Here is a 113264-nt window from a genome sequence, read left to right as displayed (position 1 = left end):
GGCCGTCCGGCGCAGTCTCCCCACCACGCTCGGCACCTCGTCGACGACGATCGCGTCGACCCCGGCCTCGACGAGCAGGTGCGCCGGCCCGGGCGAGGGGCACCACACCAGCAGCGCGCGCCCGCTGCCGCGGAGGAACCCGAGCGCCCGGGAGACCGTCTCCGGGTCGACGGTGCCGCTCCAGGGGTCGGCCGCGAGCGAGCCGACCTGCAGGCCGAGGGCGTCGACCTCCAGGTGCGCGCAGCCGGCCACCGCGGCGTCCAGCGGGAAGCCGTACCAGGTCAGCCAGGCCAGCGGGACCTGGGGCGCCTCCTGGCGCAACCGGCGCAGCGCCGAGGGGTCGAACGCCGAGACCACCACCGGCCGGCTCAACGCCTCGTCGGCCACGACCGGGGCGAGCAGGGCCGCGGTGGTCCGCTCCGGCGGCCGCAGGCTGTCCTCGATGCAGGACTTCAGGTCCACGTTCACGCCGACCCACGGTGGCAGCCGCTCGAAGAGGGTGGCCAGCCGCATCGTGCCGCGGCGGTCGGTCACCTCCGCCGTCACCTCGGCCACGCGGGCGCCGTCGGGGTAGGCCGCGTCGTGCGCCACGACCAGGACGTCGTCGGCCGTCCGGCGCACGTCCGCCTCCACCCAGCCCACGCCGAGGCCGGCCGCGGTGGTGAACGAGGCCAGGGTGTTCTCGCGGTGGCCGGCCACGACCCCCCGCCCGAGCCCCCGGTGCCCGATGATTGCAGTCTCCTCCCCGAAGACCGCGGCCGGCGGTGGGGCGGTGCGCGGCATGAGGGGGCCTTTCGTCCGGGGACGCGTCCGGTCCACGCTCCCCGCGCCCCCGGGCGGTGGCAAGACTTCGTCCCGAAGCCCGCGAGGATGGGCACCGTGACGGAGCCGGGCGGCAACTGGGCGGGCAGCTACACCTACGGAGCGCGACGGCTGCACCGGCCGGGGACGCTGGAGCAGGTGCAGGAGCTGGTCGCCGCCGCGCCCCGGGTGCGCGTGCTCGGCTCCCGTCACTCGTTCACCGGCATCGCCGACTCCGCCGAGCTGATCTCCCTCGAGGCGCTGACCACCGCCACCGGGCTGCCCGCCGACGTGGCGGTCGACCGCGCGGCGGGAACGGTCTCGTTCGGCGGCGGCCTCCGCTACGGCGAGCTGGCCCAGGTGCTGCGCGACGAGGGGCTGGCGCTGCACAACCTCGCCTCGCTCCCGCACATCTCCGTGGCCGGCGCGATCGCCACCGCCACGCACGGCTCGGGGGTGCGCAACGGCAACCTGGCCACCACCGTCGCCGCGCTCGAGCTGGTGACCTCGGCCGGCGAGGTGCTGCGCCTGGCCCGGGGCGACGCCGACTTCGACGGCGCGGTGGTCGGGCTCGGGGCGCTCGGCGCGGTCACCCGGATCACCCTGGACGTCGAGCCCGCCTTCGACGTCCGGCAGCGGGTGTTCGAGGGGCTGCGCTGGGACGCGCTGGAGGAGCACCTGGACGAGGTCCTGTCCTGCGGCTACAGCGTCAGCGTCTTCACGCGGTTCCGGGAGACCGTCGACCAGGTGTGGGTGAAGTCGCGGGCCGGGGAGCCGGAGCCGGACGACCTGTTCGGGGCGGTGCCGGCCGCGGTGGACCGGCACCCGATCCTCGGCCTGGACCCCACGCCGTGCACGCCGCAGCTGGGCCGGCCGGGGCTGTGGTCGGACCGGCTGCCGCACTTCCGCATGGGCTTCACCCCCAGCGCCGGCGAGGAGCTCCAGTCGGAGTACCTGGTGCCCCGCCGGCACGCCCTGGCCGCCGTCGACGCCGTCCGCGGCCTGGCCGGGCGGATCCGCCCGCTGCTGCTGGTCTGCGAGCTCCGCACCGTCGCCGCCGACCGGCTGTGGCTGAGCACCAGCTCCGACCGCGACTCCCTGGCCATCCACTTCACCTGGGCGCGCCGGCCGGCGGAGGTGACGGCGCTGCTGCCCGACCTCGAGCGCGCCCTCGCCCCGTTCGAGCCGCGGCCGCACTGGGGCAAGGTCTTCGCCGCCGGGGCCGCGGAGCTCGCCCCGCGGTACCCGCGGCACGCGGACTTCGTCCGGCTGGCCGAGGGGCTCGACCCGCGGGGTGCCTTCCGCAACGACTGGCTCGAGCGGCACGTCCTGGGCGGACGCTGACCGGTCAGGACGTCGGGCGGCCCGGCGGTGGCCCGCCCGGGCCGCCACCGAACGGCGCGCCGTCCCCGCCACCGGAGGGAGCCGTCGTCGTGTCGACGCCGACGGCGAGGGAGACGGTGTAGCCGCCGCGCACGTCGCCGGTGACGGTGCCGAGCTGCTTCGCGCCGCCGTCGTCGCCGAAGACGTTGTCGGTGGCGAGGCTGACCCGGGACAGGTTGCTCACCGACGCCTCGTAGCCCGACTGCTGGTACACCGTCTCGCAGACGTCCTGCGGCAGCGCGACCTGCGAGGTGGCGATCGCGTTCGAGGCGTCGGTGATGCTCGCCTGGTCGGGGTAGACCTCGAAGTGGATGTGCGGCCACCGGCCGTCGTAGCAGGCCGGGAAGATGCTGGCGAAGGTCACCGTGCCCGTCGCGTCGGCGATCTGCACGCCGCGCAGGAAGTTCTGGTCCTCGACGCCGTCGGAGTAGAGCGAGTAGCCGCCTTCACGGGTGCAGTGCCACACGTACACGGCCACCCCCTCGAACGGCACGCCGCCGCCGGCCAGGTCGGTGACGGTCAGCTGCAGCGTCATGGGGACGCCCTCCGCCGTCCCGGTGGCGTCGCCGAAGCTGGACCGGATGTCGCCGCGCACGATCCCGCTCTGCTCGAGCACGTCCGGCCCGTTGGAGCCGTCGCCGGGGTACGGGCCCGCGGTCTCGTCGGGGATCTCCCCGGCCGCGGTGCCCGCCGTCCCGGACGAGGAGGAGGACGCCGACGACGAGGACGCCGACGACGAGCTCGACCCGCCGGTGCAGGCCGCCAGGCCGACGGTCGCGGCGCCCAGGCCGAGGACCTGCAGGATCCGGCGCCGCGAGAGCAGGGTGCCGACGTCGAAGGCGAGCCCTTGGTCGACCAGCTCGTCGTCCGGCCGGGGCAACGGGCGGCCCTCGTAGCTGCGTCGCTGTTCCTGCACTGCTCCCCCATCGGTGTCGGATCGGTCGGGAACCAGCCTCGCCGCCCGGACGGTAGCGGGGCTGGACGGCGGCTGGGAGTTCGCTGGAAGGCTCAGGGCTCGCCGAGGACGGCGGCCAGGGTGAGCCGGTCGGCCCCCTCCCGGTCCACGACGGCGGCCGACGCGACGCCGGGGAACCGGGCGCCCGCCGCCTGCACGAGGACGTCGTCCCACCGCGCGACGTGGCGGGCCATGGCGCGCGGCGAGATCCGGCGGCCGCGGGCGGCCTGACCGCTGCGGGCGAGGCCGGGTGAGGCGTCGAGCAGCACCAGCCGCACCGACCGGCCCGCCTGCGCCGCGGTCCGCCGCACCGCCGTCCGCCACCGGTCGCTGGTCCACGGATCGGTGAGGACGACGACCGGCACGCCGCTGCGCAGCCCGCGCAGGACCCGCCGGCGGTGCCGCAGATGCACCCAGGGGCGGAGCAGCCGGTACGGCAGCGCCACCCCGGCGGCCCGCAGGCGCGCGGTGACCTGCTCGGAGTCGAAGCCGGCCACCCCCGCCGGTGCGCCGGCGAGCAGCCGGCGCAGCAGCGTCGTCTTGCCGCTGCCCGGCAGCCCGCCGATGACCACCAGGACGCCGCCGCCGCCGGCCGCGGCGGAGCGGAGCGGGGTCGGCGCGGGAACGGTCTGCACGGCGTCCTCCTCCATGTCCCTCCCCACGATCGGCACGAGCCCTGTGTCCCGGCTGGGCCGCTCCTGTGACTACGCGCAGGCGTCGCACAGCCGACCGCCAGCCGCGGCACAGACCCCGTCCCGGCGGGCGGCCGACAGTCAGGGCATGGACGACCGGCGAACCCGATGCACGTGGACGGCCGCGCTGGTGGCGGCCCTGGCCGCGGTCGCGCTGCTCACGCTGACACCGCAGGGGTCGGGGTGGGCCTGGGGCTCGCCGGCCGTGGAGCTGTGCTGGTACCTCACCGGCCTGGACTCGCGGGCCACGCTGCTCCAGCTGGTCGGCAACCTCGGCCTGCTCGCGGTGCCGGCCGCCCTCGCCGTCCTGCGGTGGCCCGCGCTCGGGCGGGTGTCCCTGCTCGCCGGCGCCGCGCTCGCCACCGGCGCATCGATCGAGCTGCTGCAGTGGGCACTGCCGCTGGGCCGGGTCGTCAGCCCGCTGGACGCCGTCCTCAACGCGACCGGCGCGGTCGCCGCGGGGGCGGCGGTGGTGCTGATCCGCGCCCTGCCTTCGGCAGCGGCAGCTACTTCCAGCGGTTGACGAACTCGACCGTCGCGGCGTTGACGTCCTCCGGGTTCGTGGCGCTGAGGAAGTGCCGGCCGCCGTCGACGACGCGGAGCGTGGCGTCGGCGCTGTTGACGAAGCGCTCGATCTCGTCCTGGGCGTTGGCGACGGAGTAGACCGGGTCGGCCGTGCCCTGCATCCACAGGACCGGGCACCGGACGCTGTCCAGCCGACCGTGCAGGCCGTCGCGGTCCCGCAGGTTGATGCTGCAGATCCGGAGACGCTGCCGTCCCGCATCGCCGGTGTAGTTCTGCTGGTGCGTCTCGTGCCAGAACGCGCGCTCCTCGGGCGGCACGTCACCGAAGCCCTCCGCGAGGACGGCGTCGACGAGCTCGACCGGGATCACCCAGTCGTCGCCGACGCTCCCGGCGAGGGCGTCGATGGCCGGCGTGCAGAAGTCGACCCCGTTCCAGCAGCCGAGGTCGCGGCTGCGCGGGCTCTCGAAGTCCATCGAGGTGCCGAGCGGGATGATCCCCTTCACGGTGCCAGGGGCGAGCATGGCCATGCGGGCCGCGATCCAGCCGCCCTGCGAGGTCCCCAGGACGAACGCCTCGGGGATGCCGAGCGCCTCGAGCACCTGCAGGTTCGCGATGGCCGAGTCCCAGTAGGTGAAGTGCTCGTACCCGGCGCGGGTGCGGCCGTGCCCGTACGGCTCGATCGCGAGCAGGTTGGCGGTGGCGGCGAGCTTCTCGTCCGCGAACTGGGGCCGGTACAGCTCGACGGAGGTGCTGAACGAGTTGACCAGCACCAGCGTCGGGAGCGAGGCGTCGTAGGCCTTGCCGAGCCGGTAGCCGATGGCCGAGGTGCCGAGGTGGGGCACCGTGATCGTCTCTGCGCTGCTCATGATCTCTCCCTGCCGTGAGGGACTCCGGGGTGAGCCCGGCCATCGTGGCGTCGCGCCCACCACCCGGTCAATCAGCTCCCGTCAGCCGGCGCGACCACGTAGATCTGCGCCTCGACGACACCGGTGGCGGTGTGGACCGTGGTGAGGACCCGCGCGTAGCCACGCCCCTCGAAGTCGTCCAGCCGGGTCCAGTGCGCCGGCAGGTCGGCCGACTCCAGCACCTGGACGTCGATGGCCGGGCCGTCGGGATCGAGGACGAGCGCGGGATAGCCGAGGGGGGCGCCCCAGCCGGCCTCGACGAGCCGCCCCTGCACCTTCCCCGCGAACCAGCGGCCACCGAGTCCGGCGACGTGGTGGTGGTTGGGCCGGCCGGGCGCGAGGCTGCCGTAGGTCGCGAGCCGGTGGTCTGCGTTCATCCCGCCGTCCTTCCAAGATCACCTCGGGTGCGCCGGTGCCTCGCGATCGCCGAGGCACCGCTGCACCCGAGGTGATCATGAAGCCGGGCCGGGCACGAGCCCCGCTCAGTTGATGCAGCTCTGGTCCTCGGCGGTGCGCAGGTCCTCGCCCTGGACCTCGTCCGGCGCGGGCTCGGCGGTGGTCTGCGCCCCGACGCCGGTGAAGTCCGAGCCGAGGACGAGCTGCACCGTCCCGGAGGTCAGGGCGTCGTCCGCCTCGGTGACCGAGCCGGGGATCTGCGCGGCCACGGTGGCGGCCTCGGCCTCGTCGCCGGGCGCGTACCGGACCAGCGTCCGGGTGTGGTCGGCCGTGTCGGCGTTGCCCGTGCCGGTGACCGTGAAGCCGGCCGCCTCGAGCTCGCCCTCGGCGCCGGCCGCCAGCCCGGGGACCCCGGCGCCGTTGAGCACCTCGACGCTCACCGTGGACGGGTCCACGGTCGCCGGGGCCTCGGCCGGCGCACCCGCCGGCGCCTCGGGCTCGGCCGACAGCTGCGAGAAGAACCGGTGCAGGGTCTCCTCGTCCTCGAGCCGGACGATGGAGCCGACCCCGTCGAGGTTCTCGTCGCCGACGTAGGGCACGGTCTGGAAGGTGATGCTGCCCAGCGTCACCGACTGCATCTGCCGCGCGAGCTGGAACAGGTCCAGGTCCCGGTCGACGGTCAGCGCCTTCGCGGCCGCCTCGACGAGCTTCCGCTGCCGGCCCAGGTCGAGGAGCACGTCCTCGGACAGGATGTTGCGCAGCACGCCGGCGATGAAGACCTGCTGGCGGACGATCCGGTCGTAGTCGCCGCGGCCGTTGGGGCCCAGGTTGTGCCGCTGCCGGACGAACTTCAGCGCGTCCGCGCCGGAGATGGTCTGCTTCCCCGCCGGGAAGAAGGCGCCGGAGTACTCGCGGTCGTCCACGGCCGCGCAGAGGTTGACCTCGACGCCGCCGACGACGCTGGTGAGCTCGAAGAAGCCGAGCAGGTCGACCTCGGCGTAGTGGTCGATCCGCAGCCCGGTGAGGCCGCTGATCGTCTGCACGAGCAGCTGCGCGCCGGCGGCCTGCTTGTCGGCCTCCGGGGCGCTGTCGTCCACCGAGCCGTAGCCGTCGGCGTAGGCGGCGTTGAGCTTGCCCTTGCCGTGGCCGGGGATGTCCACGTAGGAGTCCCGCGGGAAGCTGACGAACGACGCCCGGGAGCCGTCGGCCGGCACGTGCACCAGGATCATCGTGTCGGTGTTCATGCCGGAGTCGGTGCCGGCGCTGAGCTCGGCCAGCTGCTCCTCGGTGAGGTCCGCCCGGCTGTCGCTGCCGACCAGCAGCAGGTTCATCGCCTCGGGCGCGTCCCCGGTGTCCTCGTTGCCGCTGGCGGGGATGGCGTCGGTGCGGTTGATGCCCGCCTCGGCGACCTGGCCCAGGTACCAACCCCAGCCGGAGGTGACCAGGACCGCCGCGGAGACCAGGCCGGCGAGCACGCGCGCGGCGACGGTGGCCCGCCGCGTGCGGTGCGGGCCGCCGGACCGGCCCAGCCGCGGGTCCAGGCGGGGCGGCAGCGGCCGGCCGCCGGGCTTCCCGGGCTTCCCGGGCTTCCCGGGCGGAACGGGCGTGTTCGGGCTCACCGAGGCGTCCTCTCCTGTCCGGGTCACGCGAGGGGCGCCCAGGCAGGGTAGGGCGGACGTCCCTCCCAGCGGGGCCGAGGAGACGCCGAAACGACAAGTCCGCTCGGGCGCATGTCGCCATGCGCGGTACTCGCCGCGGGAGGTGCCGTACGGGCGGACGCCGGACGGTCACACGCGGTGCTCGGACGCCGACGACCGCCCGGGCCGGCGCCCGGAGCGGTCGTCGTGGGGAGAAGGGCAGGCGTCAGTCGGTCGCGATCAGCGAGTCGACGTCGACGGTCTCCTCGGTGATGCCGTACTTCGTCATCAGCTCGGCGACCTCCTTGATCGAGTCGACGTTCATCTCCTCCGGCCAGGCCGGCAGGTTCATGTCCGCCGCGACGTCCGCCGTGATCTGCGTGTAGGTCGTGACGATGCGCCGCACCTCGTCGGGGTTGTCGCTGGCGTACTTGAGCGACTCCTGGATCGCGGCCTGGAAGTCGTCGACGACGTCCGGGTTCTGCTGGATGTACTGCTCGGTGGTGAAGTACGTGGCCACCGTCAGGTCGTCGACGGCCTCGGCGCAGTTCGCCGCGACCTGCGGGGCACCCTGGGCCTTCGCCGCGCTGAGGAACGGCTCCACGACCTGCGCCGCGTCGATGTTGCCGTTCTGCAGGGCCGCGCCCATGTCCGGGAAGGGCAGCTCGACGAACTGGATGGTCGACTGGTCGCCACCGGCGTCCTCCACGACCTTGCGCGTCGTGACCTCGTTGATGTTCTTGAGCGTGTTGATGGCGACCTTCTTGCCGGCCAGGTCGGCGGCCGACTGGATCGGGCTGTCGCCCGGGACGACGATGCCGCAGAAGTCGGTCTCCGGGTCCCCGGTGGAGGACACGCCCTCGGCCACCATCCGCAGCGGGATGTTCTGCGAGCCCGCGAGCAGCGTGGACGTGACGTTGCCGAAGGCGAACTGGAAGTCGCCGGCGACGACACCCGGGACGGCGGCCGCACCGCCGGTCAGCTGCGTGAGCTCCAGCTCCAGACCGTGGTCGGCGAAGAAGCCCTGCTCCATGCCGAGGTAGATCGGTGCGACGTCGGTGATCGGGATGACGCCCACCGCGATCTGGGTGGTGCCGCCCGACCCACCTCCGGACGACGAGCCGCCCCCGCTGCTGGCGGAGCCGCAGGCGGCGGTGGCGAGGACCGACAGGACGGCGATCGGGGCGAGGACTCTGCGCATCTGCGCTCCTTTGCATAGGCGGTACCGCGCAGCCTGGCGCGAGCGTGCGCGCCGGGCTAGGTGGTTCGCCAGGCCACCGCGAGCTCGTTGCGCTGCCCGAAGCGCTCGAGGTGGCTGCCCAGCACGTGCTGGATGCGGGCCAGCGTCTCCTCGTCGGGCGCCTCGGCGCGCAGGGTCAGCACGCCGTCCCCGACGACGACCGTCCCGACCCCGTCGCCGATCGCGGCCCGCGACGTGTCGCCGTCGATCTGCCAGGTCAGCCGGCGGCCGAGGTGGCTCACCAGCTGCTTGGCGTAGCGGGCCGGCGCGTCCGTGGCGACCTCGGCGGTCGCGGAGAGCGCCGTCGCGGCCGCGTCCCGCAACTCGATCAGCAGGTCGCGGGCCGCGGGCGCGATCCGCGCGGGCACGCCCAGCTCCTCGAGCTGCTCCGTCGCCGCCGTCATCTCGTCCGCGCGCCGGCGGGCGTGCGCGTGCGTGCCGTCGACCAGCCGGTCGACGGTCCGCGCGTCGAACGAGGTGAGCTCCGCGGCGATGTTCTCGCGCAGCCAGTCCGCGCAGCCCGCGGCCTCGGCCGCCCGCAGCGCCTCCACCACGGACGCGGCGAGCCCCTTGTAGAAGACGCTGCGCAGCAGCTTGCGCGAGATCGCCGTCCCGGCCGGGCCGGGCTGGACCGTGACCTCGGCACCCAGCGGTCCCAGCAGCGACGCGTAGCGCTCCGCGGCCTCGCCGGAGACCAGCATCGGCGTGCGCAGCCCCTTGCCCGGCACCGGCGACATCAGCGCGACGTCGACGACGGGGATCTCCCCCGCCTTCTCGGCCAGCGCGACCTTGAGCCCCGGCGACCCGGTGTTCAGGTCGGCCCACAGCGTGCCGGGCCGCAGCCCCGGCAGCGCGTTGACCAGCGCGGTCATCGCGTCGTGCGAGCTGTTCACGCTGAGCACGAGGTCGGCGTCGGCCACCGCCTCGGCCTCGCTGCCACGCGGCGCCACGCCGTCCACCGTGATCGGCTTCGGGTCGTACCCGCGGACGTCGGCGCCCGCGGCGACCAGGTCGCGGGCGATCTCCGAGCCGGCCTCGCCCAGCCCCAGGACGGCGATCCGCGGGCTCACGGGGTGACCTCGACCGGCGGGGTGCCGTGGGTGTGGAAGCTCTCGATCGTCTTCAGCCCCCAGGCCTGGCCCTTGGCGCGCTCGGCCTCGGTCCAGTTCACCGGCTGCCAGTCGGGTGCGAGCACCAGGCGGGCGCCGGCGTTGCACAGCTCGATCCGGTTGCCGCCGGGCTCGTAGACGTAGAGGAAGAACGTCTGCTGGATGGCGTGCTTGTGCGGGCCGGTCTCGATGTGCACCCCCTGCTCCAGCGCGAGGTCCGCGGCGCGCAGGATGCCGTCGCGGGTGTCGACGGCGAACGCGATGTGGTGCAGCCGGCCGGGCGTCTGCGTCCGGTCGCGGGTCCAGACGGCGTCGTAGCCCTTGTTCGTGAACGTCGTCCAGGTGCCGGCGATCGTGCCGTCGTCGAGCACGATCTGCTCGGTGACCAGCGCGCCGAGGGTGTCGCGGAAGAAGTCGCGGTTGGCCACCGGCTCGACCCCGAGCCAGTTGACGTGGTCCAGCCGGCGCACCGCGACGCCGTGGTTCGGGTAGGCCTGCGCCTGGTTCTTCAGGGAGGGCGTCAGGTCGGCCGGCGGGTCGTACCACTCCGACTCGTAGTACAGCCCCAGCTCGTGGCCGTCCGGGTCGGTGAACAGGTAGGTCGGCCCGTAGCCCGGGTCGCCGTCGGCCCAGCCGATGCCGCGGCCGGCCGCCTCGATCTCCTTGACCCGGCGCTCCAGCGCCTCGGGGCTCGCCGCGCGCAGGTTGGTGCGGCCCACGCCGGAGGTGGTGTGGGCGGTCAGCTTGATCGTCGTCGTCTCGTAGTCGTCCCACGCGCGCAGGAAGACCGAGTCGCCGGCCTCCCCGGTCTGCGTCAGCCCGAGGTAGCGGGTGAAGAACTCGACGCTCTCGTCGAGCACCGCCGTCCGGAGCTCGACGTGGGCGAGGTGGGCGATCTCGTGCAGGAGGGGCATCGGGTCTCCGAGGGTGGGTCGGGCGGGTGAGCTCAACGCGGGTAGGCGGTGCCGTCGAAGAGCTTGCGTGCGGTGCGGACGACGCCCGAGCGGACGACGCGCGGCGGCGTGACCGAGCTGTCGACCTCGACGTCGACGAGCAGGTGGCCGGTCGGGTGCTCGACGTCCACCCGCGAGGCCGGCCAGCCGGCGGTCAGCTCGGAGCCGACCGCGCCGGGCAGCAGCATCCCGGTGACGACGCTGACCGCGGCCAGGACGCCGATCGAGCTGTGCGGCTGCACCGGGATGAACGAGCGGGTGCAGACCTGGCCGCCGTCGCGCGCCGGGGCCAGCAGCGCCGTCTTCGGCACGCTGGACCCGGTGACGTCGCCGAGCCCCATGAGCTGGCCGGCCTTGACCCGGAAGGCGTCGATCCGCGCGAGCAGCGCGGCGTCGGCGGCCAGCGCCTCGTGCGACTCGTAGCCGGTGAGCCCGAAGGACTCCGCGATCGCCACGACGACGGCCATCCCGTTGTCGACGCAGGTGACGTCGATGCCGTCGACGGTGTCGCGCACGGAGCCGGTGGGCAGCAGCCGGCCGGTGCTCGACCCCTCCGTGTCGGTGAAGGAGAGCGACACCGGCGCGGCGGTACCGGGGACGCCGGCGATGGCCACGTCGCCGCGGTACTCCACCCGGCCGCCCGGGGTCGGGAACGTGGCGACGGCGACGCTGTCGGAGTTGACCATCCGGATCCGCACGCTGGTCTCCCCGTCGCCGGCCGGGACCAGCCCGCGCTCGACGGCGAACGGCCCGACGCCGGCCAGGATGTTGCCGCAGTTCTGCCGGTCACTGACCGTCGCCTCGTCGACGCCGAGCTGCAGGAACAGGTAGTCGACGTCCACGTCGGGCCGGTCCGACGGCGAGACGACGGCGACCTTGCTGGTCAGCGAGGTGGCGCCGCCGAGGCCGTCGATCTGCCGCGGATCCGGGGTGCCCATCAGCCGCAGCAGCAGGTCGTCGCGCTCGGCCGGGTCGGCGGGCAGGTCGCTCGCCTCGACGTACAGGCCGCGCGAGGTGCCGCCGCGCAGCATCGTGGCGCGCACGCCGGTGTCGTCGTAACTCATCCGTTCGCCCACTTCTCGTAGGGCACGTACTCGATGCCGAAGTCGGGCAGCTTGTCGCGCAGGCCGTAGCGGTCCAGCCCCAGCTGCCCCTGCTGGAACGCGGCGCGAGTCGCGGACTCCTTGTCGGTCCGCGCCTGCGACGCGGTGAGCGCCCGCGGCACGTCGGCACGGGGCACGACCATCACCCCGTCGTCGTCGGCGAGGACGACGTCCCCCGGGGAGATGGTCTGCCCGCCCAGGACGATCGGGACGTTGACCGCGCCGGCAGTGGCCTTGACCGAGCCCTGCGCGCTGACCGCCGGCGACCAGGCCGGGAAGCCCATCTCGCGCAGCTCGGCGACGTCGCGCACGCCGCAGCCGAGCACGACCCCGCGCACGCCGCGGTGCGCCAGCCCGGTGGCGAACAGCTCGCCGAACAGCCCGTCGGTGGACGGCGAGTTGGTCGCGACCACGAGCACGTCGCCGGGCCGGCACTGCTCGACCGCGACGTGGATCATCAGGTTGTCCCCCGGCCAGCACAGCACCGTGACGGCGGTGCCGCCGATGCGGGCCCCGGCCCAGGCCGGCCGGAACGCCGGGCCCAGGTAGCCGACCCGGCCCAGCGCCTCGTGCACGGTGGCCACCCCGAAACCGCCGAGGGTCTGCGCGTCCCCGATGTCGGCGCGCGGCGGGTCGGTGACGACGACGTTCCTCATGCGGGTCCTCCTGCGGTGGGTTCGTTCAGCGTGGGTTCGGACAGCGCGGCGATCACGCTGCGGAAGTGGGCTCCGGACGCGGCCGCGGCGCGGTCGGCGTCGCCGTCGGCCACCGCGTCCACGAGGGCGGTGAGCTCGGCCAGGCTGACCTGCGGGCGGCCCGGCCGGAGGGAGAGCCGGAACTGGTGGCGCACCAGCTGGGCCTGCAGCCGGTCGATCAGCCCCGCCGCCACCGGCTGGCCGGCGGCGTCGTGCAGCTGGCCGTGCAGCTGCTGGATGAGCGCCGAGTACTTCAGCAGGTCGCCGCCGTCGACGGCCGCGCGCATCCGGTCCAGCTGGGCGCGCAGCCGCTCGACGTCGTCCGTGGTGACGCGCTCGGCGGCCTTGCGGGCGATCAGGCCCTCGAGGGCCATCCGGCACTCGGTGATCGCGACGGCCTCCTCGGCCGAGACGATCCGCACGCGGGCACCGCGGTTCGGGATGCGCTCGACCAGCCCCTCGGCGGCCAGCGCGTCGATCGCCAGCCGGACGTTGCTGCGGCTGACGCCGAGCAGGGCCACGAGGTCGGCCTCGACCAGACGGTGCCCGGGCGCCATGTCGCCGTCGGTGATCGCGGCGCGCAGCCGCTGCTCGGCGAGCAGCCGGCCGGCGCCGGGGTCGGTCACCGGCCGGCCGCCGTCAGGGCGGCGTCGAGGCGGGGGTAGACCCGGCGGACGTTGCCCTCGTAGACGGCGGCGCGCGCCGCGTCGTCCAGGCTCGAGGCCTCGAGGTAGCGGCGGGTGTCGTCGAAGTGGTGCCCGGTCCGCGGGTCGATGCCGCGGACCGCGCCGACCATCTCCGAGCCGAACAGGATGTTGCCGGTGTCGATCACGTCGAGCAGCAGGTCGATCCCCGGCTGGTGGTAGACGCAGGTGTCGAAGAAGACGTTGCGCATCACGGCGGTCTCGACCGCGGGCTGCTTCAGCATGTCGGCCAGGCCGCGGTAGCGGCCCCAGTGGTAGGGCACCGCTCCCCCGCCGTGCGGGACGACCAGGCGCAGGTCCGGCAGGTCGGCGAACAGGTTGCCCTGCACCAGCTGCATGAACGCCGTCGTGTCGGCGTTGATGTAGTACGCGCCGGTGGCGTGGAAGGCCGGCACCGCCGAGGCCGAGACGTGCACCATCGCCGGCACGTCGAGCTCGACCATCGCCTCGTAGAACGGGTACCAGGTCCGGTCGGTGAGCGGCGGCGCGGTCCAGTGCCCGCCGCTGGGGTCGGGGTTGAGGTTGCAGCCGACGAAGCCGAGCTCCTCCACGCAGCGGCGCAGCTCGGCGATCGAGCCCTCGATCGGCGCGCCCGGCGACTGCGGCAGCTGCGCCACACCGATGAACCGGTCGGGGAACAGGCCGACCACGCGGTGGATCAGGTCGTTGCAGCGGCGCGCCCACTCGAGGCTGACCGCGGCGTCGCCGACGTGGTGCGCCATCGCCGACGCGCGCGGCGAGAAGACGGTGAGGTCGATGCCGCGCTCGTCCATCAGCCGCAGCTGGCTGGACTCGATCGTCTCGCGGATCTCGTCGTCGCTGATCGACGGGTACGGCTCCGGGGAGACCCCGGCGTGCCAGGCCGCCACCTGCTCCTCCCGCCAGGCGGTGTGCGCCGCGGGCGCGGTCGTGTAGTGGCCGTGGCAGTCGATGATCATGCTTCTCCCCCGTCGGTCCGAGCAGCCGGCCCGCCCAGCCTCGAGGGTGTCGACCAGATTGTCAACAATCTCGCCGACACTGTCGGGGACCCAGAGGCGAGCCCCAGCCTGCGCACAGCTTCGGCCGGGAACGTGCGAGCCGCACACCGAGCGAGCCGAGCAGGGGGACGACATGACCGAGGGAACCGCGACCGCCGAAGGGGCCGCGCCCGGGCCGCGCATCCGCGCCTCGGACGCCGACCGGACGGCGACCGTGGCCGTTCTCCACGACGCGGTGGGACGGGGCCTGCTCACCGCCGAGGAGGGCGGGGACCGGATGGCCGCCGCGCTGGAGGCCCGCTTCCTCGACGAGCTGCCGGCCCTGACCTCCGACCTCCCGCGCGACGCCGTCCCCACCGCGCCCGGCTGGCGCGCCGTCGGCTCGATGGCCGCGGCCCAGGCGCGCACCGAGCTGCAGGGCGGCCTGCGCTCGCGGCGCGTGGTGGTCGCCGCCCTGGCCGCCGTCCTCGCCGTCCTGCTGGTCGTCCTGCTCGTGGCGCTCGCCGTGCACGGCCTGGCCGACGGCGGCTTCGAGCCGCGCGCCGGCTTCCGCGGCCGGTAGCGGCCGCCGTCCTCAGAAGATGCTGTAGCCGCCGTCGATCACGACCGTGGTCCCGGTCTGGTAGGACGACGCGTCGCCGGCGAGGTAGACGGCGATCCCGCCGAACTCCTCGGGCCGGCCCCACCGCCCGGCGGGCACCCGCGGGATGACCTTCTCGGCGAAGGCGGGGGCCTCCTGGGCCGCCGTCGTCATGTCGGTGGCGATCCAGCCCGGCAGCACCGCGTTGACGCGGATGCCGTGGCGGGCGAGCTCCACCGCCGACGACCGGACCAGCGCGGTGAGCCCGGCCTTGGCCATGCCGTAGGCGTGGTTGCGGCCGGCGCCCTCGATGGCGGCCAGGCTGGCCACGGCGATGATCGACCCGCCCGGCCGGCCGCGCTGCGCCCGGTCGGCCATCACCCGCGCGCATTCGCGCACCGTCCAGAAGGCGCCGTCGAGATTGGTCGCCATCGTGGTCCGGTAGTCCGCCGTGGACGCCGTGACGAGCGGGGCCAGCGGGGGCGCCACGCCCGCGTTGACGACGGCGACGTCCAGGTCGCCGAGCAGCTCGAGGGTGTCGCGCAGGCCGTCGGTCACGGCGGCCTCGTCCGAGACGTCGACCTGCAGCGCGTGCGCCACGCCGCCCGCCCCGGTGATGGAGTCCGCGGCGCTGCGCACCTTCTGCGCGTTCCGCCCCCACAGGGCGACCGCGGCCCCGGCCTCGGCCAGCGCCCGGGCCATGGCCAGCCCGATGCCCGAGCCACCGCCGGTCACCAGCGCCGTCCGGCCGCTGAGGTCGAACAACGAGCTCACGCCGTTCCTCTCCGCTTGCATCAGTAGGTGCAGATCTCGACCAGGTTGGCGTCCGGGTCGCGGACGTAGACGCTGCGCATCGGGCCGAGCGCCCCGGTCCGGTCGACCGGACCCTCCTCGATCGGCACGCCGCAGGCGGCCAGGTGCCGCTCGACGTCGTCCAGCGGGGACTCGGTGACGAAGCACAGGTCGCCGCTGCCCGGGGTCGGGTGCGCCGCCTTCGGCTCGAACTCCCGCCCGGCCTGGTGCAGGTTGATCTTCTGGCGCCCGAACGTCAGGGCGCGCCGGCCGGCCCCGAAGGTCTCCTCCCGCATGCCCAGCACCCGCGTGTAGAAGCCGACCGTCCGGTCGATGTCGGCCACGGTGAGCACCAGGTGGTCCAGGCGGTCGATCTGCACGACGAGAGTCCTACCGCACCCCCACCTGGGCCGTCCCGCCGGCACATCCCCCACAAATTTGGGGTCGGCCGACCCCATGGACGCGTCTGCCGGGCCGCGCCCCGTGACCTCGATGCTGCTCCTCAGCACGGGCCAGCAGGTCCGGAACGAGCCGGGGGGCGATGAGGTGCACCAGGACGACGCGAGCGCGGGCGGCTGCCCGTTCAGCGGGGCGAAGCCGGCCAGCGGCGTGGGCCGGCGCGGCTTCCTCGCCGGGGCGATGGCCACGGCGATGGTGCCGGCCGTCGGCTGGTTCGGCGGGACGGCGCGGGCGGCGGACGAGCCGGTCCCCACCGACCCCGCCACGACGACCGACGCCACCGCGCCGGCGCCCGCGCCGGCGCCCACCGAGGTTCCCGCGGAGCTCGGGGCGCACGCGGTCGGTGACCCGCGCGGCGCGACCGTCGCCGTCAAGGTGAACCGGAAGGTCGAGGCCCGCTTCGGCCTGATGTTCAAGGACCTGCCGCCGTTCGCGCCGACCGACGGGCTGCTGCGCAACCTGGCCGTGAGCATGAACGACGGCAAGGCACCGCTGCACGACGTCAAGTTCAGCGAGGGGAAGTTCGACAACCCGGCGATCCCGGCCGGCTACGTGTACTTCGGCCAGTTCGTCGACCACGACATGACCCTGGACAAGACGCCACTGACGCAGAAGCTCCAGGACCCGCTGGCGATGCGCAACTGGGACACCCCGTGGTTCGACCTGGGCAGCGTCTACGGCAAGGGCATCAAGGGCAGCCCCGAGCTCTACGACCAGGACCCGGCCAAGTACGGCTGGCTCAAGGTCGTGGAGCACGACGGCCTGACCGACGTGCCGCGCGACGAGGTCGGCGCTGCCTACCTCGGGGACCCGCGCAACGACGAGAACCTCATCGTCAACCAGGTGCACATGATCTTCATCAAGCTGCACAACAAGTTCATGTCCCAGGGCATGACCTACCTGCAGGCGCAGCGGCAGACCCGGTGGCACTACCAGTGGCTGATCGTCAACGACTACCTGCCGCGCATCGTCGGCAAGGACGTCGTCACCAGCCTCATCAAGCGCGACGGGACGATCAAGTTCTTCGGGACGTTCTACAAGCCCGAGCACCCCGAGAACCCGTACATGCCGATCGAGTACGCCGGCGCCGCCTACCGGTTCGGGCACAGCATGATCCGCGCCGAGTACGAGATGCAGGACGGCCACACCGTGCCGATCTTCGGCCCCGACGGCTACGAGGACCTGCGCGGCAACCGGCCCATCCCGGCCAACCTGTGGGCCGACTGGAACTACTTCTTCGAGATCCCGGGTCTCGAGCCCCCGGACGACCGCAACATGTCCCGGCGCATCGACAGCAACCTGTCGCTGCCGCTGTTCACGCTGCCGTCGACGGTCGTCGCGCCCACCACCAAGGCGATCGTCGCGCTGGCCGAGCGCAACCTGCTGCGCGGCAAGCGGCTCGGCCTGCCCTGCGGCCAGGACGTGGCCACCGCCATGGGCGTCACCCCGCTGACCAATGCGCAGCTGGGTCTCACCCAGCCGGGCTGGGGCGGCAAGGCGCCGCTCTGGTACTACGTGCTCAAGGAGGCCGAGCTGCTCAACCAGGGCCGCAAGCTCGGCCCGGTCGGCGGCCGGATCGTGGCCGAGGTGATCCTCGGCATCATGGCGCTGGACCCGGACTCCTACTTCAACGCCAAGCCGGGCTTCCAGTGGCAGGAGACGAAGAAGATCGGCGACGTGATCCTGCTCGCCGACGCTCTCGACCCGCGCTCGCGGATCATCCCGCCCGAGGACGCGCCGGACACCGTGCCCGACGTCGGGACCGGGCCGGAGCCCCTGGACCCCGCGGAGCAGATCAACCCGGAGGCGACCTCCCCGGTGGACTCCCTCACGCTGATCGAGTGAGCCCGCGCGCGCCGGAGTGAGATCCGGGCAGCCGGAAGGCGATCCGCCGGGTTACGGTGCGCGATCAGAGGGCGAGGGCGTGCGAACGGAGGGGACAACGATGTCTCGTGCTGTCGTGACCGGAGGGGCCGGCTTTCTCGGCTCCCACCTGTGCGAGGCGTTGCTGAACCGCGACATCGAGGTGCTGTGCCTCGACAACTTCCTCACCGGCACGCCGGCCAACGTGGCGCACCTGATGGAGCACCCCGGCTTCCGGCTGGTCCGCGCCGACGTCAGCGACTACGTCCACGTGCCGGGGCCGGTGGACCACGTCCTGCACTTCGCCTCCCCCGCCTCGCCGATCGACTACGCCGAGCTGCCCATCCACACGATGAAGGTCGGCTCGATCGGGACCCTGCACACCCTGGGCCTGGCCAAGGAGAAGGGCGCCCGGTTCCTGCTCGCCTCGACGTCGGAGGCCTACGGGGACCCGCTGATCCACCCGCAGCCGGAGACCTACTGGGGCAACGTGAACCCGGTGGGCCCGCGCGGCGTCTACGACGAGGCCAAGCGCTTCGCCGAGGCGCTGACGTCGGCCTACCGGCGCACGCACGGCGTCAACACCGCGATCGTGCGGATCTTCAACACCTACGGCCCGCGCATGCGGCCGCGCGACGGCCGGGCCATCCCGACGTTCATCCGGCAGGCGCTGGCCGGCGAGCCCCTGACCGTCGCCGGTGACGGCAGCCAGACCCGCTCTGTCTGCTACGTCAGCGACCTCGTCGAGGGCCTGGTCCGCTTCCTGCTGTCGTCGGAGACGGGGCCGATGAACATCGGCAACCCGCACGAGATCCCGGTGATCGACCTGGCCCGGCGGATCAAGGAGCTGACCGGGTCGGACTCGCCGATCGAGTTCATCCCCCGGCCGGAGGACGACCCGACGGTCCGCCAGCCCGACATCGGCTACGCCCGCCGGGCGCTGGGCTGGGAGCCGCAGGTGGCCCTCGACGAGGGCCTCAAGCGCACGATCGAGTGGTTCTCCCAGCACCCGGACCTGGTGACCGCCCGCTGAGAAAGGACCCCCTTAACGGCGGCGCAGCGCCCTCGCGGCCGCGACGGCGCCGGCGGCGAGGACCAGCCCGGCGACGACGCCGATCAGCACGCTCTGCGTCATCGAGCCGTTCGCCCGGTCCTCCGGCAGTTCGGCCGCCTTGCTGACGTAGGCCAGCGACGCGGGGTCCTCCATCACCTTCAGGTCGATGTCCAGGCTGGAGATCTGGGTGTTCAGCCGGCGCAGCTCGGTCTCCACCGGGTCGAGCTCCGGCGCCAGCGTGCGCTGGATCTGCAGCCGCTGGTTGAGCAGCCGGGACAGCTCCACGGGGTCGGTCTCCGTGGCCACGGCCTCGTCCAGGGCGGCGACCGGCTGGAGGATCTCCTGCTGCCGTGCCGCCAGGGCGTCCCGGTTGCCGACCAGCAGGTCGCGCAGCGCCGTGGCCTGCGCGACGTCGCTGTCGTGCCGGGCCTTCACGTAGGTCTCCGCCCAGGTCTGCGCGGCCTCCTGGGCCGCCCGCTTGGTGGCGGCCTCGGCCGAGAACACCAGGCCGCTGGAGTCCAGGGCGGTGGCGCTGCGCACCTCGACCTCGGCGTCGTCACCCGCGGCGTCGGTGGCGAGCTTCTCGAACGCGTCGCCCTGCACGTACACGAGCTCCGAGCCGGTCGAGCGGACCAGTGCCGCGCCCGAGCTGCCGCTGGTCCGCGGGAACAGCTGCTGGCTGTCCTCCGTCCGGATCAGCACCTCGGCCTCGGAGCGGTACACCGGGTCGATGACGTACAGCGAGCCGATGGCCACCCCGAGCACGACGAGGAAGGTCACCAGCGCCAGCCACCAGTAGCGGCGCAGCGCGGCCAGGTAGTCGCGCAGTCCGGGCTCCGAGTCGTACGACTCGGGGTCGCGGTGGACGCCGCCGGTCCGGTCGGCGGACGAGCGCGACGTCTCGTCGGCGGCAGTCTCTAGCACGGCGGTCAAGGTACCGGGACGGCAGCCATTACGGGAGAACCCCGACCGTCACGTGTCCCATGCGGTCAGTGATCGTCCGAGCAGCCCGGCGAGCGACGCGTTCGGCTCGGCGAACGTCTCCCTCAGCCGGACGGCGGTCTCCGCGGCCATCGGCGGGAAGGACGCCGGCCCCTCGTTGAGCCGATTGACCAGGTGGCGGGCGCGGTACAGCGTCCGGCTCGGGACCCGGGCGGCGACCCGGCGCAGCGGGCTGCCGGGCCGCTGGACCGCGAGGAAGGCCCGGGCGAACCGGGCCGACCGGGGTGCCCGCCCCTCGTTGTGCCCCCGGGTCACGTCCGGTTCGTAGGGCGCGAGCCCGGCCAGGTCGAACAGCTCGGCGCAGATCTCCCGCGCGCCCCTGCGCAGGTCGTCGGAGAGGTAGATGCGCAGCCGCTCCGCGGGCACGGCGTCGAGCAGCGCGCGCACGTGCGGCGCGTAGACCCCGTTCCCGACGTACTGCATGTCCCGCGCCTGGGGCGGCGAGCTGACCGCGCGGCCCGCCTCGCGGGCGAGGCCGTCCTCGAAGGTGGCGGCGTCCTCCCAGCCGCGCAGCCGGGCGTAGTGGAAGTGCGAGTACGCCCGCGGGACCGGGTTGCGGAGGACGGCGACCACCACCGCCGGCGTGGCGTCCACGATGCGGCGCACCGCGACGGGGTCGTACATCGCCATCGTGTGCTTGGCGACCAGGGGGCCCTCCCCCACCGACGGCGGGAAGTACTTCTCGACCGCGTGCCCCCAGCCCTGGGCGAACTCGTCGTCCCGGCCGAAGAACGGCATCTCCCGGTGCACGTGGCTGCGGACGTCCGGATGGCCGGCCAGGTACTGGAACAGCGCGGTGGAGCCGCTCTTGGGCGCACCGACGATCATCAGCCTCGGCCCGGGACGCATTCGGGGGATGGTAGGGCCCGACAGCCCGGAAACGCGGCTCCGCTGAGCTACCCTCGCCCCGCCGTACCGCCGTCGGGGGACGGCGGACGCCCGGAGGAGTGCGGTGAGTTCCTCGAACGACAGGCGGGCGCGATCGTGATCGTGCCGCTGCTGGCCGTGGCCGCGTCCTTCGTCGTCTGGGCGCTGGTCTACCGGAGTGTGGTCCGCCACCCGCTGGACGCGATGGCCCTCACCCTCTACTACCTGGCGCTGCAGCTGCTGTGGCGGCCGCTGATGCTGGCCTCGGGGCTCGACACGCCCTTCCCCACGGTGCTGTTCGAGGACCGCGACACCGAGACCCTGATCCTGCAGGCCCAGGCGATCGTCGTGCTGTTCCTGCTGGCCCTGTGGGCCGGCGCCCGCCTGCTCACCCCGCTGGTGCGGCCGGTGTCGGTGATCTTCCCGCAGTCCCGCGGCCCGCTGTCCCCGCGGACGCTGGTGATCCTCACCGTCGTCCTGACCGGCGTCGCCTTCGCCGCGACCGTCGCGCTGTGGATCCGCTACGGCGGGCCGGCCGGGCTGCTGCAGGCGTCGAAGGTCGACCGGGACCTCGCCGACAGCCGGGCGCTGCGGTCGTTCCCCATGCTGGCCGCGCTGGTGGGCATCGCCGCCTTCTTCTCCGTCCGCCGGGCCCCGCTGCTGAAGCTGATGGTCTTCGGGATGATCGCGGTCAACGGCTACCTCAGCTGGACCTGGGGAGCCCGCGACGTGCCCGTGCTCTCGGTCGTTGCCCTGCTGGCCGGGTCGCTGATCTTCGGCCGGACCGGCCGGCGCGCCGCCCGCCGCCCGGACGGGCACTGGCTGCGCGACCCCCGCTGGCGCCGCCGCTTCCTGCTGGTGCCGGTGCTCGCGCTGCTGCTGGCCTTCACCCTGCGCACCGCCCGGGACACCGTGCTGTGGGGCGACCTCGCGCCGACGATCGAGGGGCAGGGCACCGTCCGGCAGGTCGCCGTCGCCACCAACAACACCTTCTACGACGCGCTGCTGCTCTACATCGACGACTGGCCCGACCGGTTCGACTTCACCGGGGGCGCCGACTTCGTCAACGGCTCGGTGGCCGCGCTGCCCTCGGTGCTCATCGGCCAGCAGGAGCCCTTCGTCTCCCCCGCGGTGCAGCTGGCCCAGACCTACATCAACCGCAACAACGGCTTTCCGGCGACCGCCGTCGGAGACTGGTACGTCAACCTCGGCATCGCCGGCGTCGTGCTCGGCGGGCTGCTCAGCGGCCTGGTCGCCCGCGCCGCCCAGTTCGCCTTCCGCCGGTTCACGCGCGACCCGCTGATCTGGGGCTTCAGCCTGGTCTTCATGATCCGGATCTTCCCCGGCGGCGTGTGGGCGACCTCCGCGCCGAAATGGGTGGCCCTCGGGCTGCCGCTCATCGCGTTCACCCTGCTGGTCAACCTGTTCGTCCGCCGGGCGCGCGACGAGCCGGTGACCGCTCCCGCACCGCCGCGGCCGGCCGGGGAGGACGGCGCCGGCGCGGAACGGACGGCGTCGGCTCCTTGACCGCTCCGCTCGCCCGAGGCCCGGGGGACGCCGCAGCGCGCCGGGCCCTGCGCCGTGACACCGGCCTGGTCGCCGTCGGCCAGCTGGTCGCCGTCGCCAGCGCTTTCCTGCTCACCCTGGTCGGGGCGCGGGTGCTGCCGCCGGACGAGTTCGGCGCCCTGTCCTGGGCGCTGAGCTGGCTGACCTTCCTCGCCGTCCTGGCCCAGTTCGGGCTCACCCAGGTGGCCACCATCGCCTTCGCCCAGCAGGAGCGCTCGACCCACGCGGCCCTGCTGCGGCGACTGCTCGCGGCGCAGGCCGTCGGCATCCTGGCCACCGCCGTGCTCTGGCAGTGGGCGGTCGGGCCGGCGACGGCCGCGGCCGGCACCCCGCCCGAGGTGTACCGGCCGCTGGTGCTGCTCGTGACGCTGTGGCTGCCCGTGGCGGCCGTCGGCCCGGACCTGGTCAACGTGCTGCGGGCCCGCGACCGGTTCGGGTCCGCGCTGATGTTCGGCGAGCACGTGCGGCGCGTCGTCCTCGTGGCCGTCCTGCTCGTCGCGGCCGCCGCCGCGACCCCGTCGGCGCAGGAGGCGATCGAGTGGACCGTCGCCGTCGAGACCGCCGTCTACCTCCTCGGGCTGCTGCTGCTGATCCGCGTGGTGACCGCGGGCGGCAACGGCCGGCACGCGGCCGGCTCCGTGCCGCGCACCGGGCCGGCCGGCGCGGTCCCGGCGGACTCGCCGTGGCGGCTGCTGCGCTCCGGCAGCACGTTCACCCTCGCCACGCTGGCGTCGGTGACCGTGCCGCAGGCGGGCGTGTGGCTGCTCGCGGTGGTCGCGCCCGTCGAGGAGGTCGCGGTGTTCTCCGTCGCGGTCCGGATCGCGGTGCTGGTCGCCGTCCCGACGGCGATCGGCATGCGCACCCTCGCCCCGCGGATCGCCGCCGCCTCCGGCGCCGGCTCCCTGGCGGCGCTGCAGGAGCCGGTCCGGCGGTTCGCGGTCTGGTCGACCGCGGCCACGGCGCTCGCCGTCGCCGTGCTCGCCGCGGCCGGCCCGGTGCTCCTGCCCGCGCTCTTCGGCGCCGGGTACGAGGCCGCGCTCGTGCCCTCGCTGGTCATGTCCGCCGGCGTCCTCGTCAACGCCTGGACCGGGCCGTGCTCGGTGGTGCTCTCCCACGCCGGGCGGCAGCACGTCGTCGCGGTCAGCGCGCTGGTCTCCTCGCTGGCGTTCGCCGGGCTGGCGACCTGGTGGGGCTCGGTCTGGGGCGGCACCGGGGTGGCCGCGGCCGCGGCGGTGGCCATGAGCCTGCGCAACCTGTACCTGGCGCGGGCCGCCCACCGGACGCTGGGCATCCGTACGATCGCCCTCCCGGCACGGAGAGGACAGTGATGCCCGGCCCGCAGTTCCTGATCATCGGCGCGGCGCGATCCGGGACGACGGCGCTGTTCCAGTACCTCGCCGAGAACCCCCGGCTGTTCCTCACCGAGCCGAAGGAGCCGCACTACCTCGCGCTGGCCGGCTCCACCCCGGCGTTCACCGGGCCCGGCGACCGGCAGACCATCAACCGGCTCGCCGTCACCGATCGCGACGCCTACCTGCAGCTGTTTCGGGACGCCCGGCCGGACCAGCTCCGCGGTGAGGCGTCGGTGTCGACGATGTACTACCCGGACGCCGTCACCCGGCTGCGGGAGATGGCGCCCGACGCGCGGCTGGTCGCCCTGCTGCGCGACCCGGTGGACCGCGCCTTCTCCGCCTACGGGTTCATGCGCACCCGCGGCTGGGAGCCGTGCGCGACCTTCGAGGACGCGCTGGCCGACGAGCCCCGCCGGATCGCCGAGGGCTGGCACCACATCTGGCACTACACGGGCATGAGCCGGTACGGCGAGCAGCTGCGGCACGTGCTGGAGGTCTTCCCCCGCGAGCAGCTGCTCGTGCTGCGGCACGAGGACATGAGCGCCGACCCGGACGCCGTCCTGGCCCGGGTGTACGCCCACCTCGGCGTGCCGGCCGTCCCGCGCACGGTCGATCCCGACCCGCACCGCTCCGGCGAGCCGCGCAGCCGGTTCCTCGGCCGGGTGGTGAGCACCCACCACCCGCTGAAGAAGCTGCTCTCCCCCGTCGTCCCGACGTCGCTGCGCCGGCGGCTGCGGCGGCAGATCGTCGCCCGCAACATCGTCCGGACCAGCTACCGGCCCGAGACCCGGCGCGCGCTGGTGGAGACCTTCGGCCCCGACCTCGACGTGCTCGAGCAGGTCACCGGCCTCGACGTGGCCGCGTGGCGGGCCCCCGAACGGCGGGCGCGCAGCCGCGGATGACCCGCCTGTTCATGACCCTGCGGCTGCCCGACCGCACCGGCGCGGCGAAGATGGCGCTGGAGTTCGCGCGGGCGCTGCGCGCCGACGGCTTCGACCTGACCCTCGTGCACGGCCCCGTTCCGCGGCACGGGCCGAGCATCCTGCCCGACGTCGCGGCCCTCGGTGTCCGGACCGTGCTCGAACCCCGGCTGGAGCGGCCCTGGGACCCCCGCCTGGTGCCCTCCCTGGCCGACCGGGTGCGCCGGGACGCCGGCCGGTGCGTCATCGGGGTCAACCAGCGCGATCGCGCCCCCGCCCTGCTCGCCGCCGCCCGCGCCGGCGTGCCCGGCGTGCTCATGGTGCAGAACCAGCACCACTTCTGGGGCCCGCGCCCGCTGGCCGCCCTCAAGCGGCGCAGCTACGCCGCCGTCGTCGCCCGCGCCACCACGCTGGCCGTCTGCACCTCCACCGTCGTGCGCGACGAGATGACCGCGTTCGGCGTGCCCGCCGAGCGCACCGTCGTCCTCCCCAACGGCATCTCGGTGACCCCGCCGGTCGCGCTGTCCGAGGCCGAGCGGGCCCGGCTGCGGGCGGAGATGGGCGCCGGCGAGGGCGACGTCCTGCTGCTCAACGTGGGCCGGCTGGACCCGCAGAAGGGCCAGGACCTCCTGCTGGCCGCGCTCGACGGCCTCGACGCGCCGGTGCACGTCGCGCTGGTCGGCTCCGCCGGGGACTCGGTCGCCGCCCGGCGGACGGCGGACTTCGCGGGGTCCCTGCACCGGCAGGTCCGCGACCTCGGCCTGGCGCGCGCCGTCACCTTCCTCGGCTGGCGGGACGACGTCGGCCGGCTGCTGGCGGCCGCCGACGGCTACGTGCACACCGCCCGCTGGGAGGGCCCCGCGCTGCCGCTCGCCGTCATGGAGGCCATGGCGGCCGGCTGCCCGACCGTCTTCACCGACTGCTCGGGCCGGCCGCCGGTGTTCGAGGAGCGCCGCGACGGGCTGCTGGCCCGCAGCGGGGACCCGGCGTCCATCCGGGCGCGGATCGCCGAGCTGGCGGCGCTGCCCCCGGACGGCCGCGCCGCGATGAGCGCCGCCGGCGCCGCGCTGATCCGGGCGCACTACCGCGTCGAGGACCTGGGCGCCACCTTCAGCGGGCTCGTCCGCGGCGTGCTCGGTGACGCCGGCTGAGCAGCGTCCCGTAGAGCTCGACGTGCGCCTGCACCATCCGCTCCGGCGCGAAGTGTTCGACGAAGCGGCGCCGTCCCGCTGCGCCGAGCCGGGCGGCGAGCTCCGGATCGGTCAGCACGCGCACCAGGTCGCGGGCGAGGTCGTCGACGGCGCCCGCGGGTGAGAGCAGCCCGGTCTCGCCGTGGACGACGACCTCCGGGATCCCCTCGACGGCGAAGCCCACGACGGGCTTCGCCGCGGCCATCGCCTCCAGGTTGACGATGCCGAACGCCTCCCAGCGCGACGGCAGGGCCAGCACGTCGACCGCGCGCATCACGTCGGCGAGGTCGTACCGCCAGCCCGTGAAGTGCACGTGGCCGGCCACGCCGAGCTCGTCGGCCAGCGCCTCCGCCTCGGCCCGCCGGGTGCCGTCCCCGACGACGAGGACGTGTGCCCCGGGCACCTGCGCCAGCACCGTGGGGACGGCGCGGATCAGCAGGTCGGCGCCCTTCTGGTCCTCGATCCGGCCGACCAGCGCGATCAGCGGCGCGTCGGCCGGGAGCCCGAGCTCCGACCGCAGCCGGGCGCGGTCGGCGGCGGTCGCGTCGCCGACGGCCATCCGGCTGGCGTAGTGGATGACCGTGACGTCCGCCGGCCGGAACAGCCGGGTGCGGACGCCGACGTCGGCGATTAACCGGGAGCCGGCGACGTAGTGCGTGGTGAACAGCCCGAGCGCCCGCTCGACCAGCCGGTACAGCGAGCGCTTCGGCTGCGGCACCCCGGCGTGGCCGGCGTAGGCGTGCAGCATGTGCACCCGCACCGGCGTCCCGGCCGACCAGGCCGCCACCCGCCCCATCGCGCCGGCCACCGAGGTGTGCGTGTGGACGACGTCGTAGCGGGCGCGGCGGATGTGCGCCCGGATCCGCAGGAACTGGCGGAGCAGCTCGACCGGCCCGTCCGGCGTCGCCTGCTTGAAGTGGCCGGCGCCGTGCGAGGGGGCGTAGTCGAGCACGGGCAGGCCGCTCGCCCGGATCTCGTCGTCGAGCGGGCCGCCGCCGGAGAGGGCGATCGTGGTCTCGAACCGGTCCGGCGGCAGCAGGGTGGCCAGCTGGAGCAGGTGCTCGGCCGAGCCGCCGACGGTGATGCCGGTCAGCTGCAGCACCTTGATCCGGTCGCTCATCTTTGCTCGTCCGCGGCGACGGCGGTCGGCCACATCGTCAGCCGGCGGCCGAGCAGGTCCTGCAGGTCCCGCACGTCGCCGGCCAGGTCGGCGGCCAGCCGGGCGCGGGTCGCCGGGGCCACCGCGGCCCGGTCCAGGTTGGCCGAGCGGATCCGCTCGCGCTGCCGCTGCGGCACCGCCGCGGTGACCACGCGGCGCAGGGCCGGTGAGCGCCGCAGGGTGTTGAGCGCGGAGGTGATCGCCCGGCTGCGGGGCAGCCCCGCGGCGTTCACCTGCCGGGAGGCGTCGATGGGGACGTCGGCGTCCACGTCGAGGAACTCGAGGACCCGCCGCAACTCCCCCGCCGGGTCGGCGGCGAACTCCTCCTGGATCACGACCAGCAGCCGGTCCCCGAAGGCGGCGGCGAACGGCGCCAGCTGCTCGGCGTAGCGGCTCAGCCGGGCCAGCTGCCACATGTGGCCCCACCCGGCCCGGGTGCGCTCGTCCTCGGCGGCCAGGCACTCCTCGAACGACCCGGCGTCGTAGCCCCGCGAGCGCAGGTACAGCCAGCTGGAGAAGGCCCGGTCCACCGGGTCCCGCAGCAGCACCACCAGCCGGCAGCCGGGCGCGCAGTACCGACCGATCGCCGGCACCGACGCGTCCGGGTGGGCGAGGGTGGTCACCGACCCCTCGCCGCGGCGCCGCTCGGGCCGCCCCCGGAACAGGTTCCGCCAGCTCTGCTCGTCCCGGACGGCGACCCGGTTGATCAGGTCGTCGTCGCCGAGGCCGGTGAACCGCGGGGCACCGCCGGGGAAGGCCAGGAAGTGCGGCTCCTTGGGGGTGGAGACGAAGACGTCCGGGTGCTCGCCCAGGAACGAGGTGAGCGCGGTCGTCCCGCTCCGCGCCGCCCCGATGACCAGGAAGTCCGGGGCGTCCGTCACCGGCCGGATGCTACCGGCGCCGTCCCCGCATCCCGCCCCACCGGCGCCCGCGCCGCGCCACCCCCGCATTGGGGGTCGGCCGGACCCACGGGCGGGAGTGTTCCCGAAAGCCGTCCTCCCGGACTCTGTGATCACGAGAGAAAGGGCGGGCCCGCGATGATCGAGGTGTCCTACCGGCAGAGCCGGCGACCGGCGGTGCGCACGCTGTCGCGCGCCCGAGCCGTCGAGCTCTCCGCCCCGGACCGCCTTCCGGCCACCGCGCCCGAGCACCTGTTCCCGGCCGACCGCGAGCCGCGCGAGCACCGCGGGCTGGTCCGGGGCGGCCTGCTCGCCCTCGACGCCGTCGCGCTGGCCCTGCCGATGCTCTGGCTGGGCGGTGTCGACCCGGCCGGCCCCGCGCTCGTCGCCGCCACCCTCCTCGTCCTCGCCCTGACCGGCGCGTACCGGCCCCGGATCACCCTCAGCGCGCTCGACGAGGCGCCGCGCCAGCTCCCGCGGCTCGCCCTCGCCCTGCTGCTGGTGGCCCCGTTCGCCAACCTCGCCGGGCTGGCCGTGGCGATGCACGCGCTGTGGGCCGTGCCCTGCTTCGTGATCGGCCGCAGCATCGGCTACGCGGCCCTCCGCGGCGCGCGCCGGCACCGGCTCGTCGGGCGGTCCACGCTCGTCGTCGGCGGCGGCCGGCTGGGCATGGACCTGCTGGCCACGATGCGCGAGCACCCCGAGTTCGGCCTCCGCGGCGTCGGCTTCCTCACCGACGGCAGCCCGCTCGACGACCGCGAGCCGCTCGGCGGCCTGGAGGACCTCGACCTCGTCCTCGACACCTACGGCGTCCGCACGGTCATCGTCGCCTACGGGACGACCCGCGAGGCCGACCTGGTCGGCCTGGTGCGCAGCGCCGCCCGGCGCGACATCGAGGTCTACGTCGTCCCGCGGTTCTTCGACGTGGGCACCACGCCGAGCGGCCCGGACGTCGAGGACCTGTGGGGCATCCCGCTGCACCGGGTGCGCCGGGACGCGCTGCGCCGCAACGTCTACCGGGTCAAGCGGCTCATCGACGTCGCGGTGTCCGGGGTGGCCCTGACCCTGCTGTCCCCGCTCCTGCTCGTCGTCGCCGGCGCGGTCCGGCTCAGCAGCCCCGGCCCGGTCCTGTTCCGCCAGCCGCGCACCGGGCACGACGGCACGGAGATCTCGATCCTCAAGTTCCGCACCCTGCGGATGCCCGCGCCGGAGGAGTCCCCCGAGCGGCTCGGGGGCACCGGCTCGACGCGCAGCACGATGCACGCCCGGCAGATCGACGTGGAGCGGCGGCAGACCCGCATCGGCAACCTGCTGCGCCGGACCAGCCTCGACGAGCTGCCGCAGCTGTGGAACATCCTCCGCGGCGACATGTCCCTCGTCGGGCCGCGGCCGGAGGAGTGCACCTACGCCGCCCGGTTCGCCGACTCGGTGCACGGCTACCGCGACCGCCACCGGCTGGCGGTCGGCCTCACCGGCTGGGCGCAGATCCACGGCCTGCGCGGCGAGACCTCGATCGAGGAGCGGGCCCGGTTCGACAACTCCTACATCGAGCACTGGTCGCTCTGGCGCGACGTCGTGATCCTGATCCGCACCCTGGCCGCCGTCCAGCGGCAGGCCTTGAACACCGCGGTCCGCACGGCGACCAGCCGGTGACCCGCACCGGTACGCACCCCTCCCCTGCTGCCCCGGGCCGACACCGACGTGCCCCTTCGAGATGAGAGTGCCGTGATCAAGCGCAGTCCCGCAGCTGCCCCTCAGGGGGACGCCACGACCGCTCCGCACCGGCCGGTCGGGCCGACGCTCAGCCGCCGCAGCGCCCTGTTCCTCGGGGTGGCCGGGCTGGCCGGCGTCTCGGTCCTCGGCTCCCGGCCGACGGCGAGCCCCGCCCTCGCGCTGAGAAAGGACACCCAGCAGGTCCTCGACCTCCGCAAGGACTTCGGCGCCAAGGGCAACGGCGTGACCGACGACACCCGGGCCGTGCAGCGGCTCCTCGACGAGTCGGCGAAGCGCCGCGCCCTCGCGTTCGTTCCCGCGGGCACCTACCGGTGCACGACGGGCCTGCTGCTGCGCTCCGACGTGCAGCTGCAGCTCGATCCGGGGGCCCGCCTGCTCAAGGACTGGGTGGCGCCGCCGGGGATGATCGACGCCTTCCTCCGCAACGCCGACTTCGCGCAGAAGGCCAACCGCGTGCGGATCACCGGGACGGGCAGCATCGGCGCCCGTGACCACAGCCAGACCGGGGTCCTGATCGGCATCCTCGGGGACGACGTGGAGATCCGCGGCGTCACGCTCGACACCTACGCCGGCGGGCAGGCGCTCATGTACGGCGGGGACCGCGGGCGCATCAGCGGGGTCACCGTCGGCAACAGCGCCGTCGAGACCGGCACGGGCGGCATCCGCGTGGTCGCGGGCACGGGCTTCCTCGGCACCGACTGCCACGTCGAGTCCGGCGACGACTGCTTCCAGTTCGCGCCGATCGGCAACCCCGAGGCCGAGCCCACCCTCTACAACCAGAGCATCACCGGCGGCAGGTTCGTCGGGTGCACCGGGACCAGCGCGGTCAGCCGGTTCATGGTCGCGCTGCTGGAGTTCACCGGCGGCGACCCGGGGACGACGGACATGGACGCCTCGGTGTCCGACTGCTCGTTCGTCGACTGCCACGGATCGGCGGCCAACCGCGGCATCGTCGTCAAGAACACCCACAGCATCGGGCACATCGCCCGGCTGGCGTTCACCGACTGCACCGTCGACATGTCCGCGGCCGCCGACGGGTCCATCCAGGAGATCCGGGTGCAGACCGACGCCGGGGACCAGGGCGACATCCGTGACGTGACCTTCACCCGCACGAACATCCTCAACGCGGTGAACAGCACCCTGCGCGTGGGCGGCCCGAACATCAGCGGCCTGACGTTCGACGAGTGCACCTTCACCGCGCCGACCGGCGCGGCGCCGAACATCGCGGTCGTCGACGGCACCGACCGTCCGACGTTCCGCGGGTGCACCTTCGTGGGCGCACCCGGCAAGCGGATGCTCCTGGCCGGCCCGGTGAACCCGGTGACGGACCTGTCGGTGGAGAACTGCACGTTCACCGAGATCCCCGACGGCGTGTTCGCGGTCGACGTGCTCGGCGCCACCGGCGCCCGCGTGGCCGGCTCCACCTTCCGCTCGGCCGCCGGGACCACGACCTCGCGGGGGCTGCGGATCGCGCCCGACGCCACCGGCGTCGTGATCGACGGCAACGACCTCACGGGCATCGCCCACGCGCTGCCGGTCCTCGACCGCGCCACCGACACCACCCTGAGGGGCAACCCCGGGCTGTAGACACCGCGGCCGCACCCGGAACCTGGGCGATCGGTCGGCCGGGTGCTGGTCACGGTCGCGGTCGGGCGGCATCCTGCCGGTGCGCCCCGGGGAGGTGTCCCATGGACGATCCACCACAGCCTGAGCCCCGCCAGGAGCAGGAGGACGGGCGGGCGCCCGGCCCGCGGGTCGGCCGCCGCACAGTCCTGCTCGCCCTGGGCGCGGCCGCCGCCGGGCTGGCCGCCGTCCCGGTGGTCGACCGGCTGTCCTCCGCCGGGTCGTCCGCGGCGCCCTCCCCCACCGGGTCGCCGGCCGTGTCCTCCCCCACCGGATCCACCACCGTGCCCTCGCCCGCCGGGTCGCCCGCGGCCGGAACCCTCGACGCCAAGGACTTCGGCGCCACCGGGGACGGGACCACCGACGACACCGACGCCGTGCAGCGGCTGATCGACGCGACGGCCCAGCAGGCCCGCGTCGGTGTGCTCCCCGCCGGCACCTACCGCTGCACCCGCAGCCTGCTCGTGCCGGCCGGCGCCCAGTTGCGGCTGGACGACGGCGCCCGCCTGCTCAAGGACTGGGCGGCACCCTCCGGCCTGGTCAGCGCCTTCCTCCGGAACGCCGACTTCGCGGCGAAGTCCGACAAGGTGCAGATCAGCGGCGGCGGCACGATCGGGGCGGCCGACCACAGCCGCACCGGTGTCGTGCTCGCCCTCTACGGGGACGACGTGTCGGTACGCGACATCACCGTCGACACCTACGCCGGCGGCCAGGCGGTCATGTTCGCCGGCGAGCGGGGCCGCTTCGAGCGGGTCACGGTCCGCAACTCCGCCACGAAGACCGGCACCGGCGGCATCCGGGTGATCGGCGGCAGCGACTTCCTCGGCACCGACTGCCACGTCGAGTCCGGCGACGACTGCTTCCAGTTCGTGCCGATCGGCAACCCGGACGCCGAGCCCACGCTGTACAACCAGAGCATCACCGGCGGCAGCTTCGTCGGGTGCACCGGCGTGAGTTCGGTCAGCCGGTTCATGGTCGCGCTGCTCGAGTTCACCGGCGGGGAGCCGGGGACGACGGACATGGACGCCTCGGTGACCGACTGCTCGTTCGTCGACTGCCACGGGTCCGGGGCCAACCGGGGCATCGTCGTGAAGAACACCCACAGCAGCGGCGCCATCGAGCGGCTCGCGTTCACCGACTGCACCGTCGACATGTCCGCGGCCGCGGACGCGTCCACCCAGGAGATCCGCGTGCAGACCGCCCCGGCGTCCCGGGGCGCGATCCGCGACGTGACCTTCACCCGGACCGACATCACCCACGCCGTGAACAGCACGCTCCGGGTCGGCGGCCCGAACATCGGCGGCCTGACGTTCGAGGAGTGCACGTTCACCGCGCCGACCGGGGCGGCGCCGATCACCGCGGTCGTCGACGGCACCGACCGGCCGCGGTTCCGCGGGTGCACCTTCGTCGGCGCCCCCGGCAAGCGCCTGCTCGTGGCCGGTCCCAGGACCCCCGTGACGGACCTGTCGGTCGAGGACTGCACGTTCGCCGAGATCGCTGACCGCGCGTTCGGAGTGGACCTGCTCGGCGTCACCGGCGCCCGCGTGGCCGGCTCGACCTTCCGCGCGGCCGACGGAGCGACGACCGCACGGGCGATCCGGGTCTCCCCCGGCGCGAGCGGCGTGGTGATCGAGGGCAACGACTTCACGGGGATCACCGACGCCCAGCCGGTCGCCGACGGCGCAGCCGACACCACCCTCGGGGACAACCGGGGCCGGTGAGCCCGCTCCACCGGAACCGGACGGTCCGTCGCCGGTCCACTGGTCAGGGTCGGGGTTCGGCGTCATCCTGACCCGCACGGCGCCCGGCCCAGGCTGCCGTCGGGTCCGCCCCCCGCCCAGCCACGGCGGCGGCCGGCCCCGCGCAGCTGCCAGCCGGTGCGCCACGGGGAGGTCTCCGATGCACGACGAACCGCACGCCGACCCCCCGCGGGCGGCCGCCTCGCTGGTCAGCCGCCGCACGGTGCTCCGCGTCGGCGGGGCCGGGCTGGCCGTCGTCCCGCTGGTCGACTGGCTCTTCCCTGCCGAGGCGCCGGCGGCGACGACCCTCAACGCCAAGGACTTCGGCGCCACCGGCAACGGCACCACCGACGACACCGCTGCCGTGCAGCGGCTCATCGACGCGACCGCGCAGCAGGCCGGCGTGGGCGTGTTCCCGTCGGGCACCTACCGCTGCACCCGCAGCCTGCTCCTGCCGGCCGGCGCGCAGCTGCAGCTGGGCAGCGGCGCGCGGCTGCTCAAGGACTGGGCGGCGGCCCCCGGCCTCGCGAACGCCTTCCTGCGGAACAAGGACTTCGCCGTGCGGTCCGACGGCGTGCGCATCACCGGCCCCGGGACGATCGGCGCGCGGAACCAGACCAGGACCGGGGTGATCGTCGCCCTGTACGGCAACGACGTCCTGCTGCAGGACCTCACCATCGACACCTACGCCGGCGGGCAGGCGGTGATGTACGCCGGCGATCGGGGCCGCATGGACAAGGTGCGCATCCGGAACAGCGCGGCGGCCACCGGCACCGGCGGCATCCGGGTGATCGGCGGCGCGGATTTCCTCGCCACCGACTGCGACGTCCAGTCCGGCGACGACTGCCTGCAGTTCGTGCCCATCGGCGACCCGGCCGCGCTGCTGTTCGACATGAGCATCACCCGGGGCAGCTTCGTCGGCTGCACCGGCACCAGCACGGTCAGCCGGTTCATGGTCGCCCTGCTCGAGTGGACCAGCGGGGACGGCGGCATGACCGCCTCGGTCAGCGACTGCTCCTTCACCAACTGCCGCGGGGCGGGCACCAACCGGGGCATCGTCGTCAAGAACACGCACAGCAGCGGCGCGATCCAGCGGGTGACGTTCACCGACTGCTCCGTCGACATGGCGCGGGCCGCCGACGCGGGAACGCAGGAGATCCGCATCCAGACCGACCCGACCTCCCGCGGCGCCGTCCGCGACGTGACGTTCCTCCGCACGAGCATCACCCGGCCGGTCAACAGCGTCCTGCGCATCGGCGGCCCCAACATCAGCGGGATCACGTTCGACACCTGCACCTTCGCCAAGCCGTCCGGCACGGTGAACGTCCTCGCGGTGGTCGAGCAGGCCGACACCGTGCGGATGGTCCGGTCGACCTTCACGGGTGCTCCCGGCAAGCGGCTGCTCGTGGCCGGGCCGACCGCACCGGTGACGAACTTCTCCGTGGAGCAGTGCCAGTTCACCGAGATCGGGAACGGGTTCTGGGGGGTCGACCTGGTCGGCGCGAAGGGGGCCCGGGTGGCCGGCTCCACCTTCCGGCAGGCCGCCGGGGCGACGACCGCCCGCGCGGTCCGGGTGTCGGCGGCCTGCAGCGGAGTGGTCATCGAGGGCAACGACTTCACCGGCCTGACCAACGCCACGAAGATCACCAACAGCGCCTCCGGCACGACCATCCAGAACAACCGCGGCTGACCCCGGAGCCGAGTCACTCCGAGAATTGACGGTCCATTCCGCATGTCGGGAATTCCGGTGTATCGGTTAAATCGATTCATGCCGATGTTCCGGCATTCCCGGACCACTGATTCCTGCGCCGCCCTGCGATCGCCGTCGACCGCGCCATTGGTTGCGTCTGCAAACGGTTGCAAGAAGCAACCAGCAGCTCTCCCACCTGCATCTACGCAGCGGTAGCAACCGGTCGCCGTCGGTGAGACGAAGGGGTCCGCCGCCGTCTGCTCCCCCCAATTTTGGGATCCCTCCTCCCCCCTGCTTCGGCTGTGACTGTGAGTCCGCTGTCAGCAGTCTTTTGCCTAGTCAGTACGGGGATTCGCTCGAGGGAGCAGGTGGATGGAAACGCCCAGTTTGTCGCGACGTGACGTTCTCAAGATCTCGGCGGCGGGAACGGCGGCAATGGCCCTTCCCGTGTCGGCGGTCTTGAAGGCCGCGACGGCGTCCCAACTGCCGGCGAGCCAAATGCCGACGCCATTCACGCAGAATTTCAAGGCGCCGGCCGTTCTGGAGCCGGTCCACAGGGATGACATCCGCAGCGACGTCTACGGATATGTCCCCGACGACTTCGTTCCCCCGGCCGACGGCGGCCACAAGCCGGGCGAGCCGATCCGGGGCAGCGAATACCTGGGCACCGACTACTACCGGATCACGGAAGGCAACGTCCAGGTCCAGCTCATCCCGGGCATCTGGACCAAGATGTGGGGCTACAACCGCTCGGTCCCGGGCCCCACCATCCGGACCTACCTGCAGCCCGACCCGGCGAACCCGGGCCAGAAGATCCCCCGGCGGGCCGTCATCCAGGTCGCCAACGAACTCCCCAAGCGCCACCCGACGCTCGGCTACATCCCGTGGACCTCCCTGCACCTGCACGGGTCGCCGTCCAAGCCGCAGTACGACGGGTACGCCGCCGACCTGACCAACCCGGGCGAGTGGAAGCACTACCAGTACCCGAACAACTGCACCCCGCGGACCCTCTGGTACCACGATCACGGCGTCCACCACACCGCCGAGAACGTCTACATGGGCCTGGCCGCCCAGTACCACCTCGTGGACGAGGAGCTGGAGAAGGCGCTCGGCATCCCCCGCTGGGACCGGGACAAGGCCGCGGCGGGTAAGCCGCAGTACGAGTTCCCGCTCATCCTCGGCAACGTCGCGTTCACCGCGGAGGGCCAGCTGCTGTTCGACGACAGCAGCCAGTCCGGCGTCTACGGCGACGTGATCCTGGTCAACGGGGTGCCGTGGCCGAACATGAAGGTCGAGCCGCGCAAGTACCGGTTCCGGATCCTCAACGGCACGCTCGCGCGCGGCTTCAAGCTCCGGTTCAGCAACAACATGCCGTTCAAGGTGATCGCCACCGACGGCGGCTTCATGCAGACCGCGCAGGAGGTCACCACCCTCACGATCGGCATGGCCGAGCGCTACGAGATCATCGCGGACTTCGCGCCGCTGAAGGGCGCCAAGGTCCAGCTGCTCAACGACGGCGTCGCCAACGCCCGGGACTTCGACCACACCGGCAAGGTGATGCAGTTCGAGGTCGGCAAGGGTGTCACGAGCTTCGACGGCAACCAGTGGCCCAGCGCCCTTGGCCCCGGGCACCCGGTCATGGCGCTCAAGGCCGCCGACCGGTCCGCGGTCCGAAGCATGCGACTGCACCGCAGCAACAGCATGTGGAAGATCAACGACCTGACCTGGGACGACGTCGTCCAGTCCAAGTACGAGTACGTCTTCGCCAACCCCGCGCGCGACGCCATCGAGATCTGGGACGTGACGAACGACTCGGGCGGCTGGTTCCACCCGCTGCACATCCACCTGATCGACTTCAAGGTCCTCAGCCGCAACGGCCAGCCGCCGCGGCCGGAGGAGAAGGGCCCGAAGGACGTCGTCTACGTCGGCGAGAACGAGACCGTCCGCCTGCTCATGCGCTTCGAGCACGAGGACGGGCGCTACATGATCCACTGCCACAACCTCTCGCACGAGGACCACGACATGATGTTCCAGTACCAGGTGGGGCATCACGACATCGACTGCGACTCGATCAACGCCGCGCCGCCGCAGCCGCTGCCGGCTCCGGAGCTGACCGGGGAGCTGCCGGCGGACGTCCGGCCCATCCCGCCTGCTGCTGCCGAGCCCGTTGCTTCCGAGAGCACGAGCACCGCGACGACGACGTCCGAGACCACCAGCACCACGACGACCACCTCCGGCGGTACGGCGTGACTGCCTCGGTGATCACCCCGGAGCGGACGACGTCCGCTCCGGGGGCCGAGACCGGGACTCCCCTGGCCCGGTGGCTGCGGGTCGGCGCGCTCGGCGCCGGGGCCGCGGGCGGGCTGCACGTCGCCGTGGCGGTCGACCACCTGGGCGCCGGGGAGCTGGCGGTCGGCTTCTTCCTGCTCACGGCGGCCGCCCAGCTCGGCCTGGCCGGCTGGCTGCTCATGACCAGCTGGACGGGCTTCCGGCCGGACCGCCGGCTGGTGACCCTGGCCCTCGTCGGCACCGTGGCGCTGATCGGTCTCTACGTCGTGGCCTACACGACCAACCTGCTCGACGCCTTCGCGATCACGGACGGCGCCGGTGGGCACGCCGGGCACGGCGGGCTCAGGCACGACCCGGGGATCGATCCCGTGACCGGGGTCGACTACTCGACGGGCATCGCCATCCGGTCGGGTCCGGTCGCCATGGCCGGCGAGGTCGCGCCGGCCCGGCACGCGCCGGGGCTCCTCGGCCCCGCGACCGTCGCCGCCGAGGCGCTCCTGATCGCCGCGCTCACCGCGCTCCAGCCGGCCCGGTGGCGGCGGCGCACGGTCAACGGACTGCTCGCCCTCGGGGGGCTCGCCTGGGCGCTGTGGTTCACCGGCGTCCTCGGCTGACAGCTGTCAGCACCGCTGACCCCCACGGATTGGGCGGCCGAGCCACCCCCACGCGCGGCTGCCCCACCGCTTCCACCTCCACGAATGTCCTCGGTACAGCCGCCCTCGCGGTTGCCACGGAGGCCAACGAATAGTCCGGAGAATCCGATGCCAGACCTGATCCGACGCCGGACCGCGAGCTCCGCGGACCGGCGGCACGTCCCGCTCCTGCGCCGTCGACGGCTGCTGGTGCTGCTCCTGGCCGCGCTGCTGCTGCCGTTGGGCCTGGCCACGTCGCCGGTGGCGGCGCAGGAGGTCACGGTGAAGAACCCGGGCGGCCTGGTGCAGGCCGGACCGGTGGACCCCGCGAACGGCTTCCCGGCCTGGTACGAGGACAGCGCCGGACGGCGGGTGGCGCCATGCTTCGACGTGAACAACCCGCTCTGCGGCCTGCTCCCGGCCGACGCGCCCAACCCCTCGGCGCCGATCTCGTTCCCGGGCAACTTCCCCGGCGAGTCCTTCTACCAGCTGGTCGCGGCCGACCTGCCGCTGACCGGTGGCGGCACGGCCAAGCTCACCCTGGGCCTGGAGGCCACCTTCTCCATCGGCAACCCGGCGGCGGGCGACCAGATCGTCTTCGCCCGGGCCCGGGTGGACATCCGGGACGGGGCGGCCAGCTCGACGTACCGCATCAAGCACCCCTTCGGTGAGATGACCGTCGACACCGAAGCCGACGGCCGCGGCCGCCTGGTGGAGGACATCGGCGTCTCGGTCGGCAACTTCGACCTCGTGAAGACCGGGAACTTCGGCCCGTTCCTGCGGTGGAACCCGGCCGTGACGCCGGCCGCGCCGGCGGGCTACCTGGGCGACCCCGACGTCCTGCACCGCGTCATCGGCAGCCCGACCAACTTCAACCGGATGACCGTCTGGCTCGGGGCGAACCAGCAGGGCACCACCGACCTGTTCAGCATCACCGGCAAGATCGCGACCAACACCGGCCTGACCGTCGACCGGGCCGCCGTCAACGGTGGCTTCCTGGACGTGTTCGCCACCAGCAAGGGCAGCCAGCTCGAGGTCGCCGGTCAGGACGGGCGCTTCCCCACCACCCCGATGAAGACCGACCCCGGCAGCGACCGGTTCTACGCGCGCGTCCCGCTGCAGGCCGGCGCGGCCCTCCCCACGGAGGTCGTCGTCCGCAACACCGGGGACAGCCCGGTCAGCTCGAAGACCTACAAGATCAGCGGCGTCACGGTGAGCCAGGCCACGTACGACGGCACGAACCTCACCGTGTCGGCCACGGCCATCGCACCGGCCACCTACCCCCTCGAGGTCGTGGGCCTCAAGAACGCCGCCGGTGCCGCGGTGAAGCTGACCTCGGCCGCGCCGGTGAGCACCCCCGTGCTCGCCCCGCCGGCCACGGTGACGGTCAAGGATGGCGCAGGCACCACGGCCACCCTCCCGGTGACCATCCTGTCCGGCCCGGCCACGCCGGGCACCGGGACCGGCGACACCCCGCCGGATCCGGCCTCGCTGCCCGGCGCCCCGACCGGTGTCCAGGCCACGGCTGGGAACGGCCAGATCGCCGTCAGCTGGGTCGCGCCGACCAGCACCGGCACGTCGCCGCTGCTGCGCTACCTGGTGACCGCGGTCGACCCGGCCGGCGTGGTCTTCCGGGCGACGGCCACCCCGGACACCCTGCAGGCGACGGTGGCCGAACTGCTCAACGGCACCCGGTACACGGTCCGGGTCCGAGCGGTGAACAGCTCCGGCGCGGGCCCGTCGTCCGATCCGCTGCAGATCACCCCGGTCGCGCCGCCGGCGTGACCCGCACCGGCTGAACCCCGAGGGCCCGCCACCGACCGGTGGCGGGCCCTCGGCCCGTTTCGCGGATGCCGATCGCCCGGCCGGGGCCTAAGGTCGGCGTCCCCACGAGCTTTCCCTCCCGGGGGACCGATGGACTGTTGCGATCCGGCGGTCGCGACCGCCGGCCTGTTCGTGGGCATCGTCGTGGGCTTGACCGGCATGGGCGGCGGCGCGCTGATGACGCCCGTCCTCATCATGTTCTTCGGCGTCGACCCGCTGGCGGCGGTGTCCAGCGACGTCGTCGCCAGCTTCTTCATGAAGCCGATCGGTGGGCTCGTGCACCTGCGGCGGGGCACGGTGCACCTGGGGCTGGTCCGCTGGCTGTGCGTGGGCTCGGTCCCCGGCGCCTTCTGCGGCGTGCTCCTGCTGCGCGCGCTCGGCTCCGGCGAGCAGCTCACCGAGGTCCTGCTGCTCGTGCTCGGCGGCGTCCTCGTCCTGGCGTCGGCCGGCATGGTCGCCAAGGCCTACCTCAACCTGCTGCTGCGGCAGCGCCTGCGCCGGGCGGGCGGGCAGCCCGAGCCCGAGCAGGCGCTCGCCACGGTGCGGGTGCGCCGGCTCACCACCGTGCTGGTCGGCCTCGGCGGCGGGCTGGTAGTGGGCATGACCTCGGTCGGCGCCGGATCGCTGATGATCGTCGCGCTGCTGCTGCTCTACCCGGCGCTCCGGGCCGGGCAGCTGGTCGGCACCGACCTGGTCCAGGCCGTGCCCCTGGTCGCGGCCGCCTCCGTGGGGCATCTTCTGTTCGGCGACTTCACGCTGGGCCTGACCGTGAGCGTCCTGGTGGGGGCGATCCCGGGGGTCTGGCTGGGCGCGCGGCTGTCCTCCCGATCGCGCGGCGGCCTGGTCCGCAGGGCGCTCGCGGTCGTGCTGTTCGCGTCGGGGCTCAAGCTGCTCGGCGTCCCGACCGGCCTGGTCCTCGCGATCGTCGGCACGGCGGTGGCCGCCGGTTCGATCGCCTGGGTCTGGCTGCGCACCCGCATGGGGGAACCGCCGCGCGCCTGGCAGCGCCGGCTCCGGCAGCCCCCCGGCCCGATCGCCGAGCCCCAGCCGGGTGCCGGTTCCCGAGGAGAGTGGCCGTGACCGACACGCTGACCCACCTGCAGCGGCTGGAGGCCGAGAGCATCCACATCCTGCGGGAGGCGGTCGCCGAGAGCGAGCGCCCGGTGATGCTCTACTCGATCGGCAAGGACAGCTCGGTGATGCTGCACCTGGCCCGCAAGGCGTTCCACCCGTCTCCCCCGCCGTTCCCGCTGCTGCACGTGGACACCACGTGGAAGTTCCGCGACATGTACGAGTTCCGGGACAAGACGGCCACGCGGCTGGGCCTCGAGCTGCTCGTGCACCAGAACCCGGAGTGTCTGGAGCTGGGCATCAACCCGTTCACCCACGGGTCGGCCGTGCACACCGACATGTGGAAGACCCAGGGGCTCAAGCAGGCGCTGGACGCGTGGGGCTTCGACCTCGCGTTCGGCGGCGCCCGCCGTGACGAGGAGAAGTCGCGGGCGAAGGAGCGCATCTTCTCCGTCCGGACGGCGCAGCACCGCTGGGACCCCAAGCAGCAGCGTCCCGAGCTGTGGCGCACCTACAACGTGCGGCACGGCAACGGCCAGAACATCCGCGTGTTCCCGCTGTCGAACTGGACCGAGCTCGACGTCTGGCAGTACATCCTGCTCGAGCAGATCCCGATCGTGCCGCTGTACCTCGCCGCGCCCCGCCCGGTCGTCGAGCGGGACGGCGCGCTGATCATGGTCGACGACGAGCGGATGCCGCTGTTCCCGGGCGAGGAGCCCCAGCTGCGCAGCGTCCGGTTCCGCACCCTGGGCTGCTACCCCCTGTCCGGCGCGGTGGAGAGCACCGCCGACACCCTGCCCGCGGTGATCCAGGAGATGCTGCTGACCACGACGTCGGAGCGGCAGGGCCGGGTGATCGACCACGACTCCACCGGCTCGATGGAGAAGAAGAAGCAGGAGGGCTACTTCTGATGACCGCGCCCTCTCCTCTGATCGCCGCCGACGTCGAGGCGTACCTCCGCGCCCACCAGCACAAGAGCATGCTGCGGTTCATCACCTGCGGCAGCGTCGACGACGGCAAGTCCACGCTGATCGGCCGGCTGCTCTACGAGTCGCACCTGGTGTTCGAGGACCACCTGGCCGCGCTGGAGGCGGACTCGAAGAAGGTGGGCACCCAGGGCGGTGAGCTGGACTTCGCGCTGCTGGTCGACGGCCTGACCGCCGAGCGGGAGCAGGGCATCACCATCGACGTCGCCTACCGGTTCTTCGCGACCGAGAAGCGCAAGTTCATCGTCGCCGACACCCCCGGGCACGAGCAGTACACCCGCAACATGGTGACCGGCGCGTCGACGGCCGAGGCGGCGGTCATCCTCATCGACGCGCGCAGGGGCGTGCTGACCCAGACCCGCCGGCACAGCTACCTGGTCTCGCTGCTCGGCATCCGGCAGGTCGTGGTCGCGGTCAACAAGCTCGACCTGGTCGGCTACTCGCAGCAGGTCTTCGAGTCCATCGAGGCCGACTACCGCGCGTTCGCCGCCCGCCTCGGGCTGACCGACGTCGTGTGCATCCCGATGTCGGCCCTGCGCGGCGACAACATCACCGGGCCGAGCCCGCGCACGCCCTGGTACCACGGGCCGACGCTCATCGGCTGCCTGGAGACGCTGCCGGTGGGCCGTTCCGCGCAGGACGGGCCGTTCCGGATGCCGGTGCAGTGGGTGAACCGGCCGAACCTGGACTTCCGCGGGTTCGCGGGGCTCGTCGTGGGCGGCCGGGTCCGCGTCGGCGACCGGGTCCGGGTGGTCCCGTCCGGCCAGGAGAGCACCGTCGCGCGGATCGTCACGATGGACGGCGACCTCGACGAGGCGGTCGCCGAGCAGGCCGTGACGGTCACGCTGGCCGAGGAGATCGACGTCAGCCGGGGCGATCTGCTCTGTGCCGCGGGGTCGCCGGCCGGCGCCGCCGACCAGTTCGAGGCGCACGTCGTCTGGATGGCCGAGCAGGAGATGCTCCCCGGCCGCCCCTACCTGCTCAAGCTCGGCACGGCCACCGTGCCGGTCTCCATCGGGCGGCCCAAGTACCGCGTCGACGTCAACACGCTGGAGCACGCCGCGGCGAGCACCCTGGCGCTCAACGAGATCGGCGTCTGCAACCTCAACCTCGACCGGCCGGTCCCCTTCGACCCCTATGCCGAGAACCGGGACACCGGCGGGTTCATCCTCGTCGACCGGCTCACCGACGCCACCGTCGGCGCCGGGATGCTGCACTTCGCGCTGCGCCGCGCGCAGAACGTCCACTGGCAGGCGCTGGACGTGAACAAGGAGGCGCACGCGGCGCTCAAGGGGCACCGGCCCTGCGTCGTCTGGTTCACCGGCATCCCCGGCGCCGGCAAGTCCTCCATCGCGAACCTGGTGGAGAAGCGGCTGCACGCACTGGGCGTGCACACCACGCTGCTGGACGGCGAGAACGTGCGGCACGGGCTGAGCAGGGACCTCGGCTTCACCCCGGCCGACCGCGTGGAGAACATCCGCCGGGTCGCGGAGGTCTCCCGGCTGATGGTCGACGCCGGGCTGGTCGTGCTCGTCTCGTTCATCTCCCCGTTCCGGGCCGAGCGCCGCCGGGCCCGCGAGCTGGTCGGCCCGGGCGAGTTCTGCGAGGTCTTCGTCGACACCCCGCCGGCCGTCGCCGAGCAGCGCGACACCAAGGGCCTCTACGGCAAGGCCCGCCGCGGCGAGCTGACGAACTTCACCGGCATCGACTCGCCCTACGAGCCGCCCGAGCACCCGGAGATCCGGATCGACACCACCGCGACGACGCAGGAGCAGGCCGCGGAGGAGGTCGTGGCGCGGCTGCGGGCGATGCACGTCCTGCGCTGATCGCCCTGGTCAGGACTCCGGTGCGTCCTCGGGGGCGATCAGCCAGGCCCGGGCCGACTCGTAGTCCTCCGCGACGCCGAGGATCCGGTAGCCGGTGCCGGTCTGCTCCAGCAGCAGCCACGCGCCGTCGAACGCCTCGACGACCGTGTCGTCGCACCGGTCCGGCAGCCCCTGGGGAAAGCGGGCCGAGCGGATCTCCCGGCGCGGGATGGGCGGCATCACGGGACGCCGGCCAGACATGTCGTCCATCGGGAGTCCTCACGCCGGTGCGAGAACCGATTCTGACCCGGATCCCACGCTCGGTCACCCAACGACCGGACGCCGCGGACGGTTCGTCGGCGCGCGGACCCCCAGTTGTGGGCGCCCCCCGGCCCCGCATCGGGGTCTGCTTTCTGTCGTACCCGGGGGCCACGCTGTTCCTGTCCGGATCGCACCGGCGGATCCGGGGACAGGGCGGAGGACGAGATGAGGACGTACGACCCCGCGGACCGCATCCGCTACGTCCACCTGGCCCAGGACGCCGACGCTCCCGCGGCCCCGCCGCAGCTCCGCGACGAGTGCACCCCACTGCCCGCCGACTACGCGAACGCCTCCCTGCGGTCCCGGCTCGGCGACTCCCCCACGGCCGGCGCCCGACCCGCCCTCGTCCTCCTGCCCGGAGGCGCGGCGGCCACCGACCGCCCCGGCCCCGCCGCCCCGGCGCTGCGCCTGGCCCGGTAGTGGCGGCCGGCGTCCCTGCCCCTCAGCCGTCGCCGCGGATCCGCCGCAGCAGGTCCGTCCGCGCGGTCGCCAGGGACGGGCCGTACCAGGTCAGCTGCCGGCCGGAGACCAGGACGGTGCGCACGTCGGGGAACGCCTCCGGGCCGTCCTCGGCGGTGAAGACGTAGGGCTCGTCCGGGAGCAGCACCAGGTCGGCCCCCGCCGCCTGCAGCTCGTCGAGCTCCACCCGCGGGTAGCGCTCCTCCGCCGAGCCGAAGACGTTGACCAGGCCGAGCCGGGTCAGCACGTCGCCGGTGAACGTGCGGGCGCCGACCACCATCCAGGGGTCCCGCCAGATCGGGACGGCGACCCGCAGCTCCGGCCGCGGCGCCGGCCGGCCCCAGTCGGCGGCCGCGGTCGCCAGCCAGCCGGGCTCGCCGACACCGAGGACGTCGGCGAACAGCCGGCGCATCGAGGCGAGCGCCTCGTCCACGGACTCGATGACGGTCACCCAGACCGGCACGCCGGCGGCCCGCAGCCGCTCGACGTCCAGGCGCCGGTTCTCCTCGCGGTTGGCCACCACGAGGTCCGGAGCGAGGTCGGCGATCGCCGCCCGGTCGGGGTTCTTCGTGCCACGGACCCGGACGACGTCCAGCCCGGCCGGGTGGGTGCACCAGTCGGTGGCACCCACCAGCCGCTCGGGCACCGTGACGGCGAGCGCCTCGGTCAGCGACGGCACCAGGGACACGACGCGCCGCGGCGGCCCGTCGAGGACGACCTGGTGGCCCAGGTCGTCGATCACACGTTCCGGCGGTACTGGCCCCCGACCTCGAAGAACGCGTCCGAGATCTGCCCCAGCGAGCACACCCGGACGGCGTTCATCAGCTCGGTGAAGACGTTCCCGCCCTCCATCGCGACCTGCTGCAGGCGGGCCAGCGCGGCCGGCGCCTCGTCGGCGTGCCGGGCGTGGAAGTCGGCCAGCCGGTCGAGCTGCGACTGCTTCTCCGCCTCGGTCGCCCGGGCCAGCTCCAGCGTCCGCGGCTCGTCGTCCCGGCTCGGGGCGAGGAAGGTGTTGACGCCGACGATCGGCAGGCTGCCGTCGTGCTTGCGGTGCTCGTAGAGCATCGACTCGTCCTGGATCCGGCCGCGCTGGTAGCCGGTCTCCATCGCGCCGAGGACGCCGCCCCGTTCGGCGATGCGGTCGAACTCCGCCAGCACCGCCTCTTCGACCAGGTCGGTGAGCTCGTCGATGATGTACGAGCCCTGCAGCGGGTTCTCGTTGCCCGCCAGGCCCCACTCCTTGTCGATGATCATCTGGATGGCCAGCGCCCGGCGCACCGACTGCGCGCTGGGCGTGGTCACCGCCTCGTCGTAGGCGTTGGTGTGCAGGCTGTTGGCGTTGTCGTAGATCGCGCAGAGCGCCTGCAGCGTCGTCCGGATGTCGTTGAAGTCCATCTCCTGGGCGTGCAGCGACCGCCCCGACGTCTGCACGTGGTACTTCAGCTTCTGCGACCGCTCCCCCGCCCCGTACTTCTCCTTCATGGCGACGGCCCAGATGCGCCGGGCCACCCGGCCGATCACCGAGTACTCGGCGTCCATGCCGTTGGAGAAGAAGAAGGACAGGTTCGGCGCGAAGTCGTCGATGTCCATGCCGCGGGCCAGGTAGGACTCGACGTAGGTGAAGCCGTTGGCCAGCGTGAACGCCAGCTGGCTGATCGGGTTCGCCCCGGCCTCGGCGATGTGGTAGCCGGAGATCGAGACCGAGTAGAAGTTGCGCACCTTGTGATCGATGAACCACTGCTGGATGTCGCCCATCGCCCGCAGCGCGAACTCGGTGGAGAAGATGCAGGTGTTCTGGCCCTGGTCCTCCTTGAGGATGTCGGCCTGCACCGTGCCCCGGACGTTGGCCAGCACCCAGGCCCGGATCTCCTCGGCCTCGGCCGCGTCGGGCTCCCGGCCCTCGTCGGCGCGGAAGGCGTCGAGGCGCTGGTCGATCGCGGTGTTGAGGAACATCGCGAGGATCGCCGGCGCCGGGCCGTTGATCGTCATCGACACCGAGGTGGACGGCGAGCAGAGGTCGAACCCGCCGTAGAGCACCTTCATGTCGTCGAGGGTCGCGATCGAGACGCCCGAGGTGCCGACCTTGCCGTAGATGTCCGGCCGCAGGTCCGGGTTGCGGCCGTAGAGGGTCACCGAGTCGAACGCCGTCGACAGGCGGGTCGCCTCGCCGCCCTCGGAGAGCAGCGTGAAGCGGCGGTTGGTGCGGAAGGCGTCGCCCTCGCCGGCGAACATCCGCGCCGGCGCCTCGCCCTCCCGCTTGAACGGGAACACCCCGGCGGTGAACGGGAAGAAGCCGGGCAGGTTCTCCCGGCGCAGGAAGCGCAGCAGGTCGCCCTCGTCGCGGGTCCGCGGCAGCGCCACCCGGCGCACCTTGTTGCCCGACAGGGTCTCGCGGGTCAGCGGCGTGCGGATCTCCTTGTCGCGCACCCGGTAGACGTACTCGTCGCCGGAGTAGTCCTCGACCCGGGCCGGCCAGGACTCCAGCAGCTCGCGCACCTCGGGCAGCAGCTCGCCGTGCGCCTGCCCCTCGAGCTCCCGCACGCGGGCGGCGGCCGGCTCGTCGCCGAGCAGCCCGGCCGTGGTGCGCAGCGACTGCCGCCGGTGCACGACGTCGGCCTGCGCCTCCGTCGTCCGGTGGTAGCCGCGGACGGCGTCGGAGATCTCCGCCAGGTACCGCGACCGCGCCGACGGCACGACGCTGGTGAGGCCGGAGGAGGCGCGGACGTCGACCCGCGGCAGCACGCCGGCCCCGGCCGGCAGCCCCGCGGCCACCAGCAGGTCCTTGAGCTGCTGGTAGAGCGCGGTGACGCCGTCGTCGTTGAACCGCGCGGCGCTGGTGCCGAACACCGGCATCCGGTCCCACGGGACGCCGAACTCCTGCCGGTTGCGGACCAGCTGGCGGGCGACGTCGCGGCGGGCGTCCTCGGCCCCGCGGCGCTCGTACTTGTTGATCGCCACGACGTCGGCGAAATCGAGCATGTCGATCTTCTCCAGCTGCGACGCGGCGCCGAACTCCGGCGTCATCACGTAGAGCGCCACGTCGGAGAACGGCACGATGCCCGCGTCGCCCTGGCCGATGCCCGGGGTCTCGATGACCACCAGGTCGAACCCGGCGGCCTTGACCGCGCACAGGATGTCGTCGAGGTGCTCGGGCACCTGCGCACCGGCGGTGCGGGTGGCCAGCGAGCGGAAGAAGGTACGGGCCCGGTCGCCGGTCTCCAGCGCGTTCATCCGGATCCGGTCGCCCAGCAGGGCGCCGCCGCCGCGCCGCCGGGTCGGGTCGATCGCCAGGACGGCGACCCGCAGCTTGTCCTCCTGGTCCAGCCGCAGCCGCCGCAGCAGCTCGTCGGTCAGCGACGACTTGCCCGAGCCGCCGGTCCCGGTGATGCCCAGCACGGGCACGGTGCGACCCGCGGCCGCCTCCCGCAGCCGGGCGGCCAGCTCCGGCGAGCGCCCCGACTCGAGCACGGTGACCGCCCGGGCCAGCGCGGCCGGGTCGCCGGCGAGCAGCGCCTCGACGTCGGGCTGCTCCTGCGTGAGGTCCTCGTCGCACTCCCGGATCAGCTCGTTGATCATCCCGGGCAGGCCGAGCCGCTGGCCGTCCTCCGGCGAGAAGATCGTGACGCCGCGCTCGCGCAGCAGCGCGATCTCCTCGGGGACGATGACGCCCCCGCCGCCGCCGAACACCCGCACGTGGCCGGCGCCGGCCGCGGCCAGCCGCTCCACCAGGTAGCTGAAGTACTCGACGTGCCCGCCCTGGTAGGAGGAGATCGCGACGCCCTGGACGTCCTCCTCGATCGCCGCGCGCACGACCGTGTCGACGCCGCGGTCGTGGCCGAGGTGGATGACCTCCGCGCCCTGCGCCTGCAGCAGCCGCCGCATGACGTTGATCGCGGCGTCGTGCCCGTCGAACAGGCTGGCAGCGGTGACGAACCGGACCGGGTGGACGGGGACGTGCAGGTCGGACGGCGCGCCGGTCATGCCACTCCCTGGCGAAGAACTAGTAGGACGTCCATGTAAGTTACGGGAGAACTGCTAGGACGTCCAACTATTCGGCTGGACGGCGTGGGGAGGAACGGCATGGACCGGATCGCGGTCATCGGCGGGGGCACCATGGGCGCGGGCATCGCGGAGGTGTGCGCCCGAGCCGGCTCGGCGGTCGTCGTCGTGGAGGCCGATCCGGACGGCGTGGACCGCTGCCGGGGGCGGATCGAGACCTCGCTGCAGCGCGCCGTCCGCGCGGACCGGCTCACCGCCGTCGAGGCCGAGTCGGCGCTCGCCCGCATCGAGGTGGCCACCGAGCTCGAGGCCGCGGCGACGGCCGACATGGTCATCGAGGCCGTGCCCGAGATCGAGTCGCTCAAGCTCGACCTCTTCCGCAAGCTCGACGCAATCCTCGGCCCGGACGCGATCCTGGCCTCGAACACCTCCTCGATCCCGCTGGTGAAGATGGCCAGCGTCACCGGCCGGGCCGACCGGGTCGTGGGCGTGCACTTCTTCAACCCCGCCCCGGTCCTGCCGCTGGTGGAGATCGTGGCCAGCCTGCTGACCTCCGACGAGACGCTGCTCGCGGTCACCGACTTCGCCGAGAAGCGGCTGGGCAAGACGACGATCCGCTCCCAGGACCGGGCCGGCTTCATCGTCAACGCGCTGCTGATCCCCTACCTGCTCTCCGCCATCCGGATGCTGGAGTCCGGGTTCGCCAGCGCGCAGGACATCGACGGAGGCATGGTCCAGGGCTGCGCGCACCCGCAGGGCCCGCTCGCGCTGGCCGACCTGATCGGCCTGGACACCACCGCCGCGGTGGCGCAGTCGATGTACGAGGAGTTCAAGGAGCCGCTCTACGCGCCGCCCCCGCTGCTGCTGCGGATGGTCGACGCCGGCCTGCTGGGCCGCAAGACCGGGCGCGGCTTCTTCCCCTACGCCCGCTGATGCGCGACGACGCGCTGAGCATCCAGGAACAGCTCTACCCCGAGCTCACCTGCTTCGGCTGCGGTCAGAAGAACGCCGCCGGGCTCCGGCTGCGCAGCTACCCGGCGGCGGACGGCGTGACCGCGATCTTCACGCCGTGGCCGGAGCACGACAACGGCCTCGGCTACCTCAACGGCGGGATCATCTCCACGCTGCTCGACTGCCACAGCGCCGCCGCCGTCGTCCTCGAGGCGCACCGGCGCGGCTGGGCGTCGACCGCGGACGCCGCGCTGCCCTACGTCACCGCCGGGCTCGACGTCCGCTTCCTGCGGCCGACCCCGCTCGCCGAACCGCTGCAGCTCGTGGCGACGGTCACCGAGGCCAGTGAGGCCGAGATGACCGCCGCTGTCGAGATCGTCTGGGACGGCAAGCCGCGGGCCGGCGCGGTGGCGCACTGGAAGCGGTGGCGCCCCCGCCCGGGTCAGGGGGCCGCCGGCTCCCCGTAGAGCTCGCGCGCGCGGCGCTGCTGCTCGTGCCGGATGTAGGACGGGAACTGGGCCGGCTCGGGTTCGAACTCCTTGAGCACCTCGCGGGCCACGACCATCTTGTGCACCTCGGTGGGGCCGTCGGCGAGGCCGACGTGGAAGGAGTTGATCACCCACTCCGCGAACGGCATCTCGTGGCTGAGCCCCAGGGAGCCGTGCAGGTGCAGCGCGGTGGCGGCGATGTCGTGCAGCACCTTGGGCATGATCGCCTTGACCGCCGAGACGTTCTTGCGGATCGCCTTCCAGTCGTGGCCCTGGTCGGCCAGCCAAGCGGTCTCGAGGACGAGCAGCCGGAACTGGCGCAGCTGGACCCAGCCGTCGGCGATCTTCTCCTGGACCATCTGCTTGTCGGCGAGCAGTTCGCCCTTGGTGGTGCGCGACAGCACGCGCTCGCAGGTCATCTCGAACGCGCGGGTGGCCTGGGCCAGCGTGCGCATCGCGTGGTGCATGCGGCCGCCGCCGAGCCGGGTCTGGGCGACGGCGAAGGCCTCGCCGCGCCCGCCGAGCATGCTGTCGGCCGGCACGCGGACGTCGGTCAGCCTCAGGTGGGCGTGGGTGTCCTCGGGCTCGCCGTAGAAGCCGTAGTTGCGGACGATCTCGATGCCGGGGGTGTCGGTCGGGATGATGAACATCGACGCCCGGCGGTACGGGCTCGGCGCGTCCGGGTCGGTGACGACCATCATGATGTAGAACGCCGCCGTCTCGGCCTCCGAGGCGAACCACTTCTCCCCGTTGATCACCCAGGTGTCGCCATCCAGGACGCCGGAGGTCCGGAACCCGAGCGGGTCGGCGCCGCCCTGCGGCTCGGTCATCGAGAAGCAGGAGACGACCTCGTTGGCCAGCAGCGGCTCGAGGTACCTCGTCTTCTGCTCGGGCGTGCCGAAATGGGCGAGGATCTCGGAGTTGCCCGTGTCGGGCGCCTGGGCGCCGAACACGATCGGCCCGAACCGGGACATCCCGAACTTCTCGTTCATCAGCGCGAGCTTGAGCTGGCCGTACCCCTTGCCGCCCAGTTCGGGCCCGAGGTGGCAGGCCCACAGCCCGCGGGCCCTGACCTCCGCCTGCAGCGGCCGGACCAGCCGGACGAACTCCGGGTCGTGGATGTTCCACTGGCTGCCGAGCAGGTGGTCCAGCGGCTGGACCTTCTCCCGCACGAAGGTGTCGATCCAGTCGAGCTCCACCTGGAACTCGGGGTCGGTCTCGAAACTCCACATGCGCGGTCAGCCTCTCTGCTGGGAACGGGGTTCGGCGGGGGCCGTGATCAACGCCAGCCGCCGTCGAGGCGGAGCAGGGCGCCGGTGGCGTAGGAGGACGCCGAGGTCGCGAAGAACAGCGCCGCGCCGACGATCTCGTCGGCCTCGCCGCACCGCTGCAGCGCGACCGTCTGCTCCATCTCCGCCCGCATGCCCTCGGGCCAGTGGGTGGCGATGTCGGTGAGGAAGGGGCCGGCCTGGATGGTGTTCACCCGGACCTTGGGGCCGTAGGCCTGGGCGAAGCCCTCGGTGAGCACGTGCAGGCCCGCCTTGGCGGCGGCGTACGGCAGGGCCAGCCCGCGGGGCCGGATCGCCTCGATCGAGCCGATGTTGATGATCGAGCCGCCGTCCCCCTCGGCCATGCGGGCGCCGATGACCGCGGTGAGCCGGAACGGCCCGCGCAGGTTGACCCCGATGACCTTGTCGAACAGCTCCTGGGAGACCTCCGCCAGGCTCGGGTAGTGCGGGGACAGCCCCGCGTTGTTGATCAGGACGTCGACCCGCCCGAACTCGCCGTAGACGGTGTCGATCAGCTCGTCGCACTGCTCCCAGGAGCTGACGTTGCACGCGACCGGCAGCGCGGTGACGCCGTAGGCCTCCCGCACCTCCTCGGCCACCGCCTGGCAGCTCGCCAGCTTCCGGCTGGCGATCGCCACCCGGGCGCCGCGCTCGGCGAAGGCCAGCACCATCTCCCGGCCCATGCCCCGGCTGCCGCCGGTCACGACGACGACCTTGTCCTTCAGTTCCTCCATGCCGCGCTCCTCGACTCCTCCGGTGCCCTGTATCACTACACCGTGCCGAGGAGGGGCTGCCCCTCACGCCAGCAACCGGTCCAGCGGACGGGGGATCCGGCCGGGCTCGAGGGCGAGGGTCAGGGCCCGGGCGTACCGGGCCTTGCGACCGCTCGTCGTCCCCAGGAAGCGGTGCAGCTGCCGCTCGATGCTGCGGCCGCGCTGCGCCGGCTGGTTCTGGAAGAGGCGGAACCGCGCCAGGTCCCCTTCGGCCGCGAGCACCGTCAGGGTGGCCGCGACGCCGAGCGCGCGGATGAGCTCGTCCTCGAGGTCCGCGACGCAGACGAAGACGCCGAGCGACTCCATGGACGTGCGGGTCAGGTCCCCACCGAAGCCGGCCTGCTGCAGACCGCGTCGGACGTAACCCTCCTCGGCCTGGTCGCAGAGCCCCCGCACCGGGACGGCCAGCCCCCGCGGTCCCAGCTCCCGGAGGAACCGGCCGACGCCCATCGCCCCGCCCATCGCCACCACGGACACGCCCTCCGCGGCCAGGTCGCGGTGCTGCCGCGTGGCCAGGGCCTCCACCGCCGCCCGGTCGCTGGCGCCCTCCACCAGCACGACGGTGTGCACGTCCCCGCCGAGCAGCCCCCGCGTTCCCGGACCCGGCTGGCATCGCACGGCGGGAGTCTGGCAATGCCGCCGGGCGCGGTCACCTCGGTTCCGGCCAGCGATCCACCTCTTGACCGTCGAACTCCGTTCGTTCACGCTTACCGTTCGTGGGCACTTACGGAGCCGACGAGGCGTGGAGTGCGCTCGGCGACCCGACCCGGCGGGCGATCGTCGCGTGCCTCGCCGAGCGGCCGCGCGCGGTCGGTGAGCTGGCCGACGCGCTGCCCATCAGCCGCCCGGCGGTCTCCCAGGCCCTCGCCGTCCTCAAGGCCGCCGGCCTGGTCACCGACCGCGCGGCGGGGACCCGCCGCATCTACCGCCTCAACCCGGCCGGGGTGGCCGCCCTGCGCGACCAGCTCGACACCTACTGGAACCGGGCGCTGGCCGGCTACCAGGACGCCGTCGCTTCCCCCGACGCCACCGATCCCGCCGACGCACCGGGCGCCGGCGGGCAGCAGGACGTTCCCGAGGAAGAAGGACAGGAGAGGCCATGACCCAGGCAGCCACCACCGCCGTCCGCAAGCAGATCGTCGTCGCCGCGTCGCAGCAGCGGGCCTTCGAGGTGTTCACCGCCGGCTTCGGGGACTTCAAGCCGCGCGAGCACAACATCATGGCCTCCCCGATCGCGAGGACGGTGTTCGAGCCGCGCGTCGGCGGGCACATCGTCGACGTCGCCGAGGACGGCAGCGAGTGCCGCTGGGCGCGGGTCCTGGTCTACGAGCCGCACGACCGGGTGGTGTTCAGCTGGGACATCGGGCCGGATTGGCAGCTGGTGGCCGACCCGGAGAACGCCAGCGAGGTCGAGGTGCGGTTCATCGCGGAGTCGCCGGACCGCACCCGGGTGGAGCTGGAGCACCGGAACCTCGACCGGCACGGCCCGGGCTGGGAGGCCGTCTCCGCCGGCGTCGCCGACGACGCGGGCTGGCCGCTGTACCTGGACCGGTACGCCGCCCTGTTCGGTCCGGGCCACTGACGCGCCGCCGCCGGTCGTGGCCACCGCGGGGGCCGGCCGGCGGCGGAGGTGTTCGCCGGCCGTCAGACCGAGCGGCCGGCGAACGCGGCCGCTCGCTGGTACGCGTCCGCGCCGTCGGGCGCCGGCTGCTCGGGACCGAAGGCCGCGCTCCGGTTGGCGTCCGAGAGGTTGGCCTGCATGAACGCCAGGCCGCGCTCGGCCACCTCCGCATCGAGCGCGCCCGTCGAGCGGCCCGTGGCCTCGGCGAGGTCCCAGGTGTGCACCGCGAACTCCGCGCACAGCCAGTCGAGGGCGACGGGAACGTTTCCGGCATCGCGGTCGTCCCACGCGCGGACCAGCTCGTCGGCGTGCGAACGGAACTCGGCGGTGGGGTCCTCACCGGCCGACGGGGTCGGCGCCGACCAGTCGATCGGCTCGCCGCGCACCATGCGGGTGAACCTCTCCGGCGCGGCGACGATGTGGTCGACCAGGTCCCGGACGGTCCACTGCTCGCACGGTGTCCCGTCGCCCAGCGCCCCGCGGGGGACGTCGTCGAGCAGCACGGCCAGCTGGTCCAGCGCCCGCCGCAGCACCGCCGTCTCGTCGTCGGAGGTCACCGGGCCACGCTAGCGGCGCCCCGACCTGCGGAGAACCCCGGAGCGGACGGGCGCCCGGGTCACGGCGACGCCTCCCCCGCCGCCTGCTCGGTGGCGGACTGCGCCGGCCCGTCGCCGATGATCCGGAGGACGACGTTGCCCCGCTTGTGTCCGGTGTCGACGAAGCGGTGCGCCTCGGCGACGTCGGCGAGGTCGAACGTGCGGTCGCGGACCGCCCGGTACCGGCCGGCGTCGGCGAGCTCGGCGAGGAACGCCAGGTCCTCGGAGGTCGGCTTGCCGAAGGCGGTGACCAGGTGCCCGCTCCGCCGGCTGCGCAGGGGCGCCCGCAGCAGCCCGCGCAGGTCGGTGATGACGAGCAGCAGCGCGCCGCCCGGCCGGAGCAGGTGCCGGACCCGCTCGAACGGCGCGTTGCCGACGCAGTCGACGATCACGTCGTAGGTGGCCGCGTCCGCGGTGAAGTCCTCGGTCGTGTGGTCGATCACCCGGTCGGCGCCCAGCGACGTCACGAGCTCGCGGTTGGCGCCGCTGCTGACGCCGGTCACGTGCGCGCCGGCCTCCGCGGCCAGCTGCACCGCCGCCGTCCCGACGGCGCCCGACGCCCCGTTGACCAGGACCGCCGCCCCCGGTGCCAGGGGCGCCGCCTTCAGGAAGCCGCGGGCGGTGAGCCCGCCGAAGACCAGCGTCACGGCGTCCTCGAAGCCCATGGTCCGCGGCTTGCGCGCGATCGCGTCGCCCTTCCGGACCCGGGCGTACTCGGCGTGCCCGCCGAAGTCCCCGCCCAGCATGGCGATGACCTCGTCGCCCGGGGCGAAGGCGGTGACGTTCGCGCCGACGGCCTCGACGACGCCGGCGGCGTCCATGCCCAGCACCCGGCGCTTCGGCCGGAAGGTGCCGATCCCGAGCGCGGCGACCACCCCGAGCCCGCGGGGCACCTCACGGGTGCGGGCGCGGTGGTCGGCGGCGCTGACCGTGCTGGCGTGCACCCGGACGAGGAGGTCGTCCGGCCCCACCGACGGCCGAGGGACCTCCTCGACCCGGACGGTGTCCGGCCCGCCGAAGCGGCGGTAGACCGCGGCCCTCATCGGAGGGCCTGCGCGGACGGCAGGGCGGCGACGGCGGACGGCCGGAAGCCCTTGACGGTCAGGTAGACGCCGAGGGAGAACTCCCAGACGGCGATCGGGAGCGCGGCGAGCGCGATCGGGCCCGTCCGGTCGAAGACCCCGAAGAAGATCCCGATGTCGGCGGCGAGGAGCAGCGCGGCGCCGATGAGCCCCAGGGCGGGCAGGGCGCGCGGCACGAGGCCGGAGCGGTACAGCACGGTGCCCAGGCACAGCGCGTTGAAGACCGGCATCAGGCTCTGCGAGAGCAGGAACGTCCAGTCGTAGGCCGCGACGAGGGTGGAGCCTGTGGTGACCAGTGACGACGGGTCCGCTCCGTCGACGCCGTCCCGCAGGGTGACCAGGGACAGCATGCTGACGACGCCGACGATGATCAGGCTGCCCTCCACCACGCGGGAGGCGACGAAGCCCAGCGCCGCGGTCTGGCTCACCCGCCTGGTCACCGGGTAGAGCACCACGGCGGTGCCGATGCCGGTCAGGGCGACGACGACCTCGGAGAACGAGCCCCACAGCACGCCGGTGTCGCTGCCGGCGCCGAGGACGAAGCGGGCGCCGTCGCGCACCGGCTGGAACAGGATGAGCGTGGGGACCGACACGAAGGTCAGCAGGTAGAGGATGCCGGCGGCGCGGGAGGTACCGCGCATCAGGTCCGGCGACGGGCGGGTCGCTGCGGGGGTGTGCACGGTGCTGCTCATGTCGTTTCCTCCTGGGATCAGCGGGCGGATGTGTTCGGACGGTCCGGGTCGAGCCGGGTGACCGAGACGAGGGACAGCCCCAGGTCGCGGATCCGGGTCAGCACGCCGTGCAGGGCCGCCTGGTCGGTCACCGGACCGGACAGGACTGTGGTGCCGTCGCCGGCGGGGCTAACGGTCATCGGGTCGAACCAGGCCGCCCACCGGGGGCCGAGGCGGCCCCCGAGGCGGATCTCGTAGCGGACCGAGTCGGCAGCTCCGCCGCTCGTGGTCTCCGTCATGGAGGAAACGTAGGAAGGAGGGTGGTGAGCGCGGATCACCATGTGTGGTGATTCCGGGTGGTGACTGGCGGCCGGTCCCTACCGGTCGGACGCCAGCAGGTCGAGCTCCTCGCCCCGGCGGACGGCCGCGCGGCGGTTGGTCACGCCCAGCTTGGCGTAGATGTTCTTGGTGTGGGTGCGGACGGTGTTCACCGAGACGAACAGCTGCCGGGCGATGTCCGGGCCGTCGAGATCGGTGCCGAGCAGCCGCAGCACCTCCAGCTCCCGCGCGCTCAGCGGGTCGACCAGGCCCGGTGACGGCGCGCGGTTCCCGTCCGGGGCCGTGAGGAGCCGGCCGGCGGCGACGCCCGCCGCCGTCAACAAGGCGACCATGGGCGGCCCTTCGTCGAGGAAGGTCCGGGCGTAGCCCTGCGGCTCGGCCAGCGCCAGCGCCCGCCGCAGCGCGGCCAGTGCAGCTCCCCTGTCGCCGCGGGTCTGCTCGGCCAGCGCCCGCACCACCAGCACCTCGAGGGCGCTGCCGGTCCGGCCGCCCTCCTCCGCCGCCTGCAGCAGGCGTTCGAGCAGCCGCAGCGCCCCGGCGATCGAGCGCCCGTCGCCGTCCGCGGCGGCCCGGGCCACCAGCGCGCGGGCGAGGACGAGGTGCTCGAACTCGCGCAGGTAGTGCGGGTCGTCGTCGACCGACAACCCCCGCTCCCCCGCCCAGGCCAGCGCCTCGGCCCACCGGCCCCGCCGGGCGAGCACCCGCGCCCGCAGCGCCGGGATCGGCCGCACCTCGGGGAAGAAGTCCCCGACGTAGCGGCGCTCGGCGTCGTCGAGCAGGGCGAGCGCGCCGTCGAGGTCGCCCTCTGCCTCGTGGAGGCGGGCCGTCGCGACCCGCCGGCGGTACGGGTTCTGCGGCAGGCCCAGGTGCTCGCCCAGCTCCGCGGCGACGGCGAGGTGCCGCCGGGCGGCGTCGAGGTCCCCGCGCTCGGTCAGCACCCCGGCGATGCCGACGTGCATGTCCGCGGCACCGCGCAGCACCGGCCCGGTCCCGGGGGTCACCAGGCGCAGCGCCCGCTCGTAGACGCTCAGCGCGTCGCCGAGCCGGCCCTGCGCGAGGCGGATGTCGGCCAGGGCGATCGAGCAGCCGGTCACGTCCGACAGGTGGCCGGCCCGCTCCAGGTGCACCGTGGCGTCGGCGTACCAGCGGTAGCCGGCGTCCAGGTCGCCGCTCCCCCAGTGCGCGAGGCCGAGGAGGCCGGCGGCGGCTCCCCGGCCGAGGTGGTCCTCCGCGCCGGCGCGGTCGAGCGCCTGCCCGGCATGGGTGATCGTGCCGGCCGCGTCGCCGGTCAGCAGGGCCTGACCGGCGCGGTACATCGAGATCGCGGTGGGGATCCGGCGGAACGCCGCCGCGTCCACGACGACCATCGGCCCCGTCTCGGGGGTGCCGGTCAGCCGGCGCTCGGCGTCGCGCAGCCGCGCCTCGACCCCCTCGATCTCGCCGTGGATCATCAGCGCGCCGGCGTACCCGACGCTGAGCACCGGCCGGGCCCGGAGCACGTCGTCCGGCAGCGCCTCCAGCCAGCGGCGCATGGTGGCCTCCTGCCGGCCTTGCTGCAGGGAGGGCAGCGCCAGCTCGACGAGGTCGGCGGCCCGCGCGACGTCCCCGCCGGCGAGCGCGTGACCGATGGCCTCGGCCCGGTCGCCGTGGCGCTCGTGCCAGGCGGCGGCCCGCCGGTGCAGCTCGGCGACGGTCCCGGGCTGCTCGTCGAGCAGGTGCGCCTGCAGCACGTCGGCGAAGAGGTGGTGGTAGCGGTACCACCGGCGCTGGTCGTCGAGCGGCACCAGGAACAGGTTGTCCCGCTCCAGGGCCGCCAGCATCGCCCGGCCGTCGTCCCGGCCGGTGACCTCGTCGCACAGCGGGCCGCTCAGCCGGCCGAGGACCGACGTCTGCAGCAGGAAGCCGCGGATCCGCTCCGGCTGGCGCGCCAGGACCTCCTCGACGAGGTAGTCGACGATGTAGCGGTCGTCCCCGGTGAAGCCCGCGATGAAGCCGCCGACGTCGTCGCGGCCCTGCATCGACAGCGCGGCGAGCTGCAGCGCCGCGATCCACCCCTCGGTGCGCCCGTCGAGGGCGGCGACGTCGCCGGCGGTCAGGGGCAGCCCCATGACCTCCGTCAGGTACTCCGCGGCCTCCTCGGGCGTGAACCGCAGCTCGGCGGCCCGCAGCTCGACCAGCTCGCCGCGGCCGCGCCATCGGGCCAAGGGCAGCGGCGGGTCGGCGCGGCCGGCGAGCACGAGGTGGACCTGCGCCGGGAGGTGCTCGACCAGGAACGCGGTCCCGTCGTGGATCTGGGGGGACTCGATGACGTGGTAGTCGTCGAGCACCAGGACGACGTCGTCCGGGAGGGCGGCGAGGTCGTTGACCAGCGCCCCCAGGACCGCCTCCGTCGACGACTGCGGCGAGGACAGGAGGGCGAGGGCGCCCGCCCCGACGTCGGGCGCCGCCGTCCGCAGGGCGGCGATCAGGTAGGACCAGAACAGCGCGGGATCGTTGTCCCGCTGGTCGAGCGAGAGCCACGCCACCGGCCGCCCCTCCGCCGCGGTCAGCCACTCGGTCAGCACCGTCGTCTTGCCGAAGCCGGCCGGCGCCGAGACGAGCGTCAGGGCCGCCTCGTCGGCACGGCCGAGGCGCTCGCGGAGCCGCGGCCGCGCCACCAGGCCGCGGCGCCGCCGGGGGACGTGGAGCTTGGTCGTGAGCAGTGGTCCGGTCATGACCCCGCGAGGATGTCAGCCCGGGACGGCCGGACCACCACGACAGGGCGCGGCGCGTGGGTGAGTGAGCGCAGGCTCACGGACCCGAGGAGCAGGGCGGCCCAGCCGGTCCGGCCGCGCGCCCCGACCACGAGCAGGTCGGCGGCCTCGGCCGCCTCGCTCAGGACGTCCCACTCGGCGCCCTGGACGATCTCCGCGCGGACCGGGATCCCGGCATCCCCGTCCGGCCAGGCGGCACGCACGCTCTCCCGCAGAGCCGCGTCGGCCTGCTCGCGCAGGGTCGTGGTGGGCCAGGCCCAGGGCGGACCGGCGTAGCCGGACAGGTTGTCGATCCAGGCGTGGACGACGTGCAGTTCCCCGCCGCGCAGGCGTACCTCGTCGGTGGCGAACCGCAGGGCGTCGACGGAACCGGCGGAACCGTCGACCCCGACCACCACCCGGCTGGCGGCTCCCCGCCACAGCACGGCGCCGTGCGAGGAGTCGTCGTCGCGCACCACGACCACCGGGCCGGCTGGCCGTACCGCACCTCGGCGTGCATGGGGACGGCGTCGCACCCCGCGACCCCGGCGGCCTCCGCTCGCATCCGGGCGCGCGCGTCCCGCTCGGCACCGGCCGAGCCGTCGACACCCACCACGACCTCGCGCACCGTCATGGCGTCGTCCACCGCCGTTCCTCCGCCGGCTCAGTCTGCCTCCGGCCGGCGCCGTGGACGGCCGGGCGACGCGTCGTCCCGCCCCTCGTGCTCCTCTCCCCCGGCCTCCGCGAGCCCGCCGATCAGCGGCAGGCAGGTCGTCGTGCACGCCTTGCCCACCTCCCCCCAGTAGCGCCACAGCAGCCAGCCCAGCGCCGTGACGCCGCCGATCCCGAGCCCGGCGGCAGGCGCCCCGACCAGGACGAACATGATCGCGACGCAGACGCCGCCGACCGCGAGGGCGCGCGGCCCGTCGGCGCCCCGGTCGGGCCCCACGGCCTCGGCGGCGAACGACCGCTCGACCTCGTGCCAGGCCCGCTGTTCTCGATCGCTGAGCACGGTCCACCTCCTGGCCCCACCGTGCGGCGGCCGACGGCATCCGGCCAGGGCCGCCACCGGTCACGTCGAGGGAGTCGTCGTTGCCGGCCACCGGCAACGGGACGACGGCCGAATCGGCCTTGCCGGTCGTCGGCAAGGAGCGGGGGCGCCAGTTGACCGACGGCCGCCCTACTTCCGGCTGCTGCGACGGCGGAAGGTCGGGTGACGAGCGCTTCCACCGGCCGGTGGGCGCGCTTTCTGCTTTCTGGAGGGAAGCACGCATGTCCATCACCACCCCGACGACGACCGCGACGCGGTGGGACTCCTTCCGGGTCCTGCTCGAGGAGCAGCGCGCCGACTGCGTCCGGCAGCGCGAGCTCGCGCTGGCCGAGGCGGCCACCTCGGTGCCGGATCCGGTCGCGCTGAGCCGCGCCGCGAGCCTGCTGCACACCATCGACGAGATCGACGCGGCGCTCGGCCGGATCGCCGACGGCAGCTACGGCGTGTGCGCGCACTGCCGCGTCGACATCCCCCTCGAGCGCCTGGAGTTCCGGCCGTTCGCGGCCGGCTGCGTGGCCTGCCAGGCCTCGGTGCGCTGACAGGAGCGGACGTGACCCACATTTCCCAGGGGCCGGCGTTCGTGGCCGGCTCACCGACGCACGTGGCGGTGGTCGGCGCCGGCATGGTCGGCCTGTCCTGCGCCTGGTTCCTCCAGGAGGCCGGTGTCCAGGTCACCGTCTACGAACGGGACCACGTGGCGGCCGGCGCCTCCTGGGGCAGCGCCGGCTGGCTGACCCCGGCCCTGACCGCCCCGCTGCCCGGGCCGGCGGTGCTGCGCTCCGGCCTGCGTGCGGTGCTCAGCCCGCGCTCCCCGGTGTCCCTGCCGCTGCGCGCCGACACCACCCTGCTGCGGTTCCTGTCCGGGTTCGTCGCGCACAGCACGGCGGGGGCGTGGCGGCGCGGCCTGGCCGCCTACGTGCCGCTGAACGAGCGCGCCCTGGAGGCGTTCGACGTCCTCGCCGCCGGCGGGGTCATGGCGCCCACCCACCGGGCCGAGGCGTTCCTGGCCTGCTTCCGCAGCGAGCGCGAGGCCGCGCGGCTGTGCGCCGAGCTCGAGCAGATCCGCGCCGCCGGGCAGCACGCCGGCTTCTCCCCGGTGACCGGCTGGCGGGTGCGCTCGGTGGAGCCGGCGCTGACCGACCGCGTCGGCGCGGCCGTGCAGATCCGCGGCCAGCGCTACCTGCACCCGCCGGAGTTCCTCACCGGCCTGGCCTTCGCGGTGCAGGCCCGCGGCGGCCAGGTGGTCCAGGGCGCCGAGGTGGCCCATCTGCAGCACCGCGCCGGCGGCGTCACCGTCGTCACCGAGGCCGGCGAGCGACTGCAGCACGACGCCGTCGTCCTCGCCACCGGCGCGGACCTGGGACGACTGGCCGCCCCGTTCGGGGTGCGGTATCCGGTGCAGGCCGGGCGCGGCTACAGCTTCAGCGTGCCGGTGGAGCGGATGCCGCGCGGCCCGCTGTACTTCCCGACCCAGCGGGTGGCGTGCACGCCGCTCGGTGAGCGGCTGCGGGTGGCCGGGATGATGGAGTTCCGCCGTCCCGGCGATCCGCTCGACCGCCGCCGGATCACCGCGATCGTCGACGCCGTCCGCCCCTTCCTGCGGGGCGTGGACCTCGACGACCGGCGCAACGAGTGGGTCGGCTCCCGCCCCTGCACCCCCGACGGGCTGCCGCTGCTCGGGCCCACCGCCTCGCCGCGGGTGTTCGTCGCCGGCGGCCACGGCATGTGGGGCATCGCGCTCGGCCCGATCACCGGCCAGCTGATCGCGCAGGCCGTGCTCAAGGGCGAGACCCCGGCCGAGCTGGCCCCGTTCGACCCGCTGCGCTGACCGGCCCGGCATCCCTCTCCCGGAAGGAACGACTCCCCGTGCTGCACCCCACCGTCTCCCGGCCCGCGGCCGACCCCGGCCGGCTGCTGTCGGTGACCACCCTCCCCGACCCGCGGCCCGGCCGGGTCGTCGTCGAGGTCGTCGGCGAGGTCGACGCCTACACCGCCCCCGCGCTGGACGTCTGCCTGCAGTCCCAGGCGCGGCAGCCCGGCGTCCGCGAACTGGTCGTCCACCTGGGCCAGGTGACGTTCCTGGGCGCGGCCGGGGTCACGGTGCTGGAGCAGGCGGACCGCCGATGCCGGCTGCGCGGCGCCCGGCTGGTGATCCGCACCGGCGGCCGGCGCGCGGCGCTCCGCACGCTGTACCTCAGCGGTCTGGCCGACCGGGTGGCCGTCGACCCGAGGGAGGGAGACCCCCCGCAGCGGCGCGGCCCGCGAGCGACCGGACGGCCACGGACCCGCCCGCGGCGGCTGTGCCGATGAGTGGTGCCTCCCCCGGCCTGATGGGGCAGGCTGCCGTTGCCGGTCCCCGGCAATCCGACGTCCACCGGCCGCGGCCGGTCGCGACCGGACGGGAAGGAGCGGACATGCCCCGCAGCGCCGAGCGCCGGCCGCCCGGCCGGCGCGCGACAGCGCCGGAGGACTGGCTCACCGCGGTCGGGAGCTCGGCGGCGGCCGCCGTCCAGGCGCCGGCGGAGCTGCTCGGTGAGTACCTGCCGCTGCTGGCCGAGGCCGCGATCAACGGCCGCCGCCCCGACGACGTCGAGCTCGAGGCCGTCCGCGAGCTCGGCCGGCGCGCGGCCGCGCAGGGCGTGGGCGCCCGGCGCGCGGTGGACCTCTACCTGTCCGCGGCCTGGCGGCTGTGGCGGCAGCTGCCGGTGGTGGTGCGCTCGTCCGATCCGGAGAAGGTCCGCCGGGCGGCCGAGGCGGTCCTGCGGGTGCTCGACGACGCCATCGGCGTGCTCGTCGACGGCCACCAGTCCGAGCGCCGCGACATGATCCGCCGGGAGGAGGCGCTGCGCGCGGAGTTCGTCGACGACCTGCTGCGCGGCGACGCCGACGTCTCCCGCATGGTCCAGCGCGCCGAACCGTTCGGCATCGACCTGGGCAAGCCCCACCACGTCGCGCTGGTCGCGCCCCAGGACGGCGAGGCCGCGCTCGACCGCGCGGCCACCACCCTCGAACGGGCCGTCGTCGACCGGTTCGGCGACCGCGAGGTGCTGGTCGCCACCAAGGACGGCCGGGTGGTCGTCGTGGTCCCCGGCGGGCCCGCGCCGGCCCTTCCCCGGACGCCGGGCGGCGACGTGGGCACCGTGCTGCACCAGGAGCTCCGGCGGCTCCGGGTGCCCGGCCGGTGGCGGGTCGCGGCCGGGCGCGCCTTTCCCGGCGCCTTCGGCGTGGCGCGCAGCTACGAGGAGGCCCTCGAGGCCATCACCGTCGCCGGCCGGCTGGGTCTCGAGAACGACGTCGTCGACGTCCGTGACCTGCTCGTCCACCGGGTGCTGGGCCGGGACCAGGCGGCCATGGTCGACCTGGTCCGCGACGTGCTCACGCCGCTGGAACAGGTGCGCGGCGGCGCCGGGGTGCTGCTGGAGACGCTGCGGGCGTACTTCGACGCCGGCGAGGTCGCGACCGAGGCCGCCCGGCGGCTGCACGTCTCGGTCCGCACGGTCACCTACCGCCTGGCCCGGGTCGCACAGCTGACCGGGTACAGCGTCGCCGAGCCCGACCAGCGGTTCGCGCTGCACGCGGCCGTGGTCGGCGCGCGGCTGCTCGAATGGCCGGCGACGCCGCTGCCGGCCGACTCATGAACGGTGACGATCCTATGGAGGCCGCTGTGACGACGACCCTGACCCGCCGCCCGGTACGAGACCGGGCGCAGACAACTGGCGCGACCGCATCCCGCGTCCGGCGAGCACGCCCGAGCCCCGGGGACGCCGCGCCACCGCAGACGGTGGACCTGGTCGACCAGTGGGGGCTGGACTCTTTCCCCGCGAGCGATCCGCCGGCCAACTGGTGAGCTGCCCGGCTCCTGGGCCCTGGTAGAACCGCGGGATGGGTTCGCAGGCGCTGCTCCTCGCGCTGGACCTCGCCGGCACGTTCGCGTTCGCCCTCAACGGCGCGCTGACCGCGCTGCGGGTGACCCGGCTGGACATCGTCGGCGTCATCACCCTCGGCATGATCACCGCGCTCGGCGGCGGGATCATCCGCGACGTCCTGCTCGACAGGCTCCCGCCGGCCACCTTCAGCGACTGGCGCTACCTGGCCGTCGCGGCCGGCGGCGGTCTCATCGCCTTCCTCTTCGGCCGCCACCTGGAGCGGCTGAACACCCCGATCACCGTGCTGGACGCCGCGGGCCTGGGCCTGTTCGCCGTCACCGGCGCCAGCAAGGCGCTCGCCGCGGGGCTGGGCCCGGCCCAGGCCGTCATCCTGGGCGCGGTCACCGGCGTGGGCGGTGGAACTCTGCGCGACGTCCTGATCCGGCAGATCCCGTCGGTCCTGCGCAGCGGCCTCTACGCCATCCCGGCCCTGGTCGCCGCCACGGCCACGGTCGTCGCCAAGGAGCTCGACGGCTACGGCCTGGCCACGGCGCTGGCCGCGGCCGCACTGTGCTTCGGCATCCGGATGATCGGCGTCCGCTTCGACCTCAACGCGCCGATGCCACCGGAGCGGCCGAGGCCGGGGCCCCGCGACGACCCCCCGGCAGATCGCTAGGGAGCCAGCCAGGCCAGGGCGCCGACGACGAGCGCCTGGGTGCCGGTGTCCAGCGTCGGCTGGAGGACCGGGGCGAAGCGGGCGGAGTGGTTGACCGGGATGTCCTGGGCGATCCGGCCGGCCCGCTCGGCCGCGTCGTAGACCTCGGTGTCGGTGCCGCCGACGAACCAGTAGGTGTAGGGCACACCCAGCGCGTCCGGGATGTCGCTGAAGTCCTCGCTGGCCGACTGCCGGCCGGCCGGTGCCGCCCGCTCGCCGAAGAAGTCCGCGAACGCCGCGGCGACCCGCTCGGTGGTCGCCGGGTCGTTGTCGGTGAGCGGGAAGTGGTCGAACAGCTCGAACTCCGGGTCGCGCGGGCTGCCGGAGGCCTGGCACTCCGCCGTCACGATCCGGCGGACGGCGTCCAGGATCGCCGTGCGGGTCCGGTCGCTGAACGTGCGCATGTTGAGCTGCAGCGTGGCGGAGTCGGGGATGACGTTGCTCTTCGTCCCTGCCTGCAGACTGCCGACCGTCAGCACCGCCGTCTCCCCCGGTGCGACCTCGCGGGAGACGACCGTCTGGAGCCGCAGGACGATCATCGCGGCCAGGACCACCGGGTCGACCGCGGCGTGGGGCATCGAGCCGTGCGCCCCGCGCCCGTGCACGGTGATGCGCATGCTGTCGGCGGTGGTCAGCGCCGGGCCGGCGATCGTGCCCACCCGCCCGGCGGGCAACGGCAGGACGTGCTGTCCCAGGGCCACCTGCGGGGCCGGGATCAGGTCGGCGAGCCCGGACTCGACCATCCCGCGCGCGCCGTCGCCGACCTCCTCGGCCGGCTGGAAGAGCGCGATCAATGTTCCGTGCCAGTGCTCCCTGCCGTCGGCGAGCAGCTGCGCGGCCCCGGCCAGGCACGCCACGTGCATGTCGTGGGCGCAGGCGTGCATCACCGGCACCTCTGTGCCGTCGGCGTCGGTGGCGGTGACCTCGCTGGCGTAGGTCAGCCCGGTCTGCTCGCGCACCGGCAGCGCGTCCATGTCCGCCCGCAGCAGCACGGTCACGCCGTCCCCGTTGCGCAGGACGCCGACCACGCCGGTCCCGCCCACCCGCTCGTGCACCTCGAACCCGGCGCCCCGGAGCCGGTCGGCCACCAGGCCCGCGGTCCGCGTCTCCCGGTGCGAGAGCTCGGGGTGCCGGTGGACGTCGCGGTACAGCTCCTCCTGCCACGGCCGCGTGTCGCGCAGGCCGGCGAGGACGGCGGACCCGGCTGCTTCGGCGACCACGGCACTCCCCCACGCACGACGACATGGCGAGTCTGCCCGTGACCTCTGACCGCCGGGGTAAGAGATCCGCCCGCGGCGACACCAACCAGATGTGGGACGGCGAGCAGGTCACCGGCGATGACGACGGCGTTCGTCCTGTCCGGCGGCGGCAGCCTCGGTGCGGTCCAGGTCGGCATGCTGCGGGCGCTGGCCGAGCGGCGGATCACCCCGGACCTGCTCGTGGGCACCTCCGCCGGGGCGCTCAACGCCGTCTTCGTCGCGGCGCACGGCACCGGGCCGGCCGCGCTCGACCGGCTCGCCGCGACCTGGGCGGCGCTGCGGCGCGACGACGTCTTCCCGGTGCGGGCGCCGCAGATGCTGCTCGCGCTGGCCGGGGCCCGCGACTCGCTGTGCGCGCACGACGGCCTCGAACGCCTGGTGCGGCGGCACGTGGCGCTGGCGAGCCTCGAGGCCGCCCCGATCCCGGTGCACCTCGTGGCCACCGACCTGCTGTCCGGCGAGGAGGTGCTGCTCTCCGACGGTGACGTGCTCAGCGCCGTCCTGGCCAGCAGCGCCGTCCCCGCGGTGCTGCCTCCTGTCCTGCGGGACGGGCGCACTCTGGTGGACGGCGGGCTGGCCGACAACGCGGCCATCTCCCAGGCGGTCGCCCTCGGCGCCGACCGGATCTACGTGCTGCCGACCGGCTACGCCTGCGCCCTCGCGGCGCCGCCCACCCGGCCCCTCGCCGTCGCCGTCCAGGCTCTGACGCTGCTGGTGCAGCAACGGCTCATCGCCGACGTCGCGCTGTTCGCCGACCGGGTCGACCTCGTCGTCCTGCCGCCGCTGTGCCCGCTGCGGATCTCGGCGGTCGACTTCCGCCACGCGGCCGTGCTGGCCCGGCGGTCCCACGCCTCCGCCGCTGCCTGGCTGGACAGCGGCGCGGCCTCGCTGCCGAGGCCGGAACGGATCCTGGGCCTGCACGGCCACCCGCCCGAGGACGCACACCGCCCACGCCTGGCACCCGGTTCCGGCCTCGACCGAAAGGACGTGTCATGACCACCCTCCCGGTGTTCCGCCGCCGCCCCGTCGCGATCACCCTGCTCATCGCGGCGCTGCTGTGCGCACTGCTGGTCGCGCTCACCGCCGGCCGGCAGGCGGACGCCTCACCGGGCCCCGGTCACGGTCACGGCCACGACCACGCCGCCGGACTGCCGACGGCGGCCCAGGTCGCCTTCCACGACCAGATGCGCAAGCTCTGGGAGGACCACATCACCTGGACGCGGCTGGCCATCGTCACCTTCGCCGACGGGTCGGGCGGGTTCGACGCCACGGCCGCCCGGCTGCTGCAGAACCAGGTGGACATCGGCGACGCCGTCAAGCCGTTCTACGGCCCGGCCGCCGGCGACCAGCTGACCGCGCTGCTGCACGACCACATCACCATCGCCGTGGAGCTGCTGCAGGCCGCGAAGGCGGGCGACACCGCGGCGTTCGACGACGCCAACACCCGCTGGTACGCCAATGCCGACCAGATCGCGGACTTCCTCGCCGCCGCCAACCCCCGCTTCTGGGCCGCCGACGTGCTGCGCGACGCCATGAAGACCCACCTCGACCAGACACTGGCCGAGGCGTCGGCGGAGCTCACGGGCGACTACGCGGCCAGCGTCGCCGGCTACGAGGAGATCCACCAGCACATCCTCGAGATGGCCGACCTGCTCAGCTCGGGGATCATGAGCCAGTTCCCCGACCGCTTCGACGACTGAGCGCGGCCGGGGCGCCGGCCGGTGCCGGGTGCGAGCACCCGGCACCGGCCGTGCCGCGACCCGCCCGGCTCACCGGGGCAGCCGCTGGGCGACCACCTCGAACGGGGCGGTGGGGGCCTGCTCGTCGAAGCGGCTGTCGACCAGCAGCAGGCGCCCGCGGGCCTCCTTGCCGGTGGTGAAGACGCGGTCCGGGTCGGTGGGGGTCTCGCGGAGGAGCCGGGCGGCCTCGGCGTCGCGGTCGAGGCGCAGCGTGGTGATCACGCGGGAGAAGTTGCGGATCACGATCAGCGTCGAGCCCCGCAGCACCAGGCCGTCGGCGTCGGTCAGGTCGACGTCGCCCGTGTCGATCCGGGCGGCCTGCCGCGTGCGCAGGTCGAAGCGCCAGAGGATGCCGGTGGTCCCCTGGGCGACGACGAGGGAACGCTCGTCGGGCGAGACCACGATCCCGCCGAGGTTGAACCCGGACTGCGTGGCGATCGTGCCGGTGGCGTCCGCCCAGACGCTCACCTGCCACTCGCCGTGCCGGTGGGCGACGCGGAAGATCTGCGGGGCGTTCGAGTTCGTGAAGTAGGCCGCGCCGTCCGGGCCGATGGCCACGTCGTTGAGGAAGGCGTTCTCCACGCCGACGTCCAGGGCCGCGAGCAGGTCGCCGTCCGGCGAGTAGACCCACAGGTCGGGCCGGTCGGTGCCGATCCCGTTGGGTCCGCCGGCGATGTAGACCCGCCCGCGGTGGTCGGTCGTGATGCCGCGGGCGGTGGTGCGCCCGTCCGCGCCCTCGTCCAGCCACACCGCGGTCTCCCCGGTGCGGACGTCGCCGCGGTGGATCTCGCCGCCGGTGGTCTCGCTGACGTAGAAGGTCCGCTCGGCCGGGTCCACGCCGATGCCCTCGAACTTCGACACGCCCTCGTCGCCGTGCAGCAGGTAGACGTCGGGCCGGTTGCCGTGCCGGTCGCCGGCGGCGGCCGCGGGCACGCCGAGCAGCAGCGACACCCCCAACGACAGCGCGACGGTGGCAGGGGCGAGTGGTCGGCGCACGGGAGCTCCCCGGGTCGATGGCTTCGGTTCTCCGTTCCGCGGAGCTACCCCGGGAGTGCGTCGGTCGATCGGAGTGCGGTCAGCGAACTCGTTCCGCATCGTCGGCCAGGGGGTTCGGCTGGTCACCGGCCGGGTGTAGACCTGTTCGGTGCCTGCCGTTCACCGCGAAGTCGAGTTGAAGTACGCCGCCGACGACGACCTCGAGCTGCCCTCCCTGGTCGAGCTGGTGGACGACGCCGCCGGCGGCTCGCTGCCGCACGGCGTCCCGCTGTCGGACGGCGTGGTGGCCCAGCAGCGGCTCGACGCCTTCTACTTCGACACCGCCGACCTGCGGCTGGCAGCGGCCGGGCTGACGCTGCGCCGGCGCACCGGCGGGGACGACTCCGGCTGGCACCTCAAGGTGCCGGCAGGCACCGCGACCCGGTCGGAGATCCGGCTGCCCCCGGGCCGGGTGCCGCCCGGCCGCACCCCGCGCGCCGTCCCCGACGAGCTGCAGTCGATGGTGTGGGCGCAGACCCTGGGCCGGCCGCTGCAGCCCGTCGCCCGCATCACGACCGAACGCACCCTGCGGCGGCTGAGCGATCCGACCGGGCAGGTGCTGGTCGAGGTCGCCGACGACCGGGTCACCGCGGCGCGGTTGTCCGCGCTCACCGGCACGGGCGAGGCGGTGGGCGCGCCGACGACCTGGCGGGAGATCGAGGTCGAGCTCGCCGACGCCGATCTGGTGGACGCGGTGGACGCGCGGCTGCGGCAGCACGGGCTGCGCGAGGCCGCGTCGTCGAAGCTTGCCCACGTCCTGGGCGCGGCCCGGACCGCGCGCCGGAAGGGCGGTGCCGGACGCGGGCTGACCGCCAGGTCCACCGCCGGCGAGGTGGTGCTCGCGCACCTCCGCGAGCAGGTGGCGCAGGTGCGGGCCCAGGATCTGCCCGTGCGACTGGACGCGCCCGACGCCGTGCACAAGATGCGGGTGGCCACCCGTCGGCTGCGCAGCGCGCTGCGCACGTTCAAGCCGCTGTTCGACCCCGACGTCGTCGGCCCGCTGGGCGACGAGCTCAAGTGGCTGGCCGGCGAGCTCGGCGCCGCCCGGGACGCCGAGGTCATGCGCGACCGCGTGCGCCGCGCCGTCGAGGGCGCCGGGCACGCCGGGGCCGACGCCGCCCGCGCCGAGCTCGACGCCGCGTACCGCACCGCGCACGACCGGGTGCTCGCCGAGCTGGACGGCGAGCGCTACCACGGGATCCTCACGACGCTCCAGCAGCTGGTCGAGGCGCCCCCGCTGCGCAAGCGCGCCAAGGCACGCGCGGGCACGGCCCTCCCCCCGCTGGTCGCGCGCACCTACGACCGCGTCCGCCGGTACGTGGACCAGGCGCGGGCGCTGCCCGCCGGTCCCGAGCAGGAGGAGCTGTGGCACGACGCCCGCAAGGCCGGCAAGCAGTCCCGCTACGCCGCGGAGACGGTGGCGCCGGTCTTCGGCAAGGACGCCACCGCCTTCGCGGCGGCGATGGAGGCCGTGCAGGAGGCGCTCGGTGAGCACCAGGACTCCGTGCTGACCCGGGAACGGCTGCACGAGCTGGCCCTGCGCTCCCCCTCGGCCGAGGTGGCCTTCCTCTACGGTCGGCTGCACGCGCAGGAGGAGGCCCGCAGCGCGCAGTCGCAGGAGCACTTCGCGACCGCGTGGCAGGCCGCCGGCCGCAAGTCCCTCCACCGCTGGCTGCGGTAGTCGATGGCAGGGCGCACCCACGTCGTCCTCGGGGGCGGCGCCGCCCTGGGCGCCTTCCAGGCGGGGCGGTCGCCGTCCTGGCCCTGTGCCCCGACCCCCACCCCGCACGGGAGCCGGCCGACCTGTGGACCGCCCCGTCGATGATCCGGCTGTTCCGGCGGGCTGACGTCCCCTGAACGGTGTGCCTCGGGGAGGTAGCACGCACCGCCGGGCTCAGTACCGTCGTGGGGTGCGCACTCCCCAGCAGCGGGGACTCCCCGGTGACGCGATGAGCGCCGTGGGGGGCGATCCCCTCGTCGACAACGCCCACCGCCTGGCCGAGCAGCTGCTGCACGAGATGGACAGCCGATGGCGGCACACCCAGGGCGTCGCCGACCGGGCGGCGAGCGCGGCGGGAGCAGTTGCGGACTCCGACCGGTCGCTGCTGGTGGCCGCCGCCTGGCTCCATGACATCGGCTACGCCGAGCCGCTGCGGCGCTCGACCTTCCACCCGCTCGACGGGGCCTGGCACCTGCAGGAGACGTCCTGGGGACAGGCCCTTGCCGGCCTGGTCGCTCATCACTCCGGGGCCCGCTTCGTGGCCGCCGTGCGCGGCCTGGACGCGCAGATGGCCGCGTTCGACGCGACGCGGTACGCCCTCGGGCCGCTGCCCGACGCGCTCACGTACGCCGACCAGACGACCGGGCCCGACGGCGAGCCGATCGACGTCGAGGACCGGCTGGCGGACATGCTGCGGCGGCACGGCCCCGACAGCCCGTCGGCCCGGGCCCACGCGGAGCGTGCCCCCGTGATCCGCGCCGCCGTCCGCCGTACCGAGGAGCGGCTGCGCCGGGGCGGCTGAGATCCGGCCGGCCCGTGGCGGCGATGACTAGCGGACGGAGTGCCCTGCCGCTTCCGGTCTCCGCTCGCGCACGCGCTCGAGCGGCAGGTCGGCGTCCTGTGAGGCGAGCCCCTCGGCGTCGGTGATGAAGCGGACCGCGGCACGCCACCCGGTTCCGTCGTCGTACATGCGCCACGCGTGCTGGACGCCGGGCCACCACCGGCCGGCGGCCTCCACCTCGACGTGCCGCACGGGGCTCACGCGACGTTCAACCAGCCAGAGGCCGTCGTTCATGTTGCCGACCGTAGAGCCATGACCGCGCTGACACGACTCCGGTCGCGTGGCGCGACGACCGCTGCTTCCTGACCTCCGGCCGGGCGGGGAGGATCGTCGGCTGGTGGAGGCCGACCGTGGCAGGGGCCATCGGCGCCGACCGCTGTCGGCCCGTGACCCGAGCGAGACGCACCGGGCCGCGACGCCCCTGGAGCTCCTCTACGACCTCACGTTCGTCGTCGCCTTCGGCGCCGCGGCGGACGAGCTCGCGGACAACCTCGCGGAGGGCACCTCGGCGCGGCGATCGGCGGCTTCTGCCTCGCGTTGCTCGCCGTCTTCTGGGCGTGGATGAGCTTCGGGCCGCCCGGCCTGGAGGGACGGCGTCCCCTGCTGGTATCTGCTCGGCACCGAGGACCACGCCATCCCGCCGGCGCTGCAGCGGTTCATGGCCGAGCGCGCGAGCGCCACCATCGTGGAGGTTCCGGCCTCGCACGTGTCGTTCGTGTCGCAGCCCGAGGCCGCGACCCAGCTCATCCTGCAGGCGGTCGACGCCACGACGCCCGCGGTGAGCGGCGCCTGAACGACCGGCCTCGGAGCCGTCGCCGTGATCGTCCGCGGGGTGCTGGCGGCGCTCGGCGCGTTCCTCGTGCTCGCCTCCGCGGCCGGCGTGATCGGCACGGTCGTCGTCCCCCGCGCGTACGGCAGCCGGCCGCCTACCTGCTCGGCTTCGCGCTGCTGCTGCTGCCGTTCGTCGCCCACGGCCTGGGCTTCACCCTCACCGAGGCGGGCTCGGCCATGACCACCCTGGGCTTCTCCCGGCCCGAGAACCCGGCGGCGACGGCCGTCCCGGTGATCGCCGCCTTCGTCTCGCTCGGCACACTCGCGGTGCAGATCGGCTACCTGCCGACGCTCTACGCCGCGTACAACCGCCGGGAGACCTCGGTGGCTCTGCTCGACGCCCACGCCGGCGTGCCGACCTGGGGCCCGGAGCTGCTCGCCCGCACGCACTACGGCCTGGGGTCCGGGGTCTCGTCCGTGTCTACTTCCGCTCCCACCGGGATCGAGCGGGAGCCGGAGCAGGCGTGGCCGCACTTCGTCGGCTGGCGGGTGAACTACGAGCGCGCCGCCTACGCCATCGCCTGGGCCGTCCCCGCCCCGCCGGCACTGTGGTCGGGACCGCGACGCTCCGGCGCTCCCCCGGTTCCGCCGCTGCGGCCGCCGGATCTCGCGCCACCGCCGTCCCCGCGCTCCGCGCCGGACCACGGGGCGGCCGGCCCGCGCACCTGACCGTCGATCAGCCGTGGTCCGGCGACCTCGTCGTGAGGTCGCCGGACCACGGCCCCGCGGGTCAGGCCGCGACGCCGACGGCGGCCGGCCGGTCCGGAGCGGGTGCGAGCGCCGCGGAGACGAGGTCGGCGACGTCGCCGACCAGGTGGATCGTGAGCCGCTCGCGGACCTCGGCCGGGACGTCGTCCAGGTCGGGCTCGTTGCGCGCCGGCAGGAACACCGTGGTCAGGCCGGCCCGATCGGCGGCGAGCAGCTTCTGCTTCACCCCGCCGATCGGCAGCACCCGGCCGGACAGCGTGACCTCGCCGGTCATGCCGACGTCCGCCCGCACCGCCCGCCCCGAGGCGAGCGAGGCCAGTGCGGTCACCATCGTGACGCCGGCGCTCGGCCCGTCCTTGGGCACCGCGCCGGCCGGCACGTGCAGGTGCAGCCGCCTGTTCAGCACCGCGGCGTCGAGCCCCAACTGTGCCGTGTGGCCCCGCACGTAGGACAGCGCGATCTGCGCCGACTCCTTCATGACGTCGCCGAGCTGGCCGGTCACGGTCAGGCCCGGCTCGCCGTCGACCGCGGTCACTTCGATGAAGAGCACATCACCACCGGTGCCGGTCACCGCGAGGCCGGTCGCCACACCGGGGACGGCGGTGCGCTCCGCCGTCTCCGGGGTGAACCGGGGACGGCCGAGGTAGCCGCGCAGGTCGGCCGCGCTCACCCGAAGCGGCGCTGCCGAGGGATCGGTGGCCAGGGTGGCCGCCGCCTTGCGCAGGATCCGTGCGAGCGCCCGGTCGAGCTGGCGAACGCCCGCCTCGCGGGTGTGCTCGGCCGCCACCGCGTGCAGCGCTGTGTCGTCGACCACGAGGTCGTCTCCGGTCAGTGCCGCGCGCTCCATCTCGCGCGGCAGCAGGTGTCCGCGGGCGATGGCGACTTTCTCGTCCTCGGTGTATCCGTCGAGCTGGACGAACTCCATGCGGTCCAGCAGCGCCTGCGGGATCGTGTCGACCACGTTCGCCGTCGCGAGGAACAGCACGTCGGACAGGTCGAGGTCCAGGTCGAGGTAGTGGTCGCGGAACGTGTGGTTCTGCTCCGGATCCAGCACCTCCAGCAACGCGGCCGCGGGGTCGCCACGGTAGTCGCTGCCGACCTTGTCGATCTCGTCGAGCAGGACGACGGGGTTCATCGAGCCCGCCTCGCGGATGGCCCGCACGATCCGGCCGGGCAGCGCGCCGACGTAGGTGCGCCGGTGGCCACGGATCTCGGCCTCGTCCCGGACGCCGCCGAGCGACACGCGGACGAACTTCCGGCCCAGGGCCCGTGCGACCGATTCACCGAGGCTGGTCTTGCCGACGCCGGGCGGGCCGACCAGCGCCAGCACGGCGCCGGACCCGCGGCCGCCGACCACCTGCAGCCCGCGCTGCGCACGGCGCGCCCGCACGGCGAGGTGCTCGATCATCCGGTCCTTGACGTCGGCCAGCCCGTAGTGGTCGGCATCGAGCACCGCCCGCGCCGCCACGACGTCGGAGTTGTCCGGGGTGCGCACGTTCCAGGGCAGCTCCAGGACGGTGTCCAGCCAGGTGCGGATCCAGCCGCCCTCGGGGCTCTGCTCGCTGGTCGACTCGAGCCGGTCGATCTCGCTGAACACCGCCTCGCGGACGTTCTCGGGCAGGTCGGCGGCCTCGGCGCGGGCACGATGATCGGGGCCGCCACCTGAGCCACCGCCGTCCTCGCCGAGCTCCTTGCGGATCGCGGCCAGCTGCTGGCGCAGCAGGAACTCGCGCTGGGACTTCTGCATCCCCTCGCGGACGTCGTTCTGGATCTTCTCCGAGACCTGCATGTCGGCGATCTGCGCGCGCACCCACTCGACCAGCAGTTCCAGCCGGGTGTCGACGTCGGCGGTCTCGAGCAGCTCGAGCTTCTGCCGGGCGTCGAGGTAGGGGGCGTAGCCGGCCAGATCGGCCAGAGCGCTGGGGTTGGTCATGCGCTGGACGGAGTCGATGGTCTGCCAGTTGCCGCGGGATTGCAGCACCGAGATGACCAGCTGCTTGTACTCAGCGGCCAGTGCCGGGGTCCGGTCGGTCGGGACGCTGTCCTCCAGGGTCGCGGCCTCGACCCAGAGCGCGGCGCCGGCACCGGGGATTCCGGCGCCGATGCGGACGCGCTCGGTGGCCCGGATGATCGCGGCGGGCTCACCGGACGGGAGCCGGCCGACCTGCTGAAGCGTCGCGAGGACGCCGACGGCGCTGTAGACGCCGTCGAGACGGGGAACGGCCAGCAGCCGCGACCCGGCGGAGGCCTGCGCCGCGTCCACCGCAGCCTGGGCTTCCGCGTCGAGGGTGACCGGCAGGACCATGCCGGGCAGCAGGACGTCGTCGACGAGCGGTAGAACGGGAAGACGAAGTGCTTCGGTCACGCTGTATCACTTCCTAGGTTGAGCGCACTTCACTCAACTCCCGGAAGCGATCATTGCTTCCCCGCAGGCCGCCTGCGACAGCACAGTCAGGCCGACGTCGAGCGAGGGTCAGCGCAGTGGGGGCGGCCGCCCGTCCATGCTGCCGGCCAGCCCGTCGTCCCAGCCGCCCAGCGCGGCGGCGTGGCGGAACGCCGAGCGGGCGAACTGGAGCGCGTCGGCGTGCGGGTCCGCGGCTGCGCGCACGTCGTCCCAGTCGAGGACGAACTCCCCGAGGTCGGGATTCCAGTGCGCCGCCGGCTCGGGGTCGTAGTAGGCGTGCTCCTCGTCCTCGTCCAGCGGCACCGTCCAGGGAACCTCCTGCGGCACGGGGTTGATCTCGACCGGACCGCCGAGCCGTCGGACCGCCGCCAGCACCTCGCGGGTGACGTCCCGGACGCAGCGGTGCGGGGTCAGCGGGATCCGCTCGGTCCACCCACCGCTGTGCTCCACGACCGCCTGATGGGTCCGCAGGTCGAGGGCGACCACCAGCCCGCCGGAGCCGTCCGGAGCGGGCAGCGCCGCCGTCTCCCAGCCGCGCGCGGTCAACCGCAGCGCGGCGTGCTGCAGCTCCGGCTCGGGTGGGGCCAGCTGCGCGGCCAGCTTGCCGAGCACCTGGGTGTCCGCGTGCAGCGTGTCGCACGTCGCCGGCCACCGGTCGTAGGAGACCGGAGGCCACCTCGGGACCAGGGTGGACGTCACGGCCGCGTCAGCTCCCCCGCGTGGTCGCCGCGGCCGCTGCGTCGCGGTAGGCCGAGAGGAACGTGGTCAGCACCGCGAGCAGCGCCTCGGGAGCCTCCTCGGCGACCCAGTGGCCGCAGCTGGCCAGGACGACGGACTGCACGTCGTCCGCGACGAGCCTCATCACGGCACCGACGGCGTCGGCGGCGCTGTACTGCGCGCCGATGGCGAGGACGGGCACGGTCAGCCGCCCGGCCGTGCGCTGCTGGTTCTGCGCGGCCGTGGTCTCGATGTCGCGGTACCAGCCGAAGCTGCCACGGAGGGCGTGCTCGTCGGCCCGGAGCATGTCGACGTAGTACCGGACCGCGTCGTCGGGCAGCTGCTTCACGGCCGCGACGGCGAACTCGTTGCCGAAGTAGATGTCCTCGCGCCCTCGAACGAGCCGCTCGTTGATCTCGGCGCACCGGTTGAACGCGATGTGCCAGATCCGCTCGTTGCGGGCCGCCGGGACCAGCAAGGGGATCGCGGGACCGACACCGGGCAGGAAGGCCTCGGAGACGACCAGACGCGCCACCCGATCCGGGTGATCGGCGGCCAGGGCGTAGGCGATCGGGAAGCCGGTGTCGGTGCCGTACAGGGCGAACCGCTGGTGGCCGAGCGCATCCATCACGGCGACGAGGTCGGCGGCGAGGGCGCCCGTGTCGTAGCCGGTCTCGGGCTTGTCGGACAGGCCGATGCCGCGCTGGTCGACGGCGATCACGGTGAACTCGCGGGCAAGCACCGGCATCACCAGGCGGAACTGGTACCAGGTCTGCGGCCAGCCGTGCACCAGCAGCAGCGGCGGGCCGGCGCCGCCGATGACGGCGTGCAGGCGCAGCTGCCCGGTGTCGACGAACCCGCTGGCGAAGGTCTCGGCGAACCCGTCCGGGAGGTTCGGCGCGCCGGAGACGGAGCCCGGCCCCTCGGGCACACGGGCGGACGGCGAGTTCATGGCGTTCTCCTTTCCGATCGGCCGAGGTCGGCTCCGGTGGAGGTGTGGCCGTCGTCGGGGCGGCCGCTAGCGCAGAGGCCGGAAGGCCGCTCGCAGCTCGGTCGCGAACAGCTCGGGCTCCTCCCACGCGGCGAAGTGGCCGCCCCGGTCGACCGCGTTGAAGTAGCTGAGGGTCGGATACGACGCCTCCACCCAGCTGCGCGGCGTCCGCCAGATCTCGCCGGGGAACGTGGTGAACGCGACCGGGACCGTGGGCGGCGGCAGGGGCGGGCTGCCCGCCCCGGGGGCGTCGGCGCCGTAGGCCTCCCAGTACGACCGGGCGGCCGAAACCCCGGTGCCGGTCAGCCAGTAGGCGGTGATGTTGTCGAGGACGTGCTCCCGCGTGAGGTTGCCCGACGGCTGCCCCTCGACGAAGGCGCGGGCGATCTTGTAGTAGGCGTCGGTGTCGTGGTCGATCATCCAGGCCGCCAGGGCGACCGGAGAGTCGAGCAGGGCGTAGCCGATCGTCTGCGGCCGGGTGGACTGCTCCACGAAGTAGCCGTTGCCGCTGGTCTGGAACGTCTTGATGGCGGCCAGCGCGCCTCGTTCGGCCTCGGTGCCGGCGGGCAGGGCGGCTGGGTTGTTCAGCGCCGGCACGAGCAGGTTGGTGTGGATGCCGACCAGTCCCTCGAGTGCCAGGCGGCCCATCGCATCGGTGACGCCGGCGCCGACGTCCCCGCCCTGGGCGACGTAGCGGTCGTAGCCGAGCCGGCGCATCAGCTCCGCCCAGGCGCGCGCGGTCCGGGCGAGGTCCCAGCCGAGCTCGGTCGGCTCGCCGGAGAAGCCGTAGCCGGGCAGCGACGGCAGCACCAGGTCGAAGGCGTCCTCGGCGGCGCCGCCGTGCGCGGTCGGGTCGGTGAGCGGGCCGACGGAGTCGACCATCTCGACGACCGAGCCCGGCCAGCCGTGCGTCATGATCAGTGGCAAGGCGTTCTCGTGCCGCGACCGCACGTGGATGACGTGGACGTCGACGCCGTCGATCTCCGTGACGAACTGCGGCAGCGCGTTCAGCTTCGCCTCGCACCGCCGCCAGTCGTGCTCGGTCCCCCACCAGGAGGCGAGCGCCTGGATCGTCGCCAGCTGCACGCCCTGCGACCGGTCGTCGACCAGCTCCCGGCTCGGCCAGCGGGTCGCGCTGATCCGGCGGCGCAGCTCCGTGAGCTGCGCCTCCGGCACACGGACCTCGAACGGGCGGATCGCGGCCTGACCGGGCTCCGCGGCGGCGCGCGGTCGCGGCACCGCCCCGGCGGCAGCGGTGGTGGTGTTCGGGTCGGTCGGCGCGGACATGGGCTCTCCTCGGGTGACGCGTCGCGATGGGAAACTCGCGCCTCGACGCCCGCGGGCGGCCCGTCGCGCTGCTGGTCGGGGGGTCCGCAGCACCGGCCGATCGGTACTCCTCCTGCACCGGGGCCGGCCGCCGGAGCACACGAGCAACCCACAGGGCGCACCGGGACCCCGCCTCACCCGCAGCGGGTGATAGCGCCTCGACCGCCGATCAGCCGGTCCTGCGCGCGGGCGCGGGGCAGCCGCGTCGGGGGACGATGACGGCGCAGGTCCGGGTCGCTAGCGTCCCCCGATGACGCGCGATGCATCCGAGCCGACCGCCGTCCGGGCCGCCCGACGCGGATGGCGGAACGCCCCCGCGGGCGTCCACCTGCTGGTCTCCCTCCTCGCCGCCGTCCTCGCCGGCAGCATCACGGCTCCCGTGCTGGGTTGGGGCATCGCAGGGCTGAGCGCCTGGGTGGCGGCGGCGCTCGTCTTCCTCGTCTGGACCTGGGCGTCACTGTGGTCGCTCGGGGCGGAGGACACCGCGTGGGTGGCCGCGCGCGAGGACGGGTCGCGCCCCGTCCGGGACCTCGCGCTGGTCAGCCTCTCGGTCGGCACGCTGATGGCCGTCGTGCTGGTGATCTTCCGGGCGCACCAGAACCCACCGGACCGGATCGTGCTCGGCGTGGCGTGCATCGCGGCGTCCTGGCTGGTTCTCAACACCGTCTTCACCCTGCGGTACGCGCGGCTGTACTACAGCGAGCCACGAGGCGGCGTGGACTTCAACCAGGACGACGACCCGACCTTCCCCGACTTCGCCTACCTCGCCTTCACGATCGGGATGTGCTTCCAGGTGTCCGACACGTCCCTGCAGAAGACCGCCATCCGGGCGACCGCCCTCCGGCACGCGGTGACGTCCTTCGTCTTCGACGCCGTGATCATCGCGACGACGGTCAGCGTCGTCGCGGGCTTGGGCACGTAGCCACCGCGGGGACCTGCGACCGTCCGCACAGCACAACTCCTGAGCAGGAGGAACCATGGCCGTCTCCGACGATCTCTCCCGTCTCGCGGTCCGGGCCAAGCAGGCCGAGGACCGTGCCGCAGCCGCGAAGGCACAGGCACGCGACCAGCTGCAGCAGGCGATCCAGGAGGCCCGGGACAGCACGCAGCAGACCGCGGACAAAGCTGCGCGCCGAGTCCGCAGCGGCCGCCGGCAAGGCCGATGCCCGGGCCGACGACATCCAGCGCTCCTGGGACGAGCACCTCGCGAAGGCCCGCCAGCGGATCGACGCCCGCAGGGCCCAGCACGCCGCCGATCGCGCGGAGGCCGACGCCGAGGACACCGAGTCCTACGCGGCCTACTCCATCGATCTCGCCTACTCCCCGATCGAGGAGGCCGAGTACGCGGTGCTCGACGCCGTCCTCGCGCGACACGACGCCGAGGAGGCGGCCCGGTCCGTGGCCACCTGATCCCGCACCGCGGAGCCGGCCGTCGACGACGTCGGTCAGACGGCCGGCTGCAGGATCGGCGCACCGAGCGCACGGCAGACGCGCAGAGCCACCTCCACGTCGGACTCCCGATCGTGCACCGGGCCGCCGATCGCCTCCTCGGCCTTGCGCACCCGGTACTGGACGGTGTTCTTGTGCACCCGGAGCAGCTCGGCGGTGGCCGTGTAGCTGCTGCCGGTGGCGAGGAGGTCCTGTGGATCCGGGCTCTCCTGGTGGCCTGCAGGATCTCCGACGACCCCGTGCAGTCGCCGGGACGACTCCGGGAAGCCGCGAGCAGCTACTGATGGAGGTGCCGGACCCAGTCCGCCGGCACCGCCCCGGCCGGCCCCGGCACCGGCTGCTCGACCGGGTGGTGCCGCGGCGCGGCGAGGAGCGGTCCGCTGGCGACGTCCTCGTCCTCGAAGTCCCAGAACCAGTCCTCGCCCGGTTCGAAGCTCTGCATGTAGCGGTGGCCGGTCGCGCCGAAGTGGGCGCGCGCGTGTTGGCTCGGCGAGGAGTCGCAGCAGCCCACGTGACCGCACTGCGCGCAGCGGCGCAGGTGGAACCACCACCCCGGCGACGCCCCTCCGAGGCACTCCGCGCAACCCTCGCCGGACGGCGGCGCGCTCGGATCGATACCGGCGAGCGGAGTCACGGCCGTGGCGCGGCCATCGCGGCCGGCTCCATGGCCAGCAGGCCCCGGCAGACGTCGCTGACGTCGACGATGCCCACCAGGCGAACGCCGTCCACCACGGGCACGTGACTGAGCCGTGAGGCGATCATCAGCTCGGCCGCCGCGGCGACCGGGGTGTCCGGCGACACGGTCATCGGGTCGCTGCTCACGAGCTCGCTGATCCGGACGTCGTTCGGATCCCTGCCGTCGGCGACCGCCTGAGCGACGTGCGCGTCGGTGATGACGGCGACCGGCACCTGGTCGACCGGGTCGTTGACCACCACCAGGGCGGTGTCGCCGGCCTTCTTGAACAGATAGGTGGCCGCCGCCAGATGGGCATTCCGCTCCACGCTCATCACCGCGGGCCGCATCAGGTCGCCCACCGTGGGCCGACCCTCCAGCCCGGCCGGCACGGCGGCATCCAGCAGTTCGAGCGACTGCACGTGCTCGTCCCGCACCCGCAGGATCGCGTCCGTCCCGCGGAACAGCACGGTCCAGCCGTCCTCCTGCTCCAACTGGACGTCGTGGAACGTCTCGCGGATCACCTGTTCGTCGTCCCCGTAGACCATGCGGTATGCCGGCATCGCGGACTCCTCGATCGTCGGTCCCTGGTTCACCCCACGCCGAGCGGCGGGAGATCAGTTCCGGAAGCGTCCGAGGGCAGTGGACGGCGGACTGGGCACGGCCACACGACGCCGACCGGGGACGACGCCCCGGTTCCGAGGGAAAGGCCGTGGACCATGCTGCCCCCTGCTGTGCAGCCCGACCCGTTGACGCGAGCGTAGACCGGACCGCGGCCAGGACAGCCTGGTCGTCGGCGCCGCACGCCCTGGGGAGACCTTCGACCCTGTGCGCTCCGGACCCGTGCGGTCGAGGGTGGTCGGGTCCCGGGCATGCCGACCGTTCCGGTGCTCGCTGCTGGTGCGCTCGGCCGTCCACCTCGAACGTTCGCCGTCTCGAGCAGGGGGCGCAGCATGACCACTCTCGAGCAGCAGACCGAGGCCATCCGCCCGTTCTCCGTCGACGTCCCCGACGAAGCGCTCACCGAGCTGCGCCGCCGGATCGCGGCGACCCGCTGGCCGAGCATGGAACTCGTCGACGACCCCTCGCAGGGCGTGCAACTGGCGACGGTGCGGGCGCTGGCCCGCTACTGGGCCGGCGACTACGACTGGCGCGCCTGCGAAGCGCGGCTCAACGCCCTGCCGCAGTTCACGACCGAGATCGACGGGCTGGACGTCCACTTCCTGCATGTCCGGTCGCCCCATCCGGACGCGCTGCCGCTGGTCGTGACGCACGGCTGGCCCGGCTCGGTGGTCGAGCTGCTCGACTCGATCGGCCCGCTGACCGATCCGACGGCGCACGGCGGGCGCGCCGAGGACGCCTTCGACCTCGTGCTGCCGTCGCTGCCCGGCTACGGCTTCTCCGGCACGCCGGCCGAGGTCGGCTGGGACGCCGGCCGGATCGCGCGGGCGTGGGCGGAGCTGATGCGCCGCCTCGGCTACCACCGCTACGTCGCCCAGGGCGGGGACCAGGGCGCTGCGGTCACCGAGGCGATGGGCTCGCAGGCGCCCGACGGGCTGGTCGGCATCCACCTCAACCTGTTCCGGACGGCGCTGGCCGGCGGCAGCCGGCCGGCGGACACCGAGGCCGAACGCGCGGCGGTCGCCGCGATCACGACGTTCCGGACCACGGGCTTCGGCTACTTCCTCGAGCAGGGCACCCGGCCGCAGACGATCGGCTACGCCCTGCTGGACTCCCCCGTCGCGCTGGCCGCCTGGATGGCCGACCACGACACCGACAGCTACGCCAAGATCTCCCGCGCCTTCGTGGACGGGCAGCCCACGGGCGGGATCACCCGCGACCACGTCCTCGACAACATCACCCTGTACTGGCTGACCGGCACCGGGGCGTCCGCGGCCCGGTCGTACTGGGAGGGCGCACGAGCCCAGGCGCGTGCCGCCGCGGCCGGGCAGGCTCCGGCCCCGGTCGCGGTGCCCGTCGGCTTCACCGTGTTCCCCGGCGAGATCTTCCGGGCTCCGCGCAGCTGGGTCGAGCGGGCCTATCCCACCCTCAGCTACTTCTCCGAGGCCGACCGGGGCGGCCACTTCGCCGCCTGGGAGGAGCCGGAGCTGTTCGCGGCGGAGCTGCGAGCCGCGTTCCGGCCGTTGCGGGCACCCCGGATCCCCGAGCCGCGCAGCTGAGCACACCGACGACCGCCGGCACAGCCCGCCCAGGAGAGGGGCAGAGCATGACCACCAACGAGCAGGAGACCGGCAGCGCGATCCGCCCGTTCCGGATGGAGATCTCCGCGGAGGCGCTCGACGACCTGCGCCGCCGCATCGCCGCCACCCGCTGGCCCAGCCGAGAACTCGTCGACGACCGCTCGCAGGGCGTGCAGCTGGCCACCGTCCACGAGGTCGCGCGGTACTGGATGGCCGACTACGACATGCGCCGGAGCCAGGAGCGGCTCAACGCGCTGCCCCAGTTCACCACCGAGATCGACGGAGTGGACATCCACTTCGTCCACGTGCGCTCGCCGCACCCGGACGCGCTGCCACTGATCATGACGCACGGCTGGCCGGGCTCGGTCATCGAACTGCTCGACACGATCGGCCCGCTCACCGACCCGCCCGCGCACGGGGGCGCCGCCGAGGACGCGTTCGACCTCGTCCTGCCGTCGATCCCCGGCTCCGGCTTCTCCGGTGAGCCGACCGAGCTCGGCTGGGACCCCGGTCGCATCGGCCGCGCCTGGCACGAGCTGATGCGCCGCCTCGGCTATCCCCGGTATGTCGCGCAGGGCGGCGACCTCGGCGCCTACGTCGTCGACGCGATGGGCCGCCAGGCGCCCGCGGGGCTGCTCGGCATCCACTCCAACCTGCTCTTCGCGATGCCGGCCGACGGCAGCGAGCGGACCTCGGGCACCGACGAGGAACGGACCGCGCTCGCCGCGATCGCCGAGCGCCAGGCCACTGGAACCGGCTACTTCGTCGAGCAGGCCACCCGGCCGCAGACCATCGGCTACCCCCAGCTGGACTCACCGGTCGCGCTGGCGGCCTGGCTGCTCGACCACGACACCGACAGCTACTACAAGATCCGCGGCGCCTTCCTCGACGGGCGCCCGAGCGGAAACCTCACCCGCGACCAGGTCCTGGACAACATCACCCTGTACTGGCTGACCGGGACCGGGGCGTCGGCCGCCCGGGCGTACTGGGAGACCGGGCAGGCCCAGGCCCGCGCCGGCGGCCAGGCTCCTCCCCCGGTCACCGTCCCGGCGGCCTTCACCACCTTCCCCGGCGAGGCGTTCGCGGCGCCGCGCAGCTGGGTCGAGCAGGTCTATCCCACCCTCACCTACTACAACCGGGTCGACCGGGGCGGCCACTTCGCCGCCTGGGAGGAGCCCGAGCTGTTCGCCACCGAACTCCGGGCCGCGTTCCGCTCCCTGCGCGAACCGCAGATCCCCACGCCACGCGCCGCGCCGTCCGGTTCGGGGGCGCCCGACACGATCGTCCTCGTGCACGGGTTCTGGGTGACCCCGCGCAGCTGGGAGGACTGGAAGGCCCGCTACGAGCGGCGCGGCTACCAGGTGCTCACCCCGGCCTACCCCGGCTTCGAGGTGGAGGTGGAGGCCCTCAACGCCGACCCGACGCCGATCGCCCAGCTGACCCTGCCGCAGATCGTCGCGTCCCTGGAGGAGCTGCTGGGCGGCCTGGACCGGCCGCCGATCCTCATGGGCCACTCTGCCGGCGGCACCGTCGTGCAGCTCCTGCTCGACCGCGGCCACGGGGCGGTCGGCGTCGTCCTCAACTCTGCTCCCACGGAGGGTGTGCGGGTGCTGCCGCTGTCCCAGCTGCGCTCGACCTTCGTCGCGTTCAAGAACCCGGCGAACCGGCACCGCGCCGTCGGGCTCACCTACGAGCAGTGGCACTACGCGTTCACCAACACGTTCCCCGAGGAGGAGGCCCGGCGGCTCTACGAGCGCTACGCGATCCCGGCCTCCGGCCGGATCCTGTGGAGCTCGGTGCTGGCCAACTTCATGCCGGGCCCGCAGGACGCGGCGGTCGACTACGCCAACGACGACCGGGCTCCGCTGCTGTTCGTCTCCGGCGGCGAGGACCACCTCATGCCGCCGAGCGTGCAGCGGTCCAACGTCGAGCACTACCGCTCACCGCAGGCGCTCACCGAGCGCGAGGAGTACCCCGGCTTCGCGCACCTGCTCACGGCCCAGCAGGGCTGGGAGTCGATCGCCGACCACGTGCTGGACTGGGCGCTCGCCCACGCGCGGCCCACCCGCCCCCAGGTGGCCGGCACGCGGTAACCCGGCCTCGAGCGCGCCACCGCTACGGACGGAGGGCCCCGGCAGCGCGTTGTCGGGGCGCCTCTCCCCTGCCGTGTGCCGGTTCCTCGCCTGCCCGCCACCTACCCCGGGGAGGGTCGGCGGTGTCCTTCCCGGCCGACCAGCAGGAGGCACCATGACCAGCCCGAGCAACACGTCGTCCCGCACCGCTTCGACCGGCGGGCGCCCCCGCCGGGAGGCCGACTCGTCCCCCGGCGGAGCGTCCGCGGATGCCTCGCGGGACGCCGACGGCCTGGAGGAGCTGGCGCGCACCCAGGAGGAGGCCGCCGACCGGGCGAAGGAGCTGCTGACCTCGCGGGTTCTGCAGGAGGTCCGGTCGACCGACGGGGAGGCCGCCGACCGCCTGGTGCTGACCGCCCGCCGGGACCTGCTCGCCGAGCTGCGGGCCCAGGAGCAGGACGAGGCGCGCCGGCAGCTGTCCGCGGCCGCCGAGAGCAGCGAGGACGCGGTGGCCGGCGTCGTCCGCGGTGTGGTGACCGTGGTCCGCGGCGTCCTGCCGACCGCGCTGACCCGGCCGGAGGAGCTCATCGAGACCACCTACGCCCTGGCCGACCAGGCGCTGCGCGTGGCCCGCCGGCTCGCGCTGGCGGTCACCGGTGGGGTGCGCGACGTCATCGCCTGACACGACCATGCGGCGCCCCCGTCCGGCCGGATCCCGGGCGGGGGCGCTGCCGTGGGGGCCGGCCGGCTCACCCGGCGGGCGGCAGCACCCGGCGATCCTGCAGCACCCGGAGCCAGTGCCGGAACGACTCCTCGGTGTCGTAGGTCTCGCAGAAGCCGGCCTGCTTGATCTTCACCGTGCTGACGAAGGCCGGCGGCGGGAGCTGGGTCGCGCCGTAGGCGAAGCAGAAGTCGGCGTAGAAGTGCGATTCACCGAGCAGGTCCGGCATGGGAATCGGGCGCAGGTCGTGCCGCTGCACGATCCGGTCCCACACCCCGGCCCGGGCCGGGAGGAACTCGGCGAGGCTGACCGGCTCGTCCGGCCCCACCTCGACGCCGAGCACCTCGGCCAGGGCCGGCCACAGGTCGCGCCACTCGAAGACCTCGCCGTTGGTGAGGTTGAAGTGCTGGCCGTCGGCCTGCGGTGCGGTGGCCGCCCAGCGGATGGCGTGCGCGACCAGCCGGGTGTCCACCGCCTCCCACACGTAGGACACACCGCCGGGGAAGCCGAACGGCCGCCCCTCCTCCCGGCAGATCGCCGCGTAGGCGCCGATGACCGGCGGGAGGTTCATCACCACGCCGTAGTTCGGCCCCACGATCAGCTGCGGCCGGAAGATCGTGTACCGCAGCCCCCGCTGGGCGGCCTTCTCCTGGAGGTAGTCCTCCTGCAGCCAGTAGAAGTTCTCGTGCTGGTCCCGCGGCATCCGTTCCCGGGCCGGGACGCGCATCGGGTGCACGTGGATGCCGTAGGCCTTCGTCCCCTGCAGCAGCGTCACGTGCTCCAGCGCCGCGTCACCGGCCAGCGGCTCAAGCAGGTTCTGCAGCATCGCGAGGTTGGTCTGCATCTGGTCCCGCTCGGTCCAGCCGGCGATCAGCCCGGGCTTCTCGAACACCGCGGCGTAGACCACGTGGCTGACGTCGCCGAGGTCGGCGACGGCCGCCTTGCACGCGGCCTCGTCCTGCAGGTCGAGGGGCAGATGGGTGAACTCACGGTCGGAGAACACCTCGGGACGGCGGCGCGAGACGGCGACGACGTCCCAGTCCTCCTCCAGGAAGGCGTCGACGGCGGCGGCGCCCACCAGCCCGCTCGCCCCGGCGATCAGCACCCGCTTGACCATGATCTCCCCCTGCGGCTCGGGATCGGCTTCCCGACCCTGACGCTGTCAGCGGGCACGACCGGGCACAAGCCCGTCAGCAGATCCGGGGCAGCTGCTCCCCCACCGGCAGGTCGACGACGCGGGTGCCGCCGAGCCCGGTCCGGGCGACCACCATGCCGGGGTGCTCGGCGACGACCCGCCCGATCACCGCGGCACCGGCGCCGAGCGGGTGGGCGCGCAGCGCGTCCAGCGCCGGCTCGGCGGCCTCCGGCGGGACGACGGCGACGAGCTTGCCCTCGTTGGCCACGTAGAACGGGTCCAGCCCGAGGATGCTGCAGGCGTCGGCGACCTCCGGCGGCACCGGCACCTGGCTCTCGACGATCGCCATCCCGACGCCGGCGGTGCGCGCGATCTCGTTGAGCGCGGCGGCGAGCCCGCCCCGCGTGGGGTCGCGCAGCGCGTGCACGTCGCTCCCGGTCGCGAGCACCGCGGCGACCAGGTCGTGCAGCGGCGCGGTGTCGCTGCGCACCGTCGTCCCGAACTCCAGGCCCTCCCGGCAGCTGAGCACCGCCACCCCGTGCACTCCGATGTCGCCGCTGACGAGCAGCACGTCCCCGACGTGGGCACGGCCGGGCCGGATGTCGACGCCGTCGGGGACGACGCCGATCCCCGCCGTGTTCACGTAGACGCCGTCGCCGTGGCCGGCGTCGACCACCTTCGTGTCCCCGGTGACCAGCCGCACCCCCGCCGCCCGGGCGGCCTCGCCGAGCGCGGTGGCGACCCGGCCCAGCTCCTCCAGCGCCGTCCCCTCCTCGAGGATGAACGCCGTCGACAGCGCCAGCGGCCGGGCCCCCGACATCGCCAGGTCGTTGACCGTGCCGTTGACCGCGAGGTCGCCGATCGACCCGCCGGGGAAGAACAGCGGCCGGACGACGAACGAGTCGGTGGAGAACGCCAGCCGGACGCCGCCGACGTCGAGCACCGCGGAGTCGGTCAGCTCGCCCTCGGCCCCGAACGCCGGCCGGAACAGGTGCTCGACCAGCTCGCCGGACATCGCCCCGCCGCCGCCGTGGCCCATGACGATGGTCGGCGAGTCGGCCAGCGGCAGCGGGCAGCTCCAGGCCGCGAGGTCCGGGCGGTCGACGTCGGGGCGGTCGATCAGCTCAGCCACGGCTGTCCACCAGCTCCAGCCGCCGGTAGTGGTAGTAGGCCGCGCAGGCGCCCTCGGAGGAGACCATCGTCGCGCCCAGCGGGTTGCGCGGCGTGCACTCGCGGCCGAACGCCGCGCACTCGTGCGGCTTGATCAGGCCCTGCAGCACCTCGCCGGAGCGGCAGATGCTCGACTCGGCGGTGGAGATGCCACCGACGTCGAAGCGGTGCTCGGCGTCGAACTCGTGGTAGCGCTCCGAGAGCCGCCAGCCGCTGGCCGGGATGACCCCGATCCCCCGCCATGCCCGGTCGGTGACGTCGAAGACGTCGGCCAGCATCGCCTTCGCCGCCGGGTTGCCCTCGGCCGGCACCACGCGGGGGTAGGCGTTCTCCACCTCGTGCCGGCCGGACTCCAGCTGCAGCACCGCGCGGCGGATGCCCTCGAGCAGGTCCAGCGGCTCGAAGCCGGTCACCACGATCGGCACCTCGTACTTCTCCGCCAGCGGCGGGTACTCCGTCGTCCCCATGACGCTGCAGACGTGACCGGCGGCCAGGAAGCCCTGCACCCGGCAGGACGGCGACTCCATGATCGCCGCGATCGCCGGGGGCACGAGCACGTGGCTGACCAGCAGCGAGAAGTTGCGGACGCCGAGCCGGCGGGCCTGGTAGACGGTCATCGCGTTGGCCGGCGCCGTCGTCTCGAAGCCGATGCCGAAGAACACGACCTCACGGTCGGGGTTCTCGCGGGCCAGGTGCAGCGCGTCCAGCGGCGAGTAGACGACGCGGACGTCGCCGCCGGCGCCCTTCACCCGGAACAGGTCGGAGCCGCTGCCGGGGACCCGCAGCATGTCGCCGAACGAGCAGAAGATCACCCCGGGGCGGGCGGCGATCTCCAGCGCCTTGTCGATGACCTCCAGCGGCGTCACGCAGACCGGGCAGCCCGGGCCGTGGATCATGTCGATCGAGTCGGGCAGCAGCTGGTCGATGCCGTGCCGGATCAGCGAGTGCGTCTGACCGCCGCAGACCTCCATCAGCGCCCAGCGGCGCGTGGTGATCGCCCGGATCTGGTCCAGCAGCCGGCCGGCCAGCTCGGGGTTGGCGAACTCCTCCAGGTACTTCACGGTCGCGCCTCCACTCCCGCCTGCCGCGCGGCGGCGGTGAAGCCGTCGCCGAACTCCTCCTCCAGGACGCCGAGCTGCTCGAAGGCCTCCAGCGTCTGCCGCGCCGACTCCTCGTCGAGGTGCTGGATGGCGAACCCGACGTGGACGATCACCCAGCCCCCGACCGGCACATCGGGCACGTACTGCAGGCAGACCTCCTTGCGCACCCCGCCGAAATCGACCTGCGCCATCGGTGTCTCGTCGCGCTCGTAGACCGACACCACCCGTCCGGGGACCGCCAGGCACATCCGTCTCTCACCTCGCTCCGGGGCGCCGGTCGGCCGAGCAGGCGGCGACGAGCAGCTGCCCCAGGGCCAGCCCGCCGTCGTTGGGTGGCACCAGCCGGTGCCTCAGCACGGTGAAGCCGTCCTCGGCCAGGGCCCGCCCGGCCGCGGAGAGCAGGACGGCGTTCTGGAAGACCCCGCCGGTCAGCCCGACCGTCGACAGGCCGCGCTCGGCGCGGACCCGCCGGGCCAGCTCGACCACGAGGACGACGAGGGCGGCGTGGAAGCGGGCGCCGACGATCTCCACCGGCACGCCGGCCCGGACGTCGGCGGCCACCGCGCGGATCACCGGCCCGGGATCGGCGACGAGCAGCCCGGCGTCGGGCAGCCCGAACCGGTAGCCGGCGACGCCGTCGAGCCCGACGGTCCGGGTGCGGGCCTCGAGCTCCATGGCCGCCTGGGCCTCGAAGTCGACCACGTGCCGGACGCCGGCGAGCGAGGCGACGGCGTCGAAGAGCCGGCCCGTGCTCGAGGTCGGCACGCAGCCGAGACCGGTGCGCAGCTGGTGGGCCAGCGCGGTCCGCTCGGCGGGCGGGCACGCGGCCACCGGGGGGAGATCCTCGGTCCAGGGGACGCCGGCCGCCCGGAGATGGGCCAGCGCCATCCGGTACGGCCGCTGCACCGCGGCGTCCCCGCCGGCGAGCGGGACGTAGCCGAGGTGGGCGGCGCGGGTGAACCCGGCGTACCCGGCGACGAGCACCTCGCCGCCCCAGACCGCGCCGTCCGTGCCGTAGCCGGTGCCGTCGCAGGCGATCCCGATGACCGGCTGGTCGTCGTCCCACCGGTGCTCGGCGAGCAGGCTCACGACGTGCGCGTGGTGGTGCTGGACGGTGCGCACCGGGCGGCCCGCCGCCCGCGCGTGCGCCCACGCGCGGCTGCGGTAGCCGGGGTGCGCGTCGGCCGCCAGCAGCCCGGGACGCACGCCCGTCAGGTGCTGGAGGTGGTCCGCGGCGGCGGTCGCGGTGTCCCAGGTGGCGAGGTCCTCCATGTCCCCGATGTGGCCGGACAGCCAGGCGTGCCGGCCGGCGCCCACCGCGACGGTGTTCTTCAGGTCCGCGCCCGCCGCCAGGCTGGGGGGCACCGGGACCGCCAGCGGCACCGGCAGCGGCGCGTAGCCGCGGGAGCGGCGCACCGGCAGGGCCTCGCCGTCGACCACGCGCACGACCGAGTCGTCGCAGGGCACGTGCACGGGCCGGTCGTGGCGCAGCCAGGCGTCGGCGAGCCCGGCCAGCCGGGTCCGCGCGTCGGCGTCGTCGGCGGCGAGCGGCTCGCCGGAGAGGTTGCCGGAGGTCATCACCAGCACGCCGGGGCCCGGACCGTCGGGTCCGTCGCCGAGCAGCAGGTGGTGCAGCGGGCTGTAGGGCAGCAGCACGCCGAGGTCGGGGTTGCCGGGGGCGACGGCGTCCACCACGGCGGCGCCGGAATCCCGGCGCGGGAGCAGCACGATGGGGCGGGCCGGCGAGGTGAGCAGCCGGGCGGCGACGTCGTCCACGACGACGAGCCGCCGCGCGGTCGCCAGGTCGGGGACCATCACCGCGAACGGCTTGGCGCCGCGCCGCTTGCGGGTGCGCAGCAGGGCGACCGCGTCGGCGTCGGCGGCGCGGCAGGCCAGGTGGTACCCGCCGATGCCCTTCACGGCCACCACTGCGCCGGCCGCGAGCAGCCCCCGGGCCGCGGCCAGCGCCGGCTCGGTGCCGGTGACCGTCTCGCCGCCGGGCCCGACCAGCTCCAGCCGCGGCCCGCACACCGGGCAGGCGATCGGCTGGGCGTGGAAGCGGCGGTCGGCCGGGTCGGCGTACTCGCGCGCGCAGTCGCGGCACATCGCGAAGCCGGCCATCGTCGTGTTGACCCGGTCGTAGGGCAGGTCGACGGTGATCGTGAACCGCGGCCCGCAGTTCGTGCAGGTGATGAACGGGTGCCGGTAGCGCCGGTTGCCCGCGGTGTTCAGCTCGGCCACGCAGTCGTCGCACGTCGCGACGTCGGGCGAGGCGAGGGTGCGCGCGGACGCCGACACGGCGGAGGCGACGATCTCGAACGACCGGTCGCCGCGCAGCGGCAGCTCGCGCTCGGAGACCTCCTCGATCAGCGCCAGCGGCGGCGCCTGCGACCGGAGCCGCGCGCCGAAGTCGGCCACCGCGGTCGCGTCGCCCTCGACCTCGGCGACCAGGCCGCCGGTGTCGTTGCGCACCGAGCCGGTGAGGCCGAGCCCGGTCGCCAGGGCGTGCACGAACGGCCGGAAGCCCACGCCCTGCACGACCCCGCGCACCTCGAACCGGCGCCGCGAGCGGACGGGCGGGGCACGCCGCTCGCGCAGGCCGGCTCCGGCGGTCACATCCGCGCGATCTTGAAGTACCGGGTCAGGGCGGGGAACTCCTTCCACGCCATGGCGGCCAGGACCGCGAGCGGCAGGACCAGCAGCCACTTGGGCACGTACACGGCGGCCTCCTTCACCCCGGCGGCAGGTTGGGCATGCTGGGCAGGACGGTGTCGTGCCGCTTGGGCGCGACCCCGGTGGAGCGGCGGGCGTCCGCCGTCCCGTCGGCGTGATGGCCGACCTGCTTGGCGTACGCGCCGGGCGCGTTGCCCTGGTGCACGCCCTTCGTGTGCGACGTGGCGTCGGGCCGGACGTCCGGTGTGCCGACCTTGATGCCCATGCCTCCTCCTCTCAGCGGGTCTCCCGGAGCCCCGCGAAGAACTCCCCGACCGCCGGCCAGACCGTGCTGCCGCCGGAGAGGCCGCGCCACTCCCGCCGGATGAGCGCCACCAGCCGGTAGCAGTCGTCGATCGGCACCAGCCAGTGCTCGTCGGCGCCGCGGGCGGTGTGCACCAGCAGCGCCTGGACGGCGGGCGCCATCCCGGCGAGCGGCGGGCAGCGCCGCGCGACCTCCGCCCAGGTCTCCGGGTCGAGCTCGTGCCGGGTCGCCCCGATCGGGCTCGGGTAGTGCGCGACGACGGTGCCGTCGAGCGCGCGGACGACGTAGACCAGCCCGACCGGGACGCCGAGATCGGCCGGGACGTCGGTCAGCCGCAGCCGGGTGTCCGGGATCAGCCGGAAGTGCCCCCGGCCGGCCGCCTCCCGCTCGAACAGCAGGCTGCACGCCCGGCAGGTGCACAGCGGCTCGTCGCGCTCCTCGTCCAGCAGGTGCCGGTGCCGCTCGGGCAGCCCCAGGCCGCACAGCTCGCAGCGCGGGTCGTCCCGGCGGACCGGCGGGCGCCGGGCCAGGCGCTGGAGCGCGCCGGTGCTCACGCCGGGACCCGGCGGGCCAGGCTGTCGAGCGGGATGAACGTCGCCCGGCGGGGGGCCTCGGCCGTCATCGTCTCCACGGCCACGAGCTCGGGCGCGGCGGCCAGCAGCACCTCCCGGAGGGCTGCCTCGAGCTCGTCGGGCGCGGGCGCGCCGCACCCTCCGCCGCCGGTCACCCGCACCTGCGCCGTCCCGGCCGTGACGCCGAGCAGCTCGAGGTCCGCCCCGGCGACCCGCTCCCCCACCGTCGCGAGCGCGTGCCGCACCCGGACGTCCACCGGGTCGGGGTGCAGCCCGTGCACCAGCAGCAGGTGGCCGAGCAGCGGATCGGCGGTGAACGCCTCCGGGGACCGGGCCAGCAGCAGCGCCCGCGAGAGCGCCGCGCCGTAGATCTCCACGACGGCCGCCACCGCCTCCAGGGCGAGCTCGCCGGCCGGGCCGGTCAGCTGCTCGACCCGCGCGAGCAGCTCGTCGAGCTCGGCCAGCCGCCGCTCGACGTCGGCGTCGTCCCGGCCGGCCGGGTCAGCCATGGCTGGCGCCGAACATCGGCGAGTGCACCGTCTTCAGCGTCTTGCCGCCGCCCAGGTACATGTGCACGCCGCAGGGCAGGCACGGGTCGAAGCTGCGGACCGCCCGCATGATGTCCACGCCGCGGAAGTCGTCGGGCCCGTTCTCCTCGAAGATCGGGGTGCCCTGCACCGCGTCCTCGTACGGGCCGGGCGTGCCGAAGCTGTCCCGGGGGCTGCCGTTCCACGGCGTCGGCGGGTACGGGTGGTAGTTGGCGATCTTGCCGTCGCGGATCACCAGGTGGTGCGACAGCACGCCGCGCACAGCCTCGTGGAACCCGCAGCCGATCGACTCGTCGGGCACCTCGAACTCCTGGAAGACCTTCATGTCGCCGGCGTGCATGCGGGCCATGGCCTGCTCGAGGAAGAAGACGGCCATCGCCGCGGCGTAGGCGACGAAGTACACCCGGGCGCGGTCGCGCTCGATCGCGTTGGACCACGGCGGGATGCGCCACTCCAGGGTCTGCTCCGGCAGCGTGTGGCTCCTCGGCAGGTTGATCTGCACGCTCGCACCGGTCGACTTCACATACGGGGTGTCGACCCGGTTGGCCAGCGCGGTGGCGTACAGCCGGGCGAACGCGCCGCCGCCGGTGTCGAGGGCGAGGTGCTCGCCGGTGGTGGGGTGCTTCCAGCGCGGGCTCATCACCCAGCTGTAGTTCCCCTCGAAGTCGCGCTTGGCCGGCGCGGGCAGGGTCGTCTGGTTCCACGGGTGGCGGATGTCGATCGGGTTGCCCAGCGGGTCCCGGTCGACGAACGGCGCCTCGCCGGTCCAGTCCTCGTAGAAGGAGTGGCCCAGCAGGATGCGCAGGCCCAGGTTGATGTCGACCAGGTTCGTCGTCACCAGCTGGCCGTCGACGACGACGCCCGGGGTGACGTACATGGCCTTGCCCCACTCGTTCATCGACTCGTAGCGGTAGTCGACGACGTCCGGGTCCTGGAAGGCGCCCCAGCAGCCGAGCAGCACTCGCCGCCGGCCGACCTCCTCGTAGCCGGGCAGCGCCTCGTAGAAGAAGTCGAAGACGTCGTCGTTGAGGGCGACCGCCTTCTTCACGAAGTCCAGCACCGACAGCAGCCGGGACAGGTAGTCGGTGAACAGCGTCGGCTGCGGCATCGTGCCGACGCCGCCCGGGTAGATCGTCGACGGGTGGACGTGCCGGCCCTCCATCAGGCAGAACATCTCCCGGGTCACCCGGCTGACCTTGAGCGACTCCCGGTAGACCTCGCCCTCGAACGGGTTGAACGCCCGCAGGATGTCGGCGATCGTCCGGTAGCCGTGCACGCCGGCGTGCGGCGCCTCGGTGTTCTCCGCGCGGGCCAGCACGCTCGGGTTGGTCGCCTTGACCATGGCCTCGCAGAAGTCCACGAAGACCAGGTTGTCCTGGAAGATCGTGTGGTCGAAGACGTACTCCGCGGCCTCGCCGAGGTTGGTGATCCACTCGGCCATGGGCGGGGTCTTGATGCCGTAGGCCATGTTCTGCGCGTAGACCGAGCAGACCGTGTGGTTGTCGCCGCAGATGCCGCAGATCCGGCTGGTGATGAAGCCGGCGTCGCGCGGGTCCTTGCCCTTCATGAACACCGAGTAGCCGCGGAACAGCGACGACGTGCTGTGGCACTCCACCACCTGCCGGTTGGCGAAGTCGATCTTCGTGTAGATGCCCAGGTTGCCCACGATCCGGGTGATCGGGTCCCAGGCCATCTCGACGAGCTGGCCGGGCTCGGTGCCGCCGCCGGGAGCTCGCTCGGTCATCGTCATCGTGGGCTCACCTCTCCTGGGCGGTACCGGGGGTCGTATCCGGTGGTCAGCGCCTCGCGGTTGTGCCGCCACTTCGGTTCCTTGTTCGCCGTGGCGTTGGTGATCCCGCGCAGCCGCCGGACCAGGGCGCCGTACGGCTTACCGAGCAGCGAGGAGAGGCTGCCGCCGGGCGGCATGTCCATGAACGGCATGAACTTGTCGGGGAAGCCGGGCATCGTGCAGCCGATGCAGATGCCGCCGACGTTGGGGCAGCCGCCGATCCCGTGCATCCAGCCGCGCTTGGGCACGTTGCAGTTGACGACCGGGCCCCAGCAGCCGATCTTCACCTGGCACTTCGGCGAGTTGTAGTCCTGCGCGAAGTCGGCCTGCTCGTAGTAGCCGGCCCGGTCGCAGCCCTCGTGCACGGTCTTGCCGAAGATCCACTGGGGGCGCAGCAGGCTGTCCAGCGGCGGGGCGGGCGCGGTCCCGGCCGCGTGGAAGAGCAGCCAGGTGAGCGTCTCCATGAAGTTCTCCGGCTGCACCGGGCACCCGGGCACGTTGACGATCGGCAGCCCGCCGGCGGAGCGGAAGTCCCAGCCGAGGTAGTCGGCCAGCCCCATGGAGCCGGTCGGGTTGCCGGCCATCGCGTGGATGCCGCCGTAGGTGGCGCAGGTGCCGATCGCGACGACCGCCCACGCGCGCGGGGCGAGCTGGTCGATCCACCAGTTGAGGGTCAGCGGCTCACCGGTGGCGAGGTCGTTGCCGAACGAGGTCCAGTAGCCCTCGCCGTTGATGTTCTCGTTCGGGATCGAGCCCTCGATCACCAGGACGAACGGGGCGCCGAGGTCGTCGCGGGCGGCGGCCCGGTAGGGGGCCAGGAACTCCTCGCCGCCCAGGCTCGGGTCGAGCACCTTGTTGTGCAGGTGCACCCTCGGCAGCCCGGGGACCAGGCCCAGCACGACGTCCTCGATGGCCGGCGAGTCCGAGGCCGTGATGGACACCGTGTCCCCGTCGCAGCTCATGCCCTCCGAGATCCAGAGGATGTGCACCTCCTCCACGCCCGCGGTGCGCTGCTGCGGGTCGGCGACCGTGCCGGTCATCGGGGCCTCCTGGCGGTGGTGGGGATCTCCGGGGTGAGCAGGTCGGCGGCGGTGTCGGCGACGAGGCGGACGGCGGGGTCGACCGCCGCCCGCACGGCCGGCGACAGGCCGAGCCCCTCGTCGAGGACAGCGGGCCGGCAGCCGACGACGACGGCCCGGCGCAGCGACCCGCCGAGGGTGCGCAGCAGGTCGAGGACCGCCACCGGGGTCATGCCGTGGCCGTCGACCGCCGCGGCCCCGGCCGGCACCCCGTCCAGGGGCACCTCGAGGACGGCGAGCGTCCCCGGCGGCTCGTCGAGGGGGACGGCGTCGACCAGCACCAGCACGTCGTGCCGCCCGTCGAGCAGGTCGAAGGCGAGGTGCACGCCGCGGATGCCGTAGTCGGCGACGTCCACGCCGTCGGGCAGCGGCGTCGTCGCCAGGCGGCGGACCACCTCGACGCCGAAGCCGTCGTCGCCGAGGAAGACGTTGCCGATGCCGGCGACGAGCACCCGGCCGGAGGGGCCAAAATGGCCATTTTGGCCGCTCATGGCAGGGCCTCGATCTCGTCGGGCGTGAACTGGTAGTGCCGGCCGTACCAGCGCAGCAGGTCCGCGCCGGGGTCGTCGTCGAGGGTGACCGCCACGAACCGGCTGCCGTCGACGTCGTCGAGGACGTCGTCGACCGTGGCGGTCCGCCCGTCGAGGAAGAGGTCCTGGGCGTCGGTGCCGTGGCGGCGGGGGCGCAGTCGCACCCGGCTGCCGGGGGCGATCCGGACGCCGCCGACCAGGAGCTGCTCGGGCTCCCGGCGTACCGGCCGCAGCGAGCGGACGGCGCCGTGCAGCCGGGCGAGCACCTCGTCGGGGAGGGTGTCGACGCGGTCGAGCAGCGCCGCGGCCTGCGGATCGGTCGCCCGCGCCTCCCGCTTCTCCTCCTCGGTCAGCGTCAGCGTGCGCAGCGAGAGGATCTCGTCGATCTCGCCGGAGTCGAACAGCGGCCCGGGGCTCTCCGGGGCGATCCGCGGGTGGTCGTACAGGATGATCGGCGAGGACAGGACGACATCGGTGCCATGGCCACGGCCGCACAGCACCGGGAAGGTGTGCACGTTGCGGCAGGCCTGCGCGGCGTCGGCCGCCCACAGCGGCGGGTCCAGCAGCGAGAGGAAACGGCCGCCGCGCACCCCCAGCAGGGTGTGCGCGGCGACGAGCGAGACCCGCAGGGCCTCGGGCCGGGACGGCGACAGCTCCCCCGAGGCGTTCGCCACGACGCAGCGCAGCCGGTGCAGCCGGAACGGCGCCGCCGCCGGCTCGACCTCGAGCCGCAGGCTCACGGGCACCGGCCGGCTCTCCCGCACGACGCGGCCCGCCCCGTTCCCCAGCGGCTCGACGGTCCGCTCCCCCGGCGCGGTGAACGCGACGTCGTGCGCGTGCAGGTCCCCCAGCCGCGCGACGACGTCCAACTCGCGCGGCAGCGCCTCGTCGAAGGAGAGGTGCCGCTCGCCGTCGACCTCCAGCTCCTCGACGGCGGTCCACCCGGCGCCGGTGCGGCGCTCGACGGTGCGCCGCAGCACCTGGAGGAACCGCAGCCGCACGGCGATCTCGGCGTCGTCCCGGCCCTCGACCAGGACCTCGGTGCGCTGCTGCCAGGCGTCGGCGGACCCGGCCACGCCGTCGTCGGGAGGACCGGCGGCTTCGACGAACGGCCGCGGGGCGAGGACGCCGAACTGCCAGCGGACGCGGTTCTTCGCCGCCGACCGGCGGTAGGGGTAGAGCAGGTAGCCCTCGTAGAGGACGGCGTCGGCGACCGCGCGGGCGGCGTCGAAACCCTCCCGGATCACCGCGGGCACGACTGCGGGGCCGTCGTCCGACGGTCCTGTGCCGCGCCGCGGCGACGCGCTCACCGCACTGCGCCGCCCGCATCGGAAGGGTCGGGAAGCACTGGCCCACCCCCGTCTCGGGTGCGCGCGGCAACGAAGTGTGGTCTAGGTCACACCCCTGCTGACCTGCTTGTCAACGGTGGGCCGCACGTGTGCACGCGTGGTCAGCCAGCGGTACCACTCCGCCATGCCCGTGCCCCGCGTCGCCGAGACCAGCAGCACCTCGGCCGAGGGCCGCAGGTGGCGCAGGTGCTCGGTGCAGCGGGCCGGGTCGAAGTCGACGTAGGGCAGCAGATCGGCCTTGTTGAGCAGCACGAGGTCGGCGGTGCGGAACATGTGCGGGTACTTCAGCGGCTTGTCGTCCCCCTCGGTGACCGCCATGACGACGACGCGCGCGGACTCGCCCAGGTCGAACAGCGCGGGGCAGACCAGGTTGCCGACGTTCTCCACGAACAGCAGCGCGCCGGGCGCGGGCGCGAGCGCGTCGACGCCGCGGTGCAGCATCGCGGCGTCGAGGTGGCACCCGGAGCCGGTGTTGATCTGGACGACCGGCACCCCCGTGGCGCGGATGCGGTCGGCGTCCAGGCTGGTCTCCTGGTCGCCCTCGACGACGCAGAGCGGCCGGTCGGTCGGCAGCTCGCGGAGCGTGCGCTCGAGCAGGGTCGTCTTGCCCGCGCCCGGGGAACTCATCAGGTTGACCGCGACGACGCCGCGGGCCGCGAACTCGGCGCGGTTGTGCGCGGCCAGGTGGTCGTTGCGGCCGAGCACCTTCTCCTCGAGGACGACGGTGCGCGGGCCGGCGTGGTCGTGATCGTGGTCGTGCACCGGCTCCTCGCCGCAGCCGCAGGTCCCGCACATCGTCAGACCACCTCCACGGCGCGGACCAGCAACTCCTGGCCCGAGCTCAGCTCGACGTCCACGCTGCCGCACCGGCAGAGCAGCACCAGGTCGTCGACGGCGAAGTCGGCGCCGCACTGCCGGCAGCGCGCCCGTCCCGCGGGCTCGCTGATCTCCAGCCGCGCCCCCTCGACGACCGTCCCGGCCGCCACGAGGTCGAAGCAGAACCGGATCGCGTCGACGTCGACCCCGGAGACCCGGCCGATGGTCAGGTGGACGGCGGTGACCCGGGCCGGCCCGACCCGCTCCACGACCGCCTCCACCACGCTCTGCGTGATCGCGAGCTCGTGCATCGGGCCTCCCGGCGGGTGCCGTGAGGGCAGGGTAGGCACGGCGGGCGGGGCTGTCAGCCCGTTGCGGCACACGACGGACGGCGACCGTCGCGGACCGGCTCAGCAGCCGCGCACGTCGTAGCCGCGCATGGCGGGCCAGGCGGTCGCGGGCGTCGTCGTCCAGTCGAAGATCGAGACTCCGACCGCGCCGCGATCGCTCGCCGCACCGGCCATGGCCGCGTAGTCGGCCGCCGTCTCGGTGGCGCCGAACCCGCCGATCGCCGAGACCGCGGCACAGGGCTCGCCCAGGTTGCTGCGCACCCGGGCGATGTTCTCGGAGGTGTAGCGGTAGGGATCGCTCCACGTCGGGTCGGTCCGGTTGGACCAGTAGGCCATGGGCAGCCACACCTGGTAGAGCCCGCTGAGCTGGCGCCAGGGGAAGTTCGGCCAGAAAGCGGGACTCAGCACGTCGGTCACGACCGGTGGCAGGACGATCGCGCCGAGGGTGGTGCCGGGGGTGGCGGCGCGCAGGCGGCGGGAGAGGTCCAGCAGGGCGGCGTTGCGCGCGGCCACGTCGGTGACGCTGACGTCCTCGATGTCCAGCGCGAGAGCGTCGAAGGCCTGCCCGCCGGCGCGGAACGCCGCCATGGCCTGCAGTCGCCGGAGGTCACCCGGCACGTCGGTGAAGATCGGCAGGTACCAGGCCACGACGTGCATGCCGCGCGCGTGGGCGCGGGTGAGGAACTGCCCGAGGAGGTCGGGGCTGAGCAGGTCCGGATAGCGCGGGTCGTCGACGGCGGCCTGCAGGTAGACGGTGTGCACGCCCGCGTCGGCCATCAGATCCACGGTGGCCGGGGTGATCGGCGGCGCGGTACCGGCGAACTCGCGGCTGAAGCGGAACCGGGTCACCCAGGTTCCCGCGCGCTCGTACGGCGCCAGGACGGCGACGGTCACGCTCCCCGCAGCGGCGTCCCAGCGCAGGAACCCGCCCTGGAAGTCGCTCTGCCGCCCACCGTTGACGGCGTACTCGTCGGTGATCGGATAGCCGAGCGGGCTCCGCTCCCAGCCGAGCGCGGCCCACCGGTCGCGGATGGAGCCGTGCACCTCGTGCGCGCCGGTCGTGGACGTCCAGTAGATCGAGCCGCGCTGGAAGTGGTTGAACCGCCCGACGCCGTCCGGCGTCCCCGTCTCGTTCGTGACCGGGTAGCCGAGCCCGCTGCGCTCCCAGCCCAGCGCCGACCACAGCGTGCGAATGGCCCCGTGCACCTCCACCGCGCCGGTGGCCGCGGTCCAGTAGATCGAGCCAAGCTGGAAGTGGTTGAAGCGGCCGATGCCGTCCGGCGTCGGCGTCGGCGTCTCGTCGCTCAGCGGGAAGCCGAGGGCGATGGTCGCCGAGCCCAGCGGTCCGCCGAGCTGCCGGTACAGCGCCCTGATGGCGCCGTGCACCTCGTGCGCCCCGGTCTCGGCCGACCAGTACATCGTGCCGGCGGTGTACTCCTGCGCTCGGCCCGCGCCCACGGTGAACGGCACCCCGACGGGCGTCCCGAGGAGGGAGGCCGCGCCACCGAGCTCGCAGTAGTGCCGGGCGATCGGGTCGGTCTCGGTGCAGGGGGCGGACCTGGCGGGCGCCGGGGACAGCACGACGGACAAGCCCAGGAGCAGCGCGAACACCGCCGCACGGGCGGGAGAGCGCGTTCTCGCCGACGAGTTCGCCATGATCGACCACTCCCCCTGACGCAGAGGCGATGCGAGCCGCCTCCGGCTGGGTGCAGCGTGCGATCACCCGGCCGTCGCCGGCAGAGGCGTGCGTCTGCTCTCGATAGGGCCCTGTGCCATGCCGCCGCAGGGTCCCCGAGGAGCCGCAGGGCAGAAGGCACCTGCAGGCAGGGCTCAGGAGCGCTGTCGCCGCCCCGGTCATCGGCGCGACGGTCGACCCGAGCATCGGGAAGGAAGGTCTGTGAGCAGCCTGATCGACCGGCCGGCCACGCCGGACAACACGCCGCGACGACGCCGCTCCGGCGGCGTCGTGATCGCCGTCGTCCTCTCGGCTGCGGTCGCCGTGACCGCGATCGTCGTCGCCCTCCTCGCGCTCACCCGCTCCGCGGACGGCACCGGCTCGGGGACGGCCTCGTCGTCGGCCGGTACCGCGCAGATCCAGCAGGCCTGCCGGCAGTGGCTGGCCGACGCCCCCGCCCGCGGGCAGCCCGGTCCTGACGCCGAGTGGTGCGCGGGACTGACCGGCTGGATGACCGACCAGATGGCGTCGGGCCGCATGGTGGGCCCGATGATGTGGCGGAATCCGGACGCGATGCTCGTCACGTGCGTCCGGGCCATGTCCGGCCTTCCCGGCGCGGCCGGCGACCCGACCGAGACCTGCCGGGACATGGTCACCTGGATGACGGAGCACGTACGGAGGTGGACGAGCGACGACGACGGGTGGGACGGCTGGCACATGGGCCCTCGATGAGGACCGGGGGGACACGGCAGCCGCCCGCCGGACCACTGACGGGCACTGACCGCGCCTGACCTCGGGGTAGAGCGGCCCTCTCGGGCGCGCCCTTGGTCTCTGGCCGCCTCTCCTTGTGCCCGCGAAGGGTCGGCTCGTGTCAGATCCCCGGGACGCCATCCCCGGCGCGCGGCTGCCCACGGCGGACTGGGGCCCCGGACTTCACTCACCCGACGCGGCGACGGTTGAACGCGGGCTGACCAGCGCCGAGGCGACCGCTCGCCGGCCGCCGGGAGGCAACCGCCTGCCGGTCGAGTCACCGCCGTCCCCGGCGCACCTGCTCCTCCAGCAGATGGTCCACTTCTTCGCGCTGCTGCTGTGGGGTGCGGCCGTGCTGGCCTTCGTGGGCGGCATGCCCCAGCTCGCCGTGGCGATCGCCGTGGTCGTGGTCCTGAACGGGATCTTCGCGTTCGTCCAGGAGTACCGCGCCGACCGGGCCGCCGACGCGCTGCGCGACCTGGTGCCGCACCGGGTCACGGTGGTGCGGGACGGACTCCGTCAGCGGATCGACGCCGCCGACGTGGTCGTCGGCGACCTGGTCCTGCTCGAGGCCGGCGACCGCGTCGCCGCCGATCTGACCGCGATGGACGTGCACGGGCTGCGGGTGGACGAGGCCACGCTGACCGGCGAGAGCGAGCCGGTCGGCAAGGCTGCGGGCGATGCCGTCCTCGCCGGTTGCTTCGTCACCGAGGGCGAGGGGTCGGCCACGGTGACCGCGATCGGCGGGAAGACCCGCCTCGCATCGATCGCCACGATGACCCGATCGGTGCAGCGGGCCAAGACACCGCTGGCCCGCGAGCTGGACCGCATCGTCCGGATCATCACCGTGATCGCCGTCGGCCTCGGGATCCTGTGCTTCGGAGCCGGCGTCCTGCTCGGCCTTCCGCTCAGCAACGGCTTCCTGTTCGCGGTCGGCGTCACGGTCGCCCTGGTGCCCGAGGGCCTGCTGCCCACCGTCACCCTGTCGCTTGCCCGCAGCGCCCAGCTCCTGGCGCGGGACCATGCCCTGGTCCGGCGGCTGGAGTCGGTCGAGACCCTCGGTTCGACGACGTTCATCTGCACGGACAAGACCGGAACGCTGACCCAGAACCGCATGTCGGTGGTGCAGGTGTGGACCCCGCGGGGCACCGCCACGGTCCACGGCGACGGCTACGAGCCGACCGCCTCCGTGGTGGCGGGAGCCGAGGTGCTGGGCACGGTGCGTGAGCTGGCCGGCGCCGCGGCGATCTGCTCCACCGGCCGGATTCACCTGGAGGAGGGCGCGTGGACGGCGGTCGGCGACCCGATGGAGGCTGCCCTCGACGCGCTCGCGCACCGAGTGGGCGTCCCGGGCACGGACACGGGCACGCCTCCGGGGACGCGGCGCTTCCCCTTCGATCCCCGTCGGCGATGCATGTCGGTGTGGGAGGACGGCGTTCTCTTCCTGAAGGGCGCACCCGACGCGGTGCTGGCGCGCACCGCCGCCGGCCACGGTGCGGCAGAGGCGGCCACCCGCATGGCCGGTTCCGGGCTGCGCGTGCTCGCCGTCGCCCGGCGACGGCTGGACCTGGCGCCTGAGGCGGGCCCCGAGGAGGTGGAGCAGGACCTGCAGCTGCTCGGGCTCGTGGGCCTGGAGGACCCGCCCCGCCCGGGCGTCCGGGAGTCGGTCGAGCAGTGCCGGCGCGCCGGCATCCGGGTCGCCATGATCACCGGCGACGCCGGCCCGACCGCCGCGGCGATCGCCCGTCAGACCGGACTGGCCGGGGAGGACGCCCTCGTCGTCGAGCGCAGGGACCTGCCCGCCGAGCCGGCCGCGCTCGGTGAACTGCTGGACCGGGACGGCGCGATCGTCTGCCGGGTCGACCCCGAGGACAAGCTGCGCATCGCCCGGGCCCTGCGCGCCCGCGGCCACGTGGTCGCCATGACCGGGGACGGCGTCAACGACGGGCCGGCCCTGCGCGCCGCCGACATCGGTGTCGCGATGGGCGTCAGCGGGACCGACGTCGCCCGCCAGGCCGCGGACCTGGTCCTGCTCGACGACCACTTCGCCACGATCGTCACCGCCGTCCGCCGGGGCCGGACGACGTTCGCCAACATCCGCCGGTTCCTGACCTACCACCTCACCGACAACGTGGCCGAGCTCGCGCCGTTCGTCGTCTTCACCGTCACCGCCGGCGCTGTTCCGCTGGCACTCGGTGTGCTGCAGATCCTCAGCCTGGACATCGCCACCGACCTGCTCCCGGCCCTCGCGCTGGGCGCGGAGCCGCCGTCCGCGCACGTGCTCGACGGGCCGCCGCCGCGACGGCGCCTGATCGACGGCGCCGTGCTGCGCCGGGCGTTCGGCGTGCTCGGGCCGGTCGAGGCGCTGGTCTCGATGACGGCGTTCCTGGTCGTGTTGACCAGCACCGGCTGGACGTACGGCGCGGACGTGCCCGGTGCGGACCTGGCCGTCGCGTCCGGTGCCGCGTTCACCGCGGTCGTGCTGGGCCAGTTCGCCACCGCCTTCGCCTGCCGCAGCACCAGCCGGCCCGCTTGGCGCCTCGGCTGGCGAAGCAACCCCCTGCTGGTCGCCGCGGTGGGCGTCGAACTCCTCGTCCTCGTCACCCTGCTGCTCGCTCCGCCGGTGGCGGACCTGCTCGGCATGGCACCGCCGCCGCCGCTGGGGCTGACGGTCGCCGCCGCCGCCATTCCGGCGGTCCTCCTCGCCGACGCGGCGGCCAAGCGCCTCGGCCGCCGCCGCCGAGGGACGAGCCCTGGCCTGTGACGGAAGGAGACAGGCGTGGCACGCAAGACCTGGCGCGAGCTCAGCGGCCGGCAGCGGGCCGCGGTGATCGGCCTGGGATCCGCCCAGCTGGCCCTGGCCGCGGGCGCGTGGGTCGACCTCGCCCGTCGCCATCCGGACGAGGTCAACGGCCGCAAGGCCGTCTGGGCGGCGATCATCGCCGTCAACTGGGTAGGGCCGTTGTGCTACTTCCGCTGGGGCCGTCGGTGACCATCACTCCCTGAAGGCCGGCCGGGCGAGCCGGATGAGTCGGGTGAGCCGCGCCCTCCTCAGCCCGTGCTCGGGAAGGGCCGCGACGGCCGTCCGGACCGGCGCGCCCGGCCAGGTCGGCGGGGTGCAGCGTGCTGAAGCGCAGGTGACGCGCTCGCTCGGTCAGCGTCTCGTGCAGCGCGAGCACCCGGGCCAGGTCCTGCTCGTCGAGCTGCCGGACCAGTGCCGGGACGCCGTCGGGCAGCAACACGCGGCTCGGCCGGACCGGCCGCGCCGGCATGATCCGGACCGCGTCCTCCGCCGGAGCGTTGCGCTCATGCCGGCGCTTCGACGCCGGTCCACGCCGCGACCTCGCGGCCGATCCCCGCCCCCCCAGCTCCGGGCCGCCGCCGGATCGCGGAAGTCGCCCTCGGGAGCGTGCAGCGCGGCGACCACCGCCCGCTCGGTGAACTCGAGCCGGTCCCGCTCCAGCCGGCCGCCGAACACCCGGTGGTCCCGGGCCCGGCTCAGCCGCTGTATCTCGTCGACGTCCAGGAGCACCTCCGGCGGCCGCGGCGGGACGCCGACCGGGCCGCTGGAGAACAGCCACACCGGGCGGTCCCACAGGTCGATCGCGCCGCGCAGCACCAAGTCGCGCGCCTCCTCCAGCCAGCGGCCGAAGTAGATCGCGCTACCGAGCACGATCCCGTCGAACCCGCGGAGGTCGTCGACCTCCGCGCACCGGCGGACGCCCACCGCACCGCCGGGCGGGAGCGCGTGGCGCACTCCGTCGGCCACGGCCACGGCGAGCTCGGCGGTGGCCCCGTGCCGGCTGGCCACCGCCACGAGCACGCGCGGAGCCCGCGGTTGCCCCTGCTGTCCGCTCACGCCCCTCACCGTCGGGCCGCGGCGACCGCTAGGGCAGGGGCCGATGGTCCTCCGGGCAGCGGCCTTCCGGCCGCGTCGCCTACCTGGCCGTCCTCGCAGAGTCCTCAGCACACCGTTCCGACCGAGGGAGGTCGACGTGGACGAGACCAAGACCTGGACGGTCCGGATCGACATCGGTGAGCACGAGGGCCACACCCGCGCCGTGGCGCACCTGCGGACCCGGGACACCGAGCACCTGACCGGCGTGGGGTTCGCGCGCCTCAACCCCGCCGATCGCGACGTCCCGGAGATCGGGGACGAGCTCGCCGTCGCCCGCGCCCTGGCCGACCTGAGCCACCGGCTGCTGCAGGCCGCGACCGAGGACGTCGAGCAGGTCAGCGGCCATCCGGCCCACCTGGTGATGTGAGACCGAGGAGACCCGGATGACCCCGAACCGGGCCCCGAGGCTGCGCGGGGCCGGGGGCTCGTCGACGTCCCCACCCGGCGGGACCCAGTCCCCGGACGGCGACCGGGGACCAGCGGACAGGAGCGGCAGGTGACCGGGTGGTTGTTGCGCTACGACCGGCTCGATCCGGCCGGAGAGACGCTCCGGGAGGTCCTGTGCGCGCTCGGCAACGGCCGCTTCGTCACCCGTGCCGCGGCGCCCGAGGCGCGGGCGGGTGAGGGTCACTACCCGGGCACCTACGCCGCCGGGGTGTTCAACCGGCTGGCCGACGACATCGACGGGCACCGCCTGCTGAACGAGAGCATCGTCAACCTGCCCGACTGGCAGTCGCTCACGTTCCGCGTCGAGGACGGCGAGTGGCTGGACCTGACGGCGCTCACCGTCACCGACTACGTCCAGGAGCTGGACCTGCGCCGCGGGGTGCTGGTCCGCCGGTTCCGGGTCGAGGACGCCGCGGGCCGCCGGACGCGGGTGGCGCAGCGGCGGCTGGTCTCGATGGCCGATTCGTTCACCGCGGCGCTGGACTGCACGCTGGTCGCGGAGAACTGGTCGGGCACGCTGACCGTCCGCTCCGGCCTGGACGGGCGGGTGACCAACGCCGGGGTCGCCCGGTACCGGGAGTTGGACGGCCGGCACCTGCGGCCGGCCGAGACGGACGTGGACGACGCGGGCGTGGTCACCCTCGCAACGGAGACGGACCAGTCGCGGGTGCGCATCGCCCTGGCCGCCCGGCACCGGATCCTCGTGGACGGCGAACCGCGGCCGGTCGCGCCCGTCCCGGTGCTCGAGCCGGGGACGGCAGCGGTAGACCTCCTGCTGGAGACCGCGCCCGGTCGCACCATCACCGTGGAGAAGATCGCCGCGCTGTGCACCTCCCGCGACCGCGGCATCGGGGAGCCACTCGAGGCCGCCTGCGACGAGATCGGGCGAGCCGGGGAGTTCGGGGCCGTGCTGGCCCGGCACGAGCTCGCCTGGGACCACCTCTGGTACCGCTGCGACGTCGAGATCGACGGTCCGGGCCGGGCCTCGCTCGCCCTGCGACTGCACATCTTCCACCTGCTGCAGACGGTCTCCCCGCACAGCATCGATCTCGACGTCGGCATCCCCGCCCGCGGCCTGCACGGGGAGGCCTACCGCGGCCACGTCTTCTGGGACGAGGTCTTCGTGCTCCCGTTCCTCTCGCTGCGGCTGCCGGAGGTCGCCCGCGCGATGCTGCTCTACCGCTGGCGGCGGCTGCCGCAGGCCCGGGCCCTGGCCCGCGCCGCCGGTCACCGCGGGGCGATGTTCCCCTGGCAGAGCGGGTCCACCGGGCGGGAGGAGTCGCAGACGCGGCACCTCAACCCCCGCTCCGGCCGCTGGCTGCCGGACAACTCGGCGCTGCAGCGGCACGTCGGACTCGCGGTCGCCTACAACACCTGGCGCTACTACGAGGCCACCGGCGACCTGGACTTCCTCGCCACGTACGGCGCGGAGACGATCCTGGAGGTCGCCGCGTTCTTCGCCGACCTGGCGCACTACGACCCGGTGGACGACCGGTACGACATCCGCGGGGTGATGGGGCCCGACGAGTACCACGACGGGCTGCCGTGGCGGACCGAGCCCGGGCTGGACGACAACGCATACACGAACGTGCTGGCCGCCTGGACGCTCGCACGCGCCCGCGACTGCCTCGACCTGCTGCCGTCGGACCGGCGGCACGAGCTGCTCGACACGCTGGACATCCGCCGCGCCGAGCTGGAGCGGTGGGAGCACGTCAGCCGGAAGCTGCGGTTGTGCTGGCACGGGGACGGGATCCTCAGCCAGTTCCGGGACTACGACCGGCTGGAGGAGTTCGACTGGGCGGGCTACCGGCACCGCCACGGGGACATCAGCCGGCTGGACCGGATCCTCGAGGCGGAGGGCGACTCGACCAACCGGTACAAGGTGTCCAAGCAGGCCGACGCCCTGATGATCTTCCCCCTGCTCAACGCCGACGAGTTCTACCGGGTCCTCGATCGGCTCGGCTATCCCTACGACCGGCAGACGATCCCCCGGACCATCGGCTATTACCTCGACCGCACCTGCCACGGCTCGACGCTGTCCAAGGTCGTCCACTCCTGGGTGCTCGCCCGCAGCAACCGACGCAAGGCATGGGAGTACTTCCTCGAGGCGTTGGAGAGTGACATCGCCGACGTCCAGGGCGGCACGACAGCCGAGGGCGTCCACCTCGGGGCCATGGCGGGCACCGTCGACCTGGTGCAGCGTGCCTTCACCGGTCTGGAGACCCGCGGGGACGCCCTCGGCTTCGAGCCCTTCCTGCCCGACGCGCTCACGGGCATGCGGTTCCGGCTGCGCTATCGCCGGCACCTGCAGGTGGACGTGGCGATCACCCACGACAGCCTCGTCGTCGGCGGCGGCACTCAGCGCCGCGGCGTCCTCCCGGTCCGCGTATTCGGCGAGGAGTACCGGCTCCATCCCAGCGGCAGCCTGCAGGTGTCGCTGCACCGGCGGCACCCGGACCGGGGCGCAGTGACCTAGGGCCCCGTTCGGCACGGCCGTTGGGCGAGCGGTTGCAGGACGTCTTCCAGCGGTGGGGAGCCGGCCGGAACGGAGACGCTCACGAGGTCGGACCCGCTCCCCGGCGAGGTGAGAGCCCATGCGCGAGACCGCGGAGGACGTCGTCGCTACCGGGCTGGTGCGGACGTGAGACAGCCGAATCCCCACAGGCCGGCCCCCGGATCGATCGAGGCATGGCGGGCCGCACTCGAGGTCGCCGCAGATCACGGCCGGCTGGCCCCTTCGGTGCACAACACGCAGCCCTGGACCTTCGGGTTGTTCGCGGACCGGCTCGAGCTGAGAGCCGACCGCGCCCGGCAGCTGGCGGTGCTCGACCCCGACGGCCGGGCACTCGCCCAGAGCGTCGGCGCGGCCCTGTTCAACGTGCGGGCCTCGCTGTCCGCCTCGCGGTTCGCCGTGAAGGTGGAGCGGCTGCCCGCCGCGGAGGAGCCCGACCTGATGGCCGTCGTCCGGCCCGGCCAGGGTGAGCCCGACGGGGCGCTGGCCCGGCTGGACCGGGCCGTCGTCCAGCGGCACACCAACCGCCGGCCGTTCGGCCCGGAGACGGTGCCGGACGAGGTCCTGGACGAGCTCGCCGACGCGGTCGCCGCCGAGGACGCGCACCTCGTCCCGCTCCGCACCCCGCAGCAGCGGGCGCTGGCGGCCGAGCTGACCAGGGAGGCCGAGCGGCTGCAGAACGCGGACCCGGCCTACCGCCCGGAGCTCGAGCGGTGGACCAGCCGGACACCCGCGCAGGGCGACGGCGTGCCGGCCAGCTCCGTCCCGCGCACCGGTTCGCGCACCGACCCCGTCCCCGTCCGCGACTTCGACGTCCGTGGCCACGGCGGCCTGCCGCGGCACACCGGGTCGGGTACCGACCAGACCCTCGTCGTGCTCGCGACCCCGACCGACGATCCGACGGCGTGGCTGCGTGCCGGCGAGGCGCTCGAGCGGCTGTGGCTCGAGCTGACCCGGCTCGACTGGGTGGCCGGGCCGATCACCCAGGCATTCGAGGTACCGGAGACCCGCGTCCGGCTGGCGGGGCTGACCGCGCCCTTCGTCCCCCAGGTCCTGCTGCGGGTCGGCCGCGCGGCTCCTGCCGACCCCACGGCCCGGCGGCCGCGCCGAACGGTGGTGCAGAACAGCACGCGGCCCGCGCCGTCGCTGGTCCCGAACCCGCAGACGGGCACCGCCGCCGAGCCGGTGCACCGACCGGTCCCCGACGGACGTGGAGGGACCACCTGGCGGTGAGCGCGTCGGCGGAACCTGGTCGACGGGAACATGGAAGGAGTGGCGCGATGCGCGCCGAGGTCGGGAACTGGCTGGTGGTGCACGGGCGCACGCTCGACGCACCGGTGCGGGAGGGGCTCGTCGTCGAGGTTCCGCACGCCGACGGCAGCCCGCCCTACGTCATCCGCTGGCTGGACGCCGATCGGCTCAGCCTGGTCTTCCCCGGCCCGGACGCCACCGTGGTCGGCCAGGCGCCCCACGCGGGCCCGACCCGGTGAGCCGGGGCGGCCTGTGGCCGGGGCCGCTGTGTCGAGCCGATGGCGCGGACAGCTGAGGAGCCGCGGCGAGATTGTTCGCACCCGAGGGCACGGAGTAGCGTGATCTTGGTCCGACGCGCAGTCCATGTCGGTCCCCGGTGGATCGAGGCGGTCATTGGAGTCCCCCGGAATCCCACCCACCGGCCGGCCCTGCGGCCGGCGTGCCGCCTGCGCCGAGTCGATCACGATCGAACTCGGCCCGACGGCCGGCGGCCGGCATGCGTGGCGGCGGACATGAGCCCGCACTCGCAGGGCCCGCGCCCCTTTCCCGGATCGCTCACGATCGAGCACGAGGCCGGCGGTCGGCGGGTGCTGCGCCTGACCGGTGACGTGGACTCCGCGACCGTCGCCGAGTTCGAGAGCCGTCAGGGCAGCCTGCCGGTGGTGGTCGACGAGATCGACGCCGGCGCCGTGACGTTCCTCGGCTCCGCTGGGCTCGCCATCATGGTGCGCTGCGCAGAGGCCGCCGCCGCGGCCGGCGGCCTGCCGGTGCTGCGCGCGGCGTCCGGCACGGTGGACCGGCTGCTGCGCGCGGCCGGGCTGGAGACCTACTTCCCGCGGCCCTAGCCGGGCGGCGCAGTCCGCGGTCGACGGCGGCCGGCGAGTTCAGGTCGACCCGGTGTCGACCCAGTCAGGCGTGCATCGCGGCCCGGTGCCGGGCCAGGACGTCGAGGCCGAAGTCCGCGCTGGGATCGCGCCACACGGAGTGCGCGTGGTTCGCGCCCCGCTGCGTGTTGTCCCACTCGAGCAGCAACCGCGGCCCCTGCAGCCGGTAGTAGCTCGGCTCGCCTGGATCGGTCGATCCGGCCCAGGCGAGGTGGACGGCGTCGAGGGCGGCGTCGTCGTCGTAGCGGGAGAGCACCGACACCTCGGCGGGGGCGCGGTCGAGGTAGGTGCCGAGCAGCGCCCGCAGCATTCCCCGTTGTTCGGCGTCCAGTTCCGCGGCGGCGACGCCTTTGGGCTCCGCCGTGTACTCCAGGGCCGCGTGCTCGACACCGACCGCTTCTTCTTCTACGAGAACTGGGAGTCCGGGGACCACCTGGACGCCCACCTGTCGGCGCCGCATCTGCAGGAGTTCGCCGCGCGGATCCCCGACCTGCTCGACGAGAGCGGCCTGTCGGTCAACCGCGTGCGCCGGATCGCCTGACCTGTGACCCGAAGGGGCCGGACGGGTCGGGTCGGCCAGGTCGAGCATGTCCGGGACGTCGGCGGCCCCGGCTCGGGGTCGTCGAGGACGGCCGCCGCATCGGGCACGGGGCTCAGTAGTGGTAGCGCGCCTGAAGGACGACGAGCTGATCACCGTCCACCGTGTAGACCAGGCGGTGTTCCTGGTCGATGCGGCGCGACCAGCAGCCCGACAGATCTCCACTGAGGCGTTCCGGCTTGCCCGTTCCCGTCGCAGGATCCCGAGCGGCTTCGCGGATCACTCGGTTGATCTGCGCGAGCGTCTTCCGGTCCTCGGTCCAGCTGGTGTGGTCCTCCCAGCCGTGCGCTGTGAACGCGATCCTCACTCAGCCAACTCGTGCGACTGCACCGAACCGGCCTCGAGGTCCGCCACGCTGTCCCGGAGGCGCTCGGCGTCCGGCGTGGGTCAGTCGGGCGTGACCTCGAACGTCGTGACGAGTTCGGTGGTGGAGTCGCCGCCCACCCGGACGTCGAAGGTCGAGCTGTCCAGCACCCAGTCGCGCGCGGCGCTGTTCCAGTAGCGCCGGTGTTCGGGGCCGAGCACGAACTCCACCTGGCGCGAGGCGTGCGCCGCAACGGTGATCCGCTCGAAGCCCTTGAGCTCTCGGACCGGACGGGAGGCGGTGCCGTGGCGCTGGTGGAGGTAGAGCTGGACGACCTCCGCGGCGTCCCGGTCGGAGGTGTTGGTGACCTGCACCGAGACGGTGACGCTGCCGTCGAGGGGGATCGAGCGGGCGTCCACGGCGAGGTGGGAGTAGCTGAAGGAGCCGTAGCTCAACCCGTGCCCGAACGGGAACAGGGGCGTGCTGGCCTCGTCCCAGTAGCGCCGTCCCTGCCGGTCCGGGTCGTGCGAGCGGGTGTGGGAGTAGACGAGCGGCACCTGCCCGACCGTGCGCGGCCAGCTGAAGGGCAGCTTGCCGGCGGGCGAGACGTCCCCGAACAGCAGGTTGGCCACGGCCGCGCCGCCCTGGCTGCCGGGGTACCAGATGTCGAGGATCGCCGGCACGTGCTCGGCGGCCCAGCGCAGGTCCAGCGGGCGGCCGTTCATGACCAGCAGGACGGTCGGGGTGCCGGTGGCGACGACGGCCTGCAGCAGCTCCAGCTGCCGGCCCGGCAGCTCCAGCGAGGACCGCGAGGCGGCCTCGCCGATCATGTTCTGCCACTCGCCGGCGACGACCACCGCGACATCGGCCGCGGCGGCCAGCTCCACTGCGCGGGCGAACTCGGCGTCCTCGTCGAAGCCCTCCGGATCCTCGGGCCGGTTGTTGCCGAACATGTCGAACATCGAGGGGAACACCCGCTGGACCACCGGGACGCCGGGCGCGACGTCGACGCGCACCCGGTCGCCGACCGCGCGCCGGACGCCCTCGGCGACGGTCACGACCTCGTCCAGGTCGTAGTCGAACACCCACGGCCCGAGGGTGTCCCGGCGGGAGTCGGCCAGCGGCCCGAGGACGGCGATCGACGTGAGCTTCCCGGCGTCGAGCGGCAGCAGGGAGCCCGCGTTGCGCAGCAGGACGGCGGAGCGCTCGGCGGCGATCCGGGCCACCTCGCGGTGCCCGGGGTCGGCCAGCACCTGGCCGGCGCGGTCCTCGTCGACGTACGGGTCGTCGAACAGCCCCAGGCGCAGCTTCGCCTCGAGGATGCGGCGCACGGCCGCGTCGAGCGCCGCCTCGCTGACCGTGCCGTCCTCCAGCGCCCGGGGCAGGCGGCCGTACGCCGGGTCGTGCGTGGCCATCTCCAGGTCGACTCCCGCGGTGACGGCCCGGGCGCCGGCCTCGGTCAGGGTGGCGGCGAAGCCGTGTGTGACCAGGTTGTGGACCGCGTTCGCGTCGCTGACCACGAATCCCTCGAAGCCCCACGTCTCGCGCAGCACCTCGGTGAACAGGAACCGGCTGGCCGACGCGGGGACGCCGTTGAGGTCCATGTAGGCGGTCATCACGTTGCCCGCCCCGGCCTCGACCGCGGCCTTGAACGGCGGGAAGTAGGTGTTCCACAGCTCGGCGTCGGAGAGGTTGACCTCGTCGTAGTCGCGCCCGCCGAGCGCGGCGCCGTAGCCGGCGAAGTGCTTGGGACCGGCGATGACGCGCTCGGGCTGCCCGATCGCGCCGCCCTGGAATCCGCGGACCTGGGCGACGGCGACCGCGGCGCCGAGGAACGGGTCCTCCCCCGCGCCCTCGATGATCCGGCCCCAGCGGGGATCGCGAGCGATGTCGACCATCGGGGCGAAGGTCCAGTGGATGCCGACGGCGGAGGCCTCGCGGGCGGCCACGGCCTGGCCCCGCTCGATCGTCTCCAGGTCCCACGAGGCGGCCATCGCGATCGGCACCGGGAAGATCGTGCGCAGCCCGTGGATGACGTCGAAGCCGAACAGCGCGGGGATGCCCAGCCGGTTGCCCTCGATCGCCAGCCGCTGCAGCCGGTTGATCTCCGCCGGATCGGTCACGAACAGCAGCGACCCCACCTCGCCGCGCCCCAGTGCCTCCTCCACCATGCGGGGCTGGGCCTCCAGGTCCACGTCGAGGGCCGGCTCGGGCTCCTCCCCCGCGGGCAGGCGGAAGTAGAAGTACTGGGTCAGCTGGCCCGCCTTCTCCGCCGGGGACATCTGGCGGATCAGGTCGTCGACCCTGGCCGCCAGGCCGTCGCGGTCCTCGCCGGCCTGCTGCTTGCGCTCACTCACCGATACCACTCCACTGGGTCGATCTCTTCGGGGGACCGCGAGCCGCTGCATCGGCGCCGTCCGTACCTCAGCGGCTCCCCGCGAACGTCGTGAGGCGGACGGTCTCGGGCAGGGTCCGGAGCGAGGCCAGCAGGTCCGGCGGCAGTTCGCCGCTGACGTCGGTCACCACGTAGCCGAGCTGGCCGCGGGTGGCCAGCACCTGGCCGTCCACGTTGAGCCCGTGCTCGCCCACCAGCGCGTCGGCGCGGGCCAGGACGCCGGGCACGTTGTGGTGCAGCAGCGCGAACCGGGCCGCCGAGGACCCGTGCAGGGCCACCGCCGGCAGGTTGACGCTCAGCGTCGTCGTCCCGGTGCGGGCGTAG

110 protein-coding genes and 1 pseudogene (2 of these 111 running past the window's edge) are annotated in these 113264 nt (G+C 73.9%); 49 read left to right on the top strand and 62 right to left on the bottom strand.

Going from position 1 to position 113264, the window contains the following annotated elements; all coding sequences use genetic code 11:
* Nucleotides 1–783 carry the 5' portion of a glycerophosphodiester phosphodiesterase gene (locus tag AB3388_RS09340; protein WP_495410487.1) on the bottom strand. It extends 3 nt beyond the left edge of the window, so 783 of the gene's 786 nt are visible here — the first part of the coding sequence; the start codon lies at nt 781–783; its stop codon lies off the left edge, out of view.
* Between the two features lie 87 nt (nt 784–870).
* On the opposite strand from AB3388_RS09340, the gene AB3388_RS09335 reads away from it, so the two are divergent.
* Entirely contained in the window at nt 871–2145 is a 1275-nt protein-coding gene (locus tag AB3388_RS09335) for a D-arabinono-1,4-lactone oxidase (protein ID WP_495410486.1), read from the top strand.
* A 4-nt stretch (nt 2146–2149) separates the two neighbouring features.
* Here the strand turns inward: AB3388_RS09335 and AB3388_RS09330 are convergent, their stop codons facing one another.
* Nucleotides 2150–3100 carry an intradiol ring-cleavage dioxygenase gene (locus AB3388_RS09330; protein ID WP_495410485.1) on the bottom strand — a complete coding sequence of 317 codons (951 nt, stop codon included), beginning with the start codon at nt 3098–3100 and terminating at the stop codon, nt 2150–2152.
* A 92-nt stretch (nt 3101–3192) separates the two neighbouring features.
* Entirely contained in the window at nt 3193–3774 is a 582-nt protein-coding gene (locus AB3388_RS09325; protein ID WP_495410484.1) for an AAA family ATPase, read from the bottom strand.
* Nucleotides 3775–3919: 145 nt separating this feature from the next.
* Between AB3388_RS09325 and AB3388_RS09320 the strand changes: the two genes are divergently transcribed.
* Nucleotides 3920–4354: a VanZ family protein gene (locus tag AB3388_RS09320; protein WP_495410483.1), complete on the top strand. Its 435-nt coding sequence runs from the start codon at nt 3920–3922 to the stop codon at nt 4352–4354.
* Here AB3388_RS09320 and AB3388_RS09315 read toward each other — a convergent pair.
* From AB3388_RS09315 to AB3388_RS09270, 10 genes are all read right to left on the bottom strand, one after another.
* Complete coding sequence (locus tag AB3388_RS09315; RefSeq protein WP_495410482.1) at nt 4338–5222, bottom strand: alpha/beta fold hydrolase; 885 nt, start codon at nt 5220–5222, stop codon at nt 4338–4340. The genes AB3388_RS09320 and AB3388_RS09315 overlap by 17 nt on opposite strands.
* A 71-nt stretch (nt 5223–5293) precedes the next feature.
* Nucleotides 5294–5638, bottom strand: a complete 345-nt coding sequence (locus tag AB3388_RS09310; protein WP_495410481.1) for a gamma-glutamylcyclotransferase family protein — start codon at nt 5636–5638, stop codon at nt 5294–5296.
* Between the two features lie 105 nt (nt 5639–5743).
* Nucleotides 5744–7276: an LCP family protein gene (locus AB3388_RS09305; protein ID WP_495410480.1), complete on the bottom strand. Its 1533-nt coding sequence runs from the start codon at nt 7274–7276 to the stop codon at nt 5744–5746.
* Between the two features lie 244 nt (nt 7277–7520).
* Nucleotides 7521–8495 carry an ABC transporter substrate-binding protein gene (locus tag AB3388_RS09300; protein WP_495410479.1) on the bottom strand — a complete coding sequence of 325 codons (975 nt, stop codon included), beginning with the start codon at nt 8493–8495 and terminating at the stop codon, nt 7521–7523.
* A 56-nt stretch (nt 8496–8551) separates the two neighbouring features.
* Nucleotides 8552–9604 (bottom strand): DUF2218 domain-containing protein, encoded by a 1053-nt coding sequence (locus AB3388_RS09295; protein WP_495410478.1) that lies wholly within the window; start codon nt 9602–9604, stop codon nt 8552–8554.
* Nucleotides 9601–10557 carry a VOC family protein gene (locus tag AB3388_RS09290; protein ID WP_495410477.1) on the bottom strand — a complete coding sequence of 319 codons (957 nt, stop codon included), beginning with the start codon at nt 10555–10557 and terminating at the stop codon, nt 9601–9603. Before AB3388_RS09290 ends, AB3388_RS09295 begins: the two co-directional genes overlap by 4 nt.
* A gap of 32 nt (nt 10558–10589) precedes the next feature.
* Complete coding sequence (locus AB3388_RS09285) at nt 10590–11660, bottom strand: 4-oxalomesaconate tautomerase (RefSeq protein ID WP_495410476.1); 1071 nt, start codon at nt 11658–11660, stop codon at nt 10590–10592.
* Nucleotides 11657–12355: a 4-carboxy-4-hydroxy-2-oxoadipate aldolase/oxaloacetate decarboxylase gene (locus tag AB3388_RS09280; RefSeq protein WP_495410475.1), complete on the bottom strand. Its 699-nt coding sequence runs from the start codon at nt 12353–12355 to the stop codon at nt 11657–11659. Before AB3388_RS09280 ends, AB3388_RS09285 begins: the two co-directional genes overlap by 4 nt.
* Nucleotides 12352–13020 carry a GntR family transcriptional regulator gene (locus AB3388_RS09275; RefSeq protein WP_495410474.1) on the bottom strand — a complete coding sequence of 223 codons (669 nt, stop codon included), beginning with the start codon at nt 13018–13020 and terminating at the stop codon, nt 12352–12354. The genes AB3388_RS09280 and AB3388_RS09275 overlap by 4 nt, the downstream gene beginning before the upstream one ends.
* Complete coding sequence (locus tag AB3388_RS09270) at nt 13017–14036, bottom strand: amidohydrolase family protein (protein ID WP_495410473.1); 1020 nt, start codon at nt 14034–14036, stop codon at nt 13017–13019. Before AB3388_RS09270 ends, AB3388_RS09275 begins: the two co-directional genes overlap by 4 nt.
* A gap of 172 nt (nt 14037–14208) precedes the next feature.
* Between AB3388_RS09270 and AB3388_RS09265 the strand changes: the two genes are divergently transcribed.
* Complete coding sequence (locus AB3388_RS09265; RefSeq protein ID WP_495410472.1) at nt 14209–14637, top strand: DUF1707 SHOCT-like domain-containing protein; 429 nt, start codon at nt 14209–14211, stop codon at nt 14635–14637.
* Between the two features lie 12 nt (nt 14638–14649).
* Here AB3388_RS09265 and AB3388_RS09260 read toward each other — a convergent pair whose 3' ends face one another.
* Both AB3388_RS09260 and AB3388_RS09255 read right to left on the bottom strand, forming a co-directional pair.
* Nucleotides 14650–15429, bottom strand: coding sequence for an SDR family NAD(P)-dependent oxidoreductase (locus tag AB3388_RS09260; RefSeq protein ID WP_495410471.1), 780 nt, complete (start codon nt 15427–15429; stop codon nt 14650–14652).
* Between the two features lie 20 nt (nt 15430–15449).
* Nucleotides 15450–15827, bottom strand: a complete 378-nt coding sequence (locus AB3388_RS09255) for a VOC family protein (RefSeq protein ID WP_495410470.1) — start codon at nt 15825–15827, stop codon at nt 15450–15452.
* 112 nt (nt 15828–15939) lie between these two features.
* On the opposite strand from AB3388_RS09255, the gene AB3388_RS09250 reads away from it, so the two are divergent.
* Complete coding sequence (locus AB3388_RS09250; RefSeq protein ID WP_495410469.1) at nt 15940–17751, top strand: peroxidase family protein; 1812 nt, start codon at nt 15940–15942, stop codon at nt 17749–17751.
* A 115-nt stretch (nt 17752–17866) separates the two neighbouring features.
* On the top strand, nt 17867–18802 hold the full coding sequence (locus AB3388_RS09245; protein WP_495410468.1) for a UDP-glucuronic acid decarboxylase family protein: 936 nt from the start codon (nt 17867–17869) through the stop codon (nt 18800–18802).
* 12 nt (nt 18803–18814) lie between these two features.
* Here AB3388_RS09245 and AB3388_RS09240 read toward each other — a convergent pair whose 3' ends face one another.
* Complete coding sequence (locus AB3388_RS09240) at nt 18815–19747, bottom strand: hypothetical protein (protein WP_495410467.1); 933 nt, start codon at nt 19745–19747, stop codon at nt 18815–18817.
* Between the two features lie 48 nt (nt 19748–19795).
* Complete coding sequence (locus AB3388_RS09235) at nt 19796–20674, bottom strand: sulfotransferase domain-containing protein (RefSeq protein ID WP_495410466.1); 879 nt, start codon at nt 20672–20674, stop codon at nt 19796–19798.
* Nucleotides 20675–20809: 135 nt separating this feature from the next.
* On the opposite strand from AB3388_RS09235, the gene AB3388_RS09230 reads away from it, so the two are divergent.
* Genes AB3388_RS09230 through AB3388_RS09215 form a run of 4 tightly spaced genes read left to right on the top strand, consistent with a single transcriptional unit; the run spans nt 20810 to nt 25681 of the window.
* Nucleotides 20810–22219, top strand: coding sequence for a hypothetical protein (locus AB3388_RS09230; RefSeq protein WP_495410465.1), 1410 nt, complete (start codon nt 20810–20812; stop codon nt 22217–22219).
* Complete coding sequence (locus tag AB3388_RS09225) at nt 22216–23586, top strand: lipopolysaccharide biosynthesis protein (RefSeq protein ID WP_495410464.1); 1371 nt, start codon at nt 22216–22218, stop codon at nt 23584–23586. The genes AB3388_RS09230 and AB3388_RS09225 overlap by 4 nt, the downstream gene beginning before the upstream one ends.
* Nucleotides 23586–24512 (top strand): sulfotransferase family protein, encoded by a 927-nt coding sequence (locus tag AB3388_RS09220; protein ID WP_495410463.1) that lies wholly within the window; start codon nt 23586–23588, stop codon nt 24510–24512. The genes AB3388_RS09225 and AB3388_RS09220 overlap by 1 nt, the downstream gene beginning before the upstream one ends.
* The gene (locus AB3388_RS09215; protein WP_495410462.1) at nt 24509–25681 is read left to right on the top strand and encodes a glycosyltransferase; all 1173 of its coding nucleotides are present in this window, start codon (nt 24509–24511) and stop codon (nt 25679–25681) included. The genes AB3388_RS09220 and AB3388_RS09215 overlap by 4 nt, the downstream gene beginning before the upstream one ends.
* Here AB3388_RS09215 and AB3388_RS09210 read toward each other — a convergent pair.
* On the bottom strand, nt 25641–26840 hold the full coding sequence (locus AB3388_RS09210) for a glycosyltransferase (protein ID WP_495410461.1): 1200 nt from the start codon (nt 26838–26840) through the stop codon (nt 25641–25643). The genes AB3388_RS09215 and AB3388_RS09210 overlap by 41 nt on opposite strands.
* The gene (locus AB3388_RS09205; protein ID WP_495410460.1) at nt 26837–27760 is read right to left on the bottom strand and encodes a sulfotransferase family protein; all 924 of its coding nucleotides are present in this window, start codon (nt 27758–27760) and stop codon (nt 26837–26839) included. The genes AB3388_RS09210 and AB3388_RS09205 overlap by 4 nt, the downstream gene beginning before the upstream one ends.
* A gap of 156 nt (nt 27761–27916) precedes the next feature.
* Here AB3388_RS09205 and AB3388_RS09200 point away from each other — a divergent pair, with 156 nt between their 5' ends.
* The 10 genes from AB3388_RS09200 to cysN all read left to right on the top strand — a co-directional run bounded on the left by AB3388_RS09200 (nt 27917) and on the right by cysN (nt 43192).
* Nucleotides 27917–29431, top strand: a complete 1515-nt coding sequence (locus AB3388_RS09200) for an exopolysaccharide biosynthesis polyprenyl glycosylphosphotransferase (RefSeq protein ID WP_495410459.1) — start codon at nt 27917–27919, stop codon at nt 29429–29431.
* A 72-nt stretch (nt 29432–29503) separates the two neighbouring features.
* Nucleotides 29504–31099, top strand: a complete 1596-nt coding sequence (locus tag AB3388_RS09195; RefSeq protein ID WP_495410458.1) for a glycosyl hydrolase family 28-related protein — start codon at nt 29504–29506, stop codon at nt 31097–31099.
* A gap of 101 nt (nt 31100–31200) precedes the next feature.
* Nucleotides 31201–32856: a glycosyl hydrolase family 28-related protein gene (locus AB3388_RS09190; protein ID WP_495410457.1), complete on the top strand. Its 1656-nt coding sequence runs from the start codon at nt 31201–31203 to the stop codon at nt 32854–32856.
* A 178-nt stretch (nt 32857–33034) separates the two neighbouring features.
* Nucleotides 33035–34564: a glycosyl hydrolase family 28-related protein gene (locus AB3388_RS09185; protein ID WP_495410456.1), complete on the top strand. Its 1530-nt coding sequence runs from the start codon at nt 33035–33037 to the stop codon at nt 34562–34564.
* A 372-nt stretch (nt 34565–34936) separates the two neighbouring features.
* A complete protein-coding gene (locus tag AB3388_RS09180) occupies nt 34937–36814 on the top strand; it encodes a multicopper oxidase domain-containing protein (RefSeq protein ID WP_495410455.1) in 1878 nt (625 codons plus the stop codon).
* The gene (locus AB3388_RS09175) at nt 36811–37467 is read left to right on the top strand and encodes a hypothetical protein (RefSeq protein ID WP_495410454.1); all 657 of its coding nucleotides are present in this window, start codon (nt 36811–36813) and stop codon (nt 37465–37467) included. The genes AB3388_RS09180 and AB3388_RS09175 overlap by 4 nt, the downstream gene beginning before the upstream one ends.
* A gap of 147 nt (nt 37468–37614) precedes the next feature.
* Nucleotides 37615–39270, top strand: a complete 1656-nt coding sequence (locus AB3388_RS09170) for a fibronectin type III domain-containing protein (RefSeq protein ID WP_495410453.1) — start codon at nt 37615–37617, stop codon at nt 39268–39270.
* A 129-nt stretch (nt 39271–39399) separates the two neighbouring features.
* The gene (locus AB3388_RS09165; RefSeq protein WP_495410452.1) at nt 39400–40389 is read left to right on the top strand and encodes a sulfite exporter TauE/SafE family protein; all 990 of its coding nucleotides are present in this window, start codon (nt 39400–39402) and stop codon (nt 40387–40389) included.
* The gene (cysD, locus tag AB3388_RS09160; protein ID WP_495410451.1) at nt 40386–41291 is read left to right on the top strand and encodes a sulfate adenylyltransferase subunit CysD; all 906 of its coding nucleotides are present in this window, start codon (nt 40386–40388) and stop codon (nt 41289–41291) included. Before AB3388_RS09165 ends, cysD begins: the two co-directional genes overlap by 4 nt.
* Complete coding sequence (gene cysN / locus AB3388_RS09155) at nt 41291–43192, top strand: sulfate adenylyltransferase subunit CysN (RefSeq protein ID WP_495410450.1); 1902 nt, start codon at nt 41291–41293, stop codon at nt 43190–43192. Before cysD ends, cysN begins: the two co-directional genes overlap by 1 nt.
* A gap of 9 nt (nt 43193–43201) precedes the next feature.
* Here the strand turns inward: cysN and AB3388_RS09150 are convergent, their stop codons facing one another.
* Nucleotides 43202–43441 carry a hypothetical protein gene (locus AB3388_RS09150; protein WP_495410449.1) on the bottom strand — a complete coding sequence of 80 codons (240 nt, stop codon included), beginning with the start codon at nt 43439–43441 and terminating at the stop codon, nt 43202–43204.
* A 216-nt stretch (nt 43442–43657) separates the two neighbouring features.
* On the opposite strand from AB3388_RS09150, the gene AB3388_RS09145 reads away from it, so the two are divergent.
* Nucleotides 43658–43912, top strand: a complete 255-nt coding sequence (locus tag AB3388_RS09145) for a hypothetical protein (protein ID WP_495410448.1) — start codon at nt 43658–43660, stop codon at nt 43910–43912.
* Nucleotides 43913–43934: 22 nt separating this feature from the next.
* Here AB3388_RS09145 and AB3388_RS09140 read toward each other — a convergent pair whose 3' ends face one another.
* Both AB3388_RS09140 and icmF read right to left on the bottom strand, forming a co-directional pair.
* Complete coding sequence (locus tag AB3388_RS09140; RefSeq protein WP_495410447.1) at nt 43935–44693, bottom strand: helical backbone metal receptor; 759 nt, start codon at nt 44691–44693, stop codon at nt 43935–43937.
* Nucleotides 44690–47932, bottom strand: a complete 3243-nt coding sequence (gene icmF, locus AB3388_RS09135; protein ID WP_495410446.1) for a fused isobutyryl-CoA mutase/GTPase IcmF — start codon at nt 47930–47932, stop codon at nt 44690–44692. The genes AB3388_RS09140 and icmF overlap by 4 nt, the downstream gene beginning before the upstream one ends.
* Nucleotides 47933–48031: 99 nt before the next feature.
* Between icmF and AB3388_RS09130 the strand changes: the two genes are divergently transcribed.
* Complete coding sequence (locus AB3388_RS09130) at nt 48032–48883, top strand: 3-hydroxybutyryl-CoA dehydrogenase (RefSeq protein ID WP_495410445.1); 852 nt, start codon at nt 48032–48034, stop codon at nt 48881–48883.
* On the top strand, nt 48883–49368 hold the full coding sequence (locus AB3388_RS09125) for a PaaI family thioesterase (RefSeq protein ID WP_495410444.1): 486 nt from the start codon (nt 48883–48885) through the stop codon (nt 49366–49368). Before AB3388_RS09130 ends, AB3388_RS09125 begins: the two co-directional genes overlap by 1 nt.
* Here the strand turns inward: AB3388_RS09125 and AB3388_RS09120 are convergent.
* The 3 genes from AB3388_RS09120 to AB3388_RS09110 all read right to left on the bottom strand — a co-directional run bounded on the left by AB3388_RS09120 (nt 49344) and on the right by AB3388_RS09110 (nt 52069).
* Nucleotides 49344–50621: an acyl-CoA dehydrogenase family protein gene (locus AB3388_RS09120; RefSeq protein WP_495410443.1), complete on the bottom strand. Its 1278-nt coding sequence runs from the start codon at nt 50619–50621 to the stop codon at nt 49344–49346. The two genes, AB3388_RS09125 and AB3388_RS09120, sit on opposite strands and share 25 nt — an antisense overlap.
* Nucleotides 50622–50668: 47 nt before the next feature.
* Nucleotides 50669–51412, bottom strand: a complete 744-nt coding sequence (locus AB3388_RS09115; protein ID WP_495410442.1) for an SDR family NAD(P)-dependent oxidoreductase — start codon at nt 51410–51412, stop codon at nt 50669–50671.
* Nucleotides 51413–51475: 63 nt separating this feature from the next.
* Nucleotides 51476–52069 carry a TOPRIM nucleotidyl transferase/hydrolase domain-containing protein gene (locus AB3388_RS09110; protein WP_495410441.1) on the bottom strand — a complete coding sequence of 198 codons (594 nt, stop codon included), beginning with the start codon at nt 52067–52069 and terminating at the stop codon, nt 51476–51478.
* Between the two features lie 98 nt (nt 52070–52167).
* Here AB3388_RS09110 and AB3388_RS09105 point away from each other — a divergent pair, with 98 nt between their 5' ends.
* Nucleotides 52168–52554, top strand: coding sequence for an ArsR/SmtB family transcription factor (locus tag AB3388_RS09105; RefSeq protein WP_495410440.1), 387 nt, complete (start codon nt 52168–52170; stop codon nt 52552–52554).
* Nucleotides 52551–53033 (top strand): SRPBCC family protein, encoded by a 483-nt coding sequence (locus AB3388_RS09100; RefSeq protein ID WP_495410439.1) that lies wholly within the window; start codon nt 52551–52553, stop codon nt 53031–53033. Before AB3388_RS09105 ends, AB3388_RS09100 begins: the two co-directional genes overlap by 4 nt.
* A gap of 62 nt (nt 53034–53095) precedes the next feature.
* Here the strand turns inward: AB3388_RS09100 and AB3388_RS09095 are convergent, their stop codons facing one another.
* The 7 genes from AB3388_RS09095 to AB3388_RS09065 all read right to left on the bottom strand — a co-directional run bounded on the left by AB3388_RS09095 (nt 53096) and on the right by AB3388_RS09065 (nt 59504).
* Nucleotides 53096–53629, bottom strand: a complete 534-nt coding sequence (locus AB3388_RS09095; RefSeq protein WP_495410438.1) for a TIGR03086 family metal-binding protein — start codon at nt 53627–53629, stop codon at nt 53096–53098.
* 59 nt (nt 53630–53688) lie between these two features.
* Nucleotides 53689–54711 carry an NAD(P)-dependent alcohol dehydrogenase gene (locus AB3388_RS09090; RefSeq protein WP_495410437.1) on the bottom strand — a complete coding sequence of 341 codons (1023 nt, stop codon included), beginning with the start codon at nt 54709–54711 and terminating at the stop codon, nt 53689–53691.
* Nucleotides 54708–55442: a DUF4386 domain-containing protein gene (locus AB3388_RS09085; protein WP_495410436.1), complete on the bottom strand. Its 735-nt coding sequence runs from the start codon at nt 55440–55442 to the stop codon at nt 54708–54710. Before AB3388_RS09085 ends, AB3388_RS09090 begins: the two co-directional genes overlap by 4 nt.
* 17 nt (nt 55443–55459) lie before the next feature.
* Nucleotides 55460–55720 (bottom strand): DUF8691 family protein, encoded by a 261-nt coding sequence (locus tag AB3388_RS09080; RefSeq protein ID WP_495410435.1) that lies wholly within the window; start codon nt 55718–55720, stop codon nt 55460–55462.
* Between the two features lie 78 nt (nt 55721–55798).
* Complete coding sequence (locus AB3388_RS09075) at nt 55799–58474, bottom strand: winged helix-turn-helix domain-containing protein (RefSeq protein ID WP_495410434.1); 2676 nt, start codon at nt 58472–58474, stop codon at nt 55799–55801.
* Nucleotides 58471–58968, bottom strand: coding sequence for a universal stress protein (locus AB3388_RS09070; protein WP_495410433.1), 498 nt, complete (start codon nt 58966–58968; stop codon nt 58471–58473). Before AB3388_RS09070 ends, AB3388_RS09075 begins: the two co-directional genes overlap by 4 nt.
* A 188-nt stretch (nt 58969–59156) precedes the next feature.
* Entirely contained in the window at nt 59157–59504 is a 348-nt protein-coding gene (locus AB3388_RS09065) for a hypothetical protein (RefSeq protein WP_495410432.1), read from the bottom strand.
* Between the two features lie 260 nt (nt 59505–59764).
* On the opposite strand from AB3388_RS09065, the gene AB3388_RS09060 reads away from it, so the two are divergent.
* The 5 genes from AB3388_RS09060 to AB3388_RS09040 all read left to right on the top strand — a co-directional run bounded on the left by AB3388_RS09060 (nt 59765) and on the right by AB3388_RS09040 (nt 64085).
* Nucleotides 59765–60082, top strand: a complete 318-nt coding sequence (locus AB3388_RS09060; protein ID WP_495410431.1) for a TraR/DksA family transcriptional regulator — start codon at nt 59765–59767, stop codon at nt 60080–60082.
* A gap of 11 nt (nt 60083–60093) precedes the next feature.
* A complete protein-coding gene (locus AB3388_RS09055; RefSeq protein WP_495410430.1) occupies nt 60094–61371 on the top strand; it encodes an NAD(P)/FAD-dependent oxidoreductase in 1278 nt (425 codons plus the stop codon).
* 38 nt (nt 61372–61409) lie between these two features.
* Entirely contained in the window at nt 61410–61853 is a 444-nt protein-coding gene (locus tag AB3388_RS09050) for an STAS domain-containing protein (protein ID WP_495410429.1), read from the top strand.
* Nucleotides 61854–61957: 104 nt separating this feature from the next.
* A complete protein-coding gene (locus AB3388_RS09045) occupies nt 61958–63181 on the top strand; it encodes a PucR family transcriptional regulator (protein WP_495410428.1) in 1224 nt (407 codons plus the stop codon).
* A gap of 244 nt (nt 63182–63425) precedes the next feature.
* Nucleotides 63426–64085, top strand: coding sequence for a trimeric intracellular cation channel family protein (locus tag AB3388_RS09040; RefSeq protein ID WP_495410427.1), 660 nt, complete (start codon nt 63426–63428; stop codon nt 64083–64085).
* Here AB3388_RS09040 and AB3388_RS09035 read toward each other — a convergent pair.
* The gene (locus AB3388_RS09035) at nt 64082–65344 is read right to left on the bottom strand and encodes an amidohydrolase (protein WP_495410426.1); all 1263 of its coding nucleotides are present in this window, start codon (nt 65342–65344) and stop codon (nt 64082–64084) included. The genes AB3388_RS09040 and AB3388_RS09035 overlap by 4 nt on opposite strands.
* Before the next feature lie 117 nt (nt 65345–65461).
* Here AB3388_RS09035 and AB3388_RS09030 point away from each other — a divergent pair, with 117 nt between their 5' ends.
* A complete protein-coding gene (locus AB3388_RS09030; protein ID WP_495410425.1) occupies nt 65462–66379 on the top strand; it encodes a patatin-like phospholipase family protein in 918 nt (305 codons plus the stop codon).
* Nucleotides 66376–67083 (top strand): hypothetical protein, encoded by a 708-nt coding sequence (locus AB3388_RS09025; protein ID WP_495410424.1) that lies wholly within the window; start codon nt 66376–66378, stop codon nt 67081–67083. The genes AB3388_RS09030 and AB3388_RS09025 overlap by 4 nt, the downstream gene beginning before the upstream one ends.
* Before the next feature lie 69 nt (nt 67084–67152).
* Here AB3388_RS09025 and AB3388_RS09020 read toward each other — a convergent pair whose 3' ends face one another.
* On the bottom strand, nt 67153–68118 hold the full coding sequence (locus AB3388_RS09020; protein WP_495410423.1) for a hypothetical protein: 966 nt from the start codon (nt 68116–68118) through the stop codon (nt 67153–67155).
* Between the two features lie 148 nt (nt 68119–68266).
* Here AB3388_RS09020 and AB3388_RS09015 point away from each other — a divergent pair, with 148 nt between their 5' ends.
* Together AB3388_RS09015 and AB3388_RS09010 are read left to right on the top strand one after the other, a co-directional pair.
* On the top strand, nt 68267–69838 hold the full coding sequence (locus AB3388_RS09015; protein ID WP_495410422.1) for a CYTH and CHAD domain-containing protein: 1572 nt from the start codon (nt 68267–68269) through the stop codon (nt 69836–69838).
* 229 nt (nt 69839–70067) lie between these two features.
* Nucleotides 70068–70679 (top strand): HD domain-containing protein, encoded by a 612-nt coding sequence (locus tag AB3388_RS09010; protein WP_495410421.1) that lies wholly within the window; start codon nt 70068–70070, stop codon nt 70677–70679.
* Between the two features lie 27 nt (nt 70680–70706).
* Here the strand turns inward: AB3388_RS09010 and AB3388_RS09005 are convergent, their stop codons facing one another.
* Nucleotides 70707–70952, bottom strand: a complete 246-nt coding sequence (locus AB3388_RS09005) for a hypothetical protein (protein WP_495410420.1) — start codon at nt 70950–70952, stop codon at nt 70707–70709.
* A 355-nt stretch (nt 70953–71307) separates the two neighbouring features.
* Here AB3388_RS09005 and AB3388_RS09000 point away from each other — a divergent pair.
* Nucleotides 71308–71511 (top strand): annotated as a pseudogene (locus AB3388_RS09000) (alpha/beta fold hydrolase); the annotation flags it as partial.
* 215 nt (nt 71512–71726) lie between these two features.
* Nucleotides 71727–72218 (top strand): hypothetical protein, encoded by a 492-nt coding sequence (locus AB3388_RS08995; RefSeq protein ID WP_495410419.1) that lies wholly within the window; start codon nt 71727–71729, stop codon nt 72216–72218.
* 61 nt (nt 72219–72279) lie between these two features.
* On the opposite strand, the gene lon is transcribed toward AB3388_RS08995, so the two are convergent.
* From lon to AB3388_RS08975, 4 genes are all read right to left on the bottom strand, one after another.
* Nucleotides 72280–74622: an endopeptidase La gene (lon, locus tag AB3388_RS08990; RefSeq protein ID WP_495410418.1), complete on the bottom strand. Its 2343-nt coding sequence runs from the start codon at nt 74620–74622 to the stop codon at nt 72280–72282.
* A 108-nt stretch (nt 74623–74730) separates the two neighbouring features.
* Entirely contained in the window at nt 74731–75360 is a 630-nt protein-coding gene (locus tag AB3388_RS08985) for a DUF5996 family protein (protein ID WP_495410417.1), read from the bottom strand.
* Nucleotides 75361–75367: 7 nt separating this feature from the next.
* Entirely contained in the window at nt 75368–76330 is a 963-nt protein-coding gene (locus AB3388_RS08980) for an alpha/beta fold hydrolase (protein ID WP_495410416.1), read from the bottom strand.
* Between the two features lie 66 nt (nt 76331–76396).
* Nucleotides 76397–77656 carry an epoxide hydrolase family protein gene (locus AB3388_RS08975; protein ID WP_495410415.1) on the bottom strand — a complete coding sequence of 420 codons (1260 nt, stop codon included), beginning with the start codon at nt 77654–77656 and terminating at the stop codon, nt 76397–76399.
* A 289-nt stretch (nt 77657–77945) separates the two neighbouring features.
* Here AB3388_RS08975 and AB3388_RS08970 point away from each other — a divergent pair, with 289 nt between their 5' ends.
* Both AB3388_RS08970 and AB3388_RS08965 read left to right on the top strand, forming a co-directional pair.
* Nucleotides 77946–78617 (top strand): DUF1345 domain-containing protein, encoded by a 672-nt coding sequence (locus AB3388_RS08970; RefSeq protein WP_495410414.1) that lies wholly within the window; start codon nt 77946–77948, stop codon nt 78615–78617.
* A gap of 113 nt (nt 78618–78730) precedes the next feature.
* Nucleotides 78731–79105, top strand: a complete 375-nt coding sequence (locus AB3388_RS08965; protein WP_495410413.1) for a hypothetical protein — start codon at nt 78731–78733, stop codon at nt 79103–79105.
* A 35-nt stretch (nt 79106–79140) separates the two neighbouring features.
* Here AB3388_RS08965 and AB3388_RS08960 read toward each other — a convergent pair whose 3' ends face one another.
* The 3 genes from AB3388_RS08960 to AB3388_RS08950 are packed head-to-tail and all read right to left on the bottom strand — an operon-like array spanning nt 79141 to nt 80380.
* A complete protein-coding gene (locus AB3388_RS08960; protein WP_495411447.1) occupies nt 79141–79389 on the bottom strand; it encodes a helix-turn-helix domain-containing protein in 249 nt (82 codons plus the stop codon).
* A gap of 32 nt (nt 79390–79421) precedes the next feature.
* A complete protein-coding gene (locus AB3388_RS08955) occupies nt 79422–79778 on the bottom strand; it encodes a UBP-type zinc finger domain-containing protein (RefSeq protein WP_495410412.1) in 357 nt (118 codons plus the stop codon).
* Entirely contained in the window at nt 79775–80380 is a 606-nt protein-coding gene (locus AB3388_RS08950) for a CBS domain-containing protein (protein WP_495410411.1), read from the bottom strand. Before AB3388_RS08950 ends, AB3388_RS08955 begins: the two co-directional genes overlap by 4 nt.
* Before the next feature lie 390 nt (nt 80381–80770).
* Between AB3388_RS08950 and AB3388_RS08945 the strand changes: the two genes are divergently transcribed.
* The 3 genes from AB3388_RS08945 (at nt 80771) to AB3388_RS08935 (ending at nt 84772) form a co-directional block, all read left to right on the top strand.
* Nucleotides 80771–81997, top strand: a complete 1227-nt coding sequence (locus AB3388_RS08945; RefSeq protein ID WP_495410410.1) for an epoxide hydrolase family protein — start codon at nt 80771–80773, stop codon at nt 81995–81997.
* 47 nt (nt 81998–82044) lie between these two features.
* Nucleotides 82045–84111, top strand: a complete 2067-nt coding sequence (locus AB3388_RS08940; RefSeq protein WP_495410409.1) for an alpha/beta fold hydrolase — start codon at nt 82045–82047, stop codon at nt 84109–84111.
* Nucleotides 84112–84265: 154 nt separating this feature from the next.
* Nucleotides 84266–84772: a hypothetical protein gene (locus AB3388_RS08935; RefSeq protein ID WP_495410408.1), complete on the top strand. Its 507-nt coding sequence runs from the start codon at nt 84266–84268 to the stop codon at nt 84770–84772.
* A gap of 67 nt (nt 84773–84839) precedes the next feature.
* On the opposite strand, the gene AB3388_RS08930 is transcribed toward AB3388_RS08935, so the two are convergent.
* The 15 genes from AB3388_RS08930 to AB3388_RS08860 form a co-directional block, all read right to left on the bottom strand.
* Complete coding sequence (locus tag AB3388_RS08930; protein ID WP_495410407.1) at nt 84840–85928, bottom strand: SDR family oxidoreductase; 1089 nt, start codon at nt 85926–85928, stop codon at nt 84840–84842.
* A gap of 73 nt (nt 85929–86001) precedes the next feature.
* Nucleotides 86002–87078: a hydrogenase expression/formation protein HypE gene (hypE, locus tag AB3388_RS08925; protein ID WP_495410406.1), complete on the bottom strand. Its 1077-nt coding sequence runs from the start codon at nt 87076–87078 to the stop codon at nt 86002–86004.
* Nucleotides 87071–88177, bottom strand: coding sequence for a hydrogenase formation protein HypD (hypD, locus tag AB3388_RS08920; protein WP_495410405.1), 1107 nt, complete (start codon nt 88175–88177; stop codon nt 87071–87073). The genes hypE and hypD overlap by 8 nt, the downstream gene beginning before the upstream one ends.
* Nucleotides 88174–88464 (bottom strand): HypC/HybG/HupF family hydrogenase formation chaperone, encoded by a 291-nt coding sequence (locus tag AB3388_RS08915; protein WP_495410404.1) that lies wholly within the window; start codon nt 88462–88464, stop codon nt 88174–88176. Before AB3388_RS08915 ends, hypD begins: the two co-directional genes overlap by 4 nt.
* A gap of 7 nt (nt 88465–88471) precedes the next feature.
* Complete coding sequence (gene hypF, locus AB3388_RS08910; RefSeq protein ID WP_495410403.1) at nt 88472–90832, bottom strand: carbamoyltransferase HypF; 2361 nt, start codon at nt 90830–90832, stop codon at nt 88472–88474.
* 115 nt (nt 90833–90947) lie between these two features.
* Nucleotides 90948–91154, bottom strand: a complete 207-nt coding sequence (locus tag AB3388_RS08905) for a hypothetical protein (protein ID WP_495410402.1) — start codon at nt 91152–91154, stop codon at nt 90948–90950.
* Nucleotides 91155–91165: 11 nt separating this feature from the next.
* Complete coding sequence (locus tag AB3388_RS08900; RefSeq protein ID WP_495410401.1) at nt 91166–91747, bottom strand: DUF5947 family protein; 582 nt, start codon at nt 91745–91747, stop codon at nt 91166–91168.
* On the bottom strand, nt 91744–92274 hold the full coding sequence (locus tag AB3388_RS08895; RefSeq protein ID WP_495410400.1) for a NifU-related iron-sulfur-binding protein: 531 nt from the start codon (nt 92272–92274) through the stop codon (nt 91744–91746). Before AB3388_RS08895 ends, AB3388_RS08900 begins: the two co-directional genes overlap by 4 nt.
* The gene (locus tag AB3388_RS08890) at nt 92267–94063 is read right to left on the bottom strand and encodes a nickel-dependent hydrogenase large subunit (RefSeq protein WP_495410399.1); all 1797 of its coding nucleotides are present in this window, start codon (nt 94061–94063) and stop codon (nt 92267–92269) included. Before AB3388_RS08890 ends, AB3388_RS08895 begins: the two co-directional genes overlap by 8 nt.
* On the bottom strand, nt 94060–95142 hold the full coding sequence (locus AB3388_RS08885; protein WP_495410398.1) for an NADH-quinone oxidoreductase subunit B family protein: 1083 nt from the start codon (nt 95140–95142) through the stop codon (nt 94060–94062). Before AB3388_RS08885 ends, AB3388_RS08890 begins: the two co-directional genes overlap by 4 nt.
* Nucleotides 95139–95672 carry a hydrogenase maturation protease gene (locus tag AB3388_RS08880; protein WP_495410397.1) on the bottom strand — a complete coding sequence of 178 codons (534 nt, stop codon included), beginning with the start codon at nt 95670–95672 and terminating at the stop codon, nt 95139–95141. Before AB3388_RS08880 ends, AB3388_RS08885 begins: the two co-directional genes overlap by 4 nt.
* Nucleotides 95669–96967, bottom strand: a complete 1299-nt coding sequence (locus tag AB3388_RS08875) for a hypothetical protein (RefSeq protein ID WP_495410396.1) — start codon at nt 96965–96967, stop codon at nt 95669–95671. Before AB3388_RS08875 ends, AB3388_RS08880 begins: the two co-directional genes overlap by 4 nt.
* Nucleotides 96968–97102: 135 nt before the next feature.
* On the bottom strand, nt 97103–97855 hold the full coding sequence (gene hypB / locus AB3388_RS08870; protein WP_495410395.1) for a hydrogenase nickel incorporation protein HypB: 753 nt from the start codon (nt 97853–97855) through the stop codon (nt 97103–97105).
* 2 nt (nt 97856–97857) lie between these two features.
* On the bottom strand, nt 97858–98187 hold the full coding sequence (locus AB3388_RS08865; RefSeq protein ID WP_495410394.1) for a hydrogenase maturation nickel metallochaperone HypA/HybF: 330 nt from the start codon (nt 98185–98187) through the stop codon (nt 97858–97860).
* 99 nt (nt 98188–98286) lie between these two features.
* Nucleotides 98287–99837 (bottom strand): LGFP repeat-containing protein, encoded by a 1551-nt coding sequence (locus tag AB3388_RS08860; protein ID WP_495410393.1) that lies wholly within the window; start codon nt 99835–99837, stop codon nt 98287–98289.
* Nucleotides 99838–100123: 286 nt separating this feature from the next.
* On the opposite strand from AB3388_RS08860, the gene AB3388_RS08855 reads away from it, so the two are divergent.
* The 3 genes from AB3388_RS08855 to AB3388_RS08845 all read left to right on the top strand — a co-directional run bounded on the left by AB3388_RS08855 (nt 100124) and on the right by AB3388_RS08845 (nt 103643).
* On the top strand, nt 100124–100633 hold the full coding sequence (locus tag AB3388_RS08855; RefSeq protein ID WP_495410392.1) for a hypothetical protein: 510 nt from the start codon (nt 100124–100126) through the stop codon (nt 100631–100633).
* 136 nt (nt 100634–100769) lie between these two features.
* Entirely contained in the window at nt 100770–103415 is a 2646-nt protein-coding gene (locus AB3388_RS08850; RefSeq protein WP_495410391.1) for a cation-translocating P-type ATPase, read from the top strand.
* Between the two features lie 15 nt (nt 103416–103430).
* Nucleotides 103431–103643 carry a PLD nuclease N-terminal domain-containing protein gene (locus tag AB3388_RS08845; RefSeq protein WP_495410390.1) on the top strand — a complete coding sequence of 71 codons (213 nt, stop codon included), beginning with the start codon at nt 103431–103433 and terminating at the stop codon, nt 103641–103643.
* Between the two features lie 162 nt (nt 103644–103805).
* Here the strand turns inward: AB3388_RS08845 and AB3388_RS08840 are convergent, their stop codons facing one another.
* Nucleotides 103806–104510 carry a flavodoxin domain-containing protein gene (locus AB3388_RS08840; protein ID WP_495410389.1) on the bottom strand — a complete coding sequence of 235 codons (705 nt, stop codon included), beginning with the start codon at nt 104508–104510 and terminating at the stop codon, nt 103806–103808.
* Between the two features lie 136 nt (nt 104511–104646).
* On the opposite strand from AB3388_RS08840, the gene AB3388_RS08835 reads away from it, so the two are divergent.
* The 5 genes from AB3388_RS08835 (at nt 104647) to AB3388_RS08815 (ending at nt 109604) form a co-directional block, all read left to right on the top strand.
* Nucleotides 104647–104916: a DUF1876 domain-containing protein gene (locus AB3388_RS08835; RefSeq protein WP_495410388.1), complete on the top strand. Its 270-nt coding sequence runs from the start codon at nt 104647–104649 to the stop codon at nt 104914–104916.
* 129 nt (nt 104917–105045) lie between these two features.
* Nucleotides 105046–107472, top strand: coding sequence for a glycoside hydrolase family 65 protein (locus AB3388_RS08830; protein ID WP_495410387.1), 2427 nt, complete (start codon nt 105046–105048; stop codon nt 107470–107472).
* A 108-nt stretch (nt 107473–107580) separates the two neighbouring features.
* Nucleotides 107581–108741, top strand: a complete 1161-nt coding sequence (locus tag AB3388_RS08825) for an Acg family FMN-binding oxidoreductase (RefSeq protein WP_495410386.1) — start codon at nt 107581–107583, stop codon at nt 108739–108741.
* 47 nt (nt 108742–108788) lie between these two features.
* The gene (locus AB3388_RS08820) at nt 108789–108998 is read left to right on the top strand and encodes a DUF1918 domain-containing protein (protein WP_495410385.1); all 210 of its coding nucleotides are present in this window, start codon (nt 108789–108791) and stop codon (nt 108996–108998) included.
* A gap of 273 nt (nt 108999–109271) precedes the next feature.
* Complete coding sequence (locus AB3388_RS08815; RefSeq protein WP_495410384.1) at nt 109272–109604, top strand: STAS domain-containing protein; 333 nt, start codon at nt 109272–109274, stop codon at nt 109602–109604.
* A 64-nt stretch (nt 109605–109668) separates the two neighbouring features.
* Here the strand turns inward: AB3388_RS08815 and AB3388_RS08810 are convergent, their stop codons facing one another.
* Nucleotides 109669–110076 (bottom strand): DUF3500 domain-containing protein, encoded by a 408-nt coding sequence (locus tag AB3388_RS08810; protein ID WP_495410383.1) that lies wholly within the window; start codon nt 110074–110076, stop codon nt 109669–109671.
* Between AB3388_RS08810 and AB3388_RS08805 the strand changes: the two genes are divergently transcribed.
* Complete coding sequence (locus tag AB3388_RS08805) at nt 110023–110184, top strand: putative quinol monooxygenase (RefSeq protein WP_495410382.1); 162 nt, start codon at nt 110023–110025, stop codon at nt 110182–110184. The two genes, AB3388_RS08810 and AB3388_RS08805, sit on opposite strands and share 54 nt — an antisense overlap.
* A 112-nt stretch (nt 110185–110296) precedes the next feature.
* On the opposite strand, the gene AB3388_RS08800 is transcribed toward AB3388_RS08805, so the two are convergent.
* The 3 genes from AB3388_RS08800 to serA form a co-directional block, all read right to left on the bottom strand.
* Nucleotides 110297–110548, bottom strand: coding sequence for a Txe/YoeB family addiction module toxin (locus AB3388_RS08800; protein ID WP_495410381.1), 252 nt, complete (start codon nt 110546–110548; stop codon nt 110297–110299).
* Nucleotides 110549–110628: 80 nt separating this feature from the next.
* Nucleotides 110629–112902 carry a glycoside hydrolase family 3 N-terminal domain-containing protein gene (locus AB3388_RS08795; protein WP_495410380.1) on the bottom strand — a complete coding sequence of 758 codons (2274 nt, stop codon included), beginning with the start codon at nt 112900–112902 and terminating at the stop codon, nt 110629–110631.
* Nucleotides 112903–112969: 67 nt separating this feature from the next.
* On the bottom strand, nt 112970–113264 hold the end of the coding sequence (gene serA, locus AB3388_RS08790) for a phosphoglycerate dehydrogenase (protein WP_495410379.1). 911 nt of this gene lie beyond the right edge of the window; only the last 295 of its 1206 coding nucleotides appear in the window; the start codon falls outside the window, past its right edge — the gene reads right to left on this strand; the stop codon is at nt 112970–112972.

Source organism: Geodermatophilus sp. SMS 5-13 (genome assembly GCF_059428245.1).
Note: the sequence above shows the minus strand (reverse complement) of the source record. Positions and strands in the feature narration are given on the sequence as shown.

Excerpts from the sequence above, each read along its gene's own strand:
- AB3388_RS09335 (WP_495410486.1), top strand. The coding sequence starts at position 871 with ATGGGCACCGTGACGGAGCCGGGCGGCAACTGGGCGGGCAGCTACACC.
- AB3388_RS09320 (WP_495410483.1), top strand. The coding sequence starts at position 3,920 with ATGGACGACCGGCGAACCCGATGCACGTGGACGGCCGCGCTGGTGGCG.
- AB3388_RS09315 (WP_495410482.1), bottom strand. The coding sequence starts at position 5,222 with ATGAGCAGCGCAGAGACGATCACGGTGCCCCACCTCGGCACCTCGGCC.
- AB3388_RS09310 (WP_495410481.1), bottom strand. The coding sequence starts at position 5,638 with ATGAACGCAGACCACCGGCTCGCGACCTACGGCAGCCTCGCGCCCGGC.
- AB3388_RS09300 (WP_495410479.1), bottom strand. The coding sequence starts at position 8,495 with ATGCGCAGAGTCCTCGCCCCGATCGCCGTCCTGTCGGTCCTCGCCACC.
- AB3388_RS09290 (WP_495410477.1), bottom strand. The coding sequence starts at position 10,557 with ATGCCCCTCCTGCACGAGATCGCCCACCTCGCCCACGTCGAGCTCCGG.
- AB3388_RS09285 (WP_495410476.1), bottom strand. The coding sequence starts at position 11,660 with ATGAGTTACGACGACACCGGCGTGCGCGCCACGATGCTGCGCGGCGGC.
- AB3388_RS09280 (WP_495410475.1), bottom strand. The coding sequence starts at position 12,355 with ATGAGGAACGTCGTCGTCACCGACCCGCCGCGCGCCGACATCGGGGAC.
- AB3388_RS09270 (WP_495410473.1), bottom strand. The coding sequence starts at position 14,036 with ATGATCATCGACTGCCACGGCCACTACACGACCGCGCCCGCGGCGCAC.
- AB3388_RS09265 (WP_495410472.1), top strand. The coding sequence starts at position 14,209 with ATGACCGAGGGAACCGCGACCGCCGAAGGGGCCGCGCCCGGGCCGCGC.
- AB3388_RS09250 (WP_495410469.1), top strand. The coding sequence starts at position 15,940 with ATGCTGCTCCTCAGCACGGGCCAGCAGGTCCGGAACGAGCCGGGGGGC.
- AB3388_RS09235 (WP_495410466.1), bottom strand. The coding sequence starts at position 20,674 with ATGCGTCCCGGGCCGAGGCTGATGATCGTCGGTGCGCCCAAGAGCGGC.
- AB3388_RS09220 (WP_495410463.1), top strand. The coding sequence starts at position 23,586 with ATGCCCGGCCCGCAGTTCCTGATCATCGGCGCGGCGCGATCCGGGACG.
- AB3388_RS09215 (WP_495410462.1), top strand. The coding sequence starts at position 24,509 with ATGACCCGCCTGTTCATGACCCTGCGGCTGCCCGACCGCACCGGCGCG.
- AB3388_RS09210 (WP_495410461.1), bottom strand. The coding sequence starts at position 26,840 with ATGAGCGACCGGATCAAGGTGCTGCAGCTGACCGGCATCACCGTCGGC.
- AB3388_RS09200 (WP_495410459.1), top strand. The coding sequence starts at position 27,917 with ATGATCGAGGTGTCCTACCGGCAGAGCCGGCGACCGGCGGTGCGCACG.
- AB3388_RS09190 (WP_495410457.1), top strand. The coding sequence starts at position 31,201 with ATGGACGATCCACCACAGCCTGAGCCCCGCCAGGAGCAGGAGGACGGG.
- AB3388_RS09185 (WP_495410456.1), top strand. The coding sequence starts at position 33,035 with ATGCACGACGAACCGCACGCCGACCCCCCGCGGGCGGCCGCCTCGCTG.
- AB3388_RS09180 (WP_495410455.1), top strand. The coding sequence starts at position 34,937 with ATGGAAACGCCCAGTTTGTCGCGACGTGACGTTCTCAAGATCTCGGCG.
- AB3388_RS09170 (WP_495410453.1), top strand. The coding sequence starts at position 37,615 with ATGCCAGACCTGATCCGACGCCGGACCGCGAGCTCCGCGGACCGGCGG.
- AB3388_RS09165 (WP_495410452.1), top strand. The coding sequence starts at position 39,400 with ATGGACTGTTGCGATCCGGCGGTCGCGACCGCCGGCCTGTTCGTGGGC.
- cysN (WP_495410450.1), top strand. The coding sequence starts at position 41,291 with ATGACCGCGCCCTCTCCTCTGATCGCCGCCGACGTCGAGGCGTACCTC.
- AB3388_RS09150 (WP_495410449.1), bottom strand. The coding sequence starts at position 43,441 with ATGGACGACATGTCTGGCCGGCGTCCCGTGATGCCGCCCATCCCGCGC.
- AB3388_RS09145 (WP_495410448.1), top strand. The coding sequence starts at position 43,658 with ATGAGGACGTACGACCCCGCGGACCGCATCCGCTACGTCCACCTGGCC.
- icmF (WP_495410446.1), bottom strand. The coding sequence starts at position 47,932 with ATGACCGGCGCGCCGTCCGACCTGCACGTCCCCGTCCACCCGGTCCGG.
- AB3388_RS09130 (WP_495410445.1), top strand. The coding sequence starts at position 48,032 with ATGGACCGGATCGCGGTCATCGGCGGGGGCACCATGGGCGCGGGCATC.
- AB3388_RS09125 (WP_495410444.1), top strand. The coding sequence starts at position 48,883 with ATGCGCGACGACGCGCTGAGCATCCAGGAACAGCTCTACCCCGAGCTC.
- AB3388_RS09120 (WP_495410443.1), bottom strand. The coding sequence starts at position 50,621 with ATGTGGAGTTTCGAGACCGACCCCGAGTTCCAGGTGGAGCTCGACTGG.
- AB3388_RS09115 (WP_495410442.1), bottom strand. The coding sequence starts at position 51,412 with ATGGAGGAACTGAAGGACAAGGTCGTCGTCGTGACCGGCGGCAGCCGG.
- AB3388_RS09100 (WP_495410439.1), top strand. The coding sequence starts at position 52,551 with ATGACCCAGGCAGCCACCACCGCCGTCCGCAAGCAGATCGTCGTCGCC.
- AB3388_RS09090 (WP_495410437.1), bottom strand. The coding sequence starts at position 54,711 with ATGAGGGCCGCGGTCTACCGCCGCTTCGGCGGGCCGGACACCGTCCGG.
- AB3388_RS09085 (WP_495410436.1), bottom strand. The coding sequence starts at position 55,442 with ATGAGCAGCACCGTGCACACCCCCGCAGCGACCCGCCCGTCGCCGGAC.
- AB3388_RS09080 (WP_495410435.1), bottom strand. The coding sequence starts at position 55,720 with ATGACGGAGACCACGAGCGGCGGAGCTGCCGACTCGGTCCGCTACGAG.
- AB3388_RS09075 (WP_495410434.1), bottom strand. The coding sequence starts at position 58,474 with ATGACCGGACCACTGCTCACGACCAAGCTCCACGTCCCCCGGCGGCGC.
- AB3388_RS09060 (WP_495410431.1), top strand. The coding sequence starts at position 59,765 with ATGTCCATCACCACCCCGACGACGACCGCGACGCGGTGGGACTCCTTC.
- AB3388_RS09045 (WP_495410428.1), top strand. The coding sequence starts at position 61,958 with ATGCCCCGCAGCGCCGAGCGCCGGCCGCCCGGCCGGCGCGCGACAGCG.
- AB3388_RS09040 (WP_495410427.1), top strand. The coding sequence starts at position 63,426 with ATGGGTTCGCAGGCGCTGCTCCTCGCGCTGGACCTCGCCGGCACGTTC.
- AB3388_RS09030 (WP_495410425.1), top strand. The coding sequence starts at position 65,462 with ATGACGACGGCGTTCGTCCTGTCCGGCGGCGGCAGCCTCGGTGCGGTC.
- AB3388_RS09025 (WP_495410424.1), top strand. The coding sequence starts at position 66,376 with ATGACCACCCTCCCGGTGTTCCGCCGCCGCCCCGTCGCGATCACCCTG.
- AB3388_RS09005 (WP_495410420.1), bottom strand. The coding sequence starts at position 70,952 with ATGAACGACGGCCTCTGGCTGGTTGAACGTCGCGTGAGCCCCGTGCGG.
- AB3388_RS08995 (WP_495410419.1), top strand. The coding sequence starts at position 71,727 with ATGACCACCCTGGGCTTCTCCCGGCCCGAGAACCCGGCGGCGACGGCC.
- AB3388_RS08980 (WP_495410416.1), bottom strand. The coding sequence starts at position 76,330 with ATGAACTCGCCGTCCGCCCGTGTGCCCGAGGGGCCGGGCTCCGTCTCC.
- AB3388_RS08975 (WP_495410415.1), bottom strand. The coding sequence starts at position 77,656 with ATGTCCGCGCCGACCGACCCGAACACCACCACCGCTGCCGCCGGGGCG.
- AB3388_RS08970 (WP_495410414.1), top strand. The coding sequence starts at position 77,946 with ATGACGCGCGATGCATCCGAGCCGACCGCCGTCCGGGCCGCCCGACGC.
- AB3388_RS08950 (WP_495410411.1), bottom strand. The coding sequence starts at position 80,380 with ATGCCGGCATACCGCATGGTCTACGGGGACGACGAACAGGTGATCCGC.
- AB3388_RS08945 (WP_495410410.1), top strand. The coding sequence starts at position 80,771 with ATGACCACTCTCGAGCAGCAGACCGAGGCCATCCGCCCGTTCTCCGTC.
- AB3388_RS08940 (WP_495410409.1), top strand. The coding sequence starts at position 82,045 with ATGACCACCAACGAGCAGGAGACCGGCAGCGCGATCCGCCCGTTCCGG.
- AB3388_RS08935 (WP_495410408.1), top strand. The coding sequence starts at position 84,266 with ATGACCAGCCCGAGCAACACGTCGTCCCGCACCGCTTCGACCGGCGGG.
- AB3388_RS08930 (WP_495410407.1), bottom strand. The coding sequence starts at position 85,928 with ATGGTCAAGCGGGTGCTGATCGCCGGGGCGAGCGGGCTGGTGGGCGCC.
- AB3388_RS08915 (WP_495410404.1), bottom strand. The coding sequence starts at position 88,464 with ATGTGCCTGGCGGTCCCCGGACGGGTGGTGTCGGTCTACGAGCGCGAC.
- AB3388_RS08905 (WP_495410402.1), bottom strand. The coding sequence starts at position 91,154 with ATGGGCATCAAGGTCGGCACACCGGACGTCCGGCCCGACGCCACGTCG.
- AB3388_RS08895 (WP_495410400.1), bottom strand. The coding sequence starts at position 92,274 with ATGGCTGACCCGGCCGGCCGGGACGACGCCGACGTCGAGCGGCGGCTG.
- AB3388_RS08890 (WP_495410399.1), bottom strand. The coding sequence starts at position 94,063 with ATGACGATGACCGAGCGAGCTCCCGGCGGCGGCACCGAGCCCGGCCAG.
- AB3388_RS08885 (WP_495410398.1), bottom strand. The coding sequence starts at position 95,142 with ATGACCGGCACGGTCGCCGACCCGCAGCAGCGCACCGCGGGCGTGGAG.
- AB3388_RS08880 (WP_495410397.1), bottom strand. The coding sequence starts at position 95,672 with ATGAGCGGCCAAAATGGCCATTTTGGCCCCTCCGGCCGGGTGCTCGTC.
- hypB (WP_495410395.1), bottom strand. The coding sequence starts at position 97,855 with ATGTGCGGGACCTGCGGCTGCGGCGAGGAGCCGGTGCACGACCACGAT.
- AB3388_RS08865 (WP_495410394.1), bottom strand. The coding sequence starts at position 98,187 with ATGCACGAGCTCGCGATCACGCAGAGCGTGGTGGAGGCGGTCGTGGAG.
- AB3388_RS08820 (WP_495410385.1), top strand. The coding sequence starts at position 108,789 with ATGCGCGCCGAGGTCGGGAACTGGCTGGTGGTGCACGGGCGCACGCTC.
- AB3388_RS08815 (WP_495410384.1), top strand. The coding sequence starts at position 109,272 with ATGAGCCCGCACTCGCAGGGCCCGCGCCCCTTTCCCGGATCGCTCACG.